The organism is Mesorhizobium sp. WSM4840 (assembly GCF_055811755.1).
The window spans coordinates 1-113788 of record NZ_JBVVQD010000018.1; the positions used below are offsets into that span (position 1 = coordinate 1).

At 62.2% G+C, this 113788-nt stretch carries 100 protein-coding genes, 1 tRNA gene and 6 pseudogenes (1 of these 107 cut by a window edge); 60 read left to right on the forward strand and 47 right to left on the reverse strand.

Going from position 1 to position 113788, the window contains the following annotated elements; genetic code table 11:
* Nucleotides 1-164: 164 nt before the first annotated feature.
* Both AC0L3I_RS22655 and cysK (AC0L3I_RS22660) read right to left on the reverse strand, forming a co-directional pair.
* On the reverse strand, nucleotides 165-1661 hold the full coding sequence (locus tag AC0L3I_RS22655; protein ID WP_473528276.1) for a pyridoxal phosphate-dependent decarboxylase family protein: 1497 nt from the start codon (nucleotides 1659-1661) through the stop codon (nucleotides 165-167).
* 22 nt (nucleotides 1662-1683) lie between these two features.
* A complete protein-coding gene (gene cysK, locus AC0L3I_RS22660; protein WP_473528277.1) occupies nucleotides 1684-2772 on the reverse strand; it encodes a cysteine synthase A in 1089 nt (362 codons plus the stop codon).
* Between the two features lie 274 nt (nucleotides 2773-3046).
* Between cysK (AC0L3I_RS22660) and AC0L3I_RS22665 the strand changes: the two genes are divergently transcribed.
* Entirely contained in the window at nucleotides 3047-5056 is a 2010-nt protein-coding gene (locus AC0L3I_RS22665) for a transcriptional regulator (RefSeq protein WP_473528278.1), read from the forward strand.
* Between the two features lie 120 nt (nucleotides 5057-5176).
* Here the strand turns inward: AC0L3I_RS22665 and AC0L3I_RS22670 are convergent, their stop codons facing one another.
* The 4 genes from AC0L3I_RS22670 to AC0L3I_RS22685 all read right to left on the reverse strand — a co-directional run bounded on the left by AC0L3I_RS22670 (nucleotide 5177) and on the right by AC0L3I_RS22685 (nucleotide 7633).
* Nucleotides 5177-5416 (reverse strand): hypothetical protein, encoded by a 240-nt coding sequence (locus AC0L3I_RS22670; RefSeq protein WP_473485776.1) that lies wholly within the window; start codon nucleotides 5414-5416, stop codon nucleotides 5177-5179.
* 191 nt (nucleotides 5417-5607) lie between these two features.
* Nucleotides 5608-5826 (reverse strand): hypothetical protein, encoded by a 219-nt coding sequence (locus AC0L3I_RS22675; protein WP_473528279.1) that lies wholly within the window; start codon nucleotides 5824-5826, stop codon nucleotides 5608-5610.
* Nucleotides 5827-5978: 152 nt separating this feature from the next.
* Nucleotides 5979-6671, reverse strand: a complete 693-nt coding sequence (locus AC0L3I_RS22680) for a L,D-transpeptidase (RefSeq protein WP_473528280.1) — start codon at nucleotides 6669-6671, stop codon at nucleotides 5979-5981.
* Nucleotides 6668-7633 carry an ABC transporter substrate-binding protein gene (locus AC0L3I_RS22685; RefSeq protein ID WP_473528281.1) on the reverse strand — a complete coding sequence of 322 codons (966 nt, stop codon included), beginning with the start codon at nucleotides 7631-7633 and terminating at the stop codon, nucleotides 6668-6670. Before AC0L3I_RS22685 ends, AC0L3I_RS22680 begins: the two co-directional genes overlap by 4 nt.
* A gap of 482 nt (nucleotides 7634-8115) precedes the next feature.
* Here AC0L3I_RS22685 and AC0L3I_RS22690 point away from each other — a divergent pair, with 482 nt between their 5' ends.
* The 3 genes from AC0L3I_RS22690 to AC0L3I_RS22700 are packed head-to-tail and all read left to right on the forward strand — an operon-like array spanning nucleotide 8116 to nucleotide 11769.
* Nucleotides 8116-9330 (forward strand): glycosyltransferase family protein, encoded by a 1215-nt coding sequence (locus AC0L3I_RS22690; RefSeq protein WP_095495734.1) that lies wholly within the window; start codon nucleotides 8116-8118, stop codon nucleotides 9328-9330.
* A 1-nt stretch (nucleotide 9331) separates the two neighbouring features.
* Nucleotides 9332-10576 carry a glycosyltransferase gene (locus AC0L3I_RS22695; protein ID WP_473528282.1) on the forward strand — a complete coding sequence of 415 codons (1245 nt, stop codon included), beginning with the start codon at nucleotides 9332-9334 and terminating at the stop codon, nucleotides 10574-10576.
* The gene (locus AC0L3I_RS22700) at nucleotides 10573-11769 is read left to right on the forward strand and encodes a glycosyltransferase family protein (protein ID WP_473528283.1); all 1197 of its coding nucleotides are present in this window, start codon (nucleotides 10573-10575) and stop codon (nucleotides 11767-11769) included. Before AC0L3I_RS22695 ends, AC0L3I_RS22700 begins: the two co-directional genes overlap by 4 nt.
* 58 nt (nucleotides 11770-11827) lie before the next feature.
* Here AC0L3I_RS22700 and AC0L3I_RS22705 read toward each other — a convergent pair whose 3' ends face one another.
* A complete protein-coding gene (locus AC0L3I_RS22705) occupies nucleotides 11828-12499 on the reverse strand; it encodes a methyltransferase domain-containing protein (protein WP_473528338.1) in 672 nt (223 codons plus the stop codon).
* Nucleotides 12499-12936, reverse strand: a complete 438-nt coding sequence (locus AC0L3I_RS22710; RefSeq protein ID WP_473528284.1) for a hypothetical protein — start codon at nucleotides 12934-12936, stop codon at nucleotides 12499-12501. The genes AC0L3I_RS22705 and AC0L3I_RS22710 overlap by 1 nt, the downstream gene beginning before the upstream one ends.
* 29 nt (nucleotides 12937-12965) lie before the next feature.
* Between AC0L3I_RS22710 and AC0L3I_RS22715 the strand changes: the two genes are divergently transcribed.
* The 3 genes from AC0L3I_RS22715 (at nucleotide 12966) to AC0L3I_RS22725 (ending at nucleotide 17414) form a co-directional block, all read left to right on the forward strand.
* A complete protein-coding gene (locus tag AC0L3I_RS22715; RefSeq protein WP_473528285.1) occupies nucleotides 12966-15680 on the forward strand; it encodes an ABC transporter transmembrane domain-containing protein in 2715 nt (904 codons plus the stop codon).
* Nucleotides 15681-15987: 307 nt separating this feature from the next.
* Nucleotides 15988-16437, forward strand: a complete 450-nt coding sequence (locus tag AC0L3I_RS22720) for a cyclic nucleotide-binding domain-containing protein (protein WP_123148675.1) — start codon at nucleotides 15988-15990, stop codon at nucleotides 16435-16437.
* A gap of 122 nt (nucleotides 16438-16559) precedes the next feature.
* Nucleotides 16560-17414, forward strand: a complete 855-nt coding sequence (locus AC0L3I_RS22725) for an MBL fold metallo-hydrolase (protein WP_473528286.1) — start codon at nucleotides 16560-16562, stop codon at nucleotides 17412-17414.
* 1 nt (nucleotide 17415) lies between these two features.
* Here the strand turns inward: AC0L3I_RS22725 and AC0L3I_RS22730 are convergent, their stop codons facing one another.
* Nucleotides 17416-18180, reverse strand: a complete 765-nt coding sequence (locus AC0L3I_RS22730) for a polysaccharide deacetylase family protein (protein WP_473528287.1) — start codon at nucleotides 18178-18180, stop codon at nucleotides 17416-17418.
* Nucleotides 18177-19265 (reverse strand): glycosyltransferase family 4 protein, encoded by a 1089-nt coding sequence (locus AC0L3I_RS22735; RefSeq protein WP_473528288.1) that lies wholly within the window; start codon nucleotides 19263-19265, stop codon nucleotides 18177-18179. Before AC0L3I_RS22735 ends, AC0L3I_RS22730 begins: the two co-directional genes overlap by 4 nt.
* A gap of 74 nt (nucleotides 19266-19339) precedes the next feature.
* Here AC0L3I_RS22735 and AC0L3I_RS22740 point away from each other — a divergent pair, with 74 nt between their 5' ends.
* The 8 genes from AC0L3I_RS22740 (at nucleotide 19340) to AC0L3I_RS22775 (ending at nucleotide 30281) form a co-directional block, all read left to right on the forward strand.
* A complete protein-coding gene (locus AC0L3I_RS22740; protein WP_473528289.1) occupies nucleotides 19340-20518 on the forward strand; it encodes a DUF3095 domain-containing protein in 1179 nt (392 codons plus the stop codon).
* 111 nt (nucleotides 20519-20629) lie between these two features.
* A complete protein-coding gene (locus tag AC0L3I_RS22745; protein WP_473528290.1) occupies nucleotides 20630-21973 on the forward strand; it encodes a nucleotide sugar dehydrogenase in 1344 nt (447 codons plus the stop codon).
* Between the two features lie 207 nt (nucleotides 21974-22180).
* Nucleotides 22181-23521, forward strand: coding sequence for an adenylate/guanylate cyclase domain-containing protein (locus AC0L3I_RS22750; RefSeq protein WP_473528291.1), 1341 nt, complete (start codon nucleotides 22181-22183; stop codon nucleotides 23519-23521).
* 163 nt (nucleotides 23522-23684) lie between these two features.
* Entirely contained in the window at nucleotides 23685-25580 is a 1896-nt protein-coding gene (locus tag AC0L3I_RS22755; protein WP_473528292.1) for an ABC transporter ATP-binding protein, read from the forward strand.
* Nucleotides 25577-27475, forward strand: coding sequence for an ABC transporter substrate-binding protein (locus AC0L3I_RS22760; RefSeq protein WP_473528293.1), 1899 nt, complete (start codon nucleotides 25577-25579; stop codon nucleotides 27473-27475). Before AC0L3I_RS22755 ends, AC0L3I_RS22760 begins: the two co-directional genes overlap by 4 nt.
* Before the next feature lie 2 nt (nucleotides 27476-27477).
* A complete protein-coding gene (locus AC0L3I_RS22765; RefSeq protein WP_473528294.1) occupies nucleotides 27478-28476 on the forward strand; it encodes an ABC transporter permease in 999 nt (332 codons plus the stop codon).
* Complete coding sequence (locus tag AC0L3I_RS22770; RefSeq protein ID WP_473528295.1) at nucleotides 28473-29654, forward strand: ABC transporter permease; 1182 nt, start codon at nucleotides 28473-28475, stop codon at nucleotides 29652-29654. The genes AC0L3I_RS22765 and AC0L3I_RS22770 overlap by 4 nt, the downstream gene beginning before the upstream one ends.
* 147 nt (nucleotides 29655-29801) lie before the next feature.
* Nucleotides 29802-30281: a class I SAM-dependent methyltransferase gene (locus AC0L3I_RS22775; protein ID WP_473528296.1), complete on the forward strand. Its 480-nt coding sequence runs from the start codon at nucleotides 29802-29804 to the stop codon at nucleotides 30279-30281.
* Nucleotides 30282-30294: 13 nt separating this feature from the next.
* On the opposite strand, the gene AC0L3I_RS22780 is transcribed toward AC0L3I_RS22775, so the two are convergent.
* Nucleotides 30295-31710: a DUF5939 domain-containing protein gene (locus AC0L3I_RS22780; RefSeq protein WP_473528297.1), complete on the reverse strand. Its 1416-nt coding sequence runs from the start codon at nucleotides 31708-31710 to the stop codon at nucleotides 30295-30297.
* A gap of 205 nt (nucleotides 31711-31915) precedes the next feature.
* Between AC0L3I_RS22780 and AC0L3I_RS22785 the strand changes: the two genes are divergently transcribed.
* From AC0L3I_RS22785 to AC0L3I_RS22805, 5 genes are all read left to right on the forward strand, one after another.
* Nucleotides 31916-32737, forward strand: coding sequence for a hypothetical protein (locus tag AC0L3I_RS22785; RefSeq protein ID WP_473528298.1), 822 nt, complete (start codon nucleotides 31916-31918; stop codon nucleotides 32735-32737).
* A gap of 73 nt (nucleotides 32738-32810) precedes the next feature.
* On the forward strand, nucleotides 32811-33335 hold the full coding sequence (locus AC0L3I_RS22790) for a GNAT family N-acetyltransferase (RefSeq protein WP_145722175.1): 525 nt from the start codon (nucleotides 32811-32813) through the stop codon (nucleotides 33333-33335).
* Nucleotides 33336-33537: 202 nt separating this feature from the next.
* A complete protein-coding gene (locus tag AC0L3I_RS22795; RefSeq protein ID WP_473528299.1) occupies nucleotides 33538-34923 on the forward strand; it encodes a hypothetical protein in 1386 nt (461 codons plus the stop codon).
* Between the two features lie 290 nt (nucleotides 34924-35213).
* The gene (locus AC0L3I_RS22800; protein ID WP_473528300.1) at nucleotides 35214-38513 is read left to right on the forward strand and encodes an ATP-binding protein; all 3300 of its coding nucleotides are present in this window, start codon (nucleotides 35214-35216) and stop codon (nucleotides 38511-38513) included.
* A gap of 18 nt (nucleotides 38514-38531) precedes the next feature.
* Nucleotides 38532-39212 carry a redoxin domain-containing protein gene (locus tag AC0L3I_RS22805; RefSeq protein WP_473528301.1) on the forward strand — a complete coding sequence of 227 codons (681 nt, stop codon included), beginning with the start codon at nucleotides 38532-38534 and terminating at the stop codon, nucleotides 39210-39212.
* Nucleotides 39213-39250: 38 nt separating this feature from the next.
* Here the strand turns inward: AC0L3I_RS22805 and AC0L3I_RS22810 are convergent, their stop codons facing one another.
* Nucleotides 39251-42229, reverse strand: a complete 2979-nt coding sequence (locus AC0L3I_RS22810; RefSeq protein WP_473528302.1) for a trifunctional glycosyltransferase/class I SAM-dependent methyltransferase/polysaccharide deacetylase — start codon at nucleotides 42227-42229, stop codon at nucleotides 39251-39253.
* A gap of 160 nt (nucleotides 42230-42389) precedes the next feature.
* On the opposite strand from AC0L3I_RS22810, the pseudogene AC0L3I_RS22815 reads away from it, so the two are divergent.
* The 21 genes and pseudogenes from AC0L3I_RS22815 to AC0L3I_RS22915 all read left to right on the forward strand — a co-directional run.
* Nucleotides 42390-42541: pseudogene (locus tag AC0L3I_RS22815) on the forward strand (IS110 family transposase); the annotation flags it as partial.
* A 607-nt stretch (nucleotides 42542-43148) separates the two neighbouring features.
* Nucleotides 43149-43814 carry a hypothetical protein gene (locus AC0L3I_RS22820; protein ID WP_473528303.1) on the forward strand — a complete coding sequence of 222 codons (666 nt, stop codon included), beginning with the start codon at nucleotides 43149-43151 and terminating at the stop codon, nucleotides 43812-43814.
* Nucleotides 43815-43821: 7 nt separating this feature from the next.
* Nucleotides 43822-46887, forward strand: coding sequence for an OmpA family protein (locus AC0L3I_RS22825; RefSeq protein ID WP_473528304.1), 3066 nt, complete (start codon nucleotides 43822-43824; stop codon nucleotides 46885-46887).
* A 15-nt stretch (nucleotides 46888-46902) separates the two neighbouring features.
* Nucleotides 46903-47394 carry a Rab family GTPase gene (locus tag AC0L3I_RS22830; protein WP_473485751.1) on the forward strand — a complete coding sequence of 164 codons (492 nt, stop codon included), beginning with the start codon at nucleotides 46903-46905 and terminating at the stop codon, nucleotides 47392-47394.
* Nucleotides 47395-47397: 3 nt separating this feature from the next.
* Nucleotides 47398-48468: an adenylate/guanylate cyclase domain-containing protein gene (locus tag AC0L3I_RS22835; protein ID WP_473485750.1), complete on the forward strand. Its 1071-nt coding sequence runs from the start codon at nucleotides 47398-47400 to the stop codon at nucleotides 48466-48468.
* 990 nt (nucleotides 48469-49458) lie between these two features.
* On the forward strand, nucleotides 49459-50418 hold the full coding sequence (locus tag AC0L3I_RS22840; protein WP_473528305.1) for an MBL fold metallo-hydrolase: 960 nt from the start codon (nucleotides 49459-49461) through the stop codon (nucleotides 50416-50418).
* Between the two features lie 52 nt (nucleotides 50419-50470).
* Nucleotides 50471-50680, forward strand: a complete 210-nt coding sequence (locus AC0L3I_RS22845; protein WP_473485748.1) for a (2Fe-2S)-binding protein — start codon at nucleotides 50471-50473, stop codon at nucleotides 50678-50680.
* Nucleotides 50681-51194: 514 nt separating this feature from the next.
* Nucleotides 51195-52453, forward strand: a pseudogene (locus AC0L3I_RS22850) (cytochrome b).
* A 78-nt stretch (nucleotides 52454-52531) separates the two neighbouring features.
* Nucleotides 52532-54073 carry a mechanosensitive ion channel family protein gene (locus AC0L3I_RS22855; protein WP_473528306.1) on the forward strand — a complete coding sequence of 514 codons (1542 nt, stop codon included), beginning with the start codon at nucleotides 52532-52534 and terminating at the stop codon, nucleotides 54071-54073.
* Between the two features lie 2 nt (nucleotides 54074-54075).
* Nucleotides 54076-54249 (forward strand): hypothetical protein, encoded by a 174-nt coding sequence (locus AC0L3I_RS22860; protein ID WP_473485745.1) that lies wholly within the window; start codon nucleotides 54076-54078, stop codon nucleotides 54247-54249.
* Nucleotides 54213-54316 (forward strand): annotated as a pseudogene (locus AC0L3I_RS22865) (pirin family protein); the annotation flags it as partial. The gene AC0L3I_RS22860 and the pseudogene AC0L3I_RS22865, both read left to right, overlap by 37 nt.
* Before the next feature lie 177 nt (nucleotides 54317-54493).
* Nucleotides 54494-54877: a pirin-like C-terminal cupin domain-containing protein gene (locus AC0L3I_RS22870; RefSeq protein ID WP_473485823.1), complete on the forward strand. Its 384-nt coding sequence runs from the start codon at nucleotides 54494-54496 to the stop codon at nucleotides 54875-54877.
* 101 nt (nucleotides 54878-54978) lie between these two features.
* Nucleotides 54979-55764, forward strand: coding sequence for an alpha/beta fold hydrolase (locus AC0L3I_RS22875; protein WP_473485744.1), 786 nt, complete (start codon nucleotides 54979-54981; stop codon nucleotides 55762-55764).
* A 61-nt stretch (nucleotides 55765-55825) separates the two neighbouring features.
* A pseudogene (locus AC0L3I_RS22880) lies at nucleotides 55826-55921 on the forward strand (NmrA family transcriptional regulator); the annotation flags it as partial.
* 336 nt (nucleotides 55922-56257) lie between these two features.
* Nucleotides 56258-57028, forward strand: coding sequence for an SDR family oxidoreductase (locus AC0L3I_RS22885; protein ID WP_473485743.1), 771 nt, complete (start codon nucleotides 56258-56260; stop codon nucleotides 57026-57028).
* Between the two features lie 199 nt (nucleotides 57029-57227).
* Complete coding sequence (locus AC0L3I_RS22890; RefSeq protein WP_456008405.1) at nucleotides 57228-58058, forward strand: alpha/beta fold hydrolase; 831 nt, start codon at nucleotides 57228-57230, stop codon at nucleotides 58056-58058.
* Between the two features lie 99 nt (nucleotides 58059-58157).
* The gene (locus AC0L3I_RS22895; RefSeq protein WP_473485741.1) at nucleotides 58158-58589 is read left to right on the forward strand and encodes a cupin domain-containing protein; all 432 of its coding nucleotides are present in this window, start codon (nucleotides 58158-58160) and stop codon (nucleotides 58587-58589) included.
* Nucleotides 58590-58665: 76 nt separating this feature from the next.
* On the forward strand, nucleotides 58666-59103 hold the full coding sequence (locus tag AC0L3I_RS22900) for a CBS domain-containing protein (protein WP_473528307.1): 438 nt from the start codon (nucleotides 58666-58668) through the stop codon (nucleotides 59101-59103).
* Nucleotides 59104-59140: 37 nt separating this feature from the next.
* A complete protein-coding gene (locus tag AC0L3I_RS22905) occupies nucleotides 59141-59755 on the forward strand; it encodes a glutathione S-transferase N-terminal domain-containing protein (protein ID WP_473485739.1) in 615 nt (204 codons plus the stop codon).
* An 11-nt stretch (nucleotides 59756-59766) separates the two neighbouring features.
* Nucleotides 59767-60516, forward strand: a complete 750-nt coding sequence (locus AC0L3I_RS22910) for an SDR family NAD(P)-dependent oxidoreductase (RefSeq protein WP_473485738.1) — start codon at nucleotides 59767-59769, stop codon at nucleotides 60514-60516.
* Nucleotides 60517-60552: 36 nt separating this feature from the next.
* On the forward strand, nucleotides 60553-61206 hold the full coding sequence (locus AC0L3I_RS22915; protein ID WP_473485737.1) for an HD domain-containing protein: 654 nt from the start codon (nucleotides 60553-60555) through the stop codon (nucleotides 61204-61206).
* Nucleotides 61207-61263: 57 nt separating this feature from the next.
* On the opposite strand, the gene AC0L3I_RS22920 is transcribed toward AC0L3I_RS22915, so the two are convergent.
* From AC0L3I_RS22920 to AC0L3I_RS22935, 4 genes are read right to left on the reverse strand one after another with little or no spacing between them, the layout of a single operon-like run.
* On the reverse strand, nucleotides 61264-61959 hold the full coding sequence (locus AC0L3I_RS22920) for a response regulator transcription factor (protein ID WP_473485822.1): 696 nt from the start codon (nucleotides 61957-61959) through the stop codon (nucleotides 61264-61266).
* On the reverse strand, nucleotides 61949-62338 hold the full coding sequence (locus AC0L3I_RS22925; protein WP_473485736.1) for a response regulator: 390 nt from the start codon (nucleotides 62336-62338) through the stop codon (nucleotides 61949-61951). The genes AC0L3I_RS22920 and AC0L3I_RS22925 overlap by 11 nt, the downstream gene beginning before the upstream one ends.
* Nucleotides 62335-62982, reverse strand: coding sequence for a response regulator transcription factor (locus tag AC0L3I_RS22930; RefSeq protein ID WP_473485735.1), 648 nt, complete (start codon nucleotides 62980-62982; stop codon nucleotides 62335-62337). Before AC0L3I_RS22930 ends, AC0L3I_RS22925 begins: the two co-directional genes overlap by 4 nt.
* Nucleotides 62979-65798: an MASE1 domain-containing protein gene (locus AC0L3I_RS22935; protein ID WP_473528308.1), complete on the reverse strand. Its 2820-nt coding sequence runs from the start codon at nucleotides 65796-65798 to the stop codon at nucleotides 62979-62981. The genes AC0L3I_RS22930 and AC0L3I_RS22935 overlap by 4 nt, the downstream gene beginning before the upstream one ends.
* A 303-nt stretch (nucleotides 65799-66101) precedes the next feature.
* Here AC0L3I_RS22935 and AC0L3I_RS22940 point away from each other — a divergent pair, with 303 nt between their 5' ends.
* From AC0L3I_RS22940 to AC0L3I_RS22950, 3 genes are all read left to right on the forward strand, one after another.
* A complete protein-coding gene (locus AC0L3I_RS22940; protein ID WP_473485734.1) occupies nucleotides 66102-66623 on the forward strand; it encodes a carboxymuconolactone decarboxylase family protein in 522 nt (173 codons plus the stop codon).
* Between the two features lie 599 nt (nucleotides 66624-67222).
* Nucleotides 67223-67573 carry a YciI family protein gene (locus AC0L3I_RS22945; RefSeq protein WP_473528309.1) on the forward strand — a complete coding sequence of 117 codons (351 nt, stop codon included), beginning with the start codon at nucleotides 67223-67225 and terminating at the stop codon, nucleotides 67571-67573.
* A 31-nt stretch (nucleotides 67574-67604) separates the two neighbouring features.
* Nucleotides 67605-68879 carry an RNA polymerase sigma factor gene (locus AC0L3I_RS22950; RefSeq protein WP_473485732.1) on the forward strand — a complete coding sequence of 425 codons (1275 nt, stop codon included), beginning with the start codon at nucleotides 67605-67607 and terminating at the stop codon, nucleotides 68877-68879.
* 704 nt (nucleotides 68880-69583) lie between these two features.
* On the opposite strand, the gene AC0L3I_RS22955 is transcribed toward AC0L3I_RS22950, so the two are convergent.
* The 7 genes from AC0L3I_RS22955 to AC0L3I_RS22985 form a co-directional block, all read right to left on the reverse strand.
* Nucleotides 69584-70288, reverse strand: coding sequence for a GntR family transcriptional regulator (locus AC0L3I_RS22955; protein ID WP_473485821.1), 705 nt, complete (start codon nucleotides 70286-70288; stop codon nucleotides 69584-69586).
* 102 nt (nucleotides 70289-70390) lie between these two features.
* Nucleotides 70391-71131, reverse strand: coding sequence for an aspartate/glutamate racemase family protein (locus AC0L3I_RS22960; RefSeq protein WP_473485731.1), 741 nt, complete (start codon nucleotides 71129-71131; stop codon nucleotides 70391-70393).
* A gap of 8 nt (nucleotides 71132-71139) precedes the next feature.
* Entirely contained in the window at nucleotides 71140-71862 is a 723-nt protein-coding gene (locus AC0L3I_RS22965) for an ABC transporter ATP-binding protein (RefSeq protein ID WP_473528310.1), read from the reverse strand.
* Between the two features lie 2 nt (nucleotides 71863-71864).
* Nucleotides 71865-72644: an ABC transporter ATP-binding protein gene (locus AC0L3I_RS22970; protein WP_023797266.1), complete on the reverse strand. Its 780-nt coding sequence runs from the start codon at nucleotides 72642-72644 to the stop codon at nucleotides 71865-71867.
* Nucleotides 72645-72648: 4 nt separating this feature from the next.
* The gene (locus tag AC0L3I_RS22975; RefSeq protein ID WP_095491656.1) at nucleotides 72649-73623 is read right to left on the reverse strand and encodes a branched-chain amino acid ABC transporter permease; all 975 of its coding nucleotides are present in this window, start codon (nucleotides 73621-73623) and stop codon (nucleotides 72649-72651) included.
* Nucleotides 73624-73628: 5 nt separating this feature from the next.
* Complete coding sequence (locus AC0L3I_RS22980; protein ID WP_473528311.1) at nucleotides 73629-74495, reverse strand: branched-chain amino acid ABC transporter permease; 867 nt, start codon at nucleotides 74493-74495, stop codon at nucleotides 73629-73631.
* A 78-nt stretch (nucleotides 74496-74573) separates the two neighbouring features.
* On the reverse strand, nucleotides 74574-75776 hold the full coding sequence (locus AC0L3I_RS22985; protein ID WP_473528312.1) for an ABC transporter substrate-binding protein: 1203 nt from the start codon (nucleotides 75774-75776) through the stop codon (nucleotides 74574-74576).
* Between the two features lie 159 nt (nucleotides 75777-75935).
* Between AC0L3I_RS22985 and AC0L3I_RS22990 the strand changes: the two are divergent.
* A pseudogene (locus tag AC0L3I_RS22990) lies at nucleotides 75936-76262 on the forward strand (DUF4143 domain-containing protein); the annotation flags it as partial.
* 835 nt (nucleotides 76263-77097) lie between these two features.
* Here the strand turns inward: AC0L3I_RS22990 and AC0L3I_RS22995 are convergent.
* The 10 genes from AC0L3I_RS22995 to AC0L3I_RS23040 form a co-directional block, all read right to left on the reverse strand.
* Complete coding sequence (locus tag AC0L3I_RS22995; RefSeq protein ID WP_473528313.1) at nucleotides 77098-77709, reverse strand: tyrosine-type recombinase/integrase; 612 nt, start codon at nucleotides 77707-77709, stop codon at nucleotides 77098-77100.
* 605 nt (nucleotides 77710-78314) lie between these two features.
* Nucleotides 78315-78399 (reverse strand) — tRNA-Leu (locus AC0L3I_RS23000).
* A 56-nt stretch (nucleotides 78400-78455) separates the two neighbouring features.
* Nucleotides 78456-79100 carry a 2,3-bisphosphoglycerate-dependent phosphoglycerate mutase gene (locus AC0L3I_RS23005; RefSeq protein ID WP_473528314.1) on the reverse strand — a complete coding sequence of 215 codons (645 nt, stop codon included), beginning with the start codon at nucleotides 79098-79100 and terminating at the stop codon, nucleotides 78456-78458.
* 32 nt (nucleotides 79101-79132) lie between these two features.
* A complete protein-coding gene (dapB, locus tag AC0L3I_RS23010; RefSeq protein ID WP_473528315.1) occupies nucleotides 79133-79975 on the reverse strand; it encodes a 4-hydroxy-tetrahydrodipicolinate reductase in 843 nt (280 codons plus the stop codon).
* Nucleotides 79972-81825, reverse strand: coding sequence for an ABC transporter ATP-binding protein (locus AC0L3I_RS23015; protein WP_473528316.1), 1854 nt, complete (start codon nucleotides 81823-81825; stop codon nucleotides 79972-79974). Before AC0L3I_RS23015 ends, dapB begins: the two co-directional genes overlap by 4 nt.
* Nucleotides 81826-81952: 127 nt before the next feature.
* On the reverse strand, nucleotides 81953-82972 hold the full coding sequence (locus tag AC0L3I_RS23020) for a glucokinase (RefSeq protein WP_473485724.1): 1020 nt from the start codon (nucleotides 82970-82972) through the stop codon (nucleotides 81953-81955).
* 414 nt (nucleotides 82973-83386) lie between these two features.
* A complete protein-coding gene (gene mepA / locus AC0L3I_RS23025) occupies nucleotides 83387-84475 on the reverse strand; it encodes a penicillin-insensitive murein endopeptidase (protein ID WP_473528317.1) in 1089 nt (362 codons plus the stop codon).
* Nucleotides 84476-84611: 136 nt separating this feature from the next.
* A complete protein-coding gene (locus AC0L3I_RS23030; protein WP_473528318.1) occupies nucleotides 84612-85517 on the reverse strand; it encodes an SDR family oxidoreductase in 906 nt (301 codons plus the stop codon).
* Nucleotides 85514-86674 carry a tRNA epoxyqueuosine(34) reductase QueG gene (queG, locus tag AC0L3I_RS23035; RefSeq protein ID WP_473528319.1) on the reverse strand — a complete coding sequence of 387 codons (1161 nt, stop codon included), beginning with the start codon at nucleotides 86672-86674 and terminating at the stop codon, nucleotides 85514-85516. The genes AC0L3I_RS23030 and queG overlap by 4 nt, the downstream gene beginning before the upstream one ends.
* Nucleotides 86655-87347: a glutathione S-transferase family protein gene (locus AC0L3I_RS23040; protein WP_123145987.1), complete on the reverse strand. Its 693-nt coding sequence runs from the start codon at nucleotides 87345-87347 to the stop codon at nucleotides 86655-86657. The genes queG and AC0L3I_RS23040 overlap by 20 nt, the downstream gene beginning before the upstream one ends.
* Before the next feature lie 198 nt (nucleotides 87348-87545).
* Between AC0L3I_RS23040 and AC0L3I_RS23045 the strand changes: the two genes are divergently transcribed.
* Nucleotides 87546-88352 carry an undecaprenyl-diphosphate phosphatase gene (locus AC0L3I_RS23045; RefSeq protein ID WP_473485720.1) on the forward strand — a complete coding sequence of 269 codons (807 nt, stop codon included), beginning with the start codon at nucleotides 87546-87548 and terminating at the stop codon, nucleotides 88350-88352.
* Nucleotides 88353-88560: 208 nt separating this feature from the next.
* Here AC0L3I_RS23045 and AC0L3I_RS23050 read toward each other — a convergent pair whose 3' ends face one another.
* Nucleotides 88561-89619: a class I SAM-dependent methyltransferase gene (locus AC0L3I_RS23050; protein WP_473485719.1), complete on the reverse strand. Its 1059-nt coding sequence runs from the start codon at nucleotides 89617-89619 to the stop codon at nucleotides 88561-88563.
* 126 nt (nucleotides 89620-89745) lie between these two features.
* Between AC0L3I_RS23050 and AC0L3I_RS23055 the strand changes: the two genes are divergently transcribed.
* Nucleotides 89746-90684 (forward strand): LysR family transcriptional regulator, encoded by a 939-nt coding sequence (locus AC0L3I_RS23055; RefSeq protein ID WP_473485718.1) that lies wholly within the window; start codon nucleotides 89746-89748, stop codon nucleotides 90682-90684.
* Nucleotides 90685-90739: 55 nt separating this feature from the next.
* On the opposite strand, the gene AC0L3I_RS23060 is transcribed toward AC0L3I_RS23055, so the two are convergent.
* Both AC0L3I_RS23060 and rsmI read right to left on the reverse strand, forming a co-directional pair.
* The gene (locus AC0L3I_RS23060) at nucleotides 90740-91117 is read right to left on the reverse strand and encodes a YraN family protein (RefSeq protein ID WP_123145990.1); all 378 of its coding nucleotides are present in this window, start codon (nucleotides 91115-91117) and stop codon (nucleotides 90740-90742) included.
* Nucleotides 91110-92039, reverse strand: a complete 930-nt coding sequence (gene rsmI / locus AC0L3I_RS23065; protein WP_473485717.1) for a 16S rRNA (cytidine(1402)-2'-O)-methyltransferase — start codon at nucleotides 92037-92039, stop codon at nucleotides 91110-91112. The genes AC0L3I_RS23060 and rsmI overlap by 8 nt, the downstream gene beginning before the upstream one ends.
* Before the next feature lie 187 nt (nucleotides 92040-92226).
* Here rsmI and AC0L3I_RS23070 point away from each other — a divergent pair, with 187 nt between their 5' ends.
* A complete protein-coding gene (locus tag AC0L3I_RS23070; RefSeq protein WP_123145992.1) occupies nucleotides 92227-92424 on the forward strand; it encodes a hypothetical protein in 198 nt (65 codons plus the stop codon).
* A 283-nt stretch (nucleotides 92425-92707) separates the two neighbouring features.
* Here AC0L3I_RS23070 and hemW read toward each other — a convergent pair whose 3' ends face one another.
* The 4 genes from hemW to rph all read right to left on the reverse strand — a co-directional run bounded on the left by hemW (nucleotide 92708) and on the right by rph (nucleotide 95841).
* Nucleotides 92708-93871: a radical SAM family heme chaperone HemW gene (hemW, locus tag AC0L3I_RS23075; protein WP_473528320.1), complete on the reverse strand. Its 1164-nt coding sequence runs from the start codon at nucleotides 93869-93871 to the stop codon at nucleotides 92708-92710.
* Nucleotides 93868-94530 (reverse strand): RdgB/HAM1 family non-canonical purine NTP pyrophosphatase, encoded by a 663-nt coding sequence (gene rdgB / locus AC0L3I_RS23080; protein ID WP_473485715.1) that lies wholly within the window; start codon nucleotides 94528-94530, stop codon nucleotides 93868-93870. The genes hemW and rdgB overlap by 4 nt, the downstream gene beginning before the upstream one ends.
* Nucleotides 94530-94940 (reverse strand): VOC family protein, encoded by a 411-nt coding sequence (locus AC0L3I_RS23085; protein ID WP_473485714.1) that lies wholly within the window; start codon nucleotides 94938-94940, stop codon nucleotides 94530-94532. The genes rdgB and AC0L3I_RS23085 overlap by 1 nt, the downstream gene beginning before the upstream one ends.
* 184 nt (nucleotides 94941-95124) lie before the next feature.
* A complete protein-coding gene (rph, locus tag AC0L3I_RS23090; protein WP_292183601.1) occupies nucleotides 95125-95841 on the reverse strand; it encodes a ribonuclease PH in 717 nt (238 codons plus the stop codon).
* 134 nt (nucleotides 95842-95975) lie between these two features.
* On the opposite strand from rph, the gene hrcA reads away from it, so the two are divergent.
* The 4 genes from hrcA (at nucleotide 95976) to cysK (AC0L3I_RS23110) (ending at nucleotide 99416) form a co-directional block, all read left to right on the forward strand.
* Nucleotides 95976-97091 carry a heat-inducible transcriptional repressor HrcA gene (gene hrcA, locus AC0L3I_RS23095; protein WP_095495919.1) on the forward strand — a complete coding sequence of 372 codons (1116 nt, stop codon included), beginning with the start codon at nucleotides 95976-95978 and terminating at the stop codon, nucleotides 97089-97091.
* Nucleotides 97092-97227: 136 nt separating this feature from the next.
* Nucleotides 97228-97425: a hypothetical protein gene (locus AC0L3I_RS23100; protein WP_029347942.1), complete on the forward strand. Its 198-nt coding sequence runs from the start codon at nucleotides 97228-97230 to the stop codon at nucleotides 97423-97425.
* 206 nt (nucleotides 97426-97631) lie between these two features.
* The gene (locus AC0L3I_RS23105; RefSeq protein ID WP_473528321.1) at nucleotides 97632-98249 is read left to right on the forward strand and encodes a LysE family translocator; all 618 of its coding nucleotides are present in this window, start codon (nucleotides 97632-97634) and stop codon (nucleotides 98247-98249) included.
* Nucleotides 98250-98435: 186 nt separating this feature from the next.
* Complete coding sequence (gene cysK / locus AC0L3I_RS23110; protein WP_473528322.1) at nucleotides 98436-99416, forward strand: cysteine synthase A; 981 nt, start codon at nucleotides 98436-98438, stop codon at nucleotides 99414-99416.
* A gap of 252 nt (nucleotides 99417-99668) precedes the next feature.
* On the opposite strand, the gene AC0L3I_RS23115 is transcribed toward cysK (AC0L3I_RS23110), so the two are convergent.
* Together AC0L3I_RS23115 and AC0L3I_RS23120 are read right to left on the reverse strand one after the other, a co-directional pair.
* Entirely contained in the window at nucleotides 99669-100919 is a 1251-nt protein-coding gene (locus AC0L3I_RS23115) for an RNA polymerase sigma factor (protein WP_473528339.1), read from the reverse strand.
* On the reverse strand, nucleotides 100919-101272 hold the full coding sequence (locus AC0L3I_RS23120; RefSeq protein ID WP_473528323.1) for a YciI family protein: 354 nt from the start codon (nucleotides 101270-101272) through the stop codon (nucleotides 100919-100921). Before AC0L3I_RS23120 ends, AC0L3I_RS23115 begins: the two co-directional genes overlap by 1 nt.
* Before the next feature lie 241 nt (nucleotides 101273-101513).
* On the opposite strand from AC0L3I_RS23120, the gene AC0L3I_RS23125 reads away from it, so the two are divergent.
* The 3 genes from AC0L3I_RS23125 (at nucleotide 101514) to AC0L3I_RS23135 (ending at nucleotide 105099) form a co-directional block, all read left to right on the forward strand.
* On the forward strand, nucleotides 101514-102473 hold the full coding sequence (locus AC0L3I_RS23125) for a TAXI family TRAP transporter solute-binding subunit (RefSeq protein WP_473528324.1): 960 nt from the start codon (nucleotides 101514-101516) through the stop codon (nucleotides 102471-102473).
* 161 nt (nucleotides 102474-102634) lie between these two features.
* Nucleotides 102635-104725 (forward strand): TRAP transporter permease, encoded by a 2091-nt coding sequence (locus tag AC0L3I_RS23130; protein ID WP_473528325.1) that lies wholly within the window; start codon nucleotides 102635-102637, stop codon nucleotides 104723-104725.
* Nucleotides 104722-105099, forward strand: coding sequence for a DUF1850 domain-containing protein (locus tag AC0L3I_RS23135; protein WP_473485709.1), 378 nt, complete (start codon nucleotides 104722-104724; stop codon nucleotides 105097-105099). Before AC0L3I_RS23130 ends, AC0L3I_RS23135 begins: the two co-directional genes overlap by 4 nt.
* On the opposite strand, the gene AC0L3I_RS23140 is transcribed toward AC0L3I_RS23135, so the two are convergent.
* The 3 genes and pseudogenes from AC0L3I_RS23140 to AC0L3I_RS23150 form a co-directional block, all read right to left on the reverse strand.
* Nucleotides 105018-106739, reverse strand: coding sequence for a DUF4166 domain-containing protein (locus tag AC0L3I_RS23140; protein WP_473485708.1), 1722 nt, complete (start codon nucleotides 106737-106739; stop codon nucleotides 105018-105020). The two genes, AC0L3I_RS23135 and AC0L3I_RS23140, sit on opposite strands and share 82 nt — an antisense overlap.
* Before the next feature lie 69 nt (nucleotides 106740-106808).
* A pseudogene (locus AC0L3I_RS23145) lies at nucleotides 106809-107146 on the reverse strand (thiol-disulfide oxidoreductase DCC family protein).
* A gap of 302 nt (nucleotides 107147-107448) precedes the next feature.
* Entirely contained in the window at nucleotides 107449-107595 is a 147-nt protein-coding gene (locus AC0L3I_RS23150; RefSeq protein ID WP_123146006.1) for a hypothetical protein, read from the reverse strand.
* A gap of 407 nt (nucleotides 107596-108002) precedes the next feature.
* Here AC0L3I_RS23150 and AC0L3I_RS23155 point away from each other — a divergent pair, with 407 nt between their 5' ends.
* The gene (locus AC0L3I_RS23155) at nucleotides 108003-108509 is read left to right on the forward strand and encodes a YciE/YciF ferroxidase family protein (protein WP_473485707.1); all 507 of its coding nucleotides are present in this window, start codon (nucleotides 108003-108005) and stop codon (nucleotides 108507-108509) included.
* 163 nt (nucleotides 108510-108672) lie between these two features.
* Nucleotides 108673-111237: a DNA ligase D gene (gene ligD, locus AC0L3I_RS23160; RefSeq protein WP_473528326.1), complete on the forward strand. Its 2565-nt coding sequence runs from the start codon at nucleotides 108673-108675 to the stop codon at nucleotides 111235-111237.
* A gap of 8 nt (nucleotides 111238-111245) precedes the next feature.
* On the opposite strand, the gene AC0L3I_RS23165 is transcribed toward ligD, so the two are convergent.
* Nucleotides 111246-111920 (reverse strand): ArsR/SmtB family transcription factor, encoded by a 675-nt coding sequence (locus AC0L3I_RS23165; RefSeq protein ID WP_473528327.1) that lies wholly within the window; start codon nucleotides 111918-111920, stop codon nucleotides 111246-111248.
* 68 nt (nucleotides 111921-111988) lie between these two features.
* Between AC0L3I_RS23165 and AC0L3I_RS23170 the strand changes: the two genes are divergently transcribed.
* The 3 genes from AC0L3I_RS23170 to AC0L3I_RS23180 all read left to right on the forward strand — a co-directional run bounded on the left by AC0L3I_RS23170 (nucleotide 111989) and on the right by AC0L3I_RS23180 (nucleotide 112977).
* Nucleotides 111989-112207, forward strand: a complete 219-nt coding sequence (locus tag AC0L3I_RS23170) for a DUF1127 domain-containing protein (protein WP_473485704.1) — start codon at nucleotides 111989-111991, stop codon at nucleotides 112205-112207.
* Between the two features lie 96 nt (nucleotides 112208-112303).
* On the forward strand, nucleotides 112304-112636 hold the full coding sequence (locus AC0L3I_RS23175; RefSeq protein WP_473485703.1) for an NIPSNAP family protein: 333 nt from the start codon (nucleotides 112304-112306) through the stop codon (nucleotides 112634-112636).
* Nucleotides 112633-112977 carry an antibiotic biosynthesis monooxygenase family protein gene (locus AC0L3I_RS23180; RefSeq protein WP_473485702.1) on the forward strand — a complete coding sequence of 115 codons (345 nt, stop codon included), beginning with the start codon at nucleotides 112633-112635 and terminating at the stop codon, nucleotides 112975-112977. The genes AC0L3I_RS23175 and AC0L3I_RS23180 overlap by 4 nt, the downstream gene beginning before the upstream one ends.
* A 6-nt stretch (nucleotides 112978-112983) precedes the next feature.
* Here AC0L3I_RS23180 and mbfA read toward each other — a convergent pair whose 3' ends face one another.
* Nucleotides 112984-113788, reverse strand: partial view of an iron exporter MbfA gene (gene mbfA, locus AC0L3I_RS23185; protein WP_473485701.1) — the 3' portion only. The gene runs 179 nt beyond the window's last position; the window shows 805 of its 984 coding nt (coding positions 180-984); its start codon lies off the right edge, out of view; it ends in the stop codon at nucleotides 112984-112986.

The window sequence follows — 113788 nt, forward strand, 5'->3', positions numbered from 1 at the left end:
TCGGGGCGCTCCATTCGTTGAGTTCACAGCAACGATGGTGCCACAACCCTCGCCGCCGCCCCATAGCTTCTCTCCCCCACTCTCGTGGGGGCGAGGAACCCAAGCTGGAATGAAGCCGCTTTCCCCCCAATCTCGGAGCATTGGCGATCATCGCGCCACACGGATCAGCGAGCGGCGCCCGATTTTGAAATCTCCCGTCCGAGGCGCACCGTTTCCCGCACCAGCAGGTCCAGATCCTCGCGCCGGGTGCGGTGGTTGTTGATCGCCACCCTGAGGCAATGCTGGCCGTGCACCGTCGTATCCGAAAGGGCGGCGATGCCTTCTTCCTGCAGCCTCAGCATGATCTCGGTGTTGAGTGCCTTCTGCCGCTCTCCCGTCAGCCCGTCGCCGCGGTAGCGAAAACAGACGATGTTTATGCTCGGCGGCGCGACCAGTTCCAGCAGCGGCTCGGCCTCGATCAGCGTGCCGAGCGTGTGGCCCTGCGCGATGTTCTGGTCGATCAGGCGGCCGAACTTCTCAATACCGTGCTCCTTCAGCGCCATCCACACTTTCAGCGCCCTGAAACCGCGTGACGTCTGCAGGCCAAAATCATGCAGCCATTGTCCGGAGGCGAGGCCGCGCGGCGTCGATTCCAGATATTCCGGCGTCACCGCGAACGTATTGCGATGCGCCGAGGCATCTCGGATCAGCACGCAGCCGACCTCGAACGGAGCATGCAGCCATTTGTGCGGATCGAGCGCGATGGAGTGGGCCTGCTCGATGCCGGCAACGCGATGGGAATTTTCCGGCCCAATGGCGATGAGCGCGCCGATGCAGCCGTCGACATGGAACCAGAGGTCCTCTTGCGCCGCCAGCCTTGCAAGCGCCTGCAGATCGTCGATCGCTCCGGTGTTCACCGTGCCGGCCGTGCCGATCACGCAGGCCGGCCGAAAACCCGCCTTGCGGTCCTCGGCGATCGCCGCCCGCAAGGCGCTGATGTCAATCCGCAATCCGGCATCGGTCGGGATGCGGCGCAGCGCCCGATTGCCGAGGCCAAGCGCCTCCATCGCCTTGCGATGGCAGGAGTGAAGCTGATCCGAGCCATAGAAACGCAGCGGCTTCTCGATGGCGGCAACGCCATGCTCGCGCACGTCGATGCCTGCCCTAGCGTTGCGTGCCACGGTCAGCCCGATGATGTTGGCCATCGAGCCGCCGCTGACCAGCGTCCCGCTGGCCGATTGCGAAAAACCCATCATCTGCTTGCACCAGTCGACGACCTGGCTGTCCATCAGCGCGGCGGCATGGTTGCCGCCGCCGAGGTTGGAACCCTGGACCGCCGCCAGGAAATCGCCGAGCGCCCCGGTGAAATTGCTCGACCCCATGTACCAGGACCAGAAGCGCGGATGGATGTTGCCCATCGGGTAGGCCATCACGTTCTCGACGACCTCGCCATAGACTTGCGCAAGCGGTTGAGGCGATCGCGGCAGGGGCACGGCGAAGAAGGCTTTCACCTCCGCCGGCATATCCTGCCACACCGGCCGCTCGCGGACATCGCGCAGATAGTCGACGGCATCGTCGACGATCCGGTGCGACAGCGCCTGAACCTCGGCCCAGTCGACCGGATCGAGCGTTTCTTCAGCAACCATACCGGCCGAACCGGCGGCTTTCAGCACTGCGTCCATCCGCGTCGCTCCCGATGCGCAATTATTCAGCCGGGAACTGGCAGCCAGGCGTCGAGCGCGACAGCGCGATCTCCTCCGCGTCCATCTCGGCTTCGATGCCGTCGAACAGCGGCGTCGTCATGTAGCGTTCGCCGGTGTCGGGAAGCATGCACAGGATCACCGAGCCGGGTGCAGCTTTTTCCGCGATCTGGCGTGCCACGGCAAAGGTCGCTCCGCCGGAGATGCCGGTGAAAATCCCTTCCTTTTGCGCCAGCGCCTTGGCCCATTTGATGCCCTCGGGCCCGGGAACAGGCACGACCTCGTCATAGAGGCTGGCGTCGACCGCCTCCTGCAGCACGTCCGGAATGAAATCCGGGGTCCAGCCCTGGATCGGGTGCGGCTCGAACGCCGGATGGCTGGCGGCGGGCGCGCCGTCGGCGCCGCGCTCCTGCGCCTTGCCGCTGCCGATCAGCTGGGCATTGGCCGGCTCGGCCAGCACGATCCGGATCTCCGGACGCTCCCGGCGCAGCACGCGCCCAACACCGACGACGGTGCCGCCGGTTCCATAGCCGGTGACGAAGCAGTCGAGCCGCGATCCGGCGAAGTCGTTGATGATCTCGCGCGCCGTCGTCGCCTCGTGAATGGCGGCATTGGCCTTGGTCTCGAACTGGCGGGCCAGGAACCAGCCATTGGCCTCGGCGAGTTCCACCGCCTTGTTGTACATGCCAAAACCCTTCTGGGCGCGCGGCGTCAGCACCACCTTGGCGCCCAGCATGCGCATCAGCTTGCGGCGCTCGATGGAGAAACTGTCGGCCATCGTCACCACCAGCGGATAACCCTTCTGCGCGCAGACCATGGCCAGCCCGATGCCGGTGTTGCCGCTGGTCGCCTCGACGACGGTCTGGCCCGGCTTCAAGGCGCCGCTGCGCTCGCCCTCCTCGATGATGTTGAGCGCCAGCCGGTCCTTCACCGACGCCGCCGGATTGAAGAACTCGGCCTTCACATAGATCGTCACATGATCGGGGCCGAGATTGTTGACCCTGATCACCGGCGTATCGCCGACCGTGTCGATAATGCTGTCGAACAGGCGGCCGCGCCCGGCCGTGGTTCTGATTTTCCGTTGCTGCAACATGTCTGCTCTCCTCTTTTTGTTGTTGTCACGAGTTGTTGTTGTCACGAGCCGGTTACAAACCGGCGGCTTGGGCGGCGAGGTTTCGAGACCTTGCCGCAGTACGGTTGCTTTGCCGGCATGTGGCCCGGAAAAGGGCGATGCCAGCAGCCGGCGCGGAAATTCGTTGCCGGATGCACTCTATCGCTTTCGATGGTAGAACAGAGGACAACTGGCCAGCGTGGGAGCAAGCGTGGAAATGCACGTGGAATCCGCTCGATCGAGCCTGGACGGCGCAATGGCCGGGCTGTCCGTGCGGCTGCTCGGACCGCTGACGGTCATCCGCGACGGCGCCACCGTGCAACTGCCGGCATCGCGCAAGCTGCGCGCGCTCTTCGCCTATCTGGCGCTTGCGCCGCATGCCGTCGGCCGCAGCCGTCTGTGCGAGCTTTTGTGGGATGTGCCGAACGATCCGAGGGGCGAGCTTCGCTGGTGCCTCAGCAAGCTCAGGGGCGTTCTCGACGAACCGAATCGCCGCAGGATCGAAACGCCTGGCGACACGATCGCGCTTGATCTGAAAGGCGTTTCCGTCGACGCCGTCGACATCGTCTCGGCGGCCGCTAGAGGCATCGAGACGCTCGATCTTGAGCGGCTGCAAGCCCTGTCCGGACTGTTCGTCGGCGATTTCCTCGATGGGCTGGAGATCGACCGCAGCCTGCATTTCAACAGCTGGCTGATCGCGCAGCGCCGCCGCTTCAGCTCGTGGCATGCCGCCATTCTGGAACATCTCGTCAACAAGCTTCCGGCGGATGCCGACGAAATGTCCGCGCACCTGGAGAAATGGGTGGAACTCGCTCCCTTCGACGGGCGTGCGCATCTGGCTCTTCTGACAAGGCTGGCGCGGCGCGGCCAGATCGCCGCGAGCGAGGAACATCTCGCTTCCGCGGCGAAGCTGTTTGCTTCGGAGGATCTGGATTTCGAACCCGTTCGTGAGGCGTGGCGGACGATTCGCAGCGAACGACCGGCCGCGACGCTCTGGGCGCGACCGGCACTCGTGCCCGTGGTCCCGCAAGCGGAAATTATGCTTCCCGATTCCGGTGTTGCTGCATCGTGCAAGGCCTCGCTCGCGATAATGCCGTTTGTCGAGGAGGCCGGAATCGGTGGCGTTCGCTGCGGCCCTCGCGGCGGGTTGGCCGACGGCCTGACCCACGACATCATCACCCGCCTGGCCAAGCTCAGGGATTTCTTCGTCATCGCCCGCGGCTCGGTCTTTGCGCTGGCGGAGAAAGACATCGCGCCGGAAGATGCCGGCCGGCGGCTCAACGTCGACTATGTGACCACCGGGACTGTGCGCAGCCAGGCAGGCCGCGTCGTCGTCTCAGTCGAACTTGTCGAGGTCCGCACGGCCAGGATCGTCTGGGCCGAGACGTTCGAACGCAAGCCCGACGATATCTTTGCCGTCCTTGACGATATCGGCAACAGCATCGTCTCGTCGATCTCAGCCGAGATCGAGATGGTCGAGCGCAACCGCGCCATGCTGAAAGCCCCCAGCTCGCTGAATGCCTGGGAGGCCTATCACCGCGGTCTCTGGCACATGTATCGCTTCACCCGCACGGAAAACGAACAGGCCCGCCATTTCTTCGACATGGCGCTGAAGCTGGATCCGACCTTCGCCCGCGCCTATGCCGGCCTGTCCTTCACCCATTGGCAAAACGCCTTTCAGCGCTGGGGAGACCGCGACCAGGAAAGCGCGCTCGCCTTCGAGGCCGCCGGCCAAAGTCTTTTGGTCGACGATCACAATCCGGCCGCGCATTGGGCCATGGGCAGGGCTCTCTGGCTGCGCGGCGAGCAAGATGGCTCCCTCATCGAGCTGGAACGGGCCGTGGATCTCAGCCCGAACTTTGCGCTCGGCCACTACGCGCTTTCGTTTGTACACTCGCAGTCGGGTGACCCAAAAGCGGCGATCGGTTCATCCGATCACTCGCGCCATCTGAGCCCATTCGATCCGCTGCTGTTCGGCATGCTCGGCGCTCGGGCGATGGCGCATGTCCGGCTCGGCCAGTTCCACGAGGCCGCCGAATGGGCGCTGAAAGCAGCCGCCCGTCCCAACGCCCATGCCATCATCCTGGCGATCGCCGCGCACTGCCTTGCGCTGGCGGGGCGGCTTGACGAGGCCTGCACCTTCGCGGCCGCCATCCGCAAGACGCTTCCGAACTATTCAGCCGATGATTTCATCGGCACCTTCCGGTTCGAGCCGGACGCCGCAGCCCTGTTCCGGCAAGGCGCCAAGCGGATTGGGCTGGGGTGATCCAACCCAGCCCGGGCCTGCTTCAAGCGGTCATGACCGCGATCCTCGCCGGCCGACAACCGAACAAAAAGCCCGGCAATCGGCCAAGAAAATCGACCAAGAAAGCCGCGTTCGTTGCAACTATATGCCGAGCATCGTCTTGGCTTGGTTGAGGGCAGCCTCCGACCCTGCATGATCACCGGCGGCGTGCAATTTCTCGCCTTGGGCGCGCAGTTCTTTGACTTTGGTCATGTCGGCCTCGGAGAGGGTCGCGGTCGGTAACGCTGCGTCGATCGCGGCCATGATGGTCGGGCATTTATTTGCAAAGGCTGTCGCAGGAATGACCGCCAGGAAAACCGCAAGCGAAATTGATCGTAACATGGACGTTTCTCCCTCGCCGGAACACGCCACGTCGACGACCGGCGTAGGAATGGTACAGCTAATGCCCGGACGTGCCAATCACGATGATGCCGCTGAGCGTCCGTTCACCGAATCCGGCAGGCGTGACTCGAAACCCGCGCCAGGTTCGCAGCAATCGTCAGATCCTCGCAAAATTCCTTGACCAGAGCGGATCAGGTGGGCTGAACGGATTTGACATTGCCGTCCGTATCCACCAGGCAACTCGTCTTTTTGCCGCTGGCATCGAGTTCGACCTGATAGGTTTTGGAATCGATCTTGCTCGATGAAACCGGAAGTATCTTTGTGCTGTCGGCGCCGCTCGACTTGGCGACCGCGTCGGCGCAAAGAAGCTGAAGGTCCGCCGGGGCCGTCTCGACCTGGGTCCTGGACATCTGGTCCTGAGGAGGCGGCGGCGGCGCGCTGACGCAAGCGCTCAAGGGCCCCACCAGGAATCCAATTGCTATTGCCCGGATCGAAGTTCTCACTGCACGTTTTGCCGACATTGCCTGGTCCCTCTCCAAATGCCGCTTCACACACTCCGGCTTCACACACCCTTGTAAAGTGCCGCCCCCTGCATGAGAACGATGACCTTGGCTCCAACCTTGACGCGGGATGCGAGATCGGTGATGTCGTCGTTCCTCATCCGGATACACCCTGACGACACGTCGAGCCCGATCGTCCACGGCTCCGGGGTGCCGTGAATCCGATAGATCGTGTCCTGGTCACGCTCATACAGATAGAGCGCCCTGGCGCCGAGCGGGTTGTCAGGCCCTCCCGGCATGCCTCCCGCATGTTTGACCGCATTCGGATCACGAGCGATCATTTCGGCCGGCGGTGTCCAGGTCGGCCATTCCGCCATGCGGCCGACGCGCACGATGCCGGCCCATCCAAACCCTTCCCGGCCCACCCCGATACCGTAGCGCATGGCGCGCTGACCCGGCTGCACAAGGTAGAGAAAATGCTGGTTGCCGTCGATGATGATCGTACCGGGCACTTCTGCGGTGCGGAACTTGACCATCTGCGGGCGAAACGCCTCCGGCACTTCATTATGCGCGGCATAGTATTTGCGCGCCTTGGTACGATCGTAGTCCACCCATTTGCGGGTTTTCGGATCGAAAACCTGTGTTCCCGCAGCCAGCGCCGCCACCGCGACAAGACCGAACGCTACCGCGACAATTGCCGTAAGGGAGCTCCGCTGGAGAGCGGCGCGTCCCACGATCATCAGCTTTCTGGTCATGGATTTGCCCACCCGTGCACCCGAGCGCCCTGCGCGGCAACCCATTGTTTGGCGTATTCGTAAGGATCCTGACGCTCCACCTGGAGCGCATAACTCATCTTCGTGACATCCTCGGGCTTGAGGTCGACCCGTTCCAGGAACTCGACCACCTTCGGATATTTTTTGCGCAGTGAGGTGGCAAAAGCGATATGGAAATGTGCGATATCCCATGACACCGGCGCGCTGGACTTCGAGACCCAGAGCGGGTCCTCGGACGGCAGCACGATCTTCCACTTTGCCGGGTCAAAAGGCGGCTCGGTAAGCCGGACAATTTCATGCAATTTAAACACGTGATGCGGCGCGTAGCAGGCAAACACCATCGGATGAGCCGTAGCGACAGCGGCATCGACAGCCGCCATTCCGACATCCTCCGGCGTCTCCAGCAAAGTCATTGTTTTGGCATAGCCATAGCTGTTGGCGCGGACACGCTCGATCGCTGTGGAGGACCAACCCTCAGCGCCAATCCAGAGTTCTCCACGTCCGTCCCGATCAGTGTCCAAAGCGGCGGTTTTGCGCGGGTCGGTGAGGTCCGAAATGTCACGAATCCCAAACTTGTCGGCAGTTTCGCGGGTAGCGCATATGCCTTGCCATGCCGGCACACCGATGGGACTGATAGCTACCGTGCCGGCACCGTCGACATACTTCTTCACCAGATTGTCGAGGTTGGGTAGCCAGATTTCGGGATGAATATCCACCTGGCCCGAATTGAGGCCGGCAAAGGCGATAAGCGTCCCCATCTCGCGCACATCGGCATCGAGCCCGAAATGTTGCTTCAGGCTGACCTTGAGAATGTTTGCCGTCGCCTGGCCCGACGGCCAGTTCGGCATCGCAATGACGAGATCAGCCGCGTGGACCGGGGCCGCCAGCATCGTCAATGCAGCCAGCGACAATCTGCGCAGGCACTGCCGAAATCGGTTGTGCATTTTCTTCCCCCTCGCTTCGGTGCTGAAACGAACCGGGACGGGAACAATCTGTCACGGCAAGCACCGGGTTGTGACAGCAGCCCCCATCTGGCGACGGCAACTGCTGAAGGTGTGGCAGTGCATTCGCCAAAGAGAGCGCCGTCACATGCCGCCCCTGCACGCTACTCGAACACATTCCGTATGGGAAGATGCTCAAAACGCGGCCGCCGGGCCCAATGTTTAGGATGTCCGCGGTGGCGGTCAAGGCCGCCGAGAATCTGAGATGGTCAATACCAGTGAAATGATGCAGGTTCTTCTGGACCACGTGGCAAGCAGGCCGCTAAGTAGACGCAGCTTCCTAGTTTCAGCATATGCACCCTCTTGGGTAATACGAATTGAAAATTGCGCTCTCATGTTTCAAAACAGGTCGGTAGATTCGCGAGGATGGTTTCGTGCGGGTCACCGACGGTCCTCAAGCCGAGAATTCTAAAAGACTTTCAACAATGACCCAGCACGTACAAAATGCTCGAATTCTCATGTACAGCCACGACACGTTCGGGCTCGGCCACTTGCAGCGCTGCCGGACGATCGCGCATTCGCTGGTTGAGGATTTCCGCGGACTTCAGGTGCTTATCATTTCGGGTGCGACTATCGCTGGCGCCTTCGACTACCGCGCCCGTGTCGACTTCGTGAAGATCCCCAGCGTCATCAAGTTGCGCAACGGCGAATACACCTCGCTGGAAAAGGATATCGATCTGCATGAGACGCTAAGGATGCGCCAGTCGATCATCCGCCACACAGCCGAGACCTTCCGGCCGGATATCTTCATCGTCGACAAGGAACCGCTCGGCCTGCGCGGTGAGATCGAGGACACGCTGTCCTACCTCAAGACGCGGGGCACCACGCTCGTGCTTGGCCTGCGCGAGGTGATGGACGCGCCGCATCTGCTCGAAGCAGAGTGGGCACGCAGGGATGTGATGCGCAAGATAGGCCTGTTCTACGACAAGATCTGGGCCTATGGTCCGCCGGATTTCTACGATCCGTTGACCGGCTTGGATGTGCCGCCGGCTATCAGAGCAAAGATGAAGTTCGTCGGTTTCCTGCAACGGAGCCTGCAGAAGAACGAGTTGCCCGGCCACCGGCCCGAGGGCGACTATATCCTCGTTACCACCGGTGGCGGCGGTGACGGCGCCGAACTGATCCACAGCGTCATCGATGCCTATCAGCAGGATCCGCAATTGCAGCATAGGGCGCTGATCGTGCTTGGGCCTTACATGCCGGCGCGCAAGCGCAACAAGCTGCTCAAGAAGGGGTCCAAGATCCCCTATATCAAGATCATCGAGTTCGACAACCGCATGGAAGAGCTGATTGCCGGCGCCAAGGCAGTCGTGGCGATGGGCGGTTACAACACCTATTGCGAGATACTGTCTTTCGACAAGCCGGCGCTGATCGTGCCGCGCGTCAAGCCCCGCGAGGAACAACTGATCCGAGCAAGGCGCGCAGCCGAACTCGGCCTAATCGAGATGCTTTTGCCGGAAGAAGCCGAGGATTCCCAGCGGTTTGCCAATGCACTGGAGGTGCTGCCGGACCGGCCCGGCCCATCGCAGAGCCATCCGCATCTGACGCTGGAAGGGCTGCCTCACATTTCCGAAATCGTCGCGGAACTGCTCGACCGGCGGGGCGGCCATCACCTTTCGGTCATTGAAGGCATGAACTGAGTTGCAACATCGCAAGATCGTCGTGGTTCTGAAGGGCTATCCGCGGCTGTCGGAAACCTTCATCGCGCAGGAACTGCTCGGTCTGGAGCGTGCGGGGTTCGACCTGATACTCGTCGCGCTCAGGCGGCCGACCGACGCAAAACGCCACCCCGTGCATGACGAGATCAAAGCGCCCGTCCATTATCTGCCGGAATATTTGCATGAAGAGCCGCTGCGCGTGGCTCGCTCGCTGTTTGCTTATCTGCTGCGGCCGGGCTTCTGGCGCGCGCTCGGATCGCTGGCTATCGATATCCGCCGCGACTTTACGCGCAATCGCGCGCGCCGCTTCGGGCAAGCGCTCGTGCTGGCGGCCGAATGGCCGGAAGGCGCGAGCTGGCTGCATGCACATTTCGCGCACACACCGGCATCGGTGACGCGCTATGCCAGCCAGCTTCGTGGCCTGCCCTGGAGCTGCTCGGCCCATGCCAAGGACATCTGGACTTCGGCGGACTGGGATCTGGCTGGCAAGCTTTCCTCGGCGCGCTGGACGGTCACTTGCACGAAAACCGGCTTCGACCGTCTGAAAAAACTCGCTAACGGCAACTCGTCTGTGCATCTGAGCTATCATGGGCTCGACCTTGATCGCTTCGGCGGTTTCGGCGAGGCGCGAAAACAGCATGACGGCTCGGCGCCGGCCGAACCGGTTATCGTTCTGAGTGTCGGGCGCGCCGTTGAAAAGAAGGGTTACGATACCTTGCTGGAGGCCCTTGCCCTCTTGCCTGATGATTTGGCGTGGCGTTTCGAGCATATCGGCGGCGGCGAGGAACTGGAACGGTTCAAGGCGCTGGCGCAAAAGCTCGGCCTGGATGGTCGCGTCTCTTGGAAAGGCGCGCTTGCGCAGGAGGAGGTGCTTGAGCACTACCGCTGCGCCGACATCTTCGCCCTGGCCTGCAGGATCGCCGCAAATGGCGACCGGGACGGTCTGCCGAATGTTCTGGTGGAGGCGGCTAGCCAGCGGCTTGCCTGCGTGTCGACCGATATTTCCGGCGTGCCGGAGCTTTTATCGCCGGATGAAACCGGGCTGCTGGTTCCGACGGAAGACCCAATTGCCCTGGCACAGGCGCTGGAGCGCCTGATCCGTGATCCCGTGCTGCGCGCCCGCCTCGGCGACGCCGCAGAGCGGCGCGTGCGCGGCAATTTCGATCATATGGCAAGCATTGGACAGCTCAAGGAACTGTTCGAGCGGGAGTGGCGGGCCGCCGAATGAAGCGGCTGCGCGCTTTCTTCTATGTCCAGCACCTGCTCGGTATCGGCCATCTCGCGCGCGCCAGCCGCGTTGCGGCGGCTCTGGTTGATGACGGGTTTGACGTTACCGTCGTGACCGGCGGAGCGCCGATCGCGGGGTTTCCGGGACTGGGTGTAAAATCTGTAACCCTGCCACCTGTCACCTCCGGTGATGAAGGATTTTCCGGACTTGTCGACCTGCAGGGCAAACCCATCGACGATGATTTCAAGAAATGGCGTTCAGAGATGCTGCTGCAGGCATTCCGGGATTGCAGGCCTGATATCGTCATTGTCGAGGCGTTTCCATTTGGACGCCGGCAGATGCGTTTCGAACTCTTGCCGCTGATCGAGGCCATCGACGCAACGTCGCCCAGACCGCTGCTGGCGACGTCCGTCCGCGATATCCTTCAGGAGCGCGTCAAGCCGGGCCGAAACGAGGAAACGGTCGATCTCATCAACAGGCATTTCGACCTTGTCATGATCCACGGCGATCCGGCTTTCGCAACCATCGACAAGACATTTCCACTGGCTGGGGCGATCAGGGCCGAAGTCACCTACACAGGGCTCGTTGCCGCGCCGCCATCGCCCGCGGCCTCCGAGCGCTTCGACGTTCTGGTGTCGGTTGGCGGCGGGGCTGCCGGAAAGAGCCTTGTCAGATCCACCATCGCAGCGGCGCGGAATGCCAACAACGCTTGGAAATGGTGTTTGATCACCGGCCCAAACCTGCCGAAAGACGAGTTCGACGCGATCGCACGCGATGCCACGCCGGTCCTGTCCATCTTCCGGTTCCGCGAGGATTTCGCCAGCCTGCTGACCGGCGCCCGCCTGTCAGTCTCGCAGGCGGGTTACAACACGGTCTGCGATGTCCTGCGCGCGGGTTGTCGCTCCCTGCTCGTTCCATTTGCAGCCGGCGGGGAAACCGAACAGACGGTTCGCACCCTGATGCTCGAAGAACTCGGTCTTGCAACGGTGCTGATGGAAAAGGACCTAACGCCTGAAGGTTTGGCGCAAGCGATCGAACAGGCGCTTGTGGGACCGACGCCAGCCGCGCATCGTCTCAATCTGGAAGGCGCGCGTCGCTCGGCGCAAATCCTGCGCGAGCGGTATCGAACATGGTCCCTAAAAGTGGGGCCCGGTTTCGGAAAAGTTCATGATCAAACAGACGATAGATCCTAACGCGCGTCGCGTCTGGCGAGATTCGTGCGACGCGCTACGCACTTTTGGGCGAAATGCATCAAACCGTTCCAATCAGCATGAAGCGCGTATAATTTTTTGTCGGCAGTTCGCCGGAGAACCGCACCTCCTGTAGCGCCGCCATTGCTTCGAAGGCTGCAAGTGAAGCCACGCAGTTGATGTGCGTCGGCTCGCTGAAATAATCGTTCGATTGCAGCAGTACATTCGTGCCCCGCGGAAGCAGAGCAAGCCAGGCGCGCAGATCGGCTATGTGTTCGCAGCTCGTATTGACCATCAGGTCGGGCCGCCCGGCCGCATAGTCGAGTGCGTACATATCTGCCGTCAGCGCCCGGAACCGGTCGCCGGCTTCCCGGTTGAGGGTCCGGGCGACCGGCGCGACTTCGGGATCGATGTCGATGCTATCGACCGCCGCGATGTCGAAGCGGGCGTCGTTGAAAAGCATCGCCGGCAATACGCCGTACCATCCACCCAGAACCCATATGCGCCCGAACCGGCCGCCGCAGCTTTCGAACAGCCTGTCGAGCGCCCACATCTTGCAGGCGACCTGCTTGTGGTTGAAGGCGTTGGCGATATCGGCCTTCGGATGCTTGGTGATGACGCGCGCCAGCCCTGCCACCAGAGGGCAGTTGACATAGGCAGCAATTCCCCGCGTGAGGTCAAAGGCTTGCTCGTGCCAGTCCAGGCCGGCATTGCGTGGTTGCGTGACATCCATCATATTCGTCTTGTATGTTGGGATTTCGGGCGACACAACGCAATCTTGCCTCCCGCAAGGCTGTTTGATTCGCGGACGTGATTATGCTGCAAGCCGCTTCGCCATTGCCCGGTGCCGGAGAGAGCCTGTTGCATCTGTCCGGACCATCGGCGTCCATCCGCCAGCACCAGCGGCGCAGCTGCGGCCTCGTGCTGCTCTTCTATTCGCCAAAACCCTACGGAAGCCGCGGACCGTTTGGCCAGCTGCTTTCTTCGCTGATCAACAATGCCCATGTCGTTGTCATCGACCATGCGCCGGAACTGGATCGCGCCGCCTCGCAGGTTCCCTCCATCGTTGAGCGCAGGACAATCTCCGTGCGCTGCAGCTTCGAGCTTGTCGTTGGCGACGAAGAAATTGCCGATACGCCATTCGCCAGCAGGTGCTTTTACATCCTGCATCCTTCCAACTGAGGGGTCCACAGCCGCATATGGAACCCAGCATAGCCCGCTATATCTGGACGCACACCAAGAAGCAGCAGCTCTGGATATTGATGATCGTCGTGCTTTCGATGATCCCGTATTTCATGTCCTTCGACCTGCCGAAGCTGATCGTCAACGGCCCGATCCAAGGTAGCGGCTTCGAGCAACCGGGCGCGACCCAGCCATTCATGAGGCTGCACTATAACCTGCCGTTCATCGGAGAGGTCCAGTTCTTCTCCGGTTTTGAGCTCGACCGCAAGGCGACGCTGTTTGCCCTGAGCCTTGTGTTCCTCTTACTAGTCGTCATCAACGGCCTGTTCAAACTCTACATCAACACCTACAAGGGCCGCCTCGGCGAGCGCATGCTGCGGCGTATCCGCTTCGATCTGATCGATCGTGTGCTGCGGTTTCCGCCGTTTTACTTCAAGCGGGTGAAATCCGCCGAAGTGGCGACCATGGTGAAGGACGAGGTGGAGCCGCTGGGCGGCTTCATCGGCGATGCCTTCGTGCAGCCTGTGCTGCTCGGCGGCCAGGCGCTGACGGCCATGCTGTTCATCGTGGTCCAGAACTTCTGGCTCGGAATGATAGCGGCCGTGATCGTGGTGATCCAGATCGCGCTCATCCCGCGAATGCGGCGGCGGCTGATCGTGCTCGGGCGCGAACGGCAGTTGACGGCGCGCGCGCTTTCGGGCCGGGTTGGCGAAATCGTCGACGGCATCGGCGCGGTTCACGTCCACGACACATCAAACTACGAGCGCGCCGACATAGCTGCCCGGCTCGGGCTCATCTTTAAGATCCGCTTCGATCTTTACCAATGGAAATTCATGGTGAAGTTCCTCAACAATTTTCTCGCGCAGGTCACGCCTTTTCTGTTCTACATGATCGGCGGGTATCTAGTCATCCAGGGGCGGCTGGACGTCGGTCAGCTCGTGGCCGTGATCGGCGCCTACAAGGACCTGCCCGGACCGATGAAAGAACTGATCGACTGGGATCAGGCGCGGCAGGATATCCAGGTCAAATATCAGCAGGTCGTTGAACAGTTCACCGCCGAGGGTCTCATTGCGCCGAGAATCGGGGCATTGACGATCGACGATCCCGATCCGATGACCAACCCCCTGTCGGCGATCAGTCTGTCCATAGCAGACGATGGCGGTGCAATGCTCCTCGACCGTATCTCCCTCCAGATCAAGCCGGGTGAGACGGTGGCGCTGGTCAGTACCGCAACAGGTGGAGCCGAGGCGCTTGCAGAAGCCTTCGCGCGGCTGAACTGGCCGGACAGCGGAAGGATCGCTTCGGGCGCCGACGACCTGCTTGAACTCCCCGAAGCAGTGACCGGCCGGCGCATGTCCTATGCCTCGTCGGATGTTTTCCTGTTCCAGGCAAGCCTCCGCGATAACCTGCTCTACGGGTTGAAGCATGCGCCGCTGACATCGGTGCCTTATGACGGTGCTGCGGCAGACCAGCACCGCTGGAACATCCACGAGGCGCGCCGGTCGGGCAATCCGGATTTTGATATCCACAGCGACTGGATCAACTATGCTTCCGCCGGCGCTACCGGCCCGCACGACCTCTTTGAAGCCGTACGCCGGGTGCTCGACGCGGTTGTTTTATCGCGCGACATTCTGGATCTTGGCTTGCGCTCTTCGGCCGACCTCACGCGTCACACGGAGCTTGCCAGGCGGATCGTCGAACTGCGTGCGGCGCTGCGAACCCGGCTGGAACACGAAGGGCTGAGCGAACTGGTGGTTCCTTTCGAACCGGGCGCCTACAACAAGGAAGCAACGATCGGCCAAAACCTGCTCTTCGGCGCTGCCGCCGGCCCCGAACTGGCCGACAGGGCTCTAGCGGCCAATCCCTATTTTGCTTCTGTGCTGAGGCAGGCCGGCCTCGACCGCACGCTCTACGAAATGGGCATGGAGATCGCCGAACAGGCGATCGAGCTGTTTGCCGACCTGCCGCCCGATCACCAGTTCTTCCAGCAGCTCGCTTTCATGAGCGCCGAGGAGATACCCACCTACGAAACCTTGCTGCAACGGCTCAAGAACCGTCCCCACGAGGCGGTTTCGGAGAACGACCGCGCCATGATCGTCACCTTGAGCTTTGCCTATATCGAGCCCCGGCACCGCTTCGGCCTGCTGAGCGACGAGCTGATGAGCAAGATCGTCGCTGCACGCAACCGCTTCTATGAAAACCTGCCGCCCCAGCTGCAAAATGCGATCGAACGGTATGATCCTGCCAAATACATTGCCGCGGCCACCGTCATGGATAATGTCCTGTTCGGGCGTGTGGGCAACAACCATCCCGACGCGCCGGACCGCATACGCTCCATCGTCTATGACATTCTTGACGAACTGGGGCTTTATGCCGAACTTCTGGATGTCGGCCTGGACTTCAACGTCGGCTCCGGCGGCAGGCGGCTGACCGGTGGACAGCGACAGAAGCTCGATGTTGCCCGGGCCCTGCTCAAGCGTCCTGATTTTCTCATTCTCAACCGGCCGCTGTCGGCGCTCGACCAGCGCATGCAGGATAAGGTGCTGCGAAACGTGCTCGAGGAAGCCAGGCGCGACGACCATTCGCCGGCAATTGTGTGGGTCGTGACGAATCCGGCGATTGGGATGATGTTCGATCGCGTTATCGTCTTCGACTCGGGTAAATTGGTGGAAGACGGAACACCCGAGACACTTTTGGCAGGGAACGGTATCTTCAAGGAACTGTTGTCATAGAGCAACGGACTTTCAGATGGGATCATTCTGCCGGTGGGAATTTACTGCAAGGTCAAGGGATTCGGCGAAGGGCGTAGCGGGACCACATCCGCGCCGAAAACCCGAAGGGGTTTGCCGCAAATTCACCCGGCTCTTCGGGTTTCCGGTTGGCGGACGCCCATTAGTCAGGCGGCATCGCCCGATCGCACGACATCGGGCTCGCCACCTTTCGCGTGGTTTGTCTCGCCATCCCGGAAACAGAATTCATTCCATCTGGGCGTCCGTTGCTCTAGTCTGGCAAACGCGAATTTTGGGAAGGTTTGCGACAATGCTGCTCAAGGATGAAGTTGCAATGCTGCAACGCGTTCCCTTGTTCTCTGCCATCGAGCCGACAAAGCTCAAGCTGCTTGCGTTCACATCCGATCGTGTGAGCTACAGCGCCGGTCAGATCCTTTTCCGGCAGGGCGACGAGGGAGACGCCGCCTATGTCATCCTTTCAGGCAGGGCGGATATTCTGGTCGATTCCGACAGCGGACCGATAAAAGTTGCCGAACTGGAGCCAAATTCGATTGTTGGCGAGATCGCCATATTGTGCAACAGCTCCCGCACTGCCACCGTAAGAGCGGCAAGTCCGCTGGAAGCCTTGAGAATCCGCAAGGATCATTTCCTGAGGCTTATGAGGGAGTTCCCGGAAATGACCATCGAGATATTGCGGGTTCTTGCCGATCGCCTAAGCCATACGACCGCGGATCTGATCGACGCACGAAGCGCCAAATAACGTATGACGTGCGCTCGATCCTCGCTGTCGTGATGGGACTGTCCTCTTGCTGAGAAGGTCACCCGGAGAAAGCCTGTCTCGCCTAGCAGCGGTTGTTTGGCTAGGATGGGCGAAGGGGTAGCATGGACGACGACGTTTTCCTGGTCAGGTTTTGGGGTGTGCGCGGCAGCATTTCGGTATCAGGGCCAGAATTCTCTCGCTATGGCGGCAACACAATCTGCATTGAGATGCGATGCGGTAAGCATACGCTTCTGTTCGACGCAGGCTCTGGCCTACGGCCTGCCGGCGGGGCGCTTCAGGCGTTGGCCGTGACCGATTTCGACCTGCTTTTCACCCATTGCCATTACGATCACATCATCGGGCTGCCGTCTTTTGCGCCGATCTATGACCGGAGCGTCAAGGTTACGCTTTGGTCCGGGCATCTTGCAGGACACATGACGACCCGGCAGATGGTCGATGAGTTCATGCGGCCGCCGTGGTTTCCGGTGAAACTGGAGATCTGCAAGGCAAGCCTCGACTATCGCGATTTCGTATCCGGAGACGTGCTTCGGCCGCGCGAAGGGGTGGTGGTCCGAACCGGCAGTCTTATCCATCCGGGCGGCTGCATAGGCTACCGAGTGGAGTGGGGCGGCCGCGTCGTGGCGGTGATCACAGACACTGAGCACGAACCGGACAAACTCGATCAGGCGGTGCTCGGCCTGATCGAAGATGCCGACCTCGTCATTTACGATTGCACCTATACCGAGGAGGAAATGGAACGCCGCCGCGGTTACGGGCACTCGACATGGCAACAGGGCGTCAAGCTCTGTGAGGCGGCCGGTGCGCGGGGGCTTGCGCTGTTTCACCACGATCCGACACGGACCGACGCGGAACTGGACGAGATCGAGAAACTGGCCAAAGACAAGTTTACCGGCGCTTTTGCCGCGCGGGATGGCCAGACGCTCAAATTTCCAGTCTCATTGCGCAAAAAGCGCTGAGCTATTTTCCTCTACCGGCGCTGCGCCCGATCAATGTCCTGATCGGAAGCCATGCGCAGGCTTCAGTCTGTGCGGTGACTGTGAACAGCCGTTCGAGGAAGAGCCAGGCCGATTCATCATGTACGAGATGGTGGGTGAGCAGGCCGACCGGTTCGCCGCCGTCGATTGCATGCTGCAATTGCGCGATGATAGCCTGAACCAATAGGCCATGATCGCGGCAGCCGCGCGTGCCATGCCAATCCATGATGTCGACATTGCTGTTGATGACCGCAAGTGAAGCCGGCCTCGGCGGCCCATAGACCGACAATGCCGAAAATCCTATCGATCCAAGGTCGGATACCAAGCCGGCGTCGATCCTGTTCCAGGGCGGCACCAGCATCGGAACGGCACGTGCGCCGTGCAGGTCGGTTACGTGCGTCAGCCCGCGGGCCAGATCATCGAGCACCGCCTCGCGTGGCCGATGCGCGCCGAGCTCCTGCTTTTTCTGGTGCTCGGGCGCATGATTTCGGTGCGCCCAGCCATGGATGGCGACCGTGGCATGCGGCGCGTCGTCAAGCCGGGCGACAAGCTTCTCATCAGTCAGGGCCGGAATGACGGCCAGAGTGACCGGAACCGCGAATTCACCGGTGACGTCGAGCAGCCGATCAAGCGCAGGCGTCGGATCCACGGCGTCGTCGTCGCGCAGCCAAAACTCTGCCTTACGGTCCGGCCGTTGCCGGCACGCCAGTTCTTCCACCAAGGGCCGCCAGATCTGATCGGATGTCATGAAACAGGGATCTTCGCTAGAAGTTCGGCCAGACGCGCCACTGCAGCACCGAGGGAACGTTCTTCGAGGATGAAACGTCTGGCTTCCGCGGCCATGATGGTTCTTTCGTCGTTACGGGCGAGAAGCCTTTCAATGGCAGAAGCGAACGCCGCCACATCGCCCGGCGGGGTGAGAAACCCGGTCTGGCCATCCCGCACGACCTCCGGCACGCCGGCGATGTCCTGTGCCACCACCGGAAGGCCGGCGGCCTGTGCTTCAAGATAGGCAATGCCATAGGCCTCGCCGTAACCCGGCCAGACGTAAATTCCCCCACTGTAGAGGACATCCGGCACGGCGGCTGGCTCAATCGCGCCAAGCCATTCGATACGGTCGGCGGGCAAGCCGGCGAATTGCGCTTTGACCTCGTCACGGGCAGGCCCATCCCCGACGACCGACATGGTCCAGGGCAGGTGGCCGATCGGACCGAGCGCCTGCGCCAGCATGCGATAGCTTTCGACTTTGTCGCCCGGGCGCATCATGGCGACGGTAACGAGGCGCGTCGGACAACCCCGTGCCGGCATTTCCCGGAATACCGATGTGTCGATGAAGGGCGAAAGCATACCGAGAGCGGCGTCGGGAATCGCATCCGTCAGTCCCTGACGATCCCTTTGCGTGAAGCAGATGTTCAGCGCTGCCTGTTCGACGGCTCGCGCCACCAACGCTTGCGTATCGGCCCACAAACCGACGTTGCGCCGCCTCGAATAGGAGGCTTCCGCTGTCACATAGGGAATAGCAAAGGCCGACGCCAGCTCGGGTCCGATCAGGTCGGGCGCCTTGTAATAGGGATGATAGGAGAACCAGAGATCGGGCTTGCCGTCACAATCCCAAAGCTTTGCCAGCCGCGCGGCTTCCTCTCGGGCCTCGATCTTGAGCGCATCGAAACTTTTCGACTCCGGTTCGCGTAAATAGAAGCGCAATTCGGATGCTAGTTCGACGCCATGCCCTCCATGCTCCAGCGCCTTGACCAGCATCCGTGCCATCTGGCGGTCGCCGGAGGCAACGGGATGATTGGGCGACTTCAGCGGCGCGTAGAAGGCAATTCGCATCGCCGGACCCTATCATCGGAAAGTCTGCGCAAGTCAATTTCAAAGCATGATCGACTTCACCTTCAAGCAGTGGAATGTGCTATCCGATGCTTATGGAAACAGCTGCCGCGTCCGACCCGTTTGTCGCTTCTTTGCCGGTTTTCGCAAAATTCGAAAGCGTTGCCGATATCGATAACTATCGGCCTCTCCCGGATGGCTGGGCGCTGGCCACCGCCGACATCGTCGGCTCGACCAAGGCGATCGAGGCTGGGCGCTATAAAACCGTCAATATGGCTGGCGCCAGCGTCATTTCGGCGCTGCTCAATGCGCTGGGTCGGCAAGATCTTCCCTTTGTCTTCGGCGGCGACGGCGCGCTCGTGGCGTTTCCCGGCTCGGCGCTGGAGATCACCCGCAACGCGCTGGCGGCTGTCCAGAGATGGGTGGCGGACGAACTGGACCTGACCTTGCGTGCCGCAATCGTGCCGATAAAGGATATAAGAGCGCAAGGCCTCGACGTTCGCGTGGCGAGGTTCCGGGCCTCCGAAGCGGTCTTCTATGCCATGTTCGCCGGCGGTGGCGGCAGTTGGGCGGAAGCTGAGATGAAAGCGGGGCGCTACCGCATCGATCCTGCGCCGGCCGGCGCGCGGCCGGATCTGACCGGCCTCTCCTGCCGCTGGAACCCGATCGAAGCCCGGCATGGCGAAATCGTCTCGATCATAGCCATACCGGGGGCGTCGCGCGACTTGCGCGGTTTTCAGGTTCTGGCTTCCGACATCATCGCCCTTGCCGGCGGGCAGGAACGCGATGGCCACCCGTTGCCGGTGAACGGGCCGGCCTACAGTTTTTCGCCCGCCGGCCTCGATATCGAGGCGCGGGCCATGGCACCGGCAGGATGGCGGTGGCTGTCGAAGCTGTGGATATTGTTCCTGCTGACGCTTACGGCTGTCGCCGACAGATATGGCTGGACGATCGGCAGTTTCGATCCGAAGATCTACAAACGCGACGTGGCCAGCAATTCGGATTTCCGGAAGTTCGACGACGGCTTGAAGATGACTATCGACGTTGACGCGGATGTGTTGCAACGGATCGAGAACCGGCTGAAACAGGCGGAAGAGGCGGGCATCTGCAACTATGGCCTGCACCGCCAGAAATCGGCCTTGATGACATGCCTCGTCGCCTCGCCGCTGCAGCGCGATCACGTTCATTTCATCGATGGCGCCGCCGGCGGCTATGCGATGGCCGCCGCAAGTCTGAAGGCGAAGGTGCCGGTCTGACGACGGCTTGCGGAAAACGATTTTCCGCAATATGCCTCGGGGTTCTTGGGGAACCAGGTGAGCTTCGCCATGGGAGCGGACGGTCTGTCCGAATTGACGGAAAGCAGATTTTTGGACGCCTCACGATCGACATATGACCGTCTTCTGAACCGGATTTCGACGCGCGCCGCGCAAGTCGGCGTGATCGGACTGGGCTATGTCGGGTTGCCGCTGGCGGTTGCGATCGCACGCGCCGGCTTCCCGGTTTCCGGCTTCGACATCGAAGCCCAGAAGGTCGAGAGCCTGAACAACGGCCAATCCTATATTGAGGCGGTGACGTCGACAGCCCTTGCCGGCCAGGTGGCGGGCGGACGGTTCCGCGCCACTGCGGATTTTGCCGAACTGGCCGTCTGCGATGTCATCATCATCTGCGTTCCGACACCGCTGACGAAAAACCGTGAGCCGGACCTCTCCTTTGTCAGGAACACGGCAGGCACCATTGCGAAGCATCTGCGTCTCGGCCAGCTGATCGTGCTGGAATCGACCACTTATCCCGGCACCACCGACGACGTGATCAAGCCCATACTGGAAGAAACCGGCTTGCAGTCGAAGATAGACTTCTTCCTCGGCTTCTCGCCCGAACGCGAGGATCCCGGCAACCGCAGCTTTGAAGTCGCGACGATCCCCAAGGTCGTGGCAGGCGACGGCATTGAAGCGGCGATACTCGTGCAGGCTTTCTACCAGGGCGTGGTCAAGACCGTCGTTCCGGTTTCCACCACGGCGACCGCCGAGGCGGTCAAGCTGACGGAAAACATCTTCCGCTCGGTCAACATAGCCCTGGTCAACGAGTTGAAGGTCGTGCTCGGTGCGATGGGCATCGACATCTGGGAGGTGATCGAGGCGGCAAAGAGCAAGCCCTTCGGCTACATGCCTTTCTATCCTGGCCCCGGACTTGGCGGGCACTGCGTTCCGATCGATCCCTTCTACCTGACGTGGAAGGCGCGCGAATACGAACTGCCGACCCGCTTCATCGAGCTGGCGGCAGAGATCAACACGGCCATGCCGCGTCATGTGGTCGATGAACTGGCGAAGGCGCTGGACCGGCGCTGCGGCAAGGCGCTCAGCCGCTCGCGCATTCTCATCATCGGGCTCGCCTATAAGAAGAATGTGCCCGACATCCGCGAAAGTCCCTCATTGCGGCTCATTGAACTCATCGAGGAATGGGGCGGCAAGGCGGAATTCCACGATCCGCATGTTACCGAGATACCGACCACACGGGAGCATATGGCGAGCAAGGGGCGGCGCTCGGTCGAATTGACCGAGGCGGTCTTGAAGGATTTCGATGCTGTCGTCGTTGCAACCGACCACGACGCGATCGACTATCAGGCGATCGCTGATCACGCTCTTCTGATCGTCGACACACGCAATGTTTTTGGCCGCCTCGGGCTAGCCCGAGAGACGGTGGTGAAAGCCTAAATGGCGTCTGAGCCGGCGAATTCTTTGCCCGATGGCAGGATCATGATTGCACTCCGCCGGCAGCCTCGCCACATAATGCCCCTTCGCCGGCTTTTACCGCCGAAGCCGGCTTTATTGACTTCGAGGGTCTTATCTTTGGGTCGTTAGCGGACCGTGTCGTGGCGGATCAAAGGAGAATGGCTCGTCTTTGACGGGTCTCAAGATAGCATGAGCACAGCGCAAGCAGAAATTTCCACCATTCTCATGGATAAGGTTGCCGATTGGCTGACCCAATCGGCGCTGGCGGGCAACGACCTTGAAACATTGGTAAAGGGCTTTTGTGAACGGCTGGCTGCTGCCGGCCTGCCGCTGAAGCGGGTGCATTTGAGCTTTTCGATGCTTCATCCGCTTTATGACGCGCTTGGCTTCACCTGGCTTCGCGGCCAGGGCATGGAAGTGGAAGGCTTCCGCAAAAAGGACGGCGTTCATTCTGACAGATTCCTGACCAGCCCATACTACCATCTGCTCAGCAACAAGCTCGACCATCTGCGGCGCCGGCTCGACCCGTCGGTGCCGTCGGAATTTCCTGTTTTCGATGAACTCAGGCTTATGGGCGTGACCGATTACATGGCTTTCGTCCATCCCTTCAGCGGCAATACCAGTCAGGGCATGATCGGGTCCTGGTCCACCGACAGTGCTTCAGGCTTCAGCGACAGCATGATTTCGGCGCTGCTGCGCATCCAGAACCATCTCGCTATTGCAACCAAGATGGCGGTGCTCACCAAGCTCGCCGACAACATGATGATCACTTATCTCGGCGGCGACGCCGGCAGGCGCGTGCTGGACGGCCAGATCAAGCGCGGCGAGGGCGACACAATCCGGGCTGCACTGGTCATGGCCGATATGCGCGGGTCGACAAGGCTTGCCGAAACTTCCGGCCGCGAAATCTACATCGACACGCTGAACCAGTTTTTCGATGCCATTGCTGCACCTTTCAATCGCAGAGGCGGGCAGATCATGAGTTTCATAGGGGATGGCTTCATTGCCGTCTACCCTTGCGAAAGGCACCGTGCGCAGTCCGAGACCGCCTGCCAGGCTGCTCTTGCGGCAACGCACAAGGCCACCGCGCGCATGATGGATCTCAATCTGCGCAGAAAGGAGCAGGGATTGGGCGACATAAAATTTGGCATCGGCCTGCATGTCGGCAATGTGATGTTCGGCAATGTCGGACTTACCGACCGGCTAACATTCTCTGTCTTCGGCTCGGCTGTAAACGAGGTCCAGCGCCTCCAGACCCTGACCAAGAAATATCCGCACAGCGTTCTCGCCAGTAAGGACTTCGCAGGCTATTGCGGCGCCAACAGCTGGCTGACGCTCGGCAACGAGGAACTGGCGGGCATCAAGCAGAAGCTGACGGTGCTTTCACCCGATCTGTCGGGTGCTCTCGCACTCGATGAGGACGGTGCGCTGGAGCCGATTTACGACCGAATATCGGACGCCGAACAGGTCATGCTGCTTCATCGCGATGCCGCGCGGCTGTCGGCGGGCGACCCGAGAAAGCTCCAGTAACCGCCACGATCTGATCCGAACGCCTTGGTATGCAGTCGGGTCGCCGGTTCCGCCAGGGAACTGGCGACCGATTCGAATCCAAGTTGCTCTAGGCTGGCAATGCGCTAGTCTCGCTTTCTGGGTCTGCCGCCCGGCAGGCTGCCAGAGTGGGGGTGGTGTGAGAATGAATTCGGGTGTTGATCTGCTGCGGATCGAGGATGTTGGCATCTCTTTTGCCATCATCGGGGGACCGTTGCATGCCGTCAGGCGTGCAAATCTTCGCGTCCTGCCCGGCAAGGTTACCGCGCTTGTGGGCGAGTCCGGTTCCGGAAAATCGGTTATCAGCCAGGCAGTGATGGGCATTTTGCCGAACACAGCCCATGTTCGCGGCCGTATTCTGTTTTCCGATCCTGAAAAGCCCGGCACGACGCAGGATATCCTGCAGATGCCGCGTGACGGACCCGATATCCGGGCGTTGAGAGGCAGCCGCATCGGCAAGATCTTTCAGGAGCCGATGACATCGCTGTCGCCGCTGCACACGATCGGCAACCAGGTCAGCGAATCCCTGCAGATTCATAAGCCCATGGCTCGGGCGGAGCGCAAGGCGCGGACCGAGGAAATGCTCGGCCTTGTCGGCTTTCCCAATCCCAAGCGCGCCTATGACATGTATCCCTTCGAACTTTCGGGAGGATTGCGTCAACGCGCCATGATCGCCATGGCGCTTATCTGCCGGCCCGCCCTGTTGATCGCCGACGAGCCGACGACGGCGTTGGACGTCACCATCCAGGCGCAAATCCTGCAATTGCTGCGCGGACTTCAGACCAAGCTGAACATGGCGATGCTACTGATCACGCACGACCTCGGCGTGGTCGCCAATGTCGCCGACGAGGTGGTGGTCATCTACCATGGCGAGATCATGGAAGCAGGACCTGTCGAGGCGATATTCCGCCGGCCAGGTCACCCTTACCTGAAGGGCCTGATGGCAGCCGTTCCGCATTTCGATCTGAAGCCTGGCGAAAGGCTAAAAGCGCTCCGCGAGGTGCCGGTGAATGTCGGGACCCTGCTCGGCAAGCAGACGGCGCCGGCATCGAAGGGGCCGGACGACATCCTGCTGTCGGTCAGAGATCTGAAAAAGACCTTTACCACCCGCAAGTCCGGATGGTTCGGCGGGGATCATCAAACCTCTGTTCGCGCCGTGGACAGCGTGAGCTTCGATATCAGGCGGGGTGAGTGCCTGGGTCTGGTCGGCGAAAGCGGCTCCGGTAAAACCACTGTCAGCAAGATCCTCATGCGGGCTGTCACCCCTAGCGGCGGCTCTGTGATCTTCAACGGCCGCGATGGACCGATCGACGTCTTGGAAGCCGAGGGAGACGCCCTGCGCATGCTGCGCGCGAAAATCCAGATGGTCTTCCAGGATCCGGTTTCGTCGCTTTCACCTCGCATGACAGTGGAGAACATCTTGAGCGAGCCGCTGGAAATCCATCAGCGTGGCAATGCCGCGTCCCGACTCGCCACGGTCAAGAGCCTGATGCAGGCAATCGGGCTCGATCCGCGCTTCATCAAGCGTTATCCGCACAGTTTCTCCGGTGGACAGCGTCAGCGTATCGGCATCGCGCGCGCGTTGGCGCTGGGGCCTGAACTCCTGATCTGCGACGAGCCGGTTTCGGCACTCGATGTCTCTGTCCAGGCGCAGATCCTGAACCTTCTGAAGGACCTGCAGGAGGAACTGGGCCTGACCTACCTGTTCATATCCCACAACCTGGCGGTGGTGGACTACATGGCAGACCGCATCGCGGTGATGTGCGGCGGGCGTATCGTCGAGCTTGCGCCGCGCGAAATTCTGCTGAGGAAACCGGTCCACCCCTACACGCGCTCACTGGTCGCCGCAGTACCTTTCCCCGATCTCGACAGGCCAATGGATTTCAAGACGCTGAAGCTCAGCGGCGCTTCCGACACCAGCGCATGGGGACCGCAATTCCGCGACGAGGGCGACGAGGATATGCTGTCGCCGCTCGAACTTGGCGGCGGCCACCTCGTGCTGGCCCGACGTTCGGCCGATGTCAGCGAGTTACGCCATTGATCAGCCGGCGCACCGTCCTTGGACTTATGGCTTCGGCATTTCTGCCGGGCACGTCGCGCGCCGGCGATCTGGAGCCGGAATTTCTTCAGCCGCAGCTGAAGGCCAGGGCGCTGCCGGCACTCGCCGAACGCCTGCCCAAGAGCCCGCGCGCGTTGAACCTCGCCGCGATGGGCCGGCAGCCCGGCCAGTATGGCGGCACGCTGCGCACGATCATCGGCAGCCAGAAAGATATCCGAATGATGACGATCTACGGGTATGCTCGCCTGGTCGGCTATGACGAAAAGCTTAACTTGCAACCCGACATTCTCGAAAGTTTCGACGTAGCGGATGATCGCGTCTTCACTTTCAAGATTCGGGAAGGGCATAAATGGTCTGACGGTAGCCTGCTGACGCCGGAGGATTTTCGCTATTGCTGGGAAGATGTCTGGCTGAACGATGAGCTTTCGCAAGGCGGGCTTGCCCCGGCCCTGCTGGCGGGCGGCAAGCCGCCACGTTTCGAGATCGTCGATCCGTCGACGGTCCGCTATAGTTGGGATGCGCCCAATCCCGACTTCCTGCCCAAGCTTGCTGCTGCTTCGCCGCTATCGCTTGTTCTGCCGGCCGCCTATCTCAAGCAGTTCCACAAGAAATACCAGGATCCATCCCGGCTCGCCGGCCTAATGAAGGAGAACCGGGCCCGGAAATGGACGCTCCTGCATATCCGCATGTCGCGGCAGTATCGCCCGGAGAACCCGGAACTGCCGACGCTCGATCCCTGGCGGAACCGGACCAAGCCGCCGGCCGAGCAATTCGTCTTCGAGCGCAACCCGTTCTTTCATCGAATAGACGAGAATGGCCGGCAACTGCCCTATGTTGACCGGATCGTCATGAATGTCAGCTCGCCGGCGATCATCTCCGCCAAGACCGGTGCGGGCGAGAGCGACCTGCAAAGCATGGGAATTGACTTCAGCGATTACTCGTTCCTGAAGGACGCGGAGAAGCGCTACCCGGTGAAGATCCATCTCTGGAAACGCACACAGGGTTCGCGGCTGGCGCTGCTGCCCAATCTGAATTGTTCCGACCAGGTGTGGCGTGGCCTTCTTCGTGACGTGCGCGTGCGCCGCGCCCTTTCGCTCGCTGTGGACAGGCGCGAGATCAATTTGGCCGTGTTCTACGGATTGGCGCAGGAAAGTGCCGATACGGTCCTGCCGGAGAGCCCGCTCTACCGGCCGGAATTCGCGAAAGCCTGGGTCGCCCATGATCCCGACCAGGCCAATGCCCTGCTCGACGAGGCCGGGCTTCAGACGAGTGACGATGACGGCCTGCGGATACTTCCCGATGGACGCCCTGCGCAGATCATAGTGGAAACGGCCGGCGAAAGCACGCTGGAAACCGACGCGCTCGAACTCATCACCGATCACTGGCGCAAGATCGGCATCGCCCTGTTCATCCGGACTTCGCAGCGCGATATCTTCCGCAGCCGCGCCCTTGGCGGCCAGATCATGATGTCGATGTGGTCGGGCATCGACAATGGCGTGCCGACCGCCGACATGAACCCGTACCAGCTGGCCCCCACCATCGACGACCAGCTGCAATGGCCGCTCTGGGGTGCTCACTACTTGTCTCATGGCAAGGTGGGTGAGGCGCCTGATCTTCCGCCTGTGGTCGAGCTGATGGCTTTACTCAAACGCTGGAACGCATCGACCGAAGCCACGGAGCGCGCCGAAATCTGGAATTCAATGCTGTCGATCTACACCGATCAGGTGTTTTCGATCGGCACCGTGAACGGAACGCATCAGCCGGTTCTGGCGTCCTCGCGGCTGCGCAATCTGCCTGACAAGGCGCTCTACGGCTACGACCCGACCGCCTATTTCGGTGTCTACATGCCGGATACATTCTGGCTTGGAGAGTCCTGAGCGTGCTTCGATATTTTGTCTGGCGCATCGCCGTGATGGTTCCAACGCTGCTGGTCATATCGGCACTGGTGTTCACGATCATCGAACTTCCACCAGGCGACTATTTCGACAGCTATGTTGCCGAGCTTCGGGCTCAGGGCGAAGCGGTGGATTCCGATCGCATCGAGATGATGCGCAAGGACTATGGTTTCGACCAGCCACCGGTCATTCGCTACTTCTACTGGGTCGGCGGGATGCTACACGGCGATTTCGGCTATTCCTTCGAATATGAGATGCCGGTTCGCGACGTCGTCGGGGACCGAATGTGGCTGACCGTGCTGGTTTCCTTCGTCACGATCATCTTCACCTGGCTCATCGCCTTTCCGATCGGCATGTACTCCGCCACGCATCAATACAGCTGGGGCGACTACGGCCTGACTTTCTTCGGCCTTCTCGGCCTTGCCATTCCGAACTTCATGCTGGCGCTGATCCTGATGTATTTCGCCAACATCTGGTTCGGCACATCCATCGGCCATCTCATGGACCAGCAATATCTCGGCGAGCCGATGAGCTGGGCCAAGGCGAAGTCGATCCTCGCCCATCTCTGGATTCCGGTCTTGATTATCGGCACCGGGGGCACGGCAAGCATGATCCGGCGGCTGCGCGCCAATCTGCTCGATGAGCTACACAAGCAATATGTCGTGACCGCGCGCGCCAAAGGCCTTCATCCGTTCAAGGCGCTGGTCAAATACCCGCTGCGCATGGCGCTCAATTTCTTCATTTCCGACATCGGCTCTATCCTGCCGGCCATCATCTCCGGCGCCGAAATCACGGCGATCGTGCTGTCTTTGGAAACGACCGGGCCGATGCTGATCAAGGCGCTGCAAAGTCAGGACATGTATCTGGCAGGGTCGTTCCTGATGTTCCTCGCCTTCCTGACGGTCATCGGTGTCCTGATTTCCGACCTGGCGCTGGCGCTGCTTGATCCACGAATTCGTTTGCAGGGCGGCAGCACCAAATGAACACGCATTCGCCGCTGCCCGCTCCGGGTGCTCCACTTCAACACTACGTTTCCACCGCGCCCATTGACCTGCAGTCGGTCGAGGCGATGACGCCGGAGCAGTCGAAGGTCTTTCAGGCGTCGCAGTTGCGGCTGATGTGGTGGAAATTCCGCAAGCACCGGCTTGCGCTTATATCCGGCATATTCCTGGCAGTGCTCTATTTCGGGATACTGATCAGCGAGTTCCTGGCGCCCTACAATCTGCACACGCGCAACATGGACTACATCTATTCGCCGCCACAGCAGGTGCACCTGTTCCACAATGGCGAGTTCATCGGGCCGTTTGTCTATGGCCGCCAGATGACGCTGGATATGGACACGCTCAAGCGGAACTACGTCGAGAACCACGACGATGTTCAGCGACTCAGTTTCTTCTGCAAGGGCGACAGTTACCAGTTCTGGGGCCTGATCGAAGGTGACAGGCATTTTGTCTGCCCTGCTGAAAACGGCCAGCTCTTTCTGGCCGGCACCGACAGGCTGGGGCGCGACGTGCTCTCGCGCATGATCTATGGCGCACGCATTTCACTGACAATCGGCCTCGTCGGCATCAGTTTCAGCTTCCTGCTCGGCATCGTCATCGGCGGACTGGCCGGCTATCACGGCGGTATCTTCGACCTGATCGTTCAACGAATAATCGAAGTTCTGCAATCGATTCCCAGCATTCCGCTGTGGCTGGCCCTGGCGGCGATCATGCCGATAACCTGGAGTCCGATCCTGATCTATTTCGGCATCACCGTCATCCTCGGGCTGCTCGACTGGACCGGACTGGCGCGGGCCGTGCGTTCAAAGCTTCTGGCCTTGCGCGAGGAGGATTACGTTCTGGCCGCGCAGTTGATGGGCGCGGGGAGCAGCCGCATCATCAGGCGGCATCTCATTCCCGGTTTCATGTCGCATCTGATCGCGACGGCGACGCTCTCCATACCGGGCATGATCCTGGGCGAGACGGCGCTGAGCTTCCTCGGGCTCGGCCTGAGGGCGCCGATAACCAGCTGGGGCATCCTGCTCACCGAGGCGCGCAGCGTCAGCGTGATCGCGTTCTATCCATGGCTGCTTTTGCCGATGCTCCCCGTCATCCTCGTCATCATGGCGTTCAACTTTCTCGGCGACGGCTTGCGGGACGCCGCGGACCCCTACAAGTGAGATCGCTGTTCCGCCGCGCGGCCTGCCGACGACTCCACCCGGTATGACGCTTGTCGGCGGCCGGTTGCGTTATTGCAAGGTTCGTCGTTCGCCTCTATATGCGGCAAGCCTCGATCGGGGCTGCTGGTTCAGGACATACAATCGCATATGAGCCGCCTCGATAATTTCATCAGCAGGATGACCGCACAGCGCGACATTCTCAATCAAATCTGCCCCGAGGTGGCGAAGATGGAGGGGCTTGTGCTTGAGCTCGGCCTCGGCAATGGCCGGACGTTCCACCATCTGCGCGAGCTTCTGCCCGGGCGCCGGATCGTGGTGTTCGACCGCGAAGTTGGCGCACACGCCAGCTCAATTCCCGAAGCTGAAAACCTCGTGCTCGGCGAAATACGCGAGACGGGCCGCAAGTTCATTGGCATCGACGCCGCTCTTGTTCATGCCGACATCGGCACCGGCTATGACGATCGCGATGCAGTGACCGCTACCTGGCTTCCCGATCTGATTGCGCGCCTGCTTCGCGTCGGCGGCTTCGCGGTCAGTGGCACGCCGCTCGATCACCCGCTGCTGCAACGCCTCCCGCCGCCGACTTCGGAGCCCGCCGATCGTTATTTCCTCTGCAGGCGCGTGTAAGGCCGAGAAATCCTCAGGGGATTGTATACACCGCTATCTCTCGCTCAATGCCGCGCAGCGAGACCTCGTGAGCCACGGGCGTCAGCGCGTTCCTGTGCAACAGATCGGCGGTGAGATTGTCGTCGACCACCGCACGCGTGGCGAAGATCGCCTGTGCGTTGGCAAGGTTCTGGACCCGCGAAGCAATGTTGACCGTCTGGCCGAAATAGTCCTGTCGCTCGTTCATAGACACCGCGATGCAGGGGCCGGCATGGACTCCGATCTTGAGCAGCAGATCGTCGCGCCCGCTCTTGTCGTTGAGCGCACGCATGGCATCGCGCATCCTGAGGGCCGCAGCAATCGCACGATCAGGCGTCGCGAAGGTCGCCATCACCGCATCACCGATCGTCTTCACCACCGCGCCTGCCTCCGCCGCGACGATCTCGTGCAGAACCTGGAAATGCTCGCGCACGAGATCGAAGGCTGAAAGGTCGCCCACCCGCTCGTAAAGCTCGGTCGATCCGCGCAGGTCGGTGAACAGGAAGGTCAGGCTGGTGATCTTCAGGCGCTGGTTGATGTCGAGTGTATCCGTGCGATAGAGATCGCGGAACGTCTGGTTGGTGAGCAGGCGCTTGGCGGTCAGGAAGGGCCGGCGTTTACCCAGGAAATCATGCAATAGCTGGCCGGCGATGAAGACCGTCGGCAGCACGCGGGTGTCGGTCCTGTTCTCCAGCGAAATGCGCAACGGGCCGGGTTGCATCTCCAGCGTCTGGTTCTGGACATGGTCGCGATCGAAGACCAAAGAGAGGCTTCGGCGCTCTTTTGTTGGTTCGCCCTTCCCGTCGATGAACTGCGCTGAATGGGTGACCGGCTCGAAGACGATGATGAATTCAGACGGAAGCTGTATGGGCAGAACCGCCTTTTCACCGGGGGCAAGCTCGATATCCTCCAGCGAGAACGCTTCTATCTTTTTCGCGAAATCCTCTTCCGGCAGATCGACGCCGGACGCCCAGTAGATCTGGCGGAAATATTCCACCAACGGCAGTTCGTGTGGATTGTGGGCGGCAATCCTGCGCACGCGGGGACTGACGGTGAATGTCACCTCGACCATCTCGTCGAGGGTTGGCGAATAGCCCTCGGAGCACAGCGCGCAGGTGTATTCGTCCTTCTGCAGGGTCTTCAGCGTGGCGTTGGTGTCGAGCACGCCGCCACAGCCGGGGCACAGAACATTCCAGGAAATGTCGAAGATGCCCACCCGTGCCGCATGGAGAAAGGCGCTTATGGCGCGTTCCTCGTCGAGGCCATGCTTGCTGGCGAAGGCTGGCGCATTGATGCGGCAAAGTTCGCGGTCCTTGCCCTCCGCGATGGTTCGCTTGATCGCGTCGATTGCCTGCGGATCGACATCGGTCGATTGCCGCAGAAGCGAGAACAGATCCTGAGCTTCGTTCATCGTGCAGGCTCCGGAAAATGCGCCCCCGGGGCGTGTTGACCGGACCGGTCTTCGGTCCGAGCGCTCCATCTTACTTCGAAACGGACCGTACGGCCATTCGAATGGACAAGCCTGGTGACAGTTCAATTTCATTCGGCGGATTTTCACCGGCCGCAAGCGGCACTATGATGGGTCCATGGGGCATTCATCTTTGGGACTTTCTCCCATGCCGACACCCAACAACCCGCCATTTCCCGCGGCCCTGCGCCTTTTCTCGGTGGGGGTCATCATCGTCCTGATCGTAGGCGCCGGCCTGTTTTTCGCGCCGGTGCTGGTCAAGCCGCGCTGGCCTTGGGCCGTCACGCCGTTCAATGCCCGCTTCCTCGGCGGCTTCTACACCGCCGAAATGGTCGTGATGGCGGCGCTGCTGGTCTGGAATCGCTGGTCGCCCGGCAGGCTAGTGCTCGTCATGGCCTTCATCTTCACCGCCATCGTGTCGGTGGCTTCGTTCATCAATCTCGGCTATTTCAACTTCGAGCGCAAAGCGCCCTGGCTCTGGTTTTTGGTCTATCTCGCTTCGGTCGCGGTATCCGGGCTGTTCCTGTGGCGGGCCAGGGCCCGTCCTTCTGCAAAAGGCGTGACCTTAACCCCCGCATGGCGCGGCTACATGCCGGTGGAATCGGCGATCGTTGGGCTCTATGGCGTCGGCCTGTTGCTGTTTCCCCTGACATTCGGCAGCATCTGGCCATGGCCGATCGATGCCTTCCACGCTCAGGTCTACAGCGCCATCTTCCTCGCCGGTGCGGGCGGCATATATCTCGTCTGGAGAAGCGCGCCGCGCGAGGAACTGCTGGTGCTCGGCTTGGCGCAGTTTCTGGTTGGCCTGCTTGCCATCCTTGGCCTCGTTATCACCGACGCTGCGGTGCACCGGATCGACTGGACAGCGACCGGGACATTGTGCTGGCTCACCCTTTTTGGCTGGATCGGCATCAGCGGCGTCTTCAAACTCTACGCCGCCTCCCGGTATTTTAGTTCACAATCGGCATAGGTTGCGGAGACGGCTGGATTTTTAGGTGACGTCCGGTGCATCGTGCCGGGCCGATTGCTTTGCCGGGAGCGCCATGACCAGCACGACCTCGCCATCCTCCGAGAAAATCCAGCCGCAGCTCCGGTCCGTCCGGCCAAGCGATGCGGAGGCGCTTTGCGCTATCTTCAACATGCCGGGCTTCCGCTGGGGCACGCTCAGGATGCCCTTCGAGATGGTGGAGCAGGTGGAGCGGCGCATCGCCAAGTCCGGCCAGGAAACCACCTGGATCGTTGCCGAGTTGGACGGCAAGGTCGTCGGCCATGGCAGCCTGGTCGTGCAGGGTTCGCCGCGCCGTTCGCATATCGGCGAGATCAATATCGGCCTTGACGATGCCTTTGTCGGCAAGGGTATCGGCTCTGCCATACTTGGCGCACTGCTTGACGTGGCCGACAACTGGCGCGCCCTGAAGCGGGTCGAATTGACCGTCTATGCCGACAACGAACCGGCCGTCCGTCTCTACACAAGCCACGGCTTCGAGGTCGAAGGCCGGCATGTGAAGGCCGGTTTTACCGACGGGCAGTACCACGACCTCCTGAGCATGGCCCGGCTCCGGTTCTGAGATCCGCTGTGGCCTTAAATGTTTAGCCAATCTAACAATTCGTGCCGGCGAACAGGTGATTGCTCATAGAGAACTCCGTAGGATACGGTCAATTTCGTCTCACACCATTTTGATCGAGTTGACAATCTATGTGTGGGGCCGGCCGCATCCAGCAAGTCTGGTCTCCCTTGGCGTTTGCACTGCAAGCGGCTAGACGGGACCAATGACCGCCGTCTTTGACCCAACCCCTACGCCTCCGGTGGAAATTCTGGCCGTGCTGTCGCTGCTCTGCCCGGAAGTCGCGCGTGACATCGAGCAGAACTGGAATGCACCGGTTGCCGATTATGCCCGCCATCTGTGGCGGCCGGTGGCAAGGCCTGCATCGGGCCCGGCGATCGCTGCCCGCTCGATCCTGCGCGAAGTCCTGCACCAGCGCCTTGGTGTGATCATGCAGCCTGAAGAGATTGGCAAGGCCCTCGAAGAGTTCGAGCACAGACCGGTGATTCAGTCCGGCCTGCACTGCCTGCTTCTGATGGACCGGATCACCTTCGATGCCCTCCTGCTTGCCTGGCTCGGCGCGGTCGAAAACGGGCTGTCGGCCTTCTTCGGCTTCATGGGAACGACGATGACCATGGAGACAATTGGCCGGGAGGGGCCGGGATGGCTCGATGTCGGTGACGACAAGGTCAACCTGTTTGGCATGGGGCGCCACAAACTGTGCCGCAAAAGCGCCTGCGTGGCCGGTCCCGTCGCCCTCAACAAGCGCGCGCTCGAGGCGGTGGGCGATGAAACGGATGCCAGCCGCTGGCTGGGCACACTGCTTGCCAGCCAGGACAAGGTGTTTGGAACCGCCGCCGATGCGCTGACAGCCCTCAACGAGGATCTGGTCGCCGATTGGGATCGTTCCGGCATGACCCTGCCGGTTTTCATCGATGATCGGCTGGCCGCGGCTGCCATGGCGCGGCATCTAGAATATGACGGCAGCCTTCTTTCCAGGCTGCTCATTGAGCCCGCAAGGCGCCAGCGTCTCGAACGTGCCTTGCAAGAGGCCGCATCAAGCCCATTTGGCAGATTCCTGCCCAATGCCACGGCCTATTTCTGGGGCATCCGCGAGGAGCGCGTGCGCAAGCTCGCCCTCGAGAACGGGCACCTGATCGAGCCTGGCAGGCCGCATGGTCTTTCCATCCCGTTCGAGCGGCCGCATCTCAGGCAGGCGCTGCTGGACGGCGTGCTGCTGCCGAACTTGTTCCTGATGTTCCTCGTCCTTGCCATATTGCCGCGCGTGCGGGTTGTGGGCGGCCTGAGACAGATTGGTTATGTAGCGCTTTTCCACTCGATCCTGCTGGCTGCGCTAGATGAAAACGCGCCGGAAGAGCGCGATCTGGCTGCGGAGCTGCAGGTTCGGGAAAATGCCTGGGGCATGCGGGTCATCGACGAAAAGATCTCGGTCCGCGAGCAGCTTGCCGGCCTGCCGGAAGGGGCGCTCTTCCCGGACCTGCTCCGGCAATACCGTTTGCGGACATTTGCCGAGACGACCGACGACCTGAAGCTGGTTCGCGAAAACGCCCGATGGCGCAAGATCGGCCAGGCAGAGATCAAGCCGAGCTGAGCCTTACTTCAGGTTGATTTTCTGGTGCGCAACCGCAAGCGACGGCGATCTATCGGTGAGCCTCTGGCGTCTGATCCGGCCGCTTCCTTGACGCTGATACCTTTCGGGATTTCGACGACGGCTTCCGCCTCGATCGGCAGCGCTCTGCCACCGGACCCACACGGATCGCTCGATGCCCATTTGCGCTGCCGCTTGCCGGTCGACGGCTATCGGTGCATCCTTGTGAATAGCCTGGCCGTGAAGTGCGTGGCGAGATCACGGCGTCACGGCCTCTAGTGAGGTCTGATTCGATGGACTGCTCGGGCTGCGGTTTCGAGGTTGAGGGCGGTTACGCCTTCTGTCCGAGGTGTGGCCGGCGCCAGCCCGTGCCATGCGTCAGTTGCGGCTACCCCTGCGCACCTGATTTCGAGTTCTGTCCGAAATGTGGGGCAAGCCTCGGTGCGCCCGCAAAAGCCGTCGAACGGCCTGCTCCGACACCAAGCCGGACCATTGTGCCGCCTTCTCGAACTCCGTCGCTGCTTCCGAATATCGAAAGCGAAGAAGGGCTGCATCCCGTCTCTGACGCCGATCGCCGGACGGTAACGGTCCTGTTCGCCGACCTTTGCGGCTTCACGACACTCAGCGAGCAGCTCGACCCCGAGGTCATGCAAGCGCTACAGAACCAACTGTTCAAGGAATTGACGGCGGCCGTGCGAAACTTTGGTGGTTTCGTCGACAAATTCATCGGCGATGCGCTGCTCGCTTTGTTCGGTGCGCCGGTCGCGCATGAGGACGATCCGGAACGTGCGCTTCGCGCCGCTCTCGACATGATCGCCCGGACGGCGCGGCTCGGCGAAAGCACCCCCCACTCCGGCTCGCCTCTGTTACTCCATATCGGCATAAATACTGGTCCGGTCGTTACTGGCGGATTAGGCATCGGCACCGCCAAATCCTATTCGGTGACCGGCGACACAGTGAATACGGCGCAACGCCTGCAATCGCTGGCCGCACCGGGTGAGGTGCTGGTAGGCGAGCTCACTCACAGGCTGACCCGGCATGCCTTTTCTTACGAGTCGCTGGGTGATGTCGTGTTTCGCGGCAAGGCTGGCAGTGTGCTCGTCCATCGACTGGATGCACCGCTTGCGACGCCGCGTCCAGCGCGTGGGCTCGAGGCGCTCGGCCTCAGTGCGCCGATGATAGGTCGTGGTGCGGAGCTCAATAGAATGCTGGCGAGCCTTGACCAGGCGTGCGGCGGCTCGGCCCAACTTGTCCGCCTCGTCGGAGAAGCCGGTATCGGGAAATCGCGGCTGGTGAAGGAGTTCGTCGCCCGCGTCGGCGACGAGGATCGTTTTCGCGACGTCGCCGTGCGGCAGGCCACGTGCTCACCGCTGGGCGAACAATCATTTGGCGCCTTGGGCGCAGTGGTGCGCAGCGCTGCCGGGATGATGCAAAACGACAATGGGGACGAAATGCGGGGGAAGCTCGCAGGCTTGCTTACCGATCTCGGCCTGCAGGGCGAGGAGGCGAAGCGGCTGATGCCTTTGCTCTACCATGTGCTCGGCCTTGGCGACCCCGATGCCACCTTGCAGCATGTCGAGCCCGAGCAGCTGCGGCGGCAAATTCTCTACGCAGTCCGCACAATCATCGAACGGCGGCTTGCGTTGTCGCCGCTGTTGATTGTCGTCGAAGACCTGCACTGGGCCGACGCCGTGTCGCTCGAGACACTGCGTTTCGTGATGGACAGGTTGGAACGCACGCGGTTGATGTTGCTGGTCACCCACCGTCCGGCGCCGGACAACGGCCAGCTCGACTCAAGTCGGGTCAGTCACACAGCGCTCAGGCTTTCGCCGCTCAACAGTGATGACGGACGCAGCCTGCTGGCGGCGCTTTTCGGCGAGAGCTGGGTAAACTCCGCAGGAGGGCTTCTCGACCAGATCCTTGAGCGCGCGGGCGGCAACCCCCTTTTTGTAGAGGAGATCGTCCGCGGCCTTATCGATCGCGGTGTACTGATGCGCGAGGGCCAGCGATGGCGGACTGTGGCAGGCGAAGTCGCAACCGCCATTCCCGCCACTATCCAGGCAATGTTGCTTGCTCGCGTCGACCGGCTGCCCCAAGAGGTGCGCCGGTTGGCCCAGGAAGCGGCGGTAATCGGCCCGCGCTTCGATGCCACACTTCTGAAAACCGTGACAGCCGACCCCGGCCGGCTAGAAGCCGGCTGCGAACTGCTTTGCGATGCGGAAATCATCGAGGAAGTTGCCGGATCAGGCTCGGTCTCGTCGCAAAGCTACCGCTTTACGCAAACATTGCTGCAGGACGTGATCTACCAGAACCTGCTCCTGCAACGCCGGACCGACATCCACGGGCGGGTCGGTGCTGCCTTGGAGCAACTGTGCGGCGACAAGCCGGAACGGCTCGAGGATTTGACCGTGCTCGGTCATCATTTTGCACAGAGCGCCCAGCGGGAGAGGGGCGCGCATTACCTGCAGGCGGCGGGCGATCGCGCTCGCATGATATACGCCAACGACGACGCCCTTCGTTTCTACGAGCGAGCACTGACTGCGTTGGGCGCGATCGAGCAAACACCGCTCAAACTGGCAATTGCAGAGCGCATTGCCGATTTGAGCGGCCCGGCAGGCCGCCGCGAGATCGCGCACCAGCACTACGAGACGGTGTTGCAGGCATACCGCGAGTCAGCCAATCGTGTCGCGTCGGCACGAGTTTTGCGTAAGATCGGTCGGCTGCTCTGGGACGTCGGCAAGCGGGACAATGCAGAATCCCTTTATGCTGAAGCGGCAGCGCTCCTCGATGGAGCGGATGCCCCGATCGAGCAGGCGCATCTTTGGCAAGAACGTGGCCGACAGGCGTTCCGTAGCGGAGATCACGCTCTCGCGGCAAAATGGGCAGACGCGGCGCTGGATTGCGTACGCTCTCTGACAACGGAGCATGTCTCCGAGGTAGGGTGTGAAGCCACTCTCGTGACCGCCGAGGCACTTAATACCAAGGCTGTTGCGCTGGCTCGCCTTGGGCGAAACCGTGAAGCCGTGCGTCAGGTTGAGCGCAGCATTGAATTGGCCGAAGCCGCCAGTCTACTGGGCGCGGCCTGCCGCGGCTACACCAATCTCGGCGTGCTTTACACGACCATCGATCCGGCACAGGCGATGGAGGTCTGTCGGCGCGGTCTTGAAGTGGCGCGCCATATTGGTGATTTGGGTTTCCAGGCGCGCCTCCTCGCCAACCTGGCGGTCGCTTGTTGCACTTTCACGGATCGCTGTCCAACGGAGGGCGTGCCTGCTGCCGAGAAGGCCATCGAGATCGACCGGGCGCTCGACCAGCGCGAGCACCTGCCGGTGCCGTTGATCGTGCTTGGGCAGATCCACCAGTGCAACGGCCGTCCGGAACTGGCGGTTGGCTTGTTCCAGGAAGCGCTGGACGTAGCCCGCGAAACGGGCGAGCCCCAACTGCTGTTTCCGTGCTATGATGGTCTCGCAACGCTTAATCTCGACCTCGACAATCTGGCCGAGGCCGAACGCTACTTTTCCCTGGCGCAGGATATATGCGCCCAGCACGGGCTCGACCCGGAAGCGCTTGTGGTGCTGCCTTTTCTCGACTAGCCGGGTTGGAGGTTGGAAATGTCCGCGCGTAGTGACTTGGTACCCCTTCAACCGGGCGACCGTGCGCCGAACTTGGTACTGGACGCGATTACCCAGGAAGGCAAGATCGCGCTTGACGACTTTCGCGGACAAAAACCGGTGCTGGTCGGCCTGTTTCGAGGTCTGCATTGTGCGTTTTGCCGGCGCTATATCGCCGCCCAGGCGCGGCTTGATCCGGAGCTGCGCGAAAAGGGCGTGGAGAGCCTGACGGTGGTCAACACGCCGATCGAACGGGCGCGTCTCTATTTCCGCTACCACCCGATGCCGAATCTGCTTGCGGCCTCCGACCCTGAACGCGCTTCACATCGTGCTTTTGGACTGCCCAATCTCGAATTCACCCAAAACGAGACGATCTGGCCGTACAAGGTCTCGATGGCAGCGGCAAAGGACATGCGGGTCGACATACCAGGCGAGTTGCCCGGTCCGATGGATCCTTTTGCGGCCACCGAAATTCTCAACAAGAAGGACAAGTACGAAGTGACCGAAGCCGACGAGCAGATGATGGCAACGGGACACGGACAATTGGTCGGTCAATTCCTGCTCGACCGGCAGGGGATCGTCCGCTGGAGCTTCACGGAAGTTCCAGAGGGTGGGCGATACATGTTTGGGGCGCCAAGCCCGCAGGAGCTGATGTCAGCCGTGACCCAAGTCGCCCAATAGACTTGCGAACGAGGTAAACGGGCGGGACACTGACAAGTTCACCGCTCTTCGAGTACGGCCTCGACGGTGGCAACAAAGTCATCGAGCGAGCGATCCCCGCGAATCTCGATGCGCGGAAGGTCGATGGGATCGCAATCGAGGTCCGCCGGCCCGTGTCTGCCGCCGAAGCCGATTCGATAGCCGCACTCCTTGGCCAGCCTGCCAAGCCGTCGGTCGGTGACAGAAAAGGGTGCCGCGAACGACGTGGTTGGCCGACCGGTCCACCGTTCGATGAACATATGAGAGCGCAGGAGCTCGGCGGCCAAGTCAGAGCTCGACAGACCATCGATCGCGCGATGCGTCGCCAGATGGCTTCCGAAGAACGCACCTTCGGCGGCGAGGCGTCGCACCGTTCCGGCGTCCATAAGCTGTGTCGGCGGACCGCTGTCGGCGTCCCACAGTGCACTTTCACCCACCAGGTCCGTCACCAGGAACACTTCCGCGGTCAGGTCGTTCGCGCGCAAGATCGGCCAGGCATGGTCGGCAAAGTTCTGGAAGCCGTCGTCGAAGGTGATGAGCACTGGGCGGCCAATGAAAGGTTGACGGTTGGCGATGAACCATTCCAGCTGCTCGGACCTAATCGCGTGAAAGCCGTTGGCGCGCAGCCATGCCATCTGGCTGTGGAATGCGGCGGGCGTGAGCCGAAAACGGGCGAGCGCGGCTGGACCTTCATCGGAGACGCTGTGATACATGAGGACAGGGATACGCTGCCGCCGCTCGCTACGCGCAACGTCGCGGCGCAAGGCCCGCGCCCCGCCCCAGACGATATTTCGCGCGACCCCGATTTCGATGGGTGCGCGGATTGGGACGTAATCGATTGTCGGTTCCGTCGCCACATCTCCAGGTGAGAGGCGGCGGAAGCGGTCAATGCGATAGAGATCGGTCTGGATCGATCGCTCGAGGACGAGGCCTTCGGTCGCTGCCAGCGTCTCTGAGATCAGCTGGGCCCCAAATGTGTTCCAGTCGAAGCCCGTCCTTTCAACATTGTCAGCTAGCACGAATGCGTGTGCGCTGATGAAACTGCCGCCGGGCGCCAACGCCTCGACGATTTTTTTGGCGAAGCGCCGCAAGTCGGCGAGATCATCCAGGTAGTAGAGCACTTCCGAACAGACGATTAGATCCATCTCACCCGGCAGCGTGTCCGCGCAGAAATCCAGTACGCCGAACTCAACATTCGGCTGATCGTTGCATCGCGCGCGCGCCCGCCCGATGGCTACGGCGGAGATGTCGGTTGCGGTCAAATGGCCCACGCGCGGCGCCAGCTGCCGCGTGAAGTGGCCCTCCGCACAGGCCAGCTCAAGCGCCCGTCCGATGGGACCGGCAGGCAGAATTTCGAGCTGCCGCTCATATTTTTCCTGTTCATAGGGCGAACCATAGTTCCAGGGATCCTCGGTCGCGAAACGGCGATTCCAGAACGACGTGCGATCATTGTCGTGCCCATCCGCGGCCGATGCACGGCGCGGCGCTGCAAGCGGCTCTGTAGCTTCGGCGCTCGACCGAACCAGCCCCCGCGCTTCCGCGGCCAACCGCGCGAGTTTGCCGAAGTGGCTGTCCCGATCAGACCGGCGTCCCACTATGGACAACAATGCCTCGGCTGCAAACATGTTTGACTTGTCAGCACCGGCGTCCTTTTGCGGTGCATGTACAGGCGATCGCCTCGCAAGCCGCGCGGCACTGTCTATAAGCCGCTCAGGGGGCACGAAATCCCGGGTCAATTCAATCCAATGGCGCTTTGTCACTTTCCCGAGTACACCGAACTGCACGAGAGCCTCGATCTGGCCATCCATCATCAGATAGGCATAAATCTGATCGATTCCTTTCGGAAGTTCGGTCGAGGCCGGATTTCGAGCGTCGACGCGAATTCCAAGTGTCCGCGCCAGCCTGCGCGGCGCGGCAAGATCGTCGACGTCGAGAAGCATTTGCTCAAGGTGATACTGGACGCGGCGACCCGCGACGGGATTGTCCCAGACCTTGCCGAGTTCGATGGTCAACTCGGTGAGGGAGCCGCCGAACCTGTCCCACCTGGCAGCCAATTGCGCTGGCACCGATAGGCTTCCTACCATAAGGCCATCGAAGGCCGCCTTGGCGATCTCACGCGCCCACTTACGTCCTGCCGGGAGCGCGCGCAGGGACTGCGGGTTGGTCGAGCGTGAGCCGCAGCCGCAATCGGACGCGGCGTTCCACAACGCGAACCACGCGAGTGCTTCGGAAGCGGTGCGGCCGTTCGCCTCGATCGCTCCATTGGCGTGAGCCGATGCTGGCTGTTTGACCCTGGGATCAGGAGAAAAGCCGCGGGCGATCACTATTTCCGCATCTACCAGCATCTGCGTCGAATTGCGGCTGAGCGAGTTGGGGCTGGTCCGATAGAAAGCGAGCGGCTCGTCGACCATCACCCAACGTTTGCCGAGACGTGCGAGGCGCTGCCACAGATCCCAGTCCTCGCAGGTGCGCAGCGACACATCGAAACCGCCCAACTCGACAATTGTCTCCCGGTCGACGAGCAGCGCGTGAGTGCGGATGGCGCACCGGCGGGCGAATGTTTGGAAGGGCTGGATCGCAACCTCCGTCGGGATGCTCGACGGGGTGAGTTCGCCATCGGGCATCACGCGCCGGGAACCGCAATAGGCGGCGACCGCATCGGGCGCGGCTTCAAGTGCGGCCAGCATTTTCGCAAGGAAGCTGGCGTCCACCCAATCGTCCGCATCCAGGAACATGAGCCAGCGTCCGCGCGCTGTCGAAATCCCGCTATTGCGCGCGCCGGCGGCGCTATACGCGCAAGAGCTCAACATCCGAAACCGGGCATCGTGCTCCACATAACCGGCGACAATCGCGGCGGTGGCGTCCGTGGAGGCGTCGTCGACGACGATCACCTCCCAGTCCATTATTTCCTGATCGAGAAGGCAATCGAGTGCGCGCGCCAGCGTTACCTCCGCGTTGTGCGCAGGAACCACGATTGAAACCAAGGGATTATGCGCCACGCCGTCTTACCCGCGCCTGGTTCGAAGGTAGAACAAGAGTCCCGATACATAGCCGGCGATCTCCTGCCAAAGGAAACGATCCTCAGGGACGCTGCGTCCAAGCAGTCTTCTGCGAACTCTTCCGAGCCGCCGCGACGCCGCCATTTGGCTGCAGAGCGAGCTTGCTCCTGTCGTGCTACCGATGTTGGAAGCCTGGCGCAGCATTCGCATCCGTGCCGCCGAGCTTGGGCGCCAGCTGTCGCAGATGCCCGTCAAAGCCAAGCATGCCGCATACTCATGTCGATCCCCGGAGTCGGCGCCATGACCACAAGCTGCGGTCCCTGGCACCGTATGAGTGCAACAGCTACGGCAAACTGATGTCTTTTGCAATCGGGGGCGCAATAAATGCAAGCCCGCTGAAGCTTTGGTGTGAATGACTGCAGTTATTGGGACTATTGCTCCCCTCCTATCGACCGAAACGCCTTGATTCGGAGGTGCATTCTCGAACAGCCATTCTCCGTGCCAAAGAAGGCCTTCCTTCTACCGTTGGGCACGCATCGGAAGCTGATCGTCGCAGTATACAGCCGGGTGCGAAACAGTATGTGCACCGCCAGACCAGCTAATTTAGACACTTCTAATGAATCTGCGCTACTTAATTGCGCTCCAGTAGCTATAGCCTGACATTGTATTACTCATTTCGATAGTAGATTGCGTCCAATGGTCGATTAGATTAGCCGGTTATGGCTGCTATCACAAAGAGATGCCAGAGCGACACCAATCGGAACTCGTGCATTTGCTGCTAGTCCAAGAGATGTAAAAGGGACGCACGATTTGGTTTAAGTCAAGAAGATTCCGGCTTGCGAGCCGGGTATTTTGCTGACATGCTTGGGTGTTTTTGAGTTTTGCACTGTGGCAGGTGCTCAAATGAAGGGGCATAAGGATGGCTAAGGAATCTTCGAATACCGCTTCTTCAGCAAGTAAAGCGGACGGAAATCTGACAAGTAATGCAGAGGGAAACGGGCTGGCCTTGATGGGGGTCCAGGCTCGCGAGGGCGGGGTCTCCGGCGACGCTGTAGGTGTCGACAAGATACGTGATCTGCTGTTCGGCAACCAGATGCAGGACTATGACCGCCGTTTTTCCAAGCTTGAAGAACGGTTCTTGCAGCGCTTCAAGGATGTCGAATCCGAAGCCAAGCGCAATCTTGAAATGTACGAGTCAAATGCAAAGAAGCAGGTCGAATCGCTCGCGGCGCAATTGCGGAACGAAAAAGATGCACGAGCCGAGGCCGACAAGGAGATTGACCGGAATCTTCGCGAGCAAAATCAGGCGCTTGAAAAGCAGGTGCGCGCGTTGTCGGATCAATTGAGCGAGCTTGAGCGCGAAGTCGCGGACCGGATAAATCGAAGCGATCAATTGCTGCGTGAGGAAATCAAGCAAAAGAATGAAAGCATGCAGATGCTAATGGAAAAAATGTTTTCCGATCTCAGCAACGTAAAGACCGACCGAAATCTTTTGGCTGGCCTGTTTGTCGAGGTTGCAAAATGTCTAAATCAGGATCCCGCCGGCAGCAAGAGCAACTCGGAACGTAGTTGGAAAGTGAGTTGATCGGAACTTGACGTCGACCGTCGACCCAATCAGCCTTCCTCAAAGAGCAGCTTCGAACGATACAGAGATTGATCGCGAGGCTCTGGCTACTCTTTTGGTCGAAATTGCCCGGAACGTCGATCCGGACTATCGTGCGCGTTTCCACGGAGTTCCAACCGCCGATCCTCGCATGGAAACGCTGCGCCAGTTGCTGGTCGGCCGCGAAATTTCGGAGCTTTCACGCGTTACGCACCTGCTCGACGAACCTGAGCAGCTTGCGGCTGCAGTTGGGGGTGTTCTCCCCAGTGCAGCCGCACGTGCGCCTCATGCGCAACTCGGCGAGGCCCTTGCGCCAGCTGTCGAGAGGGCCGTGCAACGGTCCATCCAGAAGAGCCCGCGTACGCTTACGGATATATTATACCCGGTGTTTCTGCCGGCAATTCGCAAGTCGATCGGGGAAAAGATCGATCAGACCTTTCAGTCGCTGAATGAAACTTTAAGACATATATTTACCTGGCATGGGCTCAAGTGGAGATTTGAAGCTTGGAGAACGGGTGCAAGCTTCTCAGAAGTTGTTCTTAAGCATTCTCTTGTATATCGTGTAGAACATGTCTTTCTCATTAACCGCAATTCCGGGCTTTTGATAGCGCATGTAGCTGCCGATAATGCAACGAGTGAAGATCCTCAACTCATTTCGTCGATGCTTAGTGCAATTCAAGATTTTGTGAAAGACTCATTTAACGAGAAAGAACAGAGCGGCCTGGACACTATCCGTTTTGGGGAGCTTCGTCTCTGGTCGGAAGTTGGACCGTTTGCGACCTTGGTTGCGGTGATCCGGGGAAATCCGCCAGAGGAATTACATGAAATAGTTCGCGATGTGTTGCTTCGCATCCATGATGAATGCTCACAGGCTTTAGAGCAGTTTGACGGCGACAGTTCGCAGTTGGCCGGCGTAGAGACGCAGTTGCAGACCTGCGTTGAACTGAAGCAGGAGGAATCAAACCAGGGATTTCCGTGGCTGGTGGTGGCTGCAGTCCTGCTGGTTTTAATTCCGGCAGGCGGTTGGTTCTTTCTTTCCTGGCAATCCGGGCAGCGCTGGCAGGCCTATGTGTCGCGACTGGGGACCCAGCCGGGCATCATCGTTGCCGAACAAAAGATGGGCGATGGCCAATTCTATATTGCCGGCCTGAGAGACCCGCTTGCCGCCGACCCGCAGTCGCTGTTGTCCGGAACGGAGATTGATCCTGCCCGCGTTCATTCGCAGTGGCAATTCTATCAGAGCCTTGATCCGAAGTTCGTGCTGAAGCGGCTAACGGCGTCGCTGACCCCGCCGAAATCGGTTCGGCTTTCGATCGTCGAGGATCGCATCGTTGCCGAGGGTGAGGCTCCCGACACCTGGATAGATCGGGCACGCGCGGCGGCCCGACAGCTTTCGGCAGGCGGACCGGTATTCGACATCTCCAAGGTTCGTGATGTGAGCCCCGAAGCACGCGCGGCGGAGCACTGGCAGACTTATGTGTCGCGACTTGAGGCCCAACCGGGAATCATCGTCGCCCAACAAACGGCGAGGGGCGGACATTTCTATATTGCCGGCCTGAGAGACCCGCTTGCCGCCGACCCGCAGGCTCTGCTGTCCGGAACAGGGGTTGATCCTGCTCGCGTTCATTCGCAGTGGCAATTCTATCAGAGCCTTGAGCCGGAGTTCGTGTTGAAGCGGCTAACGGCGTCGCTGGTTCCGCCGAAATCGGTTCGGCTTTTGATCGTCGAGGATCGCATCGTTGCCGAGGGTGAGGCTCCCGACACCTGGATAGATCGGGCACGCGCAGCGGCCCGACAACTTTCGGCAGGCGGACCGGTATTCGACATCTCCAGGGTCCGTGATGTGAGCCCCGAAGCACGCGAGGCGGAGCGCTGGCAGGCCTATGTGTCGCGACTGGAGACCCAGCCGGGCATCATCGTTGCCGAACAAAAGGTGCGCGATGGCCAATTCTATATTGCCGGCCTGAGAGACCCGCTTGCCGCCGACCCGCAGTCGCTGTTGTCCGGAACGGAGATTGATCCTGCCCGCGTTCATTCGCAGTGGCAATTCTATCAGAGCCTTGATCCGAAGTTCGTGCTGAAGCGGCTAACGGCGTCGCTGACCCCGCCGAAATCGGTTCGGCTTTCGATCGTCGAGGATCGCATCGTTGCCGAGGGTGAGGCTCCCGACACCTGGATAGATCGGGCACGCGCGGCGGCCCGACAGCTTTCGGCAGGCGGACCGGTATTCGACATCTCCAAGGTTCGTGATGTGAGCCCCGAAGCACGCGCGGCGGAGCACTGGCAGACTTATGTGTCGCGACTTGAGGCCCAACCGGGAATCATCGTCGCCCAACAAACGGCGAGGGGCGGACATTTCTATATTGCCGGCCTGAGAGACCCGCTTGCCGCCGACCCGCAGGCTCTGCTGTCCGGAACAGGGGTTGATCCTGCTCGCGTTCATTCGCAGTGGCAATTCTATCAGAGCCTTGATCCGAAGTTCGTGCTGAAGCGGCTGGTGGCGTCGCTGACTCCGCCGAAATCGGTTCGGTTTATGATCATCGAGGATCGCATCGTTGTCGTGGGTGAAGCTCCTGCCGCCTGGATAAACCGGGCGCGGGTCGCCTCTCAACAGCTGTCCGCGGACGGACTCTCTCTAGAAATCTCCGAGCTGCGTGAGTTGACCCCTCAGGAACTCACTCATTTGAGGGAGGCTATTCAAGCGGTCGACATTTTCTTCGATTCTGGCAAGGCTATACCTGGACCAGAACAACTGCCGGTTCTCGACAAATTGGCAAATCAGTTGAAGGAATTGGCCAAGGACGCCCGCAAGGCAGGCGTAACAGCACAGTTCATGTTGACCGGCCATTCGGACGCGACGGGCCGTGAAACGGCCAACGTGTCGATCAGCGCCGCCCGCGCGGAGACAGTTCGTGCGCTTCTCAAGAAGCGCGGCGTCGATCCGGAATTGCTCTTGGTTCGCGGCGCGGGCACCTTTGAGCCAGCGGAGACTGAAAATAGCCGAACCGGGAGCTCCGCCAATCGCAGAGTTTCGGTTACGGTAAACTTCCACTAGGCGGAGCCCAGGATATTGCAAAAGAAGATCTGCATGTTGGGCGGGTTCGCTGTCGGAAAGACGAGTCTGGTTCGCAGGTTTGTGCAAAGCATCTTTTCAGAAACCTACTTGACCACGGTGGGAGTGAAAATCGACAAGAAGAGTGTCGCATTCCCGGACAAAACCGTGGATCTCATTTTGTGGGATTTGGCCGGCGAAGACGATATCGGCTCATTCCGCGTCAGCTATGTGCGAGGTGCGAGCGGGCTCGTGCTTGTCGTCGATGGAACCCGCGCCGCTACTCTTGCCGTGGCGCTCACGCTGCGCGAGAGGGCCGAGGCCGAATTCGGCGCTATGCCGTTTGTATTGCTGTTCAACAAATCCGATCTGGCCGATCGGTGGGCAATATCGGATAGGGAGATTAACGAACTGAGGCAACTTGGATGGCAAATCTATCTAACAAGCGCGCTTTCGGGTGAATATGTTGATGACGCGTTTCGTCAGCTTGCTTCGATGGTTGCCAAATAGACCATGCATGAGTTGCCAAGAGAAGTCAGAAGCTGGATTTACGATTTCTTCTACAACGAGCACTCTGTCGCATATCTGAAAATTGACGCCCAGCTTTGCATCGCTGAGAAGGGCGGTAGTGTTAAACATTACGGCCTATCATCGCTTTGCATTGGCAAGCCCGTAGCCGAGCAGCTTGAATTCATGGAAGGTTTGCTGCCTTGCCCGGAGCTTCCATATCATATGGCCATGGTCGAACTGCCCAACGGGCGTGTCGCGGACCTTCATCTTTTTGCTGACAATGCCAGCGTATGGCTGCTCTTTCTTGACGCCACTGCCGAACGCGACAATAGGCAGCGGCTTCAACAGAAGGCTTATGAAATGACACTCCTGCAAGAGAGGGAGCGTCAACTCAACGAAAAATTACAATTGACGAACGAGGCGTTGAGGCAGAGCCAAGAGGGATTGTCGCGTGAATACCAGCGCGCCGAAAGCCTACTCCTCAACATTCTTCCGGCGTCGATCGCGGAGCGGTTAAAAGCGGACGAACAAATTGCAGACAACCACGCTGAGGTGAGTGTGCTTTTTGCCGACATCGTCGGCTTTACGGAAAGAGCGCGGAGCGTCGGAGCCGAGACAACGCTCGCTATTTTAAATTACTTCTTCAAGGCGGCGGATCTGCTCTCGGAACGATACGGCTGCGAAAAGATCAAGACAATCGGCGATTGTGTGATGGTGGTCGCTGGCCTGCCCGCCGCGCGATCCGATCATGCAGAAGCCCTTGCGCACTATGCACTTGAACTGCGGAAGGCGGTTAAGCGCGAACGCTTCGCAGGAGAACCGATAAGACTCAGAATTGGAATTCACTCAGGACCAATCGTCGCGGGCGTCATAGGCAAAAGGCGGTTTGCCTATGACCTGTGGGGCGAGACCGTTAATCTCGCCGCACGTATCCAAACGTCAGCGGAGCCCGATGAAATCCGTATTTCGGATGCAACTCGCAAACTGCTTGGACCAAATTTTGCTTGCGATCCACTCGCGGAAACGGAATTGCGTGGTACAGGTCGTGTGCGAATGTGGCGGCTCCCGGCCTGATTTGCCGGTTGGCAGTGCCGATCCTGGAGCGCATCGCATCTCAAGCAACATCATGGTTTCGATTGTCCGCAGAGGTGCAGTCGACCACCGAGCGACCGCCAAAGGTCTGTCCTGGGTCACCGGAGGACTCTGTATAGACCGTCCTTAGCCGGAACGCGCGTCGGCACGGCCGCCTCGCCGGATTTGCAAGTCCGATGATCACGCACGTATATGTCGTAAAGCATCAATTTGTCTGCGCGCTGAGTGGTATCGAAGGATGGATCGGTGCTTCGATTGACGGACTCTACCGACCGCCTCGCGCGACATTTGCGATACGTTGTGCCTCTCGATTGCTGCTGCATGACTGGCGAGAATGCTCATTGCAACAAGCATAGCTGTCCGTCTCATGGGATGCTTCTCCTTTCCAGTCGATCTGGTCGTGGATTGTGTCGCTCAGTCGATCGGAGCTTGCCACTTGCGCGTGCTTCGCCGCCGCAATCGGACATGCAGGTACCCTGCCCGCCGGCGGTGGGAAGGCGTCCATTGCGTTGCGCCATCACGAGTCGTGCTGGACTGTCTGTCGGTGCACGACATGCCCGTGTTCCTCATTTGCTCGGTCGACCAGCGTGCAGACCAGAGACATGGGGAGAACGCGATGTTGAGGGCGCGCGTGCAGTCGACTGCATCAAGGCTGTGGGCGACTGAGACCGCGGTATAGGATTGATCCTGATCCTACGCGCTGCGTGTACTGCCAACAGGCGAGAGGCACAGCCGTTGCTCGCTGCTCAAAGCGGCGTCTTCCGACTTTCGCGGGATATCACCCATGCTCGCAACGGGTCTGCCATAGACTTTCGCATCGCCTGACCGGTGCTTCCGTCCGATGGTGGCGCAGGCCGAGGCGGCGCAACTTCCACCGTAGACGCCAGGTGGCGGTCCATGGAGGCTCATGCCAAATCCACGGGCGCCAGCGGCGGAGGTGGCCGATACGGCCGTGGTCAGCAGGAGACAAACATGACCCTGGACAACATTTCACACCCCTCGATCCAGCACTGCGCCGACAGCCTGAACGCCAAGCACAGCAACGGTAGACCGGCGCCCGAATTGGTTCCGTCGCGCTACGCGCTGCGGGTCGGCGACATCGACGTGCTGGTGGTCAGCGATGGAGTGCTGCCGATACCAGCCCCGGTTATGGCATACAACGTCGACCCGGCCGTCCGGGCGGCCTGGCTGGACGACATGTTCCTGCCGCCGGACGTGCTCGAGTGGCCGCTGAACGTGGTCGTCGTACGCAGCGGCGGCCAGACCATACTCGTGGACGCCGGGCTGGGGATGGACCCGGACTTGCACTTGCCGAGGGCCGGGCGGTTGGTCTCGCGACTGGAGGCCGCCGGCATCGATCTCGCATCCGTCACCGACGTGGTGCTGACCCATATGCACATGGACCATATCGGCGGGCTGCTCATCGACGGGGTGAAGGACCGGCTGCGTCCGGATCTGCGGATTCACGTGGCGGCCGCCGAGCTCAAGTTCTGGGAGTCGCCCGATTTCTCCCGCGCCTCCATGCCAACAGGGTTCCCGGATGCGCTTCGGCGGGCGGCCAAGCGGTTCGTGAACGAGTACCGCAGCCAGTTGCGGCCGTTTGAGACGGAGCACGAGGTGGCGCCGGGGGTGGTCGTCACGCTCACTGGCGGCCACACCCCCGGGCACAGCGTGGTCCGCCTGGCGTCCGGCGGCGACCGGCTGACCTTCGCCGGCGACGCCGTGTTCCAGGTCGGGTTCGACCAACCCGACTGGCACAACGGCTTCGAACACGACCCTGAGGAGGCGGCCCGCGTCCGCATCAATCTTCTGCGGGAGCTTGCGGCAACCCGCGAGCCGCTGGTGGCCACTCACCTGCCATTCCCGTCTATCTGCCATGTGGCGGTCGACGGCGATGTCTTTCGTTGCGTGCCGGTTGTCTGGGACTACTGACCCGCTTGTCGGGTCAGAGCCGTACCAGGTCGCCGTCGAGACTCATCGCGCCATGATCGTGTGTTCGTGCAATGTGTTGAGCGATCAGGATGTCCGCTCCGCCATCAAGGTGGAGCGGACGCGCTCGATCAGCCAGGTCTATGGCTGTCTCGGCTGTAGCGCCCAGTGCGGCCGTTGCGCGCGTACTATCCGCCGCATCATTGACGAGGCGCTCGCCAGCGCCCGTCCGGCATCGTGCGACGGCCGCGCGCAGTCTTCGTAATCCTGACTCGGCCGCGGGCTTCCTGGAAATACCGACCGCTTGCCGTGCTTCATGGCTTCATCGACCAACTTGTCGATGTCGGAGGCCGGCGGCGATGCCGCCGAGTGCCGGAAATGGCGTCGACAACCCGCTAATCTCGGGCGCTGAAAGGCACCACGCCCACACGGCACTCGTTTGGCCTCGGGCGATTGGTCGCGGCCAATGATGCACGTTCAATGTTCATGGGAAGAGGCGCAGTTGTTCACGACGAGCGGCCGCGCCGCGCTGGAGCCGGAGGCCGACCGGTCCGCCCCCACGCGCATGCGCGCTTTGCCAATCGTGAAGGCGCGACGGCACGGTTGCGCCTCTGCCGTGTGGCGCAGCCTTTCAGTCAGGAACCCATAGACCAACGTATCGGACGCACGCGTCCTCGGCATGATAGTTCGAACACTGGAAAGGCTGGCATGCTTGAGCGGCTGGCCAAGGAGCGCCGGCCGATATCGATACCGGCAATTTCAAAACCAGAGACACCACGATGAGCGGTGGACATTCCACCTATATTCCCAAGACCAGGATCGGACGCTGGTTCGACGCCCGCCTGCCGGTGCCGCGCCTGGTGCATGGTCAGTTCATCATCTATCCGGTCCCGCGCAACCTGAACTACGCCTATTCGTTCGGCGGCATCCTCTCGATGATGCTGGCAGCGCAGATCGTTACCGGCGTGGTGCTTGCCATGCACTACGCGGCCGACACGACGCTGGCCTTCAACTCCGTCGACAAGATCATGCGCGACGTGAATTCCGGCTGGCTCTTGCGCTACCTGCATTCAAACGGCGCGTCGTTCTTCTTCATCGCGGTCTACGTCCACATCTCCCGCGGCCTCTATTACGGCTCCTGCAAGGCTCCCCGCGAACTGCTGTGGGTTCTCGGCTGCACCAACCTTCTGTTGATGATGGCGACGGCGTTCATGGGTTACGTGCTGCCCTGGGGACAAATGTCGTTCTGGGGCGCGACCGTCATCACCGGCTTCTTCAGCGCTATCCCGCTGGTCGGCGACTGGGTGCAGCAATTGCTGCTCGGCGGCTTTGCGGTGGACAATCCGACTCTAAACCGCTTCTTTGCGCTGCATTACCTGCTACCGTTCATGCTGACGGGCGTCGTCATCCTGCACATCTGGGCGCTTCACGTCGTCGGCCAGACCAATCCGGCAGGCATCGACGTGAAGTCGGAAACCGACGTCGTGGACTTCACACCCCATACCACAATGAAAGACGTGCTCGGGGCCGTGGTGTTCCTGCTCGCCTTTGCGTACTTCGTCTTCTACGTGCCGAACTATCTCGGGCATCCAGACAACTACACCGCCGCCGACCCGCTGAAGACGCCGGCGCATATCGTGCCCGAGTGGTACTTCCTGCCCTTCTACGCGATCCTGCGCGTCGTCACCTTCAACATCGGGCCGATCGACTCGAAGCTCGGCGGCGTGCTCGCCATGTTCGGCGCCATCGCCGTGTTGTTCTTCGTGCCCTGGCTCGACACGTCGAAGGTGCGCTCGGCCGTCTACCGGCCCTGGTACAGGCGTTTTTTCTGGCTCTTTGTCTTGTCATCAACGCCCTCTTCCTTGGCTGGCTGGGGTCCAAGCCAGCGGAAGGCTGGTACATCCCCGCCATGCAGGTATCGACCCTCTACTACTTCGCGTTCTTTCTCGTCGTCATGCCGCTGCTGGGCGTGATCGAAACGCCGCGCTGGCTGCCGAACTCGGTAACCGAAGCGGTCCTGACGAAAGGCAAGGAATAACATCGAACGATCACCTGCCCGGTCGCCGTGCCCCGAGGCGAGGATTGTGTGAGGATTTTTGAGGATCCGGGTCCGGTCATGAGCTGGTGGAATGCTGCTCCCCCTCTCTACATGGTGCTGGTCGGTCTTGCCGGCATAGTCGTGTGGCACGTCATTCCGCGGCGGCTCTCCACAACCAGGCTGATTGTCCAGATCGCATTCTTCCTCGCTATGTCGGTCCTGCTTCTTGACGGAGCTGTGGTCCCCTACGAGCCGGCATGGGGCAAAGAGACAACCGCGGGAGCAATCCTCATCGGGACCGCCAAGTTGCTGTGGTGGGTTCACCTCGCCTGGGCGCTGATCGGGTTTGTCCGCATCTATCTCGTGTTCGAGCGAAAGCCGCGTGAGGCGCGCCTTCTGCAGGACCTCGTCGTCGGCGGCGTCTACGTTGGGATGCTGCTGTCGATCCTGGCCTTTGTCTTCGGTGCGCCGATCGGAACGCTGATCGCCACCTCGGGCGTCTTTGCCATCGTACTCGGACTGGCGCTCCAGAATACGCTGAGCGACGTCTTTTCGGGCATCGCGCTCAACCTCGGCCGACCTTATGTGCTTGGGGACTGGATCGTTCTCAGCGACGGAACCGAAGGGCGCGTTGTCGAGACCAACTGGCGATCGACCCACCTACTCACTTTGGCCCACAACGTGGTGGCGCTGCCGAACAGCTTCCTCGCGAAGCTCGGGCTGACCAATGTCAGCAGCCCTGAGGAGAGCCATGGGCTGTCCGTCACGATAAGATTGGCGCCGAACAAGATGCCGGCGATCGTCGCGGACGTCATGAACGCGGCCTTACAAAGCAGCAACACAATACTGAGGGAGCCCCCACCGGTGGTCGCTATCAAAGCTCTGGATGCGACGGCGATTGAGGTCGATCTGTTTTTTCGCGTCGCAAATGTTGGCCAGCGAATTCCGGCGAAGAACGAAATCTTCGATCTCGTCTACCGTCATTCCAAGTCCGCGGGTTTGCGGCTGGCGACGCCACCCTCCTCTGCGATTCTCATGAATGACTTGCCGAGCGAAGAGACGGGAAATCTCCCAGAAGTCACGCCGATCAAGCTTATTAATGCCATACCAGTATTCTCGGCGTTGACGGACAACGAAAAAGAAGCCCTCGCGGCAACGGTTGCGGTGCGCACCTATCGCAAAGGCGACATCATAGCACGACAGGGAGAGATGCTGCCGTCCCTCATGATTGTTCGGACGGGCATCATTGTCCGAGAGCACGGCGAAGGTGACGCCCATGCGCAGGAGATCGGCCACCTCGCTCCCGGCGACTTTTTCGGAGAGACGGGTCTGCTCGCGGGCATCGGCGAGACCTCGACCTTGCGCGCAATGAACCACGTCGTGGCCTACGAGATTGACCAGCAAAGCTTCGCGCCCCTGCTGCTCGACCGGCCCGAAATGGCCGAAGACCTTGCGGCCGTCCTCTCAGCCAGGGTGTCTCTCGGCGGTAGCAACGGCGCCGGACAAGAGCACACGGATTCGAAATTCGCGCTGCTCAAAGCCATGCAGACGATCTTTCACCCAGTACCGTTCCGGCGCGGTTTAAGCGCCGGCAGACCGGTCGCACATGAAGGGAGGTAGCCATGAGCATCCGACAATCCGGCGCCACAGATATCGTTTTGCCGGTGTCCAGTGAACCGGTGAGCGGTTTCAAGGTACGGCGCGTATTGCCCTCCAACCAGATGGGGCCAGCCGTGTTCGATACCGGCCGGGCTTCGACATGGGACCGCATCCTCATATCGGCTTGGCGGCCGTGACCTACCTGATCGATGGGGAGATCGTCCACCGGACAGTCTCGGCAAGGTACAAACCCTCCGACCTGGCGAGGTCAGCTGGGTGACGGCCGGTTCGGGGATCGTCCATTCCGAGCGGACGCCGCCGGAGGCTCGAGCGTCCGGAAGCAATTTTTCGGCATTCAGGCCTGGGTTGCCCTTCCTTGCAGGCATGAGGAAGCCGCCGCCGATTTTGCCCATTATAGTGAGCCGGAGATACCGAGGACGTGTGCCAGGCGTCGAATTCACCTTGATCGCCGGAGCCTCGGACGGTTTGGTCTCGCCGGTAAGAACCTTCTCCGACATGGTGTTCGCCGAAATCGTGCTGACTAGCGGCGCGCGATACCAGGTCAAGCGCGAACATCATGAGCGGGCGGTCTGTGTCGTCCCCGGCGAGGTCGAGATCGTCGGCCGGCCGGGCTCGTTCCGTGAAGCCGAATTGATATTGCTGGAACCCGGCGCCGAAATCGTGCTCAAGGCGCCGGCCTTTCATTCAACACGACTGATGCTGTTGGGAGGCCTTACCCCGGCGATGCGTTCGATCGATGCCGGGAACCTACCCGTGCGCCGACCACCGGCTACAGCTGCCACTCCCCCGGGTGCATCGTCCTAGACTTTCGGATCGCCTGACCGAGCCGTCCGTCGAATATTTTCGCGCGCCAAGTGGGCGCATTCTTCTCGGTATCGGACGACCCGCCGCACAGGAGAAGACACGTGCACAAGATCATCAGAGCTCTGGCCCTTGTTTACGCATGTTGCGTGTCGGACAGCGCAACGACGCAGGCCGCGGACTATCAGGCAAAACCGACGATCGTGCTGGTGCACGGGGCCTTTGCTGAATCGTCGAGCTGGAACGGCGTCATCGCCGAGCTCAACAGGGACGGTTTCCGGACCATCGCGGCGGCCAACCCACTTCGCGGCGTTGCAAGCGATGCGGCCGCCGTATCGGCCGTCATCGGATCCATCGGCGGACCGGTCGTCCTGGTAGGCCATTCTTACGGCGGGCCGGTCATCACCGAGGCAGCCAACGGGAAGAACAATGTGAAAGCGCTGGTCTATGTGGCCGGATTCGCCCCGGACAAAGGCGAGTCCAGTCTCACGCTTTCGGGGAAGTTCCCAGGCAGCACGCTTGGCGAGGCGCTCCTGCCGGTGGCGCGGCCGGATGGAGGACAGGACCTCTACATCCAGCCGGAAAAGTTTCACGTGCAGTTCGCGGCCGATGTGCCGGCAGCGCAGGCCAGCCTGATGGCGGCGACACAACGCCCGGTGGCTGACGCCGCCCTGGCAGAACCCTCCGGCGCGCCTTCTTGGAAGACAATTCCATCCTACGCGATCTACGGCTCGGCGGATCGGAATATCCCGCCGGCGGTCATGAAGTTCATGGCCGAGCGCGCGCATTCGGTGAAGACCATCGTCGTCGAGGGCGGGTCGCACGCGCTGATGGTCTCGCGTCCAGAAGCGATCGCCTTGCTCATAGAGGAAGCCGCATCGGCGCAGTGACGAAACCGGCCGCCTCGCGCCGGCTGCATTCGACAAGTGCAAGCCTCCAGGAGACATCGACATGAAAATCGTGGTCATTGGCGGCACTCGGTACATCCGGTTAGCGACCGTCGAGAGGTTGCGTCAACAGGGGCACGACGTCGTGGCGGCGTCGCCGCAACGTCGTGCCCTCACAACAGCGGCACCTCATGATCCCGGCCACGCTGGCAGACCTCTTCGGGAATTCCTCGAGAACACCGCCTCCGTCCTGCGCCACCAATGGCACGGCCGACAGCTTTGGCTTCGGCTACTACGGCAGCGCCTCGGAGGTCCTGAGTTGGGGCCAAGCGAGGGACGGCTGCGAAGACAGTGTCGCTTGAGCCAAGCCCTTGCGCTGGCGGTCGAGCGAGTCGCGGACGCGCGTCGCTCTCATCGAGGAATTCAGGGCCGGCACGGTTAGAGCCGCCGGCGTTGTTCCAAGTAGATCTTTTCGAAGTCAGAACAGGAGAATGAAATGAAAATCGTAATCATCGGTGGCACCGGACTTATCGGCTCCAAGACCGTCGCAAGGCTGAGCGTGAAGGGCCACGACGTGTTGGCGGCGTCGCCAAGTGGCGGCGTCAACACCTTCACCGGTGAAGGATTGGATAAGGCTCTTGCCGGGGCGGAGGTTGTCATCGACCTCGCCAATTCGCCGTCGTTCGAGGACAAGGCCGTTCTCGAGTTCTTCGAAACAGCCGGAAAGAACCTGCTCGCGGCGGAGAAGGCCGCCGGCGTGAAGCATCACATTGCGCTCTCGGTAGTCGGGGCGGAGCGCCTGCCCCGGAGCGGCTACCTGCGCGCTAAGATGGCTCAGGAGAAGCTGATCAGGGAGTCGGGAATTCCCTACACGATCGTTCACTCGACCCAGTTCTTCGAGTTCCTTGGCGGCATTGTGCAGTCGGCAACCGTCGGCGACACGGTCTCGGTATCGTCGGCCTACTTCCAGCCCATCGCCGCAGACGATGTTGCAGAGGTGATGGCTGACATGGCGCTCTCCCAGCCGATTAACGGCGTGATGGAGATCGGCGGCCCCGAGCCCTTCCGCATGAACGAACTGGTCTTGCGTTTTCTGCAGCTCGCCAACGATCCCAGGAAGGTGATCGGTGATCCTCATGCGCTCTATTTCGGGACCGAGCTAGACGACCGCTCGCTTGTCCCGGGCGCGGGCGCCCGCATCGGTTCGACGCCGTTCGAAGACTGGTTCGACCACGCCCCGTCTCGGCGAAGCGGTGTTGCGGCGTAACGGCGGCATCTGAAGACAACCCGCAAGGGAAACGACGATGGACCACAAGCTGCCCATTGCGCCTCAGGCAAGTCGCCGAGCCCTCCTCCTCGGCGCAGCGGCCGCCGGCATTGCAACCGGCCTGCCCAAATACGCGCTCGGGCAAGGGACAGCCGGCCAGGAGTCGCACTCACCCATTCCTCAGGAAGGATCGAAAGATATGAGCACTATCACCACCAAGGATGGCACCGAGATCTACTACAAGGACTGGGGTCCGAAGGATGCTCAACCGATCGTCTTCCACCACGGCTGGCCGCTCAGCGCCGACGACTGGGACACGCAGATGCTTTTCTTCGTCGGGCATGGATATCGCACCATAGCCCATGACCGGCGCGGGCACGGCCGTTCCGCGCAGGTGAGCGACGGTCACGATATGGATCACTATGCTGCCGACGCGGCGGCGGTGGTCGAGCATCTCGGCCTGAGGGACGCAATCCACATCGGCCACTCGACCGGCGGCGGCGAAGCCGCTCATTATGTCGCCCGCCACGGCAACGGGCGCACCGCGAAGCTCGTCCTCATCGGCGCGGTGCCGCCAATCATGGTGAAGACGCCGGCCAATCCTGGCGGCCTTCCGATCGAAGTGTTCGACGGGCTGCGCAAGTCGCTCGCCGACAACCGCGCGCAGTTCTACATCGATTTCCCGTCGGGCCCCTTCTACAGCTTCAATCGGCCGGGCGCGAAAGCGATCCCGGGCATCATCCAGAACTGGTGGCGGCAGGGCATGATGGGCAGCGCCAAGGCGCACTACGACGGCATCAAGGCCTTTTCGGAAACCGATTTCACCGACGACCTCAAGATCATCCACGTGCCGACACTCGTCATGCACGGCACGGACGATCAGATCGTGCCCATTGCCGATTCCGCGCCGTTATCGGCAAAGCTTCTGAAGAACGGCACGCTCAAGATCTATGAGGGCTTTCCGCACGGGATGTGTACCACGCATGCCGATGTGGTGAACGCCGACTTGCTCACCTTCATCAGGTCCTAGGCTCACGCCGTGCCCTCAGGCGAGAGCCTTGTCGCCGGCCGTCCTCGCCTCCGGCCGGCGACCACCCAACCATCCCCAACCGTAACTGGAGCCAAGACAATGATCAGGACCATTCTTTGCAGCGCAGCTCTCGCCCTCATCGCGACAGGAGCGCTGGCCGAAGATTCGGCCACCGACAAGGCCGCGGAGATCGGCAAGAACGTGAAGCTCGTCTACGACCAGCCGCTTCCGAACGTGCCCGGCAAGAGCATGAGAGGCGTGCTCGTTGAATATGAACCAGGCGACACTTCGCCAGCGCATCTCCATCCCAAGTCCGCCTTTATCTACGCGACGGTCCTCGAAGGGGCGATCAAGAGCCAAGTCAATGATGGCCCTGAAGTCACCTATCGTGCAGGCGAAAGCTGGTCCGAGTTTCCCGGCGACCGCCACAGCGTCAGTGCCAACGCCAGTGCGACCGAACCCGCCCGGCTGCTGGCCGTGTTCGTCGTCGATACCAACGAGACGGAGCTGGTGATCCCTCTCGACGAATGAAACGAGCGCTTGCTTCGGCGCCGGCTTTTTTCGAAGCACACCGGCGCCGATCGGGGAAGCTCAGGAGATATGAACGATGTTCGTTGAGAGGCTGCACGCATTGACGTCCTCCCGCCTGGCAGTTGTCAGTCGCGATGCAACTGTCCAGGACGCGGCCTTGCCGCTTTCCAGACCAGGCGTCGGGCTGGTCCTGGTGTGCAACGCGACCGGAAGCCTGGAAGGCGTCATAAGCAAATCCGATCTCATCCGCCATCTCAGCAGCCCGAACCACGCGTCTCCGCCGGCATCGGCGTTGATGAGCAAGTCCGTCATCACATGCGGTCCGAAGGATGATGTTCGTGACGTTTGGCAGACCATGGCCGCCCGGAGCCTGCAGAATGTTCCAGTCGTCAATGACGGCGCCAAGCCTCTTGGCATCCTGGATATCCGCGACGCGATGAAGGCGCTGTTCGCGGAAGAAGAGCTCCAGGAGCGGATCCTGTCCAACTACATCACCGGCGTTGGCTATCGCTAGCCGGCCGCCGCCCAACAAACCGATCAAGATCATTATCATGAAACTGTACTATAGCCCACTTGCCTGCAGCCTCGCGGACCACATCGCCCTGCTTGAAGCGGGCGCGACATTCGAGCGTGAGAGCGTGGATCTCAAGACGAAGCGGACAGCTTCCGGGGCCGACTTCAACGACGTCACGCCAAAGGGTTATGTCCCGGCCCTGGTGCTCGACGACGGCGAGGTTCTCACCGAGAACATCGCCATTCTCGACTGGCTCGCCACGAAATATCCGACGCTTGGAGTTTCGGGAGAGCTGGGACGCACACGGCTTCTCGAAGCGCTGGCCTTCATCTCAACTGAGGTGCATCGCGCCTTCAAACCGATGTGGCACACAGGAAACGATATCCAGAAGGCGCAAGCCAGGGTGACCATTTCCAGGCTGCTCGACAATCTGGCGGAAAGCCGAGCTGGCGACTTCCTGTTCGGCGCAACACCCAGCGTCGCCGACTTCTATCTGTTCGTAATGCTCCTATGGGCTGAACGGTTCGACGTGCGCACTCCCGAAGCGTTCGTCGCATTGCGCCGACGGATGGTGAGCCGCCCCGCGGTGCAAGCCGCCTTGCGCGAAGAGGGGCTCCTCAAACTGGTCGAAACAGACGTTTCGTACGCATAGGGAACAGAACGATGATGTTCAGCGCCAAGGTCGCCATCGTAACCGGCGGAAGCTCGGGCATAGGTCGGGCAGTGGCGCTCGCTCTCGCAAGACAAGGCGCAAAAGTCCTGATCACAGCGCGCCGCCCGAAGAGCCTGAAGGAGACGGCCGCCCTGCACAAGGACATCACAGGCATCGTCGCCGATGTCGCGGTCCCCGGCGATGCGCCTGATACGATCGCGAAGGCAATCGATAGCTGGGGCCGGCTGGACATCCTTGTCAACAATGCGGGCGCCGGGGCGCTTCTGCCGCTGCGTGACGCAACCGCCGAACGCATCAACAGCATCCTTGCGGTGAACGTGGTCGGTCCAAGCCTGCTTGCGGCCGCAGCGCTCCCGCATCTCGAAGCCACAAAGGGTTCTATTGTCAACATATCCAGCACGTTCGGTCACAAGCCGGGCGCTGACCTCTCGCACTATGCGGCCAGCAAGGCGGCGCTGGAGCACCTGACGCGCTGCTGGGCGCTGGAACTCGCGCCGCAGGGCATAAGGGTCAACGCCGTCGCGGCCGGCCCGACTGAATCGGGTGCGCTCACCGGCATGATGGGCCTCTCTCCGGAACATGCTGCGGTGATCGAGGTGGCAGAGCGCGAGCGGATTCCGCTCAAGCGACGCGGCACTCCGGATGACGTTGCCCGATGGATCGTGCAGCTCGCGAATCCGGCTTCGGATTGGGTGACCGGACAGGTCATTACCGTCGATGGAGGCCTAGCGCTCACCTGAAGCGAACGGCTTCCCCAATCGCAAGGAACTCTGCCCATGCACGGAATTTTCAGTCGAATGCTCGCAGGGGTCCTCGTCCCCGATACGGCGCTCGTGCGCCAAGCTCTCGATCACGCGCGCAACAGTTGCGAGCGGTATCTGTTCAACCATGTGGTTCGTTCGTGGCTCTTTGCCGTGCGGATCGGACAGATCCGAAATATCAGTCACGATCCAGAAGTGGTCGCAGTGGGCACCCTGCTGCACGACATCACGCTCAACGAGCGCTTCAACGGACCCCGCCGCTTCGAGGTCGAGGGAGCCGATCTGGCAAGAACCTTTGCGCGGCAGGGCGGAGTCGACGAGCGCCGGGCTCAGTTGATCTGGGACAGCGTCGCGCTCAATTCGACGCCGTCGATCGGGCTCTACAAGGAGGCGGAGGTTGCTCTTTGCACGGCCGGCATTTGCCTGGACGTGGTCGGCCTTCAGTATGACACTATTCCGCCCAGCGAGATCGCGCCGATCCTCAAGGAATTTCCCCGGCTGGACATGAAGCGGCGCATGACACGATGCTTCTGCCATATCGCGGAGAATGTGCCGGAGACGACCTACGACAACTTTATACGCGACTTCGGCGACCGTTACGTATTCGGCTATAGGGATAGGGCTCCATCCTCAGACGATCTGGTGGCAAACGCGCCGTTCGACGAGTGAAAACCGGCGGCCGAGCGCCCCAAGCAGCGCCCGCTGCCACACGCCGCCGTAGCGCGACTATGCTTGGCCCAGCTCGCGCATCGAGGCCGGCAGCGTTTCCCATGCCCGGATCAGCTCACCGATGGAAGCGGCCTCCATCTTGCGCATGACGTTGCCGCGGTGCAGCTTTACCGTCACCTCGCTGATGCCGAGGTCGAAGGCGATCTGCTTGTTGAGGCGCCCGCGCGCCACCTGACGCAGAACCTCGCGCTCGCGTGGCGTCAGCGTCTCAAAGCGTTCGACATTGCGCTTGACGACCGCAGCTTCCGCCCGCCGCGCGGCATCCATCGCAATGCCCGCAATAACAGCGTCAAGCAGCGTTTGGTCCCGCACCGGCTTGGTGAGAAAATCCACAGCCCCGGCCTTCATCGCTTGGACGGTCATCGGAATGTCGCCATGCCCGGTCAGGAAAATGACCGGCTTGGGGTTGCCCGTTTGGGCCAGATGCCGCTGCAGATCGAGACCGCTCGCTCCCGGCATGCGCACATCGAGGATCAGACAACCGGCCCGATCCAGTACGTCGGCATCGAGCAATTCGCGCGTCGAGCTGAAACAGACATGTTGAAACCCGGCGGAAAGTATCAATTCCGACAGCGCCTCCTGAACAGACACATCGTCATCCACAATGATAACGAGGGGCTGCTCCGCTTCGCTCCTGCGCTGCGATGACAACGGTGCCGTTCTCCGTAAGTGCGGCAGCTGCTCAACTCTCATGCCCATCTCCATTTTTCGAATTGCGTAATACATTGCCGATGGCTGCCAGCATCACCTTCGCATCGAAGGGCTTACGGAAGCACCCGCTGACGCCCTGGGCTCTGTCCGCATCGGCAATCTCGTGGCGCCCGGTGATCAGGAACACCGGCAGGTCCGGGCGCACCTTCTTCACCAGATCACAAAGTTCGAAGCCGTCCATGCCGGGCATCCCGATGTCGGTGATGAGCACGTCAAGGCCGGACAGCCCGTTGATGAGCAATGATCGCGCTGACGAGAAGCTGCGGGCCGCATAGCCGGCGGACTCCAGCAGATCCTCCAGCGACTCGAGTAGCCTTGGATCGTCATCGACAACGGCCACGACAGGTCTTCCCTTGGTCACGCCCGGTTCCCTCCCGCTCGGCGCGAGTGGGTGATCGGTATCTCCAGCCGCTGCGCGATACGCACGAGATCGGCGAGCGATGACGCCGCCATTTTCTGCATCACGTTCCTTCTATGGATCTGCAGCGTGACCTCGCTGATTCCGAGTTCAGCGGCTGCCTGTTTGTTGAGAAGGCCGCTCACCACGAGCGGCAGCACCTCGCGTTCGCGCGGCGTCAGGTCGAGATAGCGTTGCATCAGCGCGACCAGGTCAGCACGCGCGGACCTCCTTTCCCGATCCTCAGTGAGCGCCGCCTGGATTGCAGCCATGAGATCCGCATCACTGAAAGGCTTGGTGAGAAAGTCCACGGCGCCATGCTTGATCGCCTGGACGGAGGACGGGATGTCGCCGTGCCCTGTTATGAAAACGATCGGCGGATGATCTCCCTTTGATATCTGCCTCTGCAGATCCAGGCCGTTGATGTCGGGCAGCTCGACGTCGAGGATGAGGCATGCGGGGATGTCCGGCTTGTTTGCACCGATGTACTCGCTGGCCGAGCCGAACGCAGCGGCGCGCATACCGTGCGAATCCAGCAGCTCGCTCAGCGCCTCCCGCAGGCGCGCATCGTCGTCCACGATGAAGACGATATGGTCATCTGTGGTCATGGCGCCGCTTTCACTTCAATCGGCAAGGTGAAGACGAACGTCGCCCCCTGTGGTTCGTTCTTCTCCGCCCACAGGCGTCCGCCATGCGATTCGACGATCGAACGGCTGATCGCGAGCCCCATGCCCATTCCGTTCCCCTTCGTCGTGAAGAACGGCTCGAATATCTTGTCGGGAAACACGACCCCCGCGCCGCGATCACTGATCTCCGTTTGGACCACATCGCCCACGCGGCGGACCCTCACCCCAAGAACCCGGTCACCCGCAATGGAGTCCATCGCATCCATGCCGTTTCGAATCAGGTTCACCAGGACTTGCTGGATATGTACGCGGTCGAGAGCGAGAAGCGGCAAGCTGCTTCCGACATCGACATCCAGGCAGACGCGCCGCCGCGCCGCCTCCTCGGCCATAAGATCGCGCGCCTCGGCTATGATGCTACCGAGCTTCGTGCGATTCCTCGGCTCTACGGATTGCCTGAACAAGGCGCGGATTCGGCTGACAACCTCTGCTGCAGAATTGGCGTCCCGGATGATGCGCTCGGCGGTGATCTTCGCGCGCTCGAGGTTTGGGGGTTCGGCCGAAAGCCAGCGGTGGCATGCACTGGAGTTGGCGACGATTGCGGCCAGTGGTTGGTTCACCTCATGCGCTATGGATGCCGAGAGCTCGGCAAGGCTGGCTGCCTGGCTCGCACGCGCTAAACTTGCTTGCGCCAGACGCAACTCTTCCTGCGCCCGAACTTCCCCATCGATGTCGATGGAAATTGCGTACCATTGCACGATCGCGCCGTTTTGGTCCCGCACCGGTTCCCCGCGGCCGTCCACCCAGCGATACGCGCCATCCGCATGACGCATACGGTACTTCATGGAGTAGGGCTCCCCGGTGGCGAAGGAGTGGCGGACGGTCTCCAGCAGACGTGCGGCATCTTCCGGATGGACGAGGGTCGTTATGGCTGCCGCCAGTCGGCTCATGTCCGGCTTGTCCAGTTGGGCCAGGTCGTTCAAGCCGAAGAAGTCGAGCAAGCGCTTGTTGAAGAAGGTCGGCTCGCCTTCCGGCGTCAGACGTCTGATATGGACGGGAACCATGTTCACGAGCTGCGAGAGCTCGCGCTCCCGGTCGCGCAAGGCTTCTTGCGCGCTCACCTCATCGTTGATGTCGAGAGAAACGCCATACCATTCCGTGACCTCACCGTTTTCATCACGGCGAGGCTCCACCCTGCACTCGGCCCAGCGATACGCGCCGTCCTCTTCGCGCCAACGAAATCGCATCGTGGACACGCCGCCGGTTTCGAAGCAATTCCGTAGAGTGTTCTGCACCTCGGGAGCATCTTCGGGATGGATCAGCTCCTGCAGCAGTTGCTCGATGCGCGGCTCCTCGAGAGCTTCGAAATCCGCGATGACGGAGCGGAAATGGTCCTGGTAGCGCTTGTTGAAGTAGACCGGCCCGCCCGTAGGCTTTGCGCTCCAGATCCGGACTGGTACGGCATCGATCGTCTCCTGAAGCTGCCGCTCGCTCCGCCGCAGCGCCTCTTCGGCATGCATCTGATCGTCTATGTCGTGACAGAGCCCGTACCACTGGACGATGCGCCCGTCCTGGTCCCTCATCGGCTCGGCGCGGCTCGACATCCAGCGGTAGACCCCGTCTTGACGGCGCAAGCGATACCGCATCGCAAGGACCTCGCCGGTGGCGAGACAATGGCGGAGCGTGTCCGAGAACGCTGCTCTGTCGTCCGGATGGACGCCGGCCTCTATCATCGCCGTCATGCGGCTCATGCCCGGCTTGATCGTATCCGCCACGTCCAGGCCGAGAAAATCGACCATGCGCTTGTTGAAGAAAATCGGCTCGCCGTCGGGCGCGAGACGCCAGACGTGGCTTGGAACCATATCGACAAGCTGCGAAAGCTCCCGCTCCCGGTCGCGCGATGTGACCAGCGCCAGCTGACGCTGCCGAGATATGGCCGCCACGATGAGCGCCGAAAATGCCGAGATTGCCAGGAAAAGCTGCAGCATGACCTGCCTTTGTCTCTGGAACTCGGGAGCGCCGACAAACTGGCTGTCTCCAGATATCGTAAGTGCCATCGTGATCAGGGCGAGGAGCGTCAAGGCGACGGCGGCGCCTCTGAACTCGAAGCGCGCCGCGGCCCAAAGAAGGGGCGGCATGATGATGTAGGGGGTCGGCAGGTAGACGTCGCTCAAGGAAAGCGCGGCGACCCCAAGGAAGATCAGACCCAGGACGCTGGCTTCTACCGGCTGCGCGGGAGAGAGTCGGGTTTTGCTGCGCCAATACTGGATCACGACCAGTGCCGGTGGCGCTACGAGCAGGATTCCGGTGGCGTCTCCAATCCAAAACAGCGGCCATACCGCCGTGAAGGTTTGCGATTCCACGCCAAACCACGCAAGCGTCGCGCTTCCGACCGTCGCGCTGACGAGCGGCGCAACTCCAGCGCCTAGTACGACGAATGCGAGGACTTCCTGTAAAGTTTCAAGCCGAACCGGACGCCCGCATGCCCGGTTCACAAGCGTTGCGCCGGCAGCCGCGCCAAGGGCGTTGCCGATATAGATCAGAAAGCCCGCAGGCAGCGGACTGTGGAACCACACGAACTGCGCGAACATCTCCGCCAGGCAACCAGCCAGTATCCACCAAGGCCAACTGTAAGGCGAGGTGAGGATGAGCGTCGCGATGAAAACGCCGCCCGGAGGCCAAATGGAAACCGTTATTCCGGGGACGATTGCGAGCGCCTGGGCGAACCCGCAGCCCAAGACATACGCCGAAAAAAATAGCCCCAGATGAAGGAATTGCGGGCGCGACCAGACGGACATCATCGGTTTCTCCTGCCGGGCAAAGAAGGGCTGGGTATTGTCAACGCTGCGTGTAGCACGTCTCCGCGATATCTGGGCTGGCGAACTCATGATCTCGGCTGGCGAACTCATGGCCCACTCTAATTCGGCGCCCCCCCGGCTGCACCTCATGGAAATCCATGAGGCGTGGCCGAAGCGTACCTGGCCTAGCCCTCAGGATGATACTGCCTAGACCAGCCGAGTGGCGACATGGCCTCTCGCATGATGGCTCGGCCCGGCGCGTCCCGGCATGATTGCAGGCGATAAACCGCTTTCAAGGAGACATTCATGAATATCGCCACCAAACCGACGGCGCAGGCCGGGACCAAGCATGGGCCTCGCGTTAACTGGGCCGAGCAATCTCCGGAACTCGTGAAGAAGTTCACCGGGGTTGTCACGGCTCTCCGTGCAAGCTCGATCGAGGAGTCCATCCTCAATCTTGTCAATATTCGTGCTTCGCAGCTCAACGGCTGCTCCTTCTGCCTCGATATGCACGTCAAGCAGGCAAAGATGCACGGCGAGCGCGAACTGCGCCTCTACCACTTGGCCGCGTGGAGGGATTCGACCCTGTTCGCCCCACGCGAGCGCGCCGCACTCGCATGGACGGAAGCCCTGACCAAGCTGCCGGACCAGGGCGTTTCCGATGAGATCTATGAGCGCGTCCGCACGCAGCTGTCGGAAAAGGAGATCTCCGATCTTAGCTTCGCTGTCATGGTGATCAACTCGTGGAACCGCCTCAACGTCGGCTTCAAGACCGTGCCGGGTTCCGCCGATGCAATGTATGGCCTGGACAAGGCGGGGCTCAATTAGCCCGCTACAGACCGGCGGCACGGCTGTCGCCGTGTCGCCGCTGATCCTTGGCTGTGCGCAATGACCCGCCGGGGAAGCGCTATCGACAACCATACGTATCGCCGAATCGCGGCGACCGGCTTCCGCCGCGTTTACCGCCACTGCCGGCCAGTGCGCCTTTCCCACGCTCATTTCACGACACTCACCCAGGACTTGGCCGGACACTCGCCCTGCGAGCTAGCTCGGCCGTCTCGCGTTTCATTCCATCACGCCGGCCAGTTTCGAATTCCAATGCCAGCTCATCCGCCTCGGGCCCCTGCCCATGTCATGCCTGCCAATCGATCACACCGTACTGCGGGCATCCACGACATGGCTGGCGAACGCGCAAGCAGCCTCCTAGCCGCCAAAATTGACACGGCAACGCAACTCACGACGCTGGACGAGTTGTCGGGGTAGATGGGGTTGGTCAATCGGACCTGTTCACTCGCCCATCGTCTTTAGAGCCCGGGCGTGATTTTATTCAAAGCGCATGTCGATCCGCCGGGGGCTGGTTCGTCGACTTATTAGCGAGACTGTTCAGCGGCCATCACGTCCGCGGCTCGCCTCAGGAGGAGTTCTCAATGCGCTTCATGTCGTTCGTCACTTCCGCCCACGCCGGACCGCCAACGGCGGAACTCATCGAGGCGATGAACAAGCTCGCCGACCGGGAAATCAAGGCCGGCCGCATGGTCGACATGGGCGGGCTCACGCCGGTCACGATGGGCGCGCAGGTGCGCATCGCCGATGGAAAGCTCAGCGTCATCGATGGCCCGTTCGTCGAGGCGAAGGAGGTCATCGGGGGCTACGCGATCATGGAGTTCCGGAACAAGGAAGAGGCTGTGGCGTCGGCGGTCGAGTTCATGCAGCTCCACAAGGATTTCATGCCGGATTGGGAGGGCACGTGCGAGGTCCGCGCGTTTGCCGGCCCTTGAGGCGACGTTCCTGTAGACGTGGTCGGCGGCCATGACGGTCGCCGACGCCCATCGCACGATCCTCGCCGTGTGGCGGATCGAGCAGCCCCGGCTGATCACCAGTCTGGCGAGGATGCTGCGCGATGTGCCATTGGCCGAGGATTTGACGCAGGAAGCCCTGCTGGCCGCCCTCGAGCGGTGGCCCGCCACAGGCGTTCCAGAAAAACCAGGCGCCTGGCTGATGGCGACCGCCAAGCGCCGGGCCCTGGATCATCTGCGCCGCAGCCGGATGCTCGAGCGCAAGCACAACATTATCGCCTGGGACATGGAGGAGGAGCAGCAGGCCATGCCCGACCTCGACTCGGCCCTGGACGACGACATAGGCGATGAACTGCTTCGGCTCATCTTCACCGCCTGTCACCCGCGACTGTCGCACGGGGCGCGCGCGGCGCTGGCACTGCGGATGATCTGCGGCCTGACAACCGAGGAGATCGCCAGGGCCTTCCTGCTGCCGGAGGCGACGATCGCCCAGCGCATCGTGCGCGCGAAGCGGACTCTTTCGGAATCGGGGCTGGCCTACGAGACCCCAAGCGGGGAGGAGCTCTCAAAGCGGCTCTCCTCGGTGCTGGAGGTCGTCTACCTCATCTTCAACGAAGGCTACACCGCAGCGAGCGGCGAGGACTGGCTGCGCCCCCAGCTCTGCAATGAAGCGCTTCGCATGGGCCGCGTGCTCACCTCCATCGTGCCGCACGAGCCCGAAGCCCATGGACTGCTCGCTCTGATGGAGCTGAACGCCTCGCGCACGGCGGCGCGTACTGATGCAGGGGGCGAGCCAATCCTCATGCTGGACCAGAACCGCGCACTCTGGGACCAGCTCCAGATCCGGCGCGGGATGCAGGCGCTCGGGCGAGCACGCGAATTAGGCGGAGCCGGCGGCATTTACGTCCTCCAGGCGACGATTATCGCCTGCCACGCCCAGGCGAGGACGGCGGGCGATACCGACTGGTCGCGCATCGCCGGACTTTATGCGGAGCTGGCGGCTGTCGTGCGCTCGCCAATCATCGACCTCAACCGCGCGGTTGCCGTCGGCATGGCCGAGGGCCCAGAAGTGGCGCTGGTGATCGTGGACCGCCTTGCGCGCGAGCCGGCGCTCAAAGGCTATCACCTGCTGCCGAGCGTTCGCGGCGACCTACTCCACAAGCTCGGCCGTTACGAGGAGGCGCGGGCCGCGTTCGAAGCGGCCGCGACGCTGGCGGGCAACAGGCGGGAACATGACCTGCTGAGACGGCGCGCCGCCGAGGCGGCCGACGCAGCGATGTCATCATAATCCCTGATCAGACAAGGACATGGTCGACCCCGGATCGACTGCTTCCGGGGCTTTTGTCATTTCCCTAGCAAGGTCTGACGTGGATGTGGCTGAACGTCCGCTGTCCCGCCGAGCCGGAGTTCCAAGGTGGTTCCGTGAAACGGCAGCTTAGGGTCAGTTCGCGACCCTGGCCCCAGCAGGTTGAACGTCTGATATCTTCGTTATGAAACCTGAGGCTGCCGGTCCTCTCTCGGCGCCAAATGCGACAGTTTTGGTTCCGGCTCGGAAGGTCGCTCTTGGCGCAACTGAGCCCATCACGAACAGCGGATCCGCAGCATGTGAGCGAAGTCGGTATGACGTTGTTCGATGTTTGTTCGCGCAAAGTTGCATGAGATTGCAGTCTGGAACTGGCCTCTCGCGAGGGCCATCGACCGATCGCATCAGGTCGTATCTAAGGCCAAAAGAAAAACCGGCAGTTTGCCCAATCCTTGCTGCGAATGCGCTGCGTCAAGCTTTGATCGGGCGCGTTGCCCGACCGTTGTGCGGGAGGGACTCTATGGCCCAGCAGGAGCAGGTGCAGCTGGAGGGCAGCGCCGCGGACTCAACGAGCGCTACTGTTATGACAGCAGGAACGAAAAAGCAGTCCTCATGGGTCGATGCATGCTATGCACGCCCAGCATGGTGCGAACATAGGCGAACTCCGGCGAAGAGTTTGACAGCGGAGATCAGCGCAAGATGTCCGACAGGCTCTCGGGCTTCTTCTCGCCAAGCGACAGATCAAGGCCCGACAGAAGGTCGATGAGATGACTTCGCATCAGGTCGGACGCGTTTTTTGCGTCGTGCTTTTCGATGGCATCGACGAGGGCGTGATGGGCGTGGCTTTCGCAGGTGGTGTCGCGGCGGCGCCAGTAGAGCGCGATGATCAGCGACGACCGCGACAACAGGTCTTTGACGAAGCCGGTCAGGATCGAATGGCCGGCGATTTCGGCGATGCCGACATGGAATTTTGCCGACAGCATTATGGCGTCGCTGTCGCGGCCGGCATGCAGGGCCTCGTGCTCTTTTTGGAGATGAAGCCGCAGTTGCGCGATCTCGGCCGGCTTTGCCACTTCGGCGGCAAGCGCCGCGACCTTGGGCTCGATCAGCGCCCGCGCTTCGAACACCTCGCGCGCTTCCTGCTTGGTCGGCTGGGCGACGAACGCGCCGCGGTTCGGCTCGAGCCGAGCCAAGCGGTCATGCGACAGCGCCTGCAGCGCCGCGCGTATCACCGCGCGGCTCACCGAATAGATCGAGGCGAGTTCGTCCTCGGGCAGCTTTGTGCCCGGTGCGAGACGGTGGCTGACGATGGCGTCGCGCAGGCCGGCATAGACCGGAAACCAGCGCATCGTCGGCTTGTCGCCATCCCGTGTCTTTGGTCCAAGCAGGTCCATCGTCTCATTGTCCCGGCGGCCGGATCGCATAGCGGCGCGAACACCGCGTTTCCGGCCGGACATCGAACATCCTGTGTGGGAATGTCAACAATTTTGCGCGCATCAGGATACACGGCCGGTGGGCGAAAAGGGCGCAAAGATTCCGGCGAAGGATTTTTCGAGTGGAACCTGGTAGCCGCCGCGCTTCGAGGTCGACAGGCCAAGGCCGACGAGGCTCTCGCAGAGTTTTACCGCGCAGGCGACGCCGTCGAGCACGGGAAGGCCATGTTCGCGGCTGAGCGCGGCGGCGAGGTCGGCCATGCCGGCGCATCCCAGCACAATCGCTTCGGCCCGGTCGTCGCGGATGGCGCGCTCGATCTCCTCCGAAATTCGATGGCGGGCGTTGGAGCCGGGCACTTCGAGCTCCAGAACGGGAACGTCGCTTGCCCGCACCTTGGCGCAGCGGCTGGCGAGGCCGTAGCGCACCAGATTGTGCTCAATCGCCGGCACCGAACGCGACAGCGTCGTCACCACGCTGAACTTGCCGGCAATCAGGCTCGCCATGTGAAACGCCGCTTCGCCGATGCCGACCACCGGCATCTCGCCAACGCAGCGTACTGCGTCGAGGCCGGTGTCGTCGAAGCAGGCGATGACGCAGGCGCTCGCCGCCGGATGTCTCTGGATCTCGCCGATCATTCCCGGGATGGCGAAGACCTCGTCGAAATAGCCTTCGACGCTCGGCGGCCCGTCCTTCGGATTGACGGCGATGATCCTGGTGCCGGCCGAAGCCGCGCCGCGCGCCGCCTCGCCGATCTTTTCGGTCATGGACGCGGTGGTGTTGGGATTGACGACGAGTATGTCCATTTGCGCTTTCATATTTCGCCGCCGAGATAGAGTTTCTTGACCCGGTCGTCGCCAAGCAGCTCAGCCGAATGTCCGGCCAGCGCGATCTTTCCGGTCGTCAGTGCGTAGGCGCGCTGCGAGATGCGCAGCGCCATGCGCGAATTCTGCTCGACCAAGAGAACGCTGACCTTTTCGTCGCGATTGATCGCCACGATGGAGCGGGCGATGTCCTGGACGAGCTTCGGCGCGACGCCGAGCGAGGGTTCATCGAGCAGCAGAAGCTTCGGTTTGGCCATCAGCGCCCGCCCGATCACCAGCATCTGCTGTTCGCCGCCGCTCATCGTGCCCGCCGTCTGGGAATAGCGTTCCTTCAGGCGCGGAAATCGCCCGAGCACCATGTCCAGCGTCCTGGCGATTTCGGCCTTGTCGGTGCGGGTGAAGGCACCCATCATCAGATTGTCGCGCACAGTCATGTAGGAAAAGACGCGCCGGCCCTCCGGCACCATGGCGATGCCCATCCTGACCAGCTCGTCCGGCCGCGTTTTGTCGATGCGACGGCCCTGGAAATGGATCTCGCCGCTGCGGACCTTCTTCAGGCCGGTGATGGCGCGCAGGATCGAGGATTTGCCCGCGCCGTTCGCGCCGATCAGCGCGACGGTCTCGCCTTCGTTGACGTTGAGCGACACGCCCTTCAGTGCATAGACATGATCGTAGTAGAGTTCGACGTCGGAGACTTTCAGCAGTTCGCCCATGGCTAAAATCCGATCGTCTCATCTTCGGCGCCGAGATAGGCCTCGATGACCTTTTCGTTCTCCTGGATTTCCTTCGGCGTTCCCTCGGCGATTTTCACACCGAAGTTCAGGACGACGATGCGGTCGGAAATGTTCATGACGGCGGGCATATCGTGCTCGACCAGCAGGACAGTCACGCCGCGCTTCCGCACGCCGCGCACCATCTCCACCGCGCGCACGGTTTCGTCATGGTTCATGCCGGCGAAGGGCTCGTCGAGCAGAACAACGGTCGGGTTCGTGGCGAGCCCGATGGCAATCCCGAGCGCGCGCAGATGGCCGTGCGGCAGCGTGCTGGCGATCTCATGCCGTTGCGCGCCGAGATCGAGGAAGTCGATGATCTCGTCGGCCGAGCGGCCGAATTCATCCTCGTCGCGCCGTGCGGTATTCGTGCCGAGATAGAAGCCGGCAAGGCTGGCATTGGAACGCAGGTGATGCGCGATGATGACGTTGTCGCGCACGGTCATGCCCTTGAAGATCGTCGTCTCCTGGAACGTGCGCACCACGCCCTTCCGGGCGACAATATGCGGCGCCAGGCCTGAAATCCGCTCTCCCCGGAACAGCACTTCGCCCGAGGTCGGATTGAGGAAAGAGGAAATCAGCTTGAACAGCGTCGACTTGCCGGCGCCGTTGGGGCCGATGACGGAGAGGATTTCGCGTTCGCGGACCGCGAAGGAAACATTGTTGACCGCGACCAGCCCGCCGAAGCGTTTGGTCACGGCCTTGATCTGGAGAAGCTCGGTCATGGTCCTAGCCCTGCTTCTTGCCGAACAGCCTGAGGCTGAGCAGGCCGTTGGGAAGGAACAGCATCAGCGCGATCAGCACCGAAGAGAAGATCAGCAACTGGAACTCGCCGGTCTCGAACAGGAAATCCCAGCCGAAATAGAGCACGAAGGTGCCGATCATAGGCCCGAAGACGTAGCTGAGCCCGCCGAGGAAGCAGTTCAGCATGAAGTTCACCGAGTCGGTGACGGTGAAGCTCGACGGATAGATCGACTGCGAGATGGCGACGAACATCGCGCCGCCGAGACCGCCGAGGAACGAGGAGATGGCGTAGGCGATGACGCGCAGATAGGCGATGTTGACGCCGATCGAGGAGGCCAGTTCCTCGTTCTGCTGCAGCGACTGGCAGAGCTTGCCGATGCGCGAATGGACAAGGCGGTAAAGCCCGGCAAAGCACAGCACCATCAGCACCACCGAGACGAGATAGAACGCCGGGCGCGGATTGGCGAGCGTTGCGAAATCGGGAAGGATGGTCAGTCCGAAGATCGAAATGCCGCCGGGGAGCGGAATGCTGACCATGCCCTTGGCGCCGTTGGTGATCGGCAGCGCCAGCGCCAGCAGCCGCGCAACTTCGGTCAAAACCAGCGTGACCATGGCGAAATAGACGCCGCGGAGCCTGAGGATGGGCAGTCCGATCAGCACGCTTGCAGCGGCGCAGAACAGCCCGGCCAGCGGCAGTGTCAGCCAGAACGACACACCGTACTGGACAACAAGGATGGCCGAAACATAGCCGCCCATAAGCGCGAAGGCACCCTGGCCGATATTGATGCGGCCGATGTAGAAGGTCACCCACACGCCGGCGCTGGCGATGCTGAGCAGCGCGACTGAGGTCAGCGTGTAGTAGAGATCGAGCCGACCGGTCGCCTCGATCAGCCAGGGCACGCCGATGAGTACGACCAGCAGGAAGACAGCGACGGCGAGGATGTTGCGTGTACGCTTCATGTCCATCATCCCCACGGCTTGCCCATGAGCCCGTTCGGGCGGATGCTGAGGAAGACCATCAGCGCGGCGAAGATGACGAGATAGGTGACGTCGCCATAGTGGCGTAGCACCGTCAGGCCGACCGATTCCATCATGCCGAGGATGAAGCCGCCGGCGATCGCTCCGCTGACGACGCCGGCCCCACCGATCATCACCATCAAGAACGCCTTGATCGAGATCGGCCCGCCGATGCCCGAATTGACGCCGGTGGTGGCGACCAGCAGCCCGCCGACTATGCCGGCAAGCATGGCGCCAAGCGCAAAGCCGATCATCGAATAGCGGTCGACCTCGACGCCCATAAGCTGCGCCGCGACCCGGTCCTGCGCCAGCGCCCGCATGGCGCGTCCCGGCTTGCTATACTGCATGAAAAGCACGAAGGATGCGATGAACAGTATGGCGAGAGCGCCGACCAGCAGCCGGTCGTAAGGCATTATGAGGCTGTCGGAGACGAAGACTCCGTTGACGATCTTCGGCACGCCGCGCTGCTTTTCACCGAACAGGAGAAGGATCACGGCGTCGAGGAAGAATGCGACCGCCGCCGCGAGAAGCATCGTACTTTCCTCCCGCACGCTTCGCTTGATCACCGTTCTGAAAAGGAATTTCTCGACCAGCGCTCCAATGACCAGCAGCGTGATCCCGGACGCGACGAGCGCGACGACGAAAGGCATGCCGAGCTGGCCATAGACGGTGTAGGTGACGAAGCCGCCGAGAACGTACATCTGCCCATGGGCAAAGTTAAGCACGTTCATCAGCGCGAAGATCAGGGTCAGACCGAGCGCGATCAAGGCGTATTGCGCGCCAAGATAGAGCCCGTTAGCGATGACTTGTTCCATCAGGATGGTTCCGGCCGTTCAGAGGCTCAAGAGGAATGCACGAGAGCCTCTGCGGCAATCCGCTTCGGTGCAGTTGCGTCAATCGACTTGAGCGACGAAGAGCGTCTCGAACTTGCCGTCGCGGTATTCCGTGACCACCATTGGGACCGAAAGCTGGCGCTTCTGGCCGAACGACGTCATTCCGACATAGGTCAGCTTGGCATCGTCCTTCAGGTAGGGATTGGGCGCCGAGAAAGTGTCGATCGTCTTCTTGAATTCCTCGACATTGTCGATCGCGGCCGGGTTCGCCTTCAGCGTCTCGATGATGTATTCGAGCGCGTAGACCTTGGTGTTGGACTCGTCATTGTATTCGCCGAACATTTTCGTATAGCGGTCGACGAATTCCTTCATCGTGTCGGACGCGATTTCGGGCGTCGATGCGCCGCCGACCGAGATGAAGCCGTTGGCCAACTCGCCCGCGCCCTCCTCCAGCACCTTGGCATCCTGCGCCGTTTCGGTGGAGATCAGGCCTTCGTAGCCGAGCTCGCGCGCGGCGCGGATCAGCAGCGGCGCATTGCCGGGCGCGACACCCGAAAGCACCAGCAGGTCCGGTTTTTGCAAAACGATCGGCGTCAGTACCGGCGTGAAATCGCGGGTATCGTTTTGGTAGACATCCGTGGCAGCCACAACCTCGAGCCCGAGCGCCTTTGCCGCGGCAACACCGCCATCCCGCTGGCTCAGCGGATCGGATTCGTTGGCGGCGACAAAGGCAACTTTTTTCACGCCCCTGTTTTCCATGAGATATTTGTAGATCGCCGGAGCCGACTGGTAGTTGGCGATCATGCCGAGCACGGCGTTGGACGCCGGCGGGGTGTAGAGTTCCTTCGGGAATGCGTAGGGAAAATAGATGATGCCCTTGGATTCTGCCACGGGACGCACCGCCGCCGCGCCGTCGTCGACATTCGGACCGACGACATAGTGGATGCCCTCCTGGGCCATCTTCTCCATGCCGGCGATCGCCCGCTTCGGGTCCTTCTGGTCGTCGAAGGTGACGATTTTGATGTCATAGGTCTCGTCACCAATCTTCACACCGCCGGTTTCGTTGATCCAGGCGGCGCGTGTCTGCATCGAGCGGACGTTGGATGTGCCCCACGCAGCGGCCGCGCCACTCGTCACGCCGACAAAGCCGATCTTGAGTTCCTTGTTGGCGGCGTGCACCGTGATTGTGCCGCCGGCCATGATTGCCAGCGCGGAGACGGCGCCGAGCGCGGCGAATGTGATTATTGAACGTCTGTTGATCATTGTTCTTCCCCTTGGAGGCCGCGCATTGTTGCGACAGAACTCGACCGATACGCGGACTTTTGTGAGTGAAGGCTCAAATCAATCACTTGTCAACAAAACTTTTAAAGATTGTTGACAATCTTGTGACCGGCCGTAGATGAAGGACGTAGGGACCGATCGCGGTTCGGTGCTTTGCTCGAGAGCTTCGTGGTGTCGGAATTCCTGAAGCTCGCATCGTGGTCAGAGCGACGGGTGTCTTTCTCACACTACCGGACCAAGGATCAGGACGAGGTCGGCGTCGTGATCGAGGATCGACGCGGTCGGGTCGTCGGTATCGAGGTGAAGGCCTCCGCAACGGTTCCGCAGGACTTTCGGGGATTGCGCCAGTTGCAGGAAGGAGTCCGCGATCGTTTTGTGCGCGGGCTGGTGCTGCACGACCATCACCGTGTGACGCCGTTCGGCGAAAAATTGCAAGCTGCACCGCTGTCGGTTCTGTGGTCGATGTAAAGTTGCATAAAATGCGGTGTGGAACTTGGGTCGCGAGGTGGTCTAAATGTTCCCAGATCGAAACGAGCCGAGCCTTCATTGGTCGCGGTGATTTCTGGCAACCTCGCCACCTCCCGCAAGCCATCTTGCATCGAACCAGCGGTCCGCCGACCCGTCATAGGGCAGCCGCGTGACCGGTGGACCGCCGCCGATGAAAACGACACGGCCGACAAAGCGTTGGAGCGTGTCCTCGGGATCCATGCTGGAGCGAACAACGACAAGTTCCCGATCCGCGCGAGCAAAATCCGCTCGCGATCGACGCGGTCCTTTTCAGCATTACGGAAACAGACGGCGACGTCGATAATGGCCGCTAAGCCGCCCAGGCGTTCCTGCTTCGGCACGATCGCCCGCGTGTGACCGGGTAACGGCGCGCCAGCATGGTTCGGTACTTTATAGCCCCTTTAGGACGGCTAGGCACGCATTCAGGCGATTTGGTGTTTCTCGCCGTGATTCGGTGCAGGAGACCAGGAGTTGGCGAGGTCGCGCCGGTCTGAGACCTCGGTCCTCCCGATCTGAACGTCCACTATTGTCCTTTCGGACACCGGAAAGCTGCCAGTCCGCTATCGTGAAGAGTTTCGGGCGCCGGCAGGCGTACGAAAGTCCCCGAGGAAGGACGGGCCACAGGCGGTGGGCTCGCGACCGCGAGCAGTTCGCGGGCGAGCGCGAGCCCTTACCGCGCGCGCCCATCCCGCGCAGCGGGTTCGTTTGTCGGCCCCCCAAATGCGACGTCTGAGTAGTGGTTCGGCGATAACCGCTCTTGGCGCAACCAGGAGGTTACGACCTTGCTCCAGCAGCTCTACGCGTCTAAGGACACGCCGCGGCGCGGCGGCAGTTCGATCTTCTCGAGCGCTGATGCCATCAGGGCCAAGCCGATATGCCTGTAGACACCCGAGGAACTGCTGTCGGTGTGGCCCTGAATGGCGTCGGCCACGCTGTCAGAAATGCCAACCCTTGACGCTTCGGTCTTGAACCAGTGCCTCAGCGCATGATTCGGCGCCTTGCGTCGATCGGAAAACCCGTTCTGTCGAATCCAGGACGCCAGCCGGTTGGCAACGCCCTTCGAGGCGTGCTTTCGCTTTGGATCGCCTGACGAGCGGCCATAGAAGAGTGGCCCTTGGCCTTTTGCGCTTACGAACTCCAGGAACCCTGCAGCCAGCAGAGCGGGATGGATCGGCACGGTCCTTTCGCTTTCGGCATTCTTGAGGCTGCCGGCATCGCTTGCGGGCATGATCTTGACGACCTGGTATCCGTCTTCCTCAAACACATGACTGCCGTGGAGCTGTGCGACCTCCCCAATTCGAGAGCCCGTAGCGGCTGCCAGCCAGGGGAGCCACTTCTTCCAGGGGTCAGAAGCATTGCTGGCCAGGTCCAGCAGACGAGCCACTTTTTCCCCGCTGTAGCCGAGCATCTTCTTGCCCGCCTTCGTCTTGCGCGCGACCTTGATGCCCTGGGAGGGATCGGAGGCCGCGAGCCTGTTCGCCACGGCAAACCTGAACTAAGAGCCTGATTTCTTTCAGGTTCTGATTTTTCTGATCCAGTTCGGCCCAGTTGTAACAGTGACTGTTATAGTCAGGGCTCGAACAGGATGGCGAAACTGCCCGAACGGATGATGACGCGCAGCGGCACCTTCTACTGCCGAATTTGGGCGGGCAATCGGCGAGGGGCAGCCTGATCTTTCGCTGGGCGATCTTCGTGCAGGCAATTTTCGGCAGGCGAAGAATCCTGAGGCGTCTGGCTTGGGCAGTTCCCGACGGCACCAACCGCCAAGCCGATCTCGCTCGACGAACTCTTCGAGCGCTGGGAGGCGGAAACCGATCCGAGTGCCAGCACACTGTCCAGCTGGCGCGGCATCATGCGCGACCTCAAATCATTCGTCGGGAACAAGGCGGACGACATTACTCGCATCGCCGCCGAGGATATCGTCGGCCGGAAAGACAAGCTCGTCAAGGCGAACAAGGCGGCGGCAACCATCTCGCGAGGCTATCTTGGCTGCGCCCGTGCGCTGCAGATAGATGGTGCCCAGAAGAGGACTCGAACCTCCACTCCTTGCGGAACACGGACCTGAACCGTGCGCGTCTACCAATTCCGCCATCTGGGCTGGTGCGGGCTCTTTAGGCGGGCAAGGGGTGAGTGTCAACGCGCTTTTTTGCTCAATCAAGAAACACGCCCGCGCGCCGGCTCACCCACCAGCACCTCCTTCGATGCCACCGTCGAATCGGCATTGAGCTTGTAGATGACGGGCACGCCGGTGCCGAGCTCCAGTCTGACGATCTCCTCGCCCGACTTGCCGTCCAGCGCCATGATGAGCGCGCGCAGCGAATTGCCGTGCGCCGCCACCAGCACGGTGCCGCCGCGCAGCACATGCGGCTGCAGGTCGTGCAGATAATAGGGCCAGACGCGCGCGCCGGTGTCCTTCAGGCTTTCGCCGCCGGGCGGCGGCACGTCGTACGAGCGGCGCCAGACATGCACCTGCTCCTCGCCCCATTTCTGGCGCGCGTCGTCCTTGTTGAGGCCGGAGAGGTCGCCATAGTCGCGCTCGTTCAGCGCCTGGTCGCGGATCGTCTCGAGATCGCTCTGGCCGACGGCGTCGAGAATATGCTGGCAGGTCTTCTGCGCCCTGATCAGCGACGACGTGAAGGCGATGTCGAACTTCATGCCGCGCGCCTTCAGCTTGGCGCCCGCCTCCTTGGCCTCGGCGTGGCCCAGATCGGTCAGGTCGACATCGCGCCAGCCGGTGAAAAGGTTCTTCAGGTTCCATTCGCTCTGGCCATGGCGCACGAGCACGAGAGTTCCCGACATTTTTGCTCCTTCAGTTTGTGGATCAGATCGTCTCAGACGAGTCCGAGCACGTCCCGCATCGAATACAGTCCCGGCTTCCTGCCGCGCGCCCACAGTGCTGCCTTGACTGCGCCGCGGGCGAAGATCGCCCGGTCCTCGGCGTGATGGGCGAGCGTGATGCGCTCGCCGGTGCCGGCCAGCACCACGGAATGGTCGCCGACCACCGAGCCGCCGCGCAGCGTGGCGAAGCCGATCGAGCCCGCCTTTCGAACGCCGGTGTGGCCGTCACGCGACCGCACGCTGCTCCCGTCAAGATCGATGCCGCGCCCAGTGGCGGCGGCTTCACCGAGCAGGAGCGCCGTTCCCGAGGGCGCGTCGACCTTGTGCCGGTGATGCATTTCGAGGATTTCGATGTCGAAATCGTCGGCATCGAGCGCGCGCGCCGCCTGCTCCACCAGCACCGCCAGCAGATTGACGCCGAGGCTCATATTGCCTGACTTCACGATCGTAGCATGGCGCGCCGCCGCGGCGATCTTGGCATTGTCGTCCGCCGAGCAGCCGGTGGTGCCGATGACGTGGGCGATGCGCGCCTGCGCCGCATAGCCGGCGAATTCGACAGTCGCCGCCGGGCTTGTGAAATCGAGTACGCCGTCGGCCCTGGCGAAGGCCGGTAGCGGGTCGTCGCCGATCGCCACGCCGATAGTGCCGATGCCGCCAAGCTCGCCGGCATCCTTGCCGAGATGTGGCGAGCCGGGCCGCTCGATCGCGCCGGCGACGCGTGCCCCCGGTATGGTGTGGATGGCGCGGATCAGCGCCTGGCCCATGCGGCCGGCCGCGCCGACCACCACCAGGCCCATTTCATTGACGGGGGGGTCGTTTGTGGCCGTACCGCTCATAAATCTCTCCCAATCGCTTTTTTCGCGCGCCGCAGCGGAGTTTGGATTGGCTTGCCGTCGTCGACAAGCCCCAGCCCCTTGTTGCCCTGCACCCGGTGGAACCGGGCATATACGCTATGCGGGTCGGCCATCAGCGAGGCATGCGTGCCTTGTTCGACCAGCCGGCCCTGTTCTAGCACGATGATGTGGTCGGCATTGACCACCGTCGACAGCCGGTGCGCGATGACGATGGTCGTGCGCCCTTGCATAACCTGGGTCAGCGCCTGCTGGACGCGCGCTTCGGCCTCGTTGTCGAGCGCCGAGGTCGCCTCGTCGAGCAGCAGGATCGGCGCCTCCCGCACGATGGCGCGGCCGATCGACAGGCGCTGGCGCTGGCCGCCCGATAGCGTCAGGCCGCCTTCACCGACAGGGGTGTCATAGCCTAGCGGCTGCTGGCGGATGAAGCCATCGGCCTCGGCCTGTTGTGCGGCCAGTTCGATCTCGGCGTCGCTGGCGCTCAGCCGCCCGTAGCGGATATTGTCGCGAATGGTGCCTTCGAACAGATAGGGCTGCTGCGAGACATAGGCGATGGAGCGGCGCAGCGACTGCTTGGTCACCTCTAAAATGTCCTGGCCGTCGACCTCGATGCTGCCCGCCTCGACATCGTGGAAACGCTGCAGAAGCGCCACCAGCGTCGACTTGCCGGCGCCCGAGGCGCCGACGATGGCCGTCATCTTGCCGGCGGCGGCGACGAAGCTGAGATCCTGCAGCACCGGAGCGTCGGCGACATAGCCGAACGACACATTGTTGAAACGCACCTCGCCCCTGGTGATCTTCGCTTCGGCCGCTCCGGCCGCGTCGCCTTGCTGCGGCTCGAGGTCGAGCAGCTCGTAGATCATGCGTGCATTGACCAGCGCCCGTTCCATGCCGACCTGCATGCGCGCCAGCCGCCGGGCCGGGTCGTAGGCGAGCAGCAATGCGGTGATGAAGGCAAAGACGGCGCCAGGCGGCTGGCCGCCGACGGCCGCCCGATAGCCTGAATAGGCGATGACGCCGGCGACGGCGAAGCCGGCCAGCATTTCGGAGATCGGCGTCAATCGTTCCGACACGCGGGCGATGCGGTTTGCCCGTTGCTCGGCACCGTCGACAAGGCCGCTGACGCGGCGCGACAGCTCGTCCTCCAGCGTAAACGCCTTGACGATGGCGATGCCTTGCGTTGCTTCCTGCATGGCGCCGATCAGCCGCGAGTTGATCTGCACGGCTTCGCGCGTGGCGCGTCTTATCCTGCGGGTGAGGTAGACGACGGTGTAGATTAGCGGCGGCCCGATCAGCAGCGACATCAGGGACAGCATCGGATCCTGCCAGATCATGACGCCGATCAGCGCGGCCAGCGATACGGCGTCGCGTGCCACTGATGTCAGCGTCATCGACAGCAGGTCGCGGATGCCGTTGACGTTCTCGTTGATCTGGGCGGCCAGCCGTCCCGAGCGCGTGTCGTTGAAGAAACCGATGCCGAGCTTCATCAGGTGAGCGAAGATGCGGCGTTGGTATCGGGCCACCAGATTGTTGCCGATCCTGGCCAGCGTCACCGCCTGGCCGTAGGTGGCCAGCCCGCGCAGCATGAAGGCGCCCAGGATCGATAGACAGATCAGCGCGATGAGATCGCCGCGCTGCTCATAGAAGATCTGGTCGACGACATCCTTCATGATCCAGGCGGTGAAGGCAGTCGTGGCCGCAACCGTCACCAGGCACAGAACCGCCAGAACATAATACCAGCGATAGTCGCGGCTATTCTCGGCGATGATGCGGCGGATCACCGCCACGATCTGGCCGGGCCGGGCTTTGGCTTGGTGGTTTGGCGACTGGTTCAAGTCGGGATCGTTCCGTGATGTCGGTTCGGCTCCGCGGCCGGGCCAATTCGGCAATCCTCTTAGCGCCCCGGCGGCGGCTTGCCTATGGCAGAGGCCGGCAAAACTTCGCCGCGGCTTCTGTCGTCATCTAGGCCCGCCAGCGCCGCCCGGCGGTCTGGACGCCGAACAGCGACGGGTTTCTGGCATAGGCGGCAAGGCCGGAAAGCGCTGCCAGCGGATGGGTGATCACATAGACGGGCATGGTGCGCATCAGCTCGCTGTGCGGCGCCTTGTCCTCGAAGGCGGCGCGGAAATTGCCGGTTTTCAGCGCCGGCAGGATTTTCTGCGCGATGCCGCCGGTCAGGAAGACGCCGCCGCGGCTCATGAACACCAGCGCAAGGTCGCCGGCGGTGCGCCCCAGGCAGGTGACGAACATCGACAGCGCTTCCTCGGCCACCGGATCTGATTTGGCCAATGCCGCGGCGGTGACCTCGGCCGGCGTGGTGAAAGGCGTCGGCTTGCCGTCCGCCTTGGCCACCGCCCGATACGCATTGACCAGGCCGCGTCCGGACAAAATCTGTTCGCCGGAGATTCTGCCATCGAGCTTCTCAATATGCGGAAAGACCTGGAAATCGCGCGGCGAGCGCGGCCCGATGTCCATGTGTCCCCCCTCGCCGGGCACCGGAATCCAGTGGTTCAGCGCGTGGACCAGGCCGGCGACGCCAAGCCCGGTTCCGGGACCGAGCACCACCCGTCCGGCATTGGGCTCCGGCGCATCGCCGCCGATCTTTTCCATATGCTCTTCGCCGAGCGCCACGACGGCCAGCGCCTGCGCCTCGAAATCATTGAGCACCACGACGTCGCTGAGGCCGAGGCTGGCAAACATCTTTCGCGGCTTGACGATCCACGGACAGTTGGTGAGCGGGATCTCGTCGCTATCGACCGGACCGGCCACCGCCAGCACCGCGGAGTTGGGCCGGACCGACGAGCGGTCGAGCACCGCCGCCTGGATCGCCTCGTCGATCGTGTTGAAATTGGCGGTCTGGACGATCTGCGGTTCGGTTGGTACCGAGTTCGCGTCGAGCACGATCGAAAAGCGCGCATTGGTGCCGCCAATGTCGCCGATCAGGACCGGAAACTGCAGCGCTGTGTCGTCGTCGCCTGGCATGCTCTCGTCCGTCCCGGTTCCCAGTGGCGTTCCGCCGTTCTTTCGTTGACTAGCGCATGACCCGGGAAAGGGAAAGTCGCTTCAGAGTCAGTTCCGGTGCAATCACTTCAGGTCCGAATTTCGTCCTTGCCCCATTCAGCGTTGGCGCTGCCCCTCACCTGCCTGCCGGCATCCTCTCCCCGTATAGTGACGGGGAGAGGGGGCGCTTTCATCGATGGTTCGCTAATCTCCAACGATGCAAGAACGGCGCCAAGGCAGCGGCCAGCCCCTTTCTCCTCGTCACTATACGGGGAGAAATGCCCGGTCCACCCTCCGCAGCTGCTGCGGAGGACGGGCAGGGCAATGAGGGGCGGCGCCGACCCCAACAGTTGGTCGTCGCCAACATCAGCGGAAGTCGAGGCGATTATCCTGGCCTCAGTTCCCCGGTCGCGGCCGCGGCAGCGGAATGCCGATCTCCGGCGTTGCCGCGAAGGCGTTGACCGAGGCCGGAAGCGCTGCTCCGCCGCTTGCGGATGCCCGCGCCGGAGCCGTCATGAGAACGGGTGCAGCCGCGACCGGCACGCCGTCGCCATAATAGGTGACCGCCTCCGCCGAAGCCGGATCTGGCCCATCGAGCACCGCCTGGCATGCTGCGGGCAGGCTCGCCATGGTCATCAGGTCGCGCGCTTTCGGCCTATCCGGGTTCTTGTTGGGACGCCACGGTTCCTCCGTGAACCACCAGGCCAGCGACTGGTCGCAGCCGTCGCCGGGCGCCGTGTTTTCCTGCGCTTTGCAATTGGGCGAGCCGGGCTGGCAGCCGATGCGGATGTGGAAGTGATAGTCGTGGCCCCAGAACGGCCTGACCTTGCGCAGCCATGCGCGGTCGCCTTTCACCGTGTCGCAGAGCTTCTTCTTGATGCCGGGATTGACCAGGATGCGCTCGACTTCCGCGTAGCTTGCCGCGCGCTTCAGGAGCCGCATATGCGCCGGCACCCAGAGCGCATCTTTCACCAGGTGGTTCTTTTCATCGACAAGCAAGGTGGCGCTCATGTTTTCGCGCTGCTCGAGCGAAAGCTTGCGGTCGGGCATCGGCGTCAGCCAGATGTCGGCGTCGAGGCCGATCTGGTGCGAGGCATGGCCGCTCAGCATCGGGCCGCCGCGCGGCTGCGAAATGTCGCCGACCAGCAGGCCGGGCCAGCCGTCGGCCGCGGCGTCGCGCGACAGTTTCTCGATCAGCGCGATCATTGTCGGATGGCCCCAGCGGCGGTTGCGCGAAGGCCGCATCACCTCCCATTTCGGGCCGTCCAGGGGAATGGCGACGCCGCCGGCAAAGCAGCCCTTGGAATAAAAGCCGATCGATTGCGGCGCAGCAACGGCCGGCAGCTTTTTGGCGCCGAACAGGTTTTTCGCAAGCTCTTCGGCCGCTGCAGGTCGTGCTGCAAGCCCTGCCAGGGCGAGAACGGCGAGCGCTGCTAATGCATGTCGCCCAAAAGTGCGCAGCGGTTTTTGGACAACGACATGCATCGACAGAGATCTAAAGCGCGTTGCGACGCGCTTTAGCAGCAGCGTTCTACCGGGCAATGATCGCTTCAACGTTTTCATGAGGCAGAACCCCTCTGCGATTTAGTCGAATCATATCACGCCCGGCGCGCGGTTTCGATCACGACCGCTTCATCGGGCTGCGCGCCTCGCCGTCGCGCCAGTTGCCCTCAGCCCAGATATGGTCGAAGGCCACCCGGTAGTCGGGAAAGCGGAAGCGATAGCCGGCAGCCTTGATCGCCGTGTTGGCGACACGCTTGTTCTCGCCATAGAAGGACCGCGCCATCGGCGAAAGCTGGGCGGTCTCGAACGGAATTTCGGGTGGCGGTGTGACGCCCATCAGCCCCGCGGCATAGGCGACGACGTCCTGCGGCGGCGCCGGCAGGTCGTCGGTGACGTTGAAGATGCCGCCGCGATTGTCCTTGAGCAGATGCCAGAGCGCCCCCGCAATGTCGTCGCAATGGATGCGGTTGAACACCTGGCCCGGCTTGACCAGCCGCCGCGCGGTGCCGTCTTCCAGATTGACCAGGGCATTGCGGCCCGGCCCGTAAATGCCGGAAAGCCGCAGGATCGCCACCGGCCGGCCGATGTCCCGACCCAGTTTCAGCCAGTCCTGCTCGGCGGCGACACGCAGCATAGAGCGCTTCGACAGCGGCCGGCATTCGGCGGTCTCGTCGACCCAGCCGCCGCCGTGGTCGCCATAAACGCCGACGGTGGAGAGATAGGCGATCCATTCGAGCGCCGGCATCTCCGCCGCGATTGTCCCGCGCGCCGCATTCAGCACTGGATCGCCGGCCTCTTCCGGCGCCACCGAGACGACGAGATGGGTTGTTTTTTTGAGCGCGTCGCTGATTTCGGGTGTCAGCGCGCCGTCGAAAAGCAGCGGCTGGATTCCGGCCCGCAGCAGCGCTTCGAATTTCTCCGACGCGCGTGTCGTGCCAAGGATCGTGCCGGCATCCCTGTTGGCGCGGGCAAATGCCTTGCCCGAATAGCCGGCGCCGAAAATGAAGGTCTGCTTCTGGCTCATGCATGCGCCTCGATTTGATTTGCCAGCGCCAGGCGCCATTCGCGTCGCACGGCCTCGTCACCTTCTGCTTTCAGTGCAGAGCTCGCAAATTTGGCAAATTCGGTCTCTGGCACAAGCCGCGACAGCGCCCATACCGCCGCGCCACGCACCAGAGGCGAGGCATCGCTGAGCAGCGCGCACACGGCGTTGCCGAGCGAGGGTTCGCCGGAATTGCCGGCGGCGATCAGCACATTGCGGACAAAGCGGTCGCGACCGATCCGCTTGATCGGCGAACCAGTGAAGAACGACCGGAAAGCAGCGTCATCGAGCGCTAAGAGATCGGCGAGCGGCGGTTCGCGCAAGTCCGCGCGGGCGACGAGCTTTGCCTCGGATGCCGCCTGGGCAAACTTGTTCCACGGGCAGGCGGCGAGACAGTCGTCGCAGCCATAGATGCGGTTGCCGATTTTTTCCCGGAACTCATGCGGGATCGGGCCCTTGTTCTCGATGGTGAGATAGGAGATGCAGCGTCGCGCATCGAGCCGGTAGGGAGCCGGAAAGGCGTCGGTCGGACAAGCGTCGAGACAGGCGCGGCACGAGCCGCAATGGTCGTCCTCGGGCGTATCGGGCACAAGCTCGGCCGTCGTAAAGATGGTGCCGAGGAACAGCCAGGAGCCGTGCTCGCGGCTGACCAGATTGGTGTGCTTGCCTTGCCAGCCGAGGCCGGCGGCTTCTGCCAGCGGCTTTTCCATCACCGGAGCAGTATCGACGAACACTTTAACGTCGCCGCCGGCGCGGGCCGCGATCTTGCCGGCGATCTCTTTCAGGCGGCCTTTCATCACGTCGTGATAATCACGGTTCTGCGCATAGACGGAGATCGCGCCGCGCTCGCGCTTCACTAGGACCGCGCGCGGGTCGTGGTCGGGGCCATAGTTCATGGCGAGCACGATGATGGAGCGAACTTCGGGCCAAAGTGCCGTCGGCTCGCCGCGGCGCTCGAGTGTCTCGGCGATCCAGCCCATCGAACCGTGAAAGCCGTCGGCGACGAATTCGGCCAGCCTGGCCGGCGCCTGCGGGATGGCATTTGGCGTGGTGACGGCAACGGCATCGAAACCGGCGCGCCGAGCCTCGCGGTCGATCAGCGCGCGCAGGTTTTGCGCTCTAGAAATCGAGGTCCGCATAATGTGACACCGGCGAAAGGCCGCGTACCCGGTCGGACAAAAGCGGCCGGAACGATGGCCGTGATTTCACCCGTGCATACCATTCGCGCGCGGCAGCATGTTCACGCCAGTCGATCTCGCCGAGATAGTCGAGCACGGACAGAGCAGCCGCAGCCGCGAGGTCGGCATAGGTGACCTTGTTGCCGGCCAGCCAATGGCGTGTGCCGGCCAGCCAGTTGGTATATTTCATGTGCTGCCGGATATTGGCGCGCGCTGCACGAATCGCCGCCGAATCTGGCGAACCGCCGCCCGCCGTTTCCGGCATGACCGGCTTCAGCACGCGCTCGCGCACCAGATGCCGCGTCACCTCGCCATCAGCCTTGCTGAGATACCAGTCGGTCAGCCGGCGGATTTCGGCGCGCCCCATCGGGTCCTCGGCGAACAGCCGCTTGTCGCGCTTGAGCACGCCGCGCGTCTCGTCGAGATATTCGGCGATGACCATGGCGCCGACGATCGGCACGTCGCCCTCGGCAAGCAGGATCGGCAGCGTGCCTGCCGGGTTCAGCGCCAGGAACTCCTTGCGCCGCATCCACGGCTTTTCCTCGATCAGCGCCAGCTCCTCTCCATACTCGCCGAAAGCGAGGCGAACGAAGCGGCAGGTGGCGAACATCGGGTGGTGGAAAAGCGTCAGCATGGTCCCGCGATAATAGAGCGCACTGGCAAATCGCCGGCTGCGCCGGTAAGTCTTGGCCGCCCCGATTCAGAGGGCTGCCCGGTTCAAAGGGCCGCCCCGATTCAGAGGACCGTCAGGGTGCTGCGACCTATAGGAGGAGTTCCGCGCCATGACAAGCAAGCCGTTCTTCAAAGCCCTCACTCGAACTCCGAGGTTTACATGGAAAGCCAGACCATCGTCGAAGCGCTGCTGCTCGGCATGATCGAGGGCATGACCGAGTTTATTCCGGTCTCGTCGACCGGCCATATCCTGCTTGCCGGCCATTTTCTCGGCTTCCATTCGACCGGCAAGGCCTTCGAGATCCTGATCCAGCTCGGCGCCATACTGGCTATCCTCAGCGTCTATTTCCATCGTCTGTGGCAGATGCTGGTGGATCTGCCGCGTGATCGGGTGACGCGGCATTTCGTCCTCGGCATCCTCGTCGCCTTCCTGCCGGCGGCCGTCATCGGCGCCCTGGCGCATGGCTTCATCAAGACGGTGCTGTTTGAATCGCCGAGGCTGATCTGCGTCATGCTGATCATCGGCGGCGTCGTCCTGCTGTGGGTGGATCGGTTCAAGCCGAAGCCGCTCTACCATGACGTCGAGCGGTTTCCGCTCAGGCTCTATCTGCAGATCGGACTGTTCCAGTGCCTTTCGCTGATCCCCGGCACATCGCGCTCCGGCTCGACGATCGTCGGCGCGCTGCTTCTGGGCGTCGACAAACGGGCGGCTGCGGAATTCTCCTTCTTCCTCGCCATGCCGACGATGGTCGGCGCCTTCGCCTTCGACCTTTTCAAGAACCGCAATGTGCTGACCAGCGCCGATCTGCCCATAATCGTCGCCGGTTTCATGGCGGCCTTCGTCGCGGCGCTTATCGTCGTGCGATTCCTGCTCAACTACGTCTCGCGCCACGGCTATTCGCTGTTCGGCTGGTGGCGGCTGGTCATCGGCACCGTCGGCCTGGCGGCGCTTTTCGTCTGGGGGTAAGGCGGCACAGTTAGTTTATCGCCCTTCAGCCATCGCTGATTGGGCTCCTTAAGTCACTCCCGCAACAACCAGCCCCGAGACGGGTCCGTCACGCCGAGATCGCCACCGAGGTCTTCAAGCAGATCACGGAACCTGTCGAGAATGGCGATCATGGAGGGCGATAGCTTCCTCCGATCCCTTTGAGCTGCAATTTCTATCGACGGCCGCGCTAGGGGCGGGCCTCCAGCACCATGTTGAACGGCGTCTCCGTGGCGCGACGGAATCGCTTGAAGCCGCCGCCGGTCACCACCTGGCGTAGCCTCGCCTCGCCGGCCTGGGCGCCAAGCCCGAGCCCGACTTCCTGCGACAGGGACGCGGGCGTGCACACGAACGTGGAAGCGGCATAGTAGACGCGTCCGACGGGATTGAGGTTCGCCGCTAGATGATCATGCGCGAACGGCTCGACGATCATCCACGTGCCATCCGGTTTGAGCGACCCGTGGACATGGGTGGCGGCGCCCGCCGGGTCGCCCATGTCGTGAAGGCAATCGAAAAAAGCGACGAGGTCATAGGTGCCGGGATAGGTCTTGGCGGCCGCGACCTCGAAGCGCGTGTTGGCGCCGACGCCGGCTTCCTCGGCGGCCTTGCGGGCGCGCTCGATCGAAGGGGCGTGATAATCGAAGCCGACGAAGCGCGAATTGGGGAAAGCACGTGCCATGAGCACGGTCGATGCGCCATGACCGCATCCGACATCCGCGACCTCGACGCCGCGTTCGAGCTTCTCGACTACGCCCTCCAGGGCCGGCAGCCAGGAGTCGATCAGATTGGCATTATAGCCTGGACGGAAGAACCGTTCCGTACCGCGAAACAGACACGCGCTATGATCGTGCCATGCAACGCCCTTACCGGACTGGAATGCCTGCCTCACCTTTTCTTCGTCGAGCCATAGCGCGGATAGGACCTCGAATGCGCCAGCCATGAAGGCCGGGCTATCCTCATCGGCGAACACCAGCTCCTGCTCGGCGTTGAGATAGAACTCGTCCTTGGCTTCATCGTAGTCGACGTAGCCCGCCGCCGCCTGCCCGGAAAGCCACTCCCTTACAAGGCGTTCCTGGGTGCCGGTGCGTGTCGAAAGTTCGGCCGCCGTCATCTTGCCACCTTCGCGCAATGCCTTGAACAGGCCGAGTCTGTCGCCCAGCAAGACCCCCGCGCCCGTAGCGATCGCACCGAGATCGCCGACCATTTTCCCCAAGAATGCGTCCAACTTTTCCTGACTCGCTTCAGGCATCGGAATCTCCCTTTGGGCTCTCCAACCGCGTTCGGTGACGCCCGATCCTGGTTCAGATCGGCTCCAGCAGCGGCCAAGCTGCCATAAAGGCTGGTGAAGTTTACTTGAGCGTGAGGGCGGCGGATAATGCCGAATTATCATCGCGACGATGCACACGAGACATCGGCGAGGGGGCGTTTCATGGAGATGCACGAAATCCGCTATTTTCTGGCGGCCAGCGAGACTCTCAACTTTCATCGCGCGGCGGACCTCGTTCACGTCGGCCAACCTGCGCTGACGCGGGCCATACAGAAGCTGGAGGCGGAACTTGGCGGCCATCTTTTCCACCGCGAGAAAACTCGCGTCCGGCTCACCGATTTTGGCTGTCTGATGCGGACCCATCTGGACGAAGTTTTCCGGCGTTCGGAGACTGCGAAGAGGACAGCCAGGAGCTTCCTCTCTCTGGAAACCGCGTCGCTGACGCTCGGTGTGATGTGCACCATAGGCCCGCTGCGCTTCATCGGCTTCCTCAATATCTTTCGAGAGCGCTATCCAGGCATAGAAGTGACAGTGATCGAGGGCCCGGCAAGCCATCTCACCGACCTTCTGATGGAGGGCAAGCTTGACGTCGCCCTGCTGGCCAGGCCCGAACCCTTCGGCCATGGTCTGAAGGCGGATCCTGTTTACCGGGAGCGCTTCGGGCTCGCCTTCTCGACCGGCCATCCTTTCGAGATGCGCAATACGCTTCATCTTACCGACGTCCGTGGCGAAGCCTATCTTGAGCGCATCAATTGCGAATATGGCGATCACATAGACGGGCTATGCCGGAATATCGGCTTCGATATCCGCAGCGCCTTCCGCAGCGAGCGCGAGGATTGGATTCTGGCGATGATCGCTGCGGGCATGGGCGTCTGCTTCATCGCGGAGTACTCGGCCAGCCATCCCGGTGTCTGTCACAGGCCCGTCGTCGACCCTGAAATCATACGCGAGGTGTCGCTCGTTTCAGTGGCCGACCGCTTGCCTTCACCTGTTGTCTCGGCTTTTGCCAAGGCGGTGAAGGAGCACGACTGGCAAACGGCCCAATAGGTGCCCCCGTCGGCACCGTCGGCCTGGCAGCGCTGTTCGTTGGGGGACGGCGCACCTAATTCCGCCCGTAAAAAACATTCTCAACATGCACCGGCCAGCGCCACGGCAGCACCGCGACCATGTCGAAGCGAACCGACAATCTTCCATAGTCGGATTGGCGCGACAGCCAGAGATCGGCGGCGCTTTCGATGCGGCGCTCCGATTCGTAAGCGATAGCCTCCATCGCTTCCATCAGTGTGCGGCGCGCTTTCACCTCGACGATCAGCACCAAGTCGCCGCGCCGCGCGATCAGGTCGATCTCGCCGAACCGCGTGCGGTGGCGGCGCGCCAGGATCCGGTAGCCTTTTACCATCAATGCCGCCGCCGCCAGCCACTCACTGCGGTGGCCGCGCCGATAGGCCCGCTGGCGGCTGGCGACCGGGCGTTCAGCCATCGCCGTCCTTCCCGGCGTCCCGGTTCTTCCCTGTGTCCTTGAGTTCGAGCAGCCGCCGGTAAAGCGCCTGCTTTTGGCCGCCGGTCATCTTGGCGGCTTCCGCCGCCGCCTTGGAGGCCGGCATTTCGGCGGCAAGCGAAAGCAGCAGCCGGTCGATGTCGGCCGGTTCGTCGGCGGTCGCTTCCAACGGGCCGACGCAGATGACGATCTCGCCCTTCGGCGTGTCGGCCGCCGCGTAATGATCGGCGAGCGACTGCAAGGTGCCAGTCCGCATTTCCTCGAAGGTCTTGGTCAGCTCGCGGCCGATCGCGGCCCTGCGCTCACCGCCTAGCGCCACGACCATGGCACTGAGCGTCTCGGCCAGCCGGCGCGGCGATTCGAAGAAGATCAGCGTCGCCGGCACGGTTTTAAGCGCCTCCAGCCGCGCCAGCCGCTGTCCAGTCTTCACCGGCAGGAAGCCGGCAAACAGAAAGGCGTCGGAGGGCAGGCCTGATGCCGTCAGCGCCGCAAGCGGCGCCGACGGGCCGGGGATCGGCACGACACGAATGCCTTGGTCGAGCGCTTCGCCGACCAGCCGGTAGCCGGGATCGGAGATCAGCGGCGTGCCGGCGTCCGAGATCAGCGCCACGCTCTGCCCGGCCAGCAAGGCTGCGATCAGTTTTGGGCCGGCCTCTGCGGCATTGTGCTCGTGATAGGCAGTGGTGCGGCGGCGGATGCCGTAGCGGTCGAGCAGCACGCGGCTGACACGCGTGTCCTCGCAGGCAACGATATCGGCGGCGGCGAGCGTTTCAAGCGCGCGTAATGTGATATCGGCGAGATTGCCGATCGGCGTCGCCACCAGATAGAGCGCCGGCGCGAGCGGCCGGGCTGGTATTTCGGTCTGGCCGATCACATAGCTGCGTCTTGCCAACTCGCCGGTCACCGGTGTCCCCCGTCAGGCTCTGACACTTTGAATAGGCTCTGACACTTTGAATGCATTCGGCCCTGTTTGGCACGGCTCACGCTCGGTTGCAAAACCCGTGCCGAAGTGAAGCACTCGCCATGCCTTCGCCACAGTACGGAACGAAACCATGCCCGGCGGATTTACCCCTGATCTCGGGAGGAGCAGGATGGACAGTCTTAAGATACAGGACGTTTTCGAACCCTACTATGCAGGGCGCAAGCGCTTTGCCGCGCGAAAGGACAAGGGTCAGCCTGCCAAAACCGGCGCCGGCTTGGCCAAAAAGCCGCGAAAGCGTCGTCCTTCAAAGGCAACCGACCTGGAAATCAAGCCTTCGACCGGCACCGGCAGCACGATGGAGCACTGACCAGACGATGCCCAATCGCTTCGACATTTTCATCACCCGCCTTGAAACGAAAAGCTCCCGCAACGGAGCGCCCCCACACCCGATGAGCGATCAACACCGCGCCCGCCGCGACAAGGGCGACGCCAAGCCGGCACGCTCCGGTGAGGCGGACGCCGAGAAAGACCACGCCAAGGGCCGCCACAAACACGACGCCTAATTCCTCGGCCCAGAGGGCGCGCTGTCCCCTTCCCCATCAAAGGGTCTGCACTCCTGCTCCGCCCCTTAATGACGAAGGCATGGCGCTCTACCGCGCCAGATCCGCCACCACGGCGTCGAGCACGATCATGCCGGCCGGAGTGGCGCGCAGGCGGGCATTGCCGATCGGCGCGACCAGCCCCTCGCCCTGCAGCACTGACAGCCGTGCCGTCGAGAGGCCGCGGCCGGAAAACGCTTCGTAACGGGAGAGGTCGATGCCCTCAGTCAGCCTCAGCCCCATCAGCAGGAACTCGTCGGCCTCTTCCGAGCGCGTCAGGGTCTCGCCGCCAGTGATGCCATGGCCCTTGGCCTCGACCAGATTGGCCCAGGTTTCCGGCATTCTTTCGGCGATCGTCACCACGCGGCGGCCGTTTTCGACGAAGCGGCCATGCGCGCCGGGACCGATGCCGACATATTCGCCATAGCGCCAATAGGTCAGATTGTGCCGACTTTCCGCACCAGGCCTGGCGTGGTTGGAAATCTCGTAGGCCGGAAGTCCATGCGCGGCGGTGATCTCCTGCGTCAACGCGTAGAGATCGGCGGCAAGATCATTGTCGGGAACGGCGAATTTCTTGGCCGCATGCAGCGCGTGGAACGGCGTGCCTTCCTCGATGGTCAGCTGATAGAGCGACAGATGGTCGGCGGCGTGGCTGATAGCCTGTTCGAGCTCCGCCTGCCACGCTTCAGGTGTCTGGCCGGGCCGTGCGTAGATCAGGTCGAACGACAGCCGCGGAAAGATCTCACGTGCTAGGCCGATCGCATGCAGCGCTTCGTCGACATTGTGCAGGCGGCCGAGGAAGCGCAGATCCTTGTCGTTCAGCGCCTGCACGCCGAGCGACACGCGGTTGACGCCCGCCGCCCGGTAGCCGCGAAAGCGCTCGGCCTCGACCGAGGAGGGGTTGGCTTCCAGCGTCACCTCGATGCCGGCGGGCACCGTCCAGTTCTTCGCCACCGCGTCCAGCACCGTCGCCACGGTTTCCGGCTTCATCAGCGACGGTGTGCCGCCGCCGAGAAAAATGCTGGTCACCTCGCGCGGTCCGGTGCGGTGGCGCATCGTCGCAAGCTCGGCCTCGAAGGCGCGCGCAAAACGCTCCTGGTCGACCGGCTGGTGGCGGACATGGCTGTTGAAGTCGCAATAGGGGCACTTGGCCGCGCAGAACGGCCAGTGGATGTAGACGCCGAAGCCGGGGCTGCGGTCAAGCAGCATGGTCATTTCACAGCCGATCGTGCCAAATCCAGTCTGGCTTGCGCGAATTTCTGGAAGGCGCGGGCGCGATGCGACAATGCCGTCGGCTGGCCGGGCTTCCAGCCATGTTTTTCCTCTGCGGTCATCTCGCCGAAGGTCTTTTCGAAACCGTCCGGCACGAACACCGGGTCGTAGCCGAAGCCGAGTTCGCCGCGCGGCGGCCACACCAGCGTGCCCTCGACCTCACCTCGGAAATATTCGGCCGCGCCGTCGGGAAAGGCCAGGCAGATGACGGCGACGAAGCGGCCCTTGCGCTGCGCAGGCGCGACCGCGCCGACTTCCTGCAACGCCACTTCCGCTCGCTGCATCGCCATGCCGAAATCGCGCGAACCGTCCGGCGCCTCGGCCCAATCGGCGGTGTAGACGCCGGGCGCTCCGCCCAGCGCATCGACACACAGGCCGGAGTCGTCCGATAATGCCGGCAGGCCTGTCGCCTTGGCGGCGGCAAGAGCCTTGATATAGGCGTTCTCCTCGAAGGTGGTGCCGGTCTCGTCCGGCTCCGGCAGGCCGTATTCCTTGGCCGACTTCGCTTCTATGCCGAATGGCGCCATCAGATCGGCGAATTCGCGCAATTTGCCGGCATTATGGCTAGCAACGACAATTCTGTGCCCATCAAGCGAATGCATCAGAAGCCCCAGATTCTTGGTTCGGCGAATTCGATCGAATTGCCGGAAGGGTCGCGAATATAGATCGAGCGGCCGCCTTGCGGCCATTCGAACTCGCTTTCGATGGCGATTTTCTTCTGCTCAAGATGTGCCTTCCAGCGCACGATCTCGTCCGCACTCGCCGCAAAGCAGAGATGGCCGTCGCCGACAGTGCCGTGCGGCGGCACCTTCAGTCTGGCATCGGGCGCCGGCGGCACCTTGGTCGCCTCGGCGTTGAAGATGAGCAGCACGCCGTCCCCGCAACGGAAGAAAAGATGCCTGCCGTCGACCTTGCCCAGCAGATCGAGCCCGAGCACGCCGGTGTAGAAGGTTTCCGCAGCAGCGAGGTCTGTGACGTATAGTGCCGATTCCAGGATTGCAGAGGGAGTCACGAAGCACCCCCCTCTGGCCTGCCGGCCATCTCCCCCTCAAGGGGGGAGATTGGCAGCTTCTGCGTCGTCGCGCACCCTTCGATGTTGGAGATTGGCGAAGGCCGAAATGACATCCGATCTCCCCCCTTCAGGGGGAGATGGCCGGCAGGCCAGAGGGGGGCGGACAAGCTCGGCATTTTTAGGGCTACGCCACGGCCATCTGCTGCAGGCTGACCAGTCGCGCAATGCCCTTCTTGGCCAATTCCATCAGCGCCGTGAACTGCTCTTCCGAGAAAGGCTCGCCCTCGGCCGTGCCTTGGATCTCGACGATGCCGCCCTTGCCGGTCATGACGAAGTTGGCGTCGGTGCCGGCCGAGGAGTCTTCGAGATAATCGAGGTCGATGACCGGCTGGCCGTCATGGATGCCGCAGGAGATAGCCGCGACATGGTCCTTCAGCACCTTGGCGACGCTGGCCATCTGCCGGGCTTCCATCCAGCGCAGGCAGTCATGGAGCGCCACCCAGCCGCCGGTGATCGACGCGGTGCGCGTGCCGCCATCGGCCTGGATCACGTCGCAGTCGACGGTGATCTGCTGCTCGCCGAGCGCCTGCAGATCGACCACGGCGCGCAGCGAACGGCCGATCAGCCGCTGGATTTCGAGTGTGCGGCCGCCTTGCTTGCCGGCCGAAGCTTCGCGGCGCATGCGCTCGCCGGTCGAGCGCGGCAGCATGCCGTATTCCGCCGTCACCCAGCCCTTTCCGGAATTGCGCATCCAGCCCGGCACTTTTTCCTCGAGGCTGGCCGTGCACAGCACATGGGTGTCGCCGAACTTCACCAGGCACGAACCTTCCGCGTGCTTGGAGACGCCGCGCTCGAAGGAGATGGCGCGCATTTCGTCGAATTGGCGTTTAGAAGGGCGCATTCAGGCTTTTTTCCTATCTTTTTCGGAATCGTGGCCGGCTTGTAGCCGCATGGGGCGCAGGGCGCAAAGGAAAATGGCCGGTTGCGCGGGTGTGGCCGAAGTCTATATCTTTGGGCCGGAGGTATTTGGCTCGAATGACCAAGGCAGTCGATCCCGGTTCCCAGTCGGCGGCAGTGCTCCAGTCGCCCGCGCTTCAATCGCCCGCACTCCAGTCGCTCGACATGCGCTCGCGCGACATCTTTCGGCGCATTGTCGATTCTTATCTGAAGGACGGCGAGCCGGTCGGCTCACGCAGCCTGTCGCGTATCCTGCCGTCGTCGCTGTCGCCCGCCACCATCCGCAACGTGATGAGCGATCTCGAGCATCTCGGCCTGATTTATGCGCCGCATATCTCGGCCGGCCGATTGCCGACCCAGGCCGGCCTGCGCTTCTTCGTCGATGCTTTTATGGAGCTTGGCGACCTCTCCGACGAGGAGCGCCGCACCATCGAGGCGCAGGTACGCGCCTCCGGCTCGGGCGCGACGCTGGAACATCTGCTCACCGAAGCCAGCCAGATGCTGTCCGGGATGTCGCGCGGCGCCGGCCTCGTGCTTGCCGCCAAGAACGAGGTGCCGCTAAAGCACATCGAGTTCATCCAGCTCGAGCCGAACAAGGCGCTGGCCGTGCTGGTGTCGCAGAACGGCGACGTCGAAAATCGCGTCGTCGACCTGCCCGCCGGCATCACCGTCTCGCAATTGCATGAAGCGTCAAACTTCCTCAATGCCCATATCCGTGGCCGCACGCTGGCCGAGGCGCGGATCGAGATCGCCCGCATCAAGGAAGAGACCAAGGCCGCCCTCGACACGCTGTCTCAGGATCTGGTCGAGAAGGGCCTAGCGGTCTGGGCAGGCGCCGAGAGCGGCCTGCCGGCGCGTCTCATCGTGCGCGGCCGCGCCAACCTGCTGGAAAATGTCACCGCGCAGGCCGACATCGAGCTCCTGCGGCATTTGTTTGAGGATCTGGAGACGCAGGACGGGCTGATCCAGCTTCTCGACCTTGCCGAGGAAGGCTCCGGTGTGCGCATCTTCATCGGCTCGGAAAACAAGCTGTTTTCGCTGTCCGGCTCGTCGCTGGTCGTGGCGCCCTATCGCGACAAGGACGCCCGCGTCATCGGCGCGCTCGGCGTCATCGGCCCGACCCGGCTGAACTACGCCCGCATCGTGCCGATGGTCGACTATACCGCGCAGCTTATTTCCCGCATGCTGCGGTAATGCATGTCGCCCAAAAGCCTGCCCTCGGTTGAGCAGCGGTTTTGGAATAACGACATGCATGAAAACAAGAAAGCAAAGCGAGTCGCAGGAACCCCTCAACCGCGACGCGCTTTGGGTGGACCTCAAGGAGAAAAAAATGGCGCTGGAATCATTCAAGGCTCAGATCAGCCTGTTGCTCGAGCAGATGATCAACCAGCCTGAGGATCAGCATGAAGTGCAGGAGCAGCTGCGCGAAAAGCTGAGGGAAATGCGCGCCATGGGCCTGCCGTTGCCGGCCGATCTCGTCGCGCTCGAAAAGCGTCTGGATGATGATTTTTACGCGGCCGGAAACTGAGCCCGAAAGACAAACGGTCGATTGCTTCAACTCTCCGTGTGCTGGACCAGTCAAAGCGGAACTTGATCGGTGGGTTCGCCTGGCCGGCGGCGCTGGTGCAATCGAATCCGACTCTCAGGGAGTACACGCCTGCCCGCCTTTGTGCGACAAGGTCAGTCTTAAAAGGTCGATTCCGATTTTCGGGGTCATGCGCTAAGGCCGAAACCATGACCCTCACCGGATTCCTCGCTTATAGCGTGGCCCTCGGTATCGCCGCCGCCATCCCTGGCCCGGGGCTGACCGCGCTTATTGCGCGTGCGCTCGGGTCCGGCTTTCGTTCGGCGCTCGCCATGTCCTTCGGACTGATGCTCGGCGATCTCGCCTATCTCACCGCCGTGGTGCTCGGCCTCGCTCTCGTCGCGCAGACCTTCGGCATGGCCTTCCTGGCGATCAAATGGCTGGGCGTCGCCTATCTCGCCTTCCTTGGCTGGCGCTTCTGGACGAGCGGCATCACGTCCGAAACGGTGGAGGCGAAGAAGGGCAGGGGCGGGTTGGTGTCCAGCTTTATTGCGGGCCTCGCCGTCACGCTCGGCAATCCGAAGACCATGATCTTCTATCTCGCCATCACGCCGACCATCGTTGATCTGAAGACCATCACACTCGCCGACTACGGCATCCTCGTGGCGCTCACGCTCGTCGTGCTCCTGGTGGTGCTGGTGCCCTATCTGGTGCTGGCGGCCAAAGCGCGCGGGTTCCTGACGTCGCCGCGCGCGCTGAGGGCGCTGAACCGCACCGCCGCCGGTTTCATGGCCGGCGCGGCGGCTGCGATCGCCGCCCGGCAATAGGTCACTTTGGCCTCGGCTGGAATGCTTTTCCGGGGCGAGTGTGTTTTCAGCATGCGACCCACTCGGATATTTTCAAACGGCAGACTATCTTGCGCGGCCGAAGGCTTTATCCTGCCTGGTCGAGAATTAGCTGCCTGACTCTTGCCCGTCTGACTCTTGCCCGCCTAACTCTTGGGAGCGAAACCAATGAACAAGCCCGCCACCACCGCGCATGTGCCCGGCCGCGGCCGCATCTACAATTCGATCACCGAGACGATCGGCGACACGCCGCTGGTGCGGCTCGACAAGTTCGCCAATGAAAAGGGCGTCGTTGCCAATCTGCTGGCCAAGCTCGAATTCTTCAATCCGATCGCCTCGGTCAAGGATCGCATCGGCGTCTCGATGATCGAGGCGCTTGAGGCATCGGGCAGGATTGCGCCCGGCAGGACCACGCTGATCGAGCCGACCTCGGGCAACACCGGCATCGCGCTCGCCTTCGCCGCCGCCGCCAAGGGCTACAAACTGATCCTGACCATGCCGGAAACGATGTCGGTGGAACGCCGCAAGATGCTGGCGCTGCTCGGCGCCGAACTGGTGCTGACCGAAGGGCCGAAAGGCATGAAGGGCGCCATCGCCAAGGCCGATGAGTTGGCCGCGACGCTGCCCGACGCCATTATTCCGCAGCAGTTCGAGAATCCGGCCAATCCGGAAATCCACCGCCGTACCACCGCCGAGGAAATCTGGAACGACACTCATGGAGAGGTCGACATCTTCGTCGCCGGCATCGGCACCGGCGGCACCATCACCGGCGTCGGCCAGGTGCTGAAGCAGCGCAAGCCCTCCGTGCATGTCGTCGCCGTCGAGCCGGAAGCCTCGCCGGTGCTGTCGGGCGGCCAGCCCGGCCCGCACAAGATCCAAGGCATTGGCGCCGGCTTCGCGCCGAAGATCCTCGACACGACGATCTATGACGAGATCGTCAAGGTCTCCAACGAGGATTCGGTTGCCAATGCGCGGCTCGTCGCCCGCCTCGAAGGCGTCCCGGTCGGCATCTCGTCGGGTGCTGCCCTGCAGGCGGCGATCGTCGTCGGCTCACGGCCGGAGAACAAGGGCAAGAACCTCGTCGTCGTCATCCCATCCTTCGCCGAGCGCTATCTGTCGACGATCCTGTTCGAAGGGCTGGGGGCTTAGGGCATATTGGTATTTGTGCCGGTCTGCGGTTGCGGTTTCCTGCGCTTCCGTATCGCCCGCTAATTGTCGAAGCCGGCGCGGCCCCTCACCTGCCTGCCGGCATCCTCTCCCCGTAAACGGGGCGAGGGGCGCTCTCATAGACGGCCTCGCCAATCGCCAGCGTTGCAGAACAGGGCAATGAGGGGCGGCGCCTGCGCTCGGCCTTAGCTCCCAAACATCGGATCTTGTCTGACCTCCGGCCTTTCCCGGACCTCATTCTTCGGCTGCGAGTCCCGCCCGCCGTTCCTGCAGGAACCGGCGCACGGCCGGATCGCGTTCGAGGCCGATCGCCCGGTTATAGGCCTCGGCCGCTTCCCGGGTTTTGCCGAGCCTGGCCAGGAGGCCCGCGCGGGCGGCCCAATAAGGCTGATAATCATGCAGCCGTTTGTCGTCGCCAAGCCCATCAAGTGCGCTCAATCCCGCCGCGGCGCCGTCGGCCTCGGCGATGGCCACCGCGCGGTTGATCGATACCACCGGCGAGCCGGCAATCACCGACAGCGCATCATAGAGCTGTTTGATCGCGGTCCAGTCGGTCCGGCCGGTCAGCCGCCTTGTCGTATGGGCGGATTGCACGGCTGCCTCGAGCTGATAGCGGCCGACGACGCCCTTGGCCGCGGCGTGCTTCAGCAATGTCTCCGCTTCGTCAATCAAGGCCCCGTCCCACAGCGCAAGCTCCTGCTCGGCCAAAGGCACATAGTCTCCGGCGGCGTTGCGCCGCGCCGCACGCCGCGCCTCGGCAAACAGCATCAGCGCCAGCAGGCCGAGCGCTTCCGGCTCATCCGGCATCAACGACGCCACCAGCCGGCCGAGCCAGATGCCTTCGGTCGCGAGATTGCGGCGCCGTGTCTCGGTGCCGGCCGGATCGGACCAGCCTTCGGCAAACGCGGTGTAGATCGCTTCCAGCACCGCATCCAGCCGCTCGCCGAGCTCGGCCCGCTCCGGCACCCGGAACGGAATGCCGGTCTCGCGGATGCGGCTTTTGGCGCGCACCAGGCGCTGGCCCATCGTTGCCGGCGACACCAGGAAGGCCGAGGCGATCGTCGCTGCGTCGAAGCCTAAAATGGTCTGCAGGATCAGAGGCGCGCGCACGCCAGCCTCGATCGCCGGATGGGCGCAGGCAAACATCAGCCGCAGCCGCTCGTCGGGCAGGTCTTCATCGGCCATGCGGGCCTCGATCTCCTCGGCGATCAACCTGAGATGGTCGCGGCCCGCCTCGCTGGTCAGCCGCCGCCGGATCGCGTCGACGCTACGTCTGCGTGCCACCGCCAGCAGCCAGGCTTCCGGCTTCTGCGGCACGCCGGCTTGCGGCCAGCGTTCCAGCGCCGCCGCAAAGGCATCGGCCAGCGCGTCCTCAGCGCCGGCCACGTCACGCATGCGCGCGGCGAGATAGGCGACCAGCTTGCCGTAGCTTTGGCGGGCGGCTGCATCCGCCGCCGCCCGTGCTATGTCGGGCTGTTCCGATATCACATGGTCAGTTCCCAGATCGGCCGCACCTCCACGGTGCCGGTGCTGGCACCTGGGCAGCGCGCCGCCCAGGCAATCGCCGCGTCGACGTCCTCCGCCTCGATCATGTAGAAACCGGCAAGCTGTTCCTTGGTGTCGGCATAGGGGCCGTCGAGCACGTTGGTCTTGCCGTCGGCTATCCGCACCGAGGTGGCGGATTGCGTCGGCTTCAGCCGGTCGCCTGCGAGCCAGGTTCCGGATTTCTTCAACGCTTCCGTGTAGCTGACATAGGCGCTCGACATCTGGGTCACCGCATCCGCCGGCGCTGCCGCCATCCCGGCTTCGTTTGCGTAGATCAAAAGCATGTATCGCATGGTCTTCTCCCGTGGTTTCGAAGGCCGCGTCGTTGCCGGCCGCACCAATGTCGCGCATCGTTGCCCGATTTCGACAGGCGCTGCGAAAATCTTTTCGGCCCGGGTGGCATCTCGCGCAAGCCTGCATATCCACGGCATCGACCGTTGGTCTAATCGGCGCAATTGCGGGTTGGCATTTCCTGCCCGCTGTCTAAACTCGCCTCGGGTCGTGCGGTGGCAAATATTTCAGGGAGGAAATCACATGTACAATTTCAGGACGAAGTTTATTGCCGCCGGCGCGCTGGCGCTGTCGCTGGGCCTTGGCGCGGTGTCGGCCACGGCGCAGGAATTCATCAACGTGCTGACCGGCGGCACCTCGGGCGTCTATTATCCACTCGGCGTCGCGCTGTCGGAAATCTACGGCAAGGGCATCGAAGGCGCCCGCACCCAGGTGCAGGCGACGAAAGCTTCGGTCGAGAACCTCAACCTGCTGCAGCAGGGCAAGGGCGAGATCGCCTTCGCGCTCGGCGATGCCGTCAAACTGGCCGCCGAGGGCAATACCGAAGCCGGCTATCCGGGCAAGCTCGACAAGCTGCGCGGCATCGCCGCGATCTATCCCAACTACATCCAGATCGTTGCCAGCAAAGAGTCCGGCATCAAGACACTCGCCGACCTCAAGGGCAAGAGCCTGTCGGTCGGCGCGCCGGCCTCCGGCACCGAGCTCAACGCCCGCGCTATCTTCGCCGCCGCCGGGCTGAAATACGAGGATCTCGGACGGGTCGAGTATCTGCCCTTCGCCGAATCGGTCGAGCTGATCAAGAACCGCCAGCTCGACGCCACGCTGCAATCGGCCGGACTCGGCGTCGCCTCGATCCGCGACCTCGCCACGTCGGTGCCGATCAACGTCGTCGCCGTCCCGGCGGAGGACGTCGCCAAGATCGGCTCGCCCTATCTTTCGGTGGCCATTCCCAAGGGCACCTATGAGGGCCAGACCGAGGATGTCGCGACCGCCGCCGTCGGCAATTTCCTCATCACCCACGCCGACGTCTCCGACGAGACCGCCTATCAGATGACCAAGCTGTTGTTCGAAAATCTCGACCAGCTCGCCGCCGCCCATGCAGCCGCCAAGACGATCGACATCGCCAAGGCGCTCGACGGCATGCCGGTGCCGCTGCATCCCGGCGCCGAGCGGTATTACAAGGAAAAGGGGCTGGTGAAGTAGGGCCGCTCCCTCCCCCTTGAGGGGAGGGTGGACAGCCGCCGAAGGCGGATGGACGGGCGGGGTCGTTGCGGCAGTGCGCGGCCCCTGAACCGACCCCACCCGCCTCGCTTCGCTCGGCACTCTCCCCTCGAGGGGGAGGGCGCCCGCCAGGAACCCCGCCAATGACCGAAACCCCGACCGTTCTTTCCCCCACCGCCGAAGCCCCGGTCGAAGGCCTGCCGCCGGGTTTCGGCGAAGGGCTCGCCGGCAAGGCCGCCTTTCTCATCGCCATCGCCTTCTCCATCTTCCAGATCTACATCGCCGCCTATGGCAGCCTGCCGAGCCAGGTGGTGCGCGCCATGCATGTCGGTTTTCTGCTGCTGCTCGGCTTTGGCCTGATCGCCAATCTGCGCGCCACAAGCACACCGGCCAAAGCAGCGTTCTGGACGCTCGGCTTGCTCGGCTTCGCCACCGGCCTCTACAATTGGGTGTTCTATGCCGATCTCATCCGGCGCTCCGGCTTCCTCACCACGCCGGACCTGATCGTCGGCGCGGTGCTGATCGTGCTGGTTTTCGAGGCAGCGCGGCGGCTGATGGGGCTGCCGCTTGCTCTGATCGCCTTGATCTTCTTCGCCTACGCATTCGCCGGCAATCATCTGCCGCCGCCCTTCATCCATCGCGGCTATGATTTCGCCCAGCTCATCGACACCTTCGCCTTTGGCACCGAAGGCATATACGGCACGCCGGTCTACGTCTCGGCCGCCTATATCTTCATCTTCGTCGTCTTCGCCGCCTTTCTCGAACGCGCCGGCATGATCGCGCTGTTCAACGATTTCGCCCTTGGCCTGGTCGGCTCTTGGCGCGGCGGCCCGGCCCAGGTCTGCGTTCTGTCCTCGGCGCTGATGGGCACCATTTCCGGCTCCGGCGTCGCCAATGTGGTTGCCTCCGGCCAGTTCACTATCCCGCTGATGAAGCGCTTCGGCTTTCGTTCGGCCTTCGCCGGCGCCGTCGAGGCGACCTCGTCGATGGGCGGCCAGATCATGCCGCCGGTGATGGGCGCGGTCGCCTTCATCATGGCTGAGACACTGAACATTCCCTATGCCGAGGTGGTCAAGGCGGCGATAATCCCGGCGCTGCTCTATTTTGGCGCCTGCTTCTGGCAGGTCTACCTGGAGGCCGGCAAGGCCGGCCTGCAGGGCATGGCCAAGGCGGACCTGCCCAATCCGTGGGACGCGGTGAGAAGACATTGGCCGCTGGTGCTGCCGCTGGCCGCACTTATCTATCTGCTGTTTGCCGGCTATACGCCGATCTTCGCCGGCACCATGGGGCTGGCGCTGACCATCGTGCTCATCCTCGGCACGCCGCTGGCGGCGCTGATCGGGCCGCTTGCGTTCCGCATCGTCTTCTGGCTGGCGCTCGGGCTTGCCGCCGCCTCTTTCATGAGGTTCGGCGTCAATATCCTCAGCTTTGTGATCGCTGGGCTAATTGTCGCCTGCGTCACATTCAGGGGCGGACGCGAGACGCTGCAGATATGCATAGACTCGCTTGCCGAGGGAGCAAAGAACGCGCTGCCGGTCGGCATCGCCTGCGCCATCGTCGGCATCGTCATCGGCACTTTGACGCTCACCGGCATCGCCTCCACCTTCATCGGCTTGATCATCTCCATCGGCGAGAACAATCTGTTCCTGTCGCTGGTACTGACCATGCTGACCTGCCTGGTGCTCGGCATGGGCATCCCGACGATCCCCAATTACATCATCACCTCGTCGCTGGCCGGGCCGGCATTGCTGTCGCTTGGCGTGCCGCTGGTGGTCAGCCATATGTTCGTCTTCTATTTCGGCATCATGGCCGACCTCACTCCGCCGGTGGCGCTGGCCGCCTTCGCCGCCGCGCCGATGGCCAAGGAGAGCGGCCTCAAGATCGGCATCCAGGCCACCAAGCTTGCCGTCGCCGGCTTCGTCGTGCCGTTCATGGCGGTCTATACCCCGGCGCTGATGCTGCAGGACCCCGGTCCGATCGCCGCCCAGTTCAGTTATCCGGTCGAGGTCGCCTATATCGTCGCCAAGGCCTGCATGGGCATTGCCCTGTGGGGCGCAGCCGCCGTCGGGTTCCTCGCCCGGCGCATGGCCTGGTGGGAACGTCTCGTCGCCTTCGCCGCCGGCGTGCTGCTGGTTGCCGCACTGCCTGTCACCGACGAAGCCGGCTGGGCGCTCTCTGTCGCCTGGATCGGCTGGCACTGCTGGCGTGCGCGGCAAGCCACCGGCACCGCATGAGCCTCTGTATCCTCGCCGCCGGCAAGACGGTGACGCTCACTGTCGCCGCCTTCACGCTCGCCTGGACGCATTCGGTGGAAAAGACGCATTGGCAGGAAGACTGGAAGGTGATGCCGTCCGGCTTGCAAATCGTCGAGGCACGGATCAAGGGCTCGGGCGCCGGCATGGAACCGCCGGAAGGCTCGGTGCTGCGAGACGGTTGGTGGATCTATAAACCAAAGATGGCGCCGCAGCGGCGCCTTGTGCTCGCGGCCTCTGGCGCGACAGGTGAAGGCTGGACGCTCTGCACGGTTCAGGGCTGCCGCGAACTCGCCAAGGCGGCAGGCGATGCGACCGTGCTGGAGCCCTGCGAAGGTTCGAGCCAGCCGCGATAACGGACGATGATTCCAGTGAAGCGGTGTGAAATCTCGACATGGAAGCGGAACCGGCCGTCTTCCACGGTTTCGTAGGATGTCGAGCGCGGGCACAGCCACAGCGGCAGCGGCAGACCCCAAATGCTCCATCGACGCAGGGCGAGCGTCAGCCGTCCATCTTCGGCGACCAGCGCCATCGCGAAGGTCAACGGGCCGAAGCGTTCGCACAGCAGCCGCTGCGACCGGTCCCGGCCAGCGCACTGTCGGCTTGAAAAACTGTGCGCGCCGAATGTCCGGGTCCAGGTTTCGCCATCCTTGCCGGGTTCAAACCGGACACGGACAGGGATATCGGCGCACGGCTTCGGAAACCCGACCAGCCAGGCCGTTAGCCGGCCAAGGATATTACCTCCGCGCTCGACCCGCGCCCGTCCTTCCGCTGTCGTCGTGCCATCATGCATGGCGCGGATCTCGTCCGGCAGGCTTAGCCAGGCGTCGCCGAGCAAGGCGGCATAAAGCGGCGTGTCCAAATCAACGGGTTCGTTTCTGAAACCTGTGTAGATCGTCTTGCTGGCAAACAGCGCTTCATAATCCTCAAGCTCCAAATCGTGCACGGCAGCCCGCGCGCCAGGCGGCGCCTCATGTCCATCCAGCGCCTTGCGGACCAGCGCCTCGACCGCCATCGACGGGATCAGCGGCCCGTCATTGCCCTCCGCCAGCAGGTGCCACGATCGTGTGACCGCTACGCCCGTCTGGTCCGATCCCGCCACCTCGACGAACATGCCGCCGCGGTGCTCGCCCCAGCGCAGCCGGTTCGTCGCCATCTGCATGAGCGGGGCCAGCGGCGAAAGCGAGCGGACTGTTCGCGCGCGCACCAGCCAGGCAAGCCCGATCAAGGCGCGGTGAAGCACTTCGGGAACCGGCCCAGCTCCCATCCAGATGGTTTTCGCTTCCGGCCAAAGCTCTGCCAGTGCGCGCAGGTCGGGGACGTCGACCAGCGAGAACAGCGTATTTCTCAGTGGCAGGCGGCCCGGCGGCGCGATGGTGTAGCGCGTCTGGTCGGTGAACGGATGGCCTAGCGCTGAACGACCGTTCCGCACGAGCGTGACCGGCTGGCCGGCATAGCCGGCTATGGCGCGGATCACGTTTTCGCCGACACCGGCAAACGGCGACGGCGCGATGCCGCCGCGGATGCGGTCGACCCGAGCCATGTCCGCAGACAGGCGACGCACTGCCGCCGCCGTCAGCACCGGAAAACTGGAGACCCCGGACAGCACGAAAAGACCAGCCTCTCGCGCCGCCTCATTGAACGCAGACACGCCGGCGACGAAATCCGAGCCGTCGGCGAGGTCGAGATAGTTGACGCCCTGGTCCATGCAGGCCTCGATCAGGCGGTACCGGCCCTCGCCATAGGCCTGGAACGGGCCGCTGGCATCGATCAGTATATCGGGCCGCAGCGGTGAAAGTTGCTCGACGATATCGCCGTCGCGGTCGAACAGCGCAGGAACGATCCGGGCGACGGCACGATCGCGGCTCTTGCAGTAGGCATCGGCCCTAGCCAGCGAGCGCCCGGCGACGATCAGGGTTAGGCGCGGCTCGTTTTCAAGCAGTTCGACGATCCGGCCGCCAAAGCTGCCATAGCCGCCGACGATGAGGATCTTCATCGCGGCTCCCCCAAAAAGCTAAGGGTCCCGCTATATCGGGCAAAGCGAAAACCTGCTGGAGCTCGGCGCCTAGCCAATCAGCCCCCCCTCCAACTCGGCGGAAGGGATCTCGCAACTCGCTTTCCTGCCGAACAGCGCGTAACGGTTCTTGGCAATGCGATCGTAGAGCCAGTTGCGGAGCGGGCGCGGCAGCAGGAGCAACGACTTCGCCGCCCGCCACCGCCAGCCCCGTTCGGCCATGGCGGCAACGAACCTGTCCAGGCGGGTGAAGGCGGCGCCGTCGATGAGGGCCAGATTGGTCTCGTAGCTGTCCGTCCGCAGTCCATATTTCGAAACAGTGCTTCACCGAGCGGTGACTGCGCCGTGGCGAAGCGGAAGCGGCTTTTGCGGTCGAGCCCCACCACCATGCGCACGAAGCCCGAGCACAGCACGCAAACGCCGTCGAACACGATCAACGGCTGGCTTGCATCGAAGGCGGGTTTTTCAGGAGGATTGTCTGGCTGGGTGGTCACGCGAGTCCCGGCTGCTTGGTGTCAAACGACACTAAGCTTGCCGGCTGCGAGATCAAAGTCCCTAGAATCTCAGAACCTTGGTGTTGTCGCACGCCGCCTGTCGGCGAGCGCACGACGTTCCACGCGATAGGTCGTCGCACGGTGATCGGCGGCCGGCCTGCAGATCCGGCTGTCGTGACGGATTTCCATGGTCGTCATCAGTGTGCGCTGATGCCGAGCGTATGGCTGCGGCGTGCGCAAGCGGGGCCAGGGCCGCGCATGTAATAGCGCTCCGGCCGGTAGGTCGGCGCGACAAATTCGCGGATGGCGGCAGCGTAGCCGATGAGGTGCGTCAAGAAGCTCATTTTACCTGTCCCTGTCCCGATTTCGGATGTCCCTTCCGAATTGCGGAGATCATAGCGTCTAGGCGTGAATAGTCGGTGAACACGATGTTAATATCTGGTCGAAAAGGCCTTGGTTCGTGGCCGCAATGCGGCTGATTCGGGGTCTTTCCATGCAGTTCGTCGACATTTCGGTCGATGTGACTTTTGCATCACATATGTTTCGTTTGGATGTCGCTCGGACGCGTTTCTGTTTCAGCCTTGGCCAGCGCCGCGAAATTTCCTTGCTTGCTTGGGAAAGTCAGGAACCCGTCCGAACGCCGGACGTTGACGCCCAGAGCCGGGACCCACCCGGCCCAGCAGGCTGCGGCTTCCGAGCGAAACCGCCGCCGGAACCCCAAACCAGCAAGAACAATGGAAAGGCAAAAGCCATGGGTTTCTTTTCGAAAGACATCAAGACGCTGGACGACCTCTTCGTCCACACGCTGCGCGATATCTATTACGCCGAAAAACAGATCGAGAAGTCGCTGCCGAAGATGATCGACAAGGCGACCGACCCGCAGCTGAAAGCCGGCCTTGAAAAGCACCTCGGCCAGACCAAGGGCCATATCGAGCGCGTCGAGAAGGTGTTCGAACTGCATGGCGTGAAGGCCAAGACGGTCAACTGTCCGGCTATCGACGGCATTCTCGAGGAAGCCGATGAAGTCAGCGGCGACATCGATGACAAGGACGTTCTCGACGCCGCCCTGATCGCATCCGCGCAGGCGGTCGAGCACTATGAAATAACCCGTTACGGCACGTTGATCGCCTGGGCCAAGCAGCTTGGCCGCACCGACTGCGCCAATGTCCTGGCCAACAATATCAAGGAAGAGCAGGCGATCGACCGCAAGCTTACCGAGATTGCGGAAGCCAAGGTCAACCTTCAGGCCGCCGAATAGCAGTCTCGATCCAGGCAATGCCGGGCAACCCGGCTTGCCTCGCTTTTTCGCGGGGCCGGAACTGAAACTGTTTCTATCCGTTCAAGGCCTCGTGTCGGCGTCGCCAAGCCGAAGCCGTCACAGCAAATCGGCGCCACACCAAACCGTTATAGGATCGCGTGTTATGGCCAGCCTTGAGCAGTATCATGCCAAGCGCGATTTCAAGAAGACCGCCGAGCCGGCCGGCAAGGTCGTTCGCAACAGGAAAGGTGAGGCTGGCGGCATCTTTGTCGTCCACAAGCACGCCGCGACACGGCTGCATTACGACCTTCGGCTAGAGCATGGCGGCGTGCTGTGGAGCTGGGCGATAACACGGGGTCCGAGCCTCGATCCGCATGAAAAGCGGTTCGCCGTGCATGTCGAGGACCACCCGATCGACTACGCGTCCTTCGAGGGCACCATTCCCAAGGGCGAATATGGCGGCGGCTCGGTCATCGTCTGGGACGAAGGCAAATGGCAACCGGAGACCGATCCGGCCCAGGCGATGAAAAAGGGCCATATCAGCTTCGAGTTGCACGGCCACAAGCTGAACGGTCTCTGGCATCTGGTGCGGCTGAAGCCGCGTCCCGGCAAAACGCGCGACAATTGGCTGCTGATCAAATCCGACGATGCCGCCGCGCGCCCAGGCGAGGACATTTTGCAGGAGGCGCCAAAGTCGGTGAAGTCGGGCCTGACGATCGAGGAGGTCGGCGAAGGCAAGACGGCCGACGGCAAGAAGCCAAGGGTCTGGCATTCGAACAAACGGCCCACCAGCAAGGCGAAGGCCAAGGCGGCAAAGCAGCTCGAATTCATCGCACCATGCCTCGCCACACTGCAGAGGGATGCCCCTCCCGGCAAGGAATGGCTGCATGAGGTGAAATTCGACGGCTATCGCATGCAGGCGCAGCTTGCCGGCACAAAGGTGCGGCTGTTGACCCGCACCGGCCTCGACTGGACGGACAAAATCGGCGGCGCGATTGTTGCGGAACTCAAGCGTCTGAAATGTACCGACGCCATCGTCGACGGCGAGATCGTCGTGCTGGCGGACAGCGGCGTCTCGTCCTTCGCGCTGCTCCAGGCTGACCTGTCGGCCGGCCGCACGGATCGTTTTCTCTATTACGTCTTCGACCTGATGCGTCTCGACGGCGAAGACCTGCGCCCAGAGCCGCTGGTCGAGCGCAAGCAGACTTTGCAGGACTTGCTTGGCAAACAGCCAGACAATTCGGCAGTCCGCTTCAGCGACCATTTTGCCGAACCGGGCAAGGTCATGCTGGAGCACGCCTGCCGCATGGGGCTGGAAGGCATCGTTTCCAAGCGCGCCGACGCGCCCTATCGCAGCGGCCGCGGTCTGTCCTGGGTGAAGTCGAAATGCACGCTGCGCCAGGAATTCGTCATCGGCGGCTACCTGCCGTCGGAGAAGACCGGGCGTGGATTGCGCTCCTTGCTGGTCGGCTACCATGAGGGCGGCAAGCTGCACTATGCCGGCCGTGTCGGCACCGGCTTTTCGATGCAGAGTACCAACGACCTGAAGAAAAAGCTGGATGCGCTCAAGGCGAAAACCTCGCCCTTCGACAGGGCGGTACCGAGGGGCAAAGGGCTGGGCAAAAGAGTGGTTTGGGTGAAGCCCAAACTTGTCGGCGAAGTGGAGTTCCGTACCTGGACGTCCGACCGTATAATACGCCACGCCTCGTTCCAGGGATTGCGCGAGGACAAGCCGGCGGAGGAAGTCGTGGAGGAAAAACCGAAGGCACCCGCTGGCAAGGCCGACGCCAAGGCAAAGCCTGCCGACACCAAGGCAAAGCCTGCTGGGGGCAAGGGCGAGAAATCCACCTCTGTCAAATCCACGGAGGCGGCAAACACCGTCGTAAAACTTTCTCATCCGGACAAGCTTCTGTGGCCGCAGGAGAAGGTATCGAAGCAGGGCCTGCTCGATCACTACGCTTTGGTCTGGCCGCGCATGCAACAATTCGTCATCGATCGGCCGCTCAGCCTTGTGCGGGCGCCGGACGGCGTCGGCGGCCAACGCTTCTTCCAGAAACATGCCTCGGCCGGCATGCATGACAAGATCGCCAAGATGAAGGATCCGACGGACGGCGAGGAGATACTGTTCATCCGCGACATCGACGGTGTCGCTGCCTTGGTCCAGCTCGGCGTGGTCGAGATCCATATCTGGGGCTGCACCATCGATGAACTGGACAAGCCGGACCAGATCATCTTCGATCTCGATCCCGACGAAGGCGTCGACGTGAAAGCGGTGCGCGCGGCGGCGCTCGAAATTCACGGCCGGCTCGATGCGCTGTCATTGCCGAATTTCGTCAAGACGTCGGGCGGCAAGGGCTACCATGTCGTCGTGCCGCTGAAACCGTCGGCGGATTGGGATGAGGCGAAGGACTTCGCCCATGATTTCGCCCGCGCCCTCGAGCAGGCCGCCCCTGATCGGTATACAGCGACGCTGTCGAAGAAGGCGCGCACCGGCAAGATCTTCGTCGACTATCTGCGCAATGGCCGCGGGTCGACCACGGTGGCACCCTATTCGTCGCGCGCCAAGAAAGGCGCTACGGTCTCAATGCCGGCGACCTGGGCGGAGATCGAGGCCGGGTTGGCGCCGAACGCCTTTCCGATCGGCGACAAGACGACGCTGAAGCAGTTGGCGAAAGCCGATCCCTGGGCGGATTTTTTCAAGCAGGGCAAGCCGCTCAAGCGCGGCTGATCAGTTTTTCAGCCGAGAAACACCTTCTCGAACGCCTGCTTGCCCATCGGCGAAAAGATCACAGCGCGGCTGTCTTTCTCGCGTCGCGCCCATTTCTCGGCGATAATCTTGTCGAGAATGGCCGCACCCAGCGTGCCGGCCAGATGTGAGCGCCGCACGCTCCAGTCGAGGCAGGCCCGGCACACCGGTCGTCGCGCCTTGCTCTCGACGTCGATGCCGATCGCGGCGAAATGCGAGGCGGCCGACGGCCCGAGCCGGATTTCCTTGTCGTGGCGCAGGAGAACTTGTCTAGCGACAAGACGGTCGAGCATCGCCACGGCCTGCTCGCCGGCGAGGTGGTCGTAGCAGACCCGCGCCACGCGCATGGCGGCGTCGCGCGGGCCCGGCCGCACCCGCTGTGGCCCGACCGCAGCGGCGACGCCGGCAATCGCCTCGATCATGCCGGCCACCTGCGGCCCGGCGAGGCCGTAGTAGCGATGCCGCCCCTGGCTTGCCAGCGTCAGCAGCCCACCCTCCATCAGTTTCGACAGATGCGAGCTGGCGGTCGGCAGCGACACGCCGGCCTCGAGCGCCAGTTCGCTCGCTGTCAGCGCCGTGCCACCCATCAGCGCGGTCAGCATGTTTGCCCGCGCTGGATCGCCGATCAGGCTGGCGATGCGGGCTATGTCAGGTCCTTCACGCATAGTTCGTCCGCCATCGAAGCATTCTTGTCAGATAACCACTATTCTCTGCTCAGATCAAGGAGACGAAGATGACCGCAAGAGCCGCCCCCAACGCCGTGCCCGACAGCCGCTTCGGCCGCCGGCCGTTTCCGTTCATCGTCTTGTGCCGATTGCGGCTCCTGGCTTGGTATGATCGCCATCTGCAGCGCCTCGACCTTGCCGAGATTGACGAGCATCTTTTGCGCGATCTTGGCCTGACGCCGGAAGACGTTCGCCGCGAATGCGCGAAATCCTTCTGGCAAGCATGACTACCGGTGAAATTGCTTAGCACATCGATCCACGGAATATTTCGACCCCGCTCGAACTGTCGCCGCAACGAACCATACTCAGCAAGGAGACAAAAGATGACCATCACCTGCTTTATCCGCTACGAGATCGACCCGTTCGGCAAGGCGGCGTTCGAGGAGTATGCCCGCATCTGGGGCCAGGCGATCCCGCGCTGCGGCGCCGATCTGATCGGCTATTTTGCGCCGCATGAAGGCTCGGCCACCACCGCCTACGCCGCCTACAACATCGACAGCCTCGCCGCTTACGAAGCCTACCGTGCCAGGCTCGCCGCCGACCCGGCCGGCAAGGCGAATTATGAATTCGCCCGGCGTGAAAAATTTATCCTCAAGGAAGATCGCATGTTCCTGAAACTCGCCTCCGGGCCGCATGCCTCTCTGGTGAAACTATGATCGCCGTCATCTTCGAGGTCGAGCCGGCAGCGGGCAAGCGCGACGCATATCTCGGCCTCGCCGCCGACCTGCGCCCGCTGCTCGACGGCATAGACGGTTTTCTGTCGATCGAGCGCTTTCAGAGCCTCACCGACCCGAACCGCATCCTGTCGCTGTCGTTCTGGCGAGACGAGGAGGCGGTGAAGGCCTGGCGCAACACGGGGGAACATAGGCGGGCTCAGAAGGCCGGCCGTGGCGGCATCTTTGCCGGCTACCGTCTGCGTATCGCCCACGTCGTGCGCGACTATGGCCTGACCGAACGTGCAGAGGCGCCTGAGGACAGCCGGGCGCTGCATGGGTAGGGCTTTCTAAGCATTCCCTATCAGCACGCCCGCCGCGAACACCAATCCGCCGCCCAGCACCACCTGAAAGGCGGCGCGCCAGAACGGCGTCTGCATATAACGGTTCTGCACAAAGGCGATCGCCCATAGTTCGAAGAACACCACCACCACCGCGAGAATTGTCGCGGTCCAGAAATACGGAATTAGGTAGGGCAAGGCGTGACCGAGACCGCCCAGCGCGGTCATGACGCCCGTGGTGATGCCGCGTTTTACCGGCGAGCCGCGGCCCGACAGCTTGCCGTCGTCGGAAGCCACCTCGGTGAAGCCCATCGAGATGCCGGCGCCGATCGAGGCGGCAAGCCCGACCAAGAAGGTCTGGAATGTGTCATGCGTGGCAAACGCGGCGGCGAAGATCGGCGCCAGCGTCGACACCGATCCGTCCATCAGCCCGGCCAGGCCCGGCTGCACATAGGTCAGGATGAACTGGCGTTGCTCGGCCGCTTCTTCCTCGTTCTTCACCGCGCCCGGCACATGCTTTTGCTCCAGCCGCTGCGCCAGCGTCTCGTGGCCCTGTTCGGCCACCGCCAGATCGTCGAGCAGCTTTCGTGTCGAGGCGTCGCTGGTGCGTTTCGCCGCCTCGACGTAGAACAGGTACGCCTGCCGCTCCATCGCCTCGGCTTGGCTGCGTACATGCTCGATGCCGAGTGGCCTGACCAGCCAGTCGGGCTTGCGATCGTAATAGCCCCTCACATGCTCGCGCCGGATCAGCGGAATGCGCTCGCCGAAACGCTCGCGGTGAAGTTCGATCAGCGAGTCGCGATGGCCGTCCTCC

What these genes read in the sequence shown, in the direction of transcription:
- AC0L3I_RS22805 (WP_473528301.1), top strand. Translation starts at nt 38,532, where the DNA reads ATGTCCGCGCGTAGTGACTTGGTACCCCTTCAACCGGGCGACCGTGCG.
- mepA (WP_473528317.1), bottom strand. Translation starts at nt 84,475, where the DNA reads ATGCATGTCGTTGTCCAAAAACCGCTGCGCACTTTTGGGCGACATGCA.
- AC0L3I_RS22680 (WP_473528280.1), bottom strand. Translation starts at nt 6,671, where the DNA reads ATGACCAGAAAGCTGATGATCGTGGGACGCGCCGCTCTCCAGCGGAGC.
- AC0L3I_RS23155 (WP_473485707.1), top strand. Translation starts at nt 108,003, where the DNA reads ATGGGTTTCTTTTCGAAAGACATCAAGACGCTGGACGACCTCTTCGTC.
- AC0L3I_RS22670 (WP_473485776.1), bottom strand. Translation starts at nt 5,416, where the DNA reads ATGTTACGATCAATTTCGCTTGCGGTTTTCCTGGCGGTCATTCCTGCG.
- AC0L3I_RS23040 (WP_123145987.1), bottom strand. Translation starts at nt 87,347, where the DNA reads ATGCTGACGCTTTTCCACCACCCGATGTTCGCCACCTGCCGCTTCGTT.
- AC0L3I_RS22855 (WP_473528306.1), top strand. Translation starts at nt 52,532, where the DNA reads ATGAGCTGGTGGAATGCTGCTCCCCCTCTCTACATGGTGCTGGTCGGT.
- AC0L3I_RS22665 (WP_473528278.1), top strand. Translation starts at nt 3,047, where the DNA reads ATGGCCGGGCTGTCCGTGCGGCTGCTCGGACCGCTGACGGTCATCCGC.
- AC0L3I_RS22730 (WP_473528287.1), bottom strand. Translation starts at nt 18,180, where the DNA reads ATGACATCCGATCAGATCTGGCGGCCCTTGGTGGAAGAACTGGCGTGC.
- AC0L3I_RS22975 (WP_095491656.1), bottom strand. Translation starts at nt 73,623, where the DNA reads ATGAAGCGTACACGCAACATCCTCGCCGTCGCTGTCTTCCTGCTGGTC.
- AC0L3I_RS22980 (WP_473528311.1), bottom strand. Translation starts at nt 74,495, where the DNA reads ATGGAACAAGTCATCGCTAACGGGCTCTATCTTGGCGCGCAATACGCC.
- AC0L3I_RS22715 (WP_473528285.1), top strand. Translation starts at nt 12,966, where the DNA reads ATGGAACCCAGCATAGCCCGCTATATCTGGACGCACACCAAGAAGCAG.
- AC0L3I_RS23180 (WP_473485702.1), top strand. Translation starts at nt 112,633, where the DNA reads ATGATCGCCGTCATCTTCGAGGTCGAGCCGGCAGCGGGCAAGCGCGAC.
- AC0L3I_RS23105 (WP_473528321.1), top strand. Translation starts at nt 97,632, where the DNA reads ATGACCCTCACCGGATTCCTCGCTTATAGCGTGGCCCTCGGTATCGCC.
- AC0L3I_RS23050 (WP_473485719.1), bottom strand. Translation starts at nt 89,619, where the DNA reads ATGCCTGAAGCGAGTCAGGAAAAGTTGGACGCATTCTTGGGGAAAATG.
- AC0L3I_RS22755 (WP_473528292.1), top strand. Translation starts at nt 23,685, where the DNA reads ATGAATTCGGGTGTTGATCTGCTGCGGATCGAGGATGTTGGCATCTCT.
- AC0L3I_RS23150 (WP_123146006.1), bottom strand. Translation starts at nt 107,595, where the DNA reads ATGAGCTTCTTGACGCACCTCATCGGCTACGCTGCCGCCATCCGCGAA.
- AC0L3I_RS22885 (WP_473485743.1), top strand. Translation starts at nt 56,258, where the DNA reads ATGAAAATCGTAATCATCGGTGGCACCGGACTTATCGGCTCCAAGACC.
- AC0L3I_RS22965 (WP_473528310.1), bottom strand. Translation starts at nt 71,862, where the DNA reads ATGGGCGAACTGCTGAAAGTCTCCGACGTCGAACTCTACTACGATCAT.
- AC0L3I_RS22930 (WP_473485735.1), bottom strand. Translation starts at nt 62,982, where the DNA reads ATGACCACAGATGACCATATCGTCTTCATCGTGGACGACGATGCGCGC.
- AC0L3I_RS23030 (WP_473528318.1), bottom strand. Translation starts at nt 85,517, where the DNA reads ATGAGCCAGAAGCAGACCTTCATTTTCGGCGCCGGCTATTCGGGCAAG.
- AC0L3I_RS22835 (WP_473485750.1), top strand. Translation starts at nt 47,398, where the DNA reads ATGCATGAGTTGCCAAGAGAAGTCAGAAGCTGGATTTACGATTTCTTC.
- AC0L3I_RS22735 (WP_473528288.1), bottom strand. Translation starts at nt 19,265, where the DNA reads ATGCGAATTGCCTTCTACGCGCCGCTGAAGTCGCCCAATCATCCCGTT.
- AC0L3I_RS22910 (WP_473485738.1), top strand. Translation starts at nt 59,767, where the DNA reads ATGATGTTCAGCGCCAAGGTCGCCATCGTAACCGGCGGAAGCTCGGGC.
- AC0L3I_RS22905 (WP_473485739.1), top strand. Translation starts at nt 59,141, where the DNA reads ATGAAACTGTACTATAGCCCACTTGCCTGCAGCCTCGCGGACCACATC.
- rdgB (WP_473485715.1), bottom strand. Translation starts at nt 94,530, where the DNA reads ATGCATTCGCTTGATGGGCACAGAATTGTCGTTGCTAGCCATAATGCC.
- hemW (WP_473528320.1), bottom strand. Translation starts at nt 93,871, where the DNA reads ATGACCATGCTGCTTGACCGCAGCCCCGGCTTCGGCGTCTACATCCAC.
- AC0L3I_RS22895 (WP_473485741.1), top strand. Translation starts at nt 58,158, where the DNA reads ATGATCAGGACCATTCTTTGCAGCGCAGCTCTCGCCCTCATCGCGACA.
- AC0L3I_RS22995 (WP_473528313.1), bottom strand. Translation starts at nt 77,709, where the DNA reads ATGCTCGGCTACAGCGGGGAAAAAGTGGCTCGTCTGCTGGACCTGGCC.
- AC0L3I_RS22960 (WP_473485731.1), bottom strand. Translation starts at nt 71,131, where the DNA reads ATGGACATACTCGTCGTCAATCCCAACACCACCGCGTCCATGACCGAA.
- AC0L3I_RS22845 (WP_473485748.1), top strand. Translation starts at nt 50,471, where the DNA reads ATGATCGTGTGTTCGTGCAATGTGTTGAGCGATCAGGATGTCCGCTCC.
- AC0L3I_RS22820 (WP_473528303.1), top strand. Translation starts at nt 43,149, where the DNA reads ATGGCTAAGGAATCTTCGAATACCGCTTCTTCAGCAAGTAAAGCGGAC.
- AC0L3I_RS22655 (WP_473528276.1), bottom strand. Translation starts at nt 1,661, where the DNA reads ATGGACGCAGTGCTGAAAGCCGCCGGTTCGGCCGGTATGGTTGCTGAA.
- AC0L3I_RS23045 (WP_473485720.1), top strand. Translation starts at nt 87,546, where the DNA reads ATGGAAAGCCAGACCATCGTCGAAGCGCTGCTGCTCGGCATGATCGAG.
- dapB (WP_473528315.1), bottom strand. Translation starts at nt 79,975, where the DNA reads ATGAGCGGTACGGCCACAAACGACCCCCCCGTCAATGAAATGGGCCTG.
- AC0L3I_RS22985 (WP_473528312.1), bottom strand. Translation starts at nt 75,776, where the DNA reads ATGATCAACAGACGTTCAATAATCACATTCGCCGCGCTCGGCGCCGTC.
- AC0L3I_RS22790 (WP_145722175.1), top strand. Translation starts at nt 32,811, where the DNA reads ATGACCAGCACGACCTCGCCATCCTCCGAGAAAATCCAGCCGCAGCTC.
- AC0L3I_RS22705 (WP_473528338.1), bottom strand. Translation starts at nt 12,499, where the DNA reads ATGGATGTCACGCAACCACGCAATGCCGGCCTGGACTGGCACGAGCAA.
- AC0L3I_RS22725 (WP_473528286.1), top strand. Translation starts at nt 16,560, where the DNA reads ATGGACGACGACGTTTTCCTGGTCAGGTTTTGGGGTGTGCGCGGCAGC.
- AC0L3I_RS23175 (WP_473485703.1), top strand. Translation starts at nt 112,304, where the DNA reads ATGACCATCACCTGCTTTATCCGCTACGAGATCGACCCGTTCGGCAAG.
- AC0L3I_RS22740 (WP_473528289.1), top strand. Translation starts at nt 19,340, where the DNA reads ATGTGCTATCCGATGCTTATGGAAACAGCTGCCGCGTCCGACCCGTTT.
- AC0L3I_RS23130 (WP_473528325.1), top strand. Translation starts at nt 102,635, where the DNA reads ATGACCGAAACCCCGACCGTTCTTTCCCCCACCGCCGAAGCCCCGGTC.
- AC0L3I_RS22795 (WP_473528299.1), top strand. Translation starts at nt 33,538, where the DNA reads ATGACCGCCGTCTTTGACCCAACCCCTACGCCTCCGGTGGAAATTCTG.
- AC0L3I_RS22700 (WP_473528283.1), top strand. Translation starts at nt 10,573, where the DNA reads ATGAAGCGGCTGCGCGCTTTCTTCTATGTCCAGCACCTGCTCGGTATC.
- AC0L3I_RS22915 (WP_473485737.1), top strand. Translation starts at nt 60,553, where the DNA reads ATGCACGGAATTTTCAGTCGAATGCTCGCAGGGGTCCTCGTCCCCGAT.
- AC0L3I_RS22940 (WP_473485734.1), top strand. Translation starts at nt 66,102, where the DNA reads ATGAATATCGCCACCAAACCGACGGCGCAGGCCGGGACCAAGCATGGG.
- AC0L3I_RS22780 (WP_473528297.1), bottom strand. Translation starts at nt 31,710, where the DNA reads ATGAACGAAGCTCAGGATCTGTTCTCGCTTCTGCGGCAATCGACCGAT.
- AC0L3I_RS22955 (WP_473485821.1), bottom strand. Translation starts at nt 70,288, where the DNA reads ATGGACCTGCTTGGACCAAAGACACGGGATGGCGACAAGCCGACGATG.
- AC0L3I_RS23100 (WP_029347942.1), top strand. Translation starts at nt 97,228, where the DNA reads ATGGCGCTGGAATCATTCAAGGCTCAGATCAGCCTGTTGCTCGAGCAG.
- AC0L3I_RS23165 (WP_473528327.1), bottom strand. Translation starts at nt 111,920, where the DNA reads ATGCGTGAAGGACCTGACATAGCCCGCATCGCCAGCCTGATCGGCGAT.
- AC0L3I_RS22800 (WP_473528300.1), top strand. Translation starts at nt 35,214, where the DNA reads ATGGACTGCTCGGGCTGCGGTTTCGAGGTTGAGGGCGGTTACGCCTTC.
- AC0L3I_RS23055 (WP_473485718.1), top strand. Translation starts at nt 89,746, where the DNA reads ATGCCGAATTATCATCGCGACGATGCACACGAGACATCGGCGAGGGGG.
- AC0L3I_RS23005 (WP_473528314.1), bottom strand. Translation starts at nt 79,100, where the DNA reads ATGTCGGGAACTCTCGTGCTCGTGCGCCATGGCCAGAGCGAATGGAAC.
- queG (WP_473528319.1), bottom strand. Translation starts at nt 86,674, where the DNA reads ATGCGGACCTCGATTTCTAGAGCGCAAAACCTGCGCGCGCTGATCGAC.
- AC0L3I_RS23070 (WP_123145992.1), top strand. Translation starts at nt 92,227, where the DNA reads ATGGACAGTCTTAAGATACAGGACGTTTTCGAACCCTACTATGCAGGG.
- AC0L3I_RS22750 (WP_473528291.1), top strand. Translation starts at nt 22,181, where the DNA reads ATGAGCACAGCGCAAGCAGAAATTTCCACCATTCTCATGGATAAGGTT.
- AC0L3I_RS22675 (WP_473528279.1), bottom strand. Translation starts at nt 5,826, where the DNA reads ATGTCCAGGACCCAGGTCGAGACGGCCCCGGCGGACCTTCAGCTTCTT.
- hrcA (WP_095495919.1), top strand. Translation starts at nt 95,976, where the DNA reads ATGACCAAGGCAGTCGATCCCGGTTCCCAGTCGGCGGCAGTGCTCCAG.
- cysK (WP_473528277.1), bottom strand. Translation starts at nt 2,772, where the DNA reads ATGTTGCAGCAACGGAAAATCAGAACCACGGCCGGGCGCGGCCGCCTG.
- AC0L3I_RS22935 (WP_473528308.1), bottom strand. Translation starts at nt 65,798, where the DNA reads ATGATGTCCGTCTGGTCGCGCCCGCAATTCCTTCATCTGGGGCTATTT.
- AC0L3I_RS22720 (WP_123148675.1), top strand. Translation starts at nt 15,988, where the DNA reads ATGCTGCTCAAGGATGAAGTTGCAATGCTGCAACGCGTTCCCTTGTTC.
- AC0L3I_RS22970 (WP_023797266.1), bottom strand. Translation starts at nt 72,644, where the DNA reads ATGACCGAGCTTCTCCAGATCAAGGCCGTGACCAAACGCTTCGGCGGG.
- AC0L3I_RS22945 (WP_473528309.1), top strand. Translation starts at nt 67,223, where the DNA reads ATGCGCTTCATGTCGTTCGTCACTTCCGCCCACGCCGGACCGCCAACG.
- AC0L3I_RS22785 (WP_473528298.1), top strand. Translation starts at nt 31,916, where the DNA reads ATGCCGACACCCAACAACCCGCCATTTCCCGCGGCCCTGCGCCTTTTC.
- AC0L3I_RS22890 (WP_456008405.1), top strand. Translation starts at nt 57,228, where the DNA reads ATGAGCACTATCACCACCAAGGATGGCACCGAGATCTACTACAAGGAC.
- AC0L3I_RS23140 (WP_473485708.1), bottom strand. Translation starts at nt 106,739, where the DNA reads ATGAAGATCCTCATCGTCGGCGGCTATGGCAGCTTTGGCGGCCGGATC.
- ligD (WP_473528326.1), top strand. Translation starts at nt 108,673, where the DNA reads ATGGCCAGCCTTGAGCAGTATCATGCCAAGCGCGATTTCAAGAAGACC.
- AC0L3I_RS22840 (WP_473528305.1), top strand. Translation starts at nt 49,459, where the DNA reads ATGACCCTGGACAACATTTCACACCCCTCGATCCAGCACTGCGCCGAC.
- AC0L3I_RS22775 (WP_473528296.1), top strand. Translation starts at nt 29,802, where the DNA reads ATGAGCCGCCTCGATAATTTCATCAGCAGGATGACCGCACAGCGCGAC.
- AC0L3I_RS22920 (WP_473485822.1), bottom strand. Translation starts at nt 61,959, where the DNA reads ATGAGAGTTGAGCAGCTGCCGCACTTACGGAGAACGGCACCGTTGTCA.
- AC0L3I_RS22860 (WP_473485745.1), top strand. Translation starts at nt 54,076, where the DNA reads ATGAGCATCCGACAATCCGGCGCCACAGATATCGTTTTGCCGGTGTCC.
- AC0L3I_RS23060 (WP_123145990.1), bottom strand. Translation starts at nt 91,117, where the DNA reads ATGGCTGAACGCCCGGTCGCCAGCCGCCAGCGGGCCTATCGGCGCGGC.
- AC0L3I_RS23020 (WP_473485724.1), bottom strand. Translation starts at nt 82,972, where the DNA reads ATGCCAGGCGACGACGACACAGCGCTGCAGTTTCCGGTCCTGATCGGC.
- rph (WP_292183601.1), bottom strand. Translation starts at nt 95,841, where the DNA reads ATGCGCCCTTCTAAACGCCAATTCGACGAAATGCGCGCCATCTCCTTC.
- AC0L3I_RS22900 (WP_473528307.1), top strand. Translation starts at nt 58,666, where the DNA reads ATGTTCGTTGAGAGGCTGCACGCATTGACGTCCTCCCGCCTGGCAGTT.
- AC0L3I_RS23135 (WP_473485709.1), top strand. Translation starts at nt 104,722, where the DNA reads ATGAGCCTCTGTATCCTCGCCGCCGGCAAGACGGTGACGCTCACTGTC.
- AC0L3I_RS22770 (WP_473528295.1), top strand. Translation starts at nt 28,473, where the DNA reads ATGAACACGCATTCGCCGCTGCCCGCTCCGGGTGCTCCACTTCAACAC.
- AC0L3I_RS23125 (WP_473528324.1), top strand. Translation starts at nt 101,514, where the DNA reads ATGTACAATTTCAGGACGAAGTTTATTGCCGCCGGCGCGCTGGCGCTG.
- AC0L3I_RS22685 (WP_473528281.1), bottom strand. Translation starts at nt 7,633, where the DNA reads ATGCACAACCGATTTCGGCAGTGCCTGCGCAGATTGTCGCTGGCTGCA.
- AC0L3I_RS23170 (WP_473485704.1), top strand. Translation starts at nt 111,989, where the DNA reads ATGACCGCAAGAGCCGCCCCCAACGCCGTGCCCGACAGCCGCTTCGGC.
- AC0L3I_RS22950 (WP_473485732.1), top strand. Translation starts at nt 67,605, where the DNA reads ATGACGGTCGCCGACGCCCATCGCACGATCCTCGCCGTGTGGCGGATC.
- cysK (WP_473528322.1), top strand. Translation starts at nt 98,436, where the DNA reads ATGAACAAGCCCGCCACCACCGCGCATGTGCCCGGCCGCGGCCGCATC.
- AC0L3I_RS22710 (WP_473528284.1), bottom strand. Translation starts at nt 12,936, where the DNA reads ATGCAGGATGTAAAAGCACCTGCTGGCGAATGGCGTATCGGCAATTTC.
- AC0L3I_RS22690 (WP_095495734.1), top strand. Translation starts at nt 8,116, where the DNA reads ATGACCCAGCACGTACAAAATGCTCGAATTCTCATGTACAGCCACGAC.
- AC0L3I_RS23120 (WP_473528323.1), bottom strand. Translation starts at nt 101,272, where the DNA reads ATGCGATACATGCTTTTGATCTACGCAAACGAAGCCGGGATGGCGGCA.